103 protein-coding genes and 10 tRNA genes (1 of these 113 running past the window's edge) are annotated in these 113014 nt (G+C 73.6%); 45 read left to right on the forward strand and 68 right to left on the reverse strand.

Annotated features, from left to right (window positions below; all coding sequences use genetic code 11):
- Positions 1–964: the 3' portion of an NAD-dependent epimerase/dehydratase family protein gene (locus tag ACGFI9_RS10655; protein WP_393177328.1), read on the forward strand. The gene continues 98 nt to the left of window position 1, outside the view; the window shows 964 of its 1062 coding nt (coding positions 99–1062); the start codon falls outside the window, past its left edge; the stop codon is at positions 962–964.
- A 46-nt stretch (positions 965–1010) separates the two neighbouring features.
- Here ACGFI9_RS10655 and ACGFI9_RS10660 read toward each other — a convergent pair whose 3' ends face one another.
- A complete protein-coding gene (locus ACGFI9_RS10660; RefSeq protein WP_393177330.1) occupies positions 1011–2390 on the reverse strand; it encodes a hypothetical protein in 1380 nt (459 codons plus the stop codon).
- Between the two features lie 145 nt (positions 2391–2535).
- Here ACGFI9_RS10660 and ACGFI9_RS10665 point away from each other — a divergent pair, with 145 nt between their 5' ends.
- The 3 genes from ACGFI9_RS10665 to ACGFI9_RS10675 are packed head-to-tail and all read left to right on the forward strand — an operon-like array spanning position 2536 to position 4510.
- A complete protein-coding gene (locus ACGFI9_RS10665) occupies positions 2536–3210 on the forward strand; it encodes a glycosyltransferase family 2 protein (RefSeq protein ID WP_393177332.1) in 675 nt (224 codons plus the stop codon).
- Entirely contained in the window at positions 3207–3887 is a 681-nt protein-coding gene (locus tag ACGFI9_RS10670) for a DUF2064 domain-containing protein (protein ID WP_393177334.1), read from the forward strand. The genes ACGFI9_RS10665 and ACGFI9_RS10670 overlap by 4 nt, the downstream gene beginning before the upstream one ends.
- On the forward strand, positions 3884–4510 hold the full coding sequence (locus ACGFI9_RS10675; RefSeq protein WP_393177336.1) for a class I SAM-dependent methyltransferase: 627 nt from the start codon (positions 3884–3886) through the stop codon (positions 4508–4510). The genes ACGFI9_RS10670 and ACGFI9_RS10675 overlap by 4 nt, the downstream gene beginning before the upstream one ends.
- A 90-nt stretch (positions 4511–4600) precedes the next feature.
- On the opposite strand, the gene sigJ is transcribed toward ACGFI9_RS10675, so the two are convergent.
- Complete coding sequence (gene sigJ, locus ACGFI9_RS10680; RefSeq protein ID WP_393177338.1) at positions 4601–5485, reverse strand: RNA polymerase sigma factor SigJ; 885 nt, start codon at positions 5483–5485, stop codon at positions 4601–4603.
- Positions 5486–5628: 143 nt separating this feature from the next.
- On the opposite strand from sigJ, the gene ACGFI9_RS10685 reads away from it, so the two are divergent.
- On the forward strand, positions 5629–6417 hold the full coding sequence (locus ACGFI9_RS10685; RefSeq protein ID WP_393177340.1) for an SDR family oxidoreductase: 789 nt from the start codon (positions 5629–5631) through the stop codon (positions 6415–6417).
- A 98-nt stretch (positions 6418–6515) separates the two neighbouring features.
- On the opposite strand, the gene ACGFI9_RS10690 is transcribed toward ACGFI9_RS10685, so the two are convergent.
- On the reverse strand, positions 6516–7352 hold the full coding sequence (locus ACGFI9_RS10690) for a polysaccharide deacetylase family protein (RefSeq protein WP_393177342.1): 837 nt from the start codon (positions 7350–7352) through the stop codon (positions 6516–6518).
- Positions 7353–7974: 622 nt separating this feature from the next.
- Here ACGFI9_RS10690 and ACGFI9_RS10695 point away from each other — a divergent pair.
- The 15 genes from ACGFI9_RS10695 (at position 7975) to ACGFI9_RS10765 (ending at position 23234) form a co-directional block, all read left to right on the forward strand.
- Positions 7975–8907, forward strand: a complete 933-nt coding sequence (locus tag ACGFI9_RS10695; RefSeq protein ID WP_393177344.1) for a glycosyltransferase family 2 protein — start codon at positions 7975–7977, stop codon at positions 8905–8907.
- Entirely contained in the window at positions 8904–10223 is a 1320-nt protein-coding gene (locus ACGFI9_RS10700; RefSeq protein WP_393177346.1) for a hypothetical protein, read from the forward strand. Before ACGFI9_RS10695 ends, ACGFI9_RS10700 begins: the two co-directional genes overlap by 4 nt.
- A 56-nt stretch (positions 10224–10279) precedes the next feature.
- On the forward strand, positions 10280–11323 hold the full coding sequence (locus tag ACGFI9_RS10705; protein WP_393177348.1) for a GNAT family N-acetyltransferase: 1044 nt from the start codon (positions 10280–10282) through the stop codon (positions 11321–11323).
- Between the two features lie 3 nt (positions 11324–11326).
- Positions 11327–12679, forward strand: a complete 1353-nt coding sequence (locus tag ACGFI9_RS10710) for a hypothetical protein (protein ID WP_393177350.1) — start codon at positions 11327–11329, stop codon at positions 12677–12679.
- Positions 12676–13719, forward strand: a complete 1044-nt coding sequence (locus ACGFI9_RS10715) for a phosphotransferase family protein (RefSeq protein WP_393177352.1) — start codon at positions 12676–12678, stop codon at positions 13717–13719. Before ACGFI9_RS10710 ends, ACGFI9_RS10715 begins: the two co-directional genes overlap by 4 nt.
- Positions 13664–16045 carry a glycosyltransferase gene (locus ACGFI9_RS10720; RefSeq protein WP_393177354.1) on the forward strand — a complete coding sequence of 794 codons (2382 nt, stop codon included), beginning with the start codon at positions 13664–13666 and terminating at the stop codon, positions 16043–16045. The genes ACGFI9_RS10715 and ACGFI9_RS10720 overlap by 56 nt, the downstream gene beginning before the upstream one ends.
- Positions 16042–16857, forward strand: coding sequence for a polysaccharide deacetylase family protein (locus ACGFI9_RS10725; RefSeq protein ID WP_393177356.1), 816 nt, complete (start codon positions 16042–16044; stop codon positions 16855–16857). The genes ACGFI9_RS10720 and ACGFI9_RS10725 overlap by 4 nt, the downstream gene beginning before the upstream one ends.
- 24 nt (positions 16858–16881) lie before the next feature.
- Positions 16882–18225 carry a lipopolysaccharide biosynthesis protein gene (locus ACGFI9_RS10730; protein WP_393177358.1) on the forward strand — a complete coding sequence of 448 codons (1344 nt, stop codon included), beginning with the start codon at positions 16882–16884 and terminating at the stop codon, positions 18223–18225.
- Positions 18222–20060, forward strand: a complete 1839-nt coding sequence (locus tag ACGFI9_RS10735) for a hypothetical protein (protein ID WP_393177360.1) — start codon at positions 18222–18224, stop codon at positions 20058–20060. Before ACGFI9_RS10730 ends, ACGFI9_RS10735 begins: the two co-directional genes overlap by 4 nt.
- Positions 20057–20506, forward strand: coding sequence for a hypothetical protein (locus tag ACGFI9_RS10740; RefSeq protein ID WP_393177362.1), 450 nt, complete (start codon positions 20057–20059; stop codon positions 20504–20506). Before ACGFI9_RS10735 ends, ACGFI9_RS10740 begins: the two co-directional genes overlap by 4 nt.
- Entirely contained in the window at positions 20499–20711 is a 213-nt protein-coding gene (locus tag ACGFI9_RS10745) for a hypothetical protein (RefSeq protein ID WP_393177364.1), read from the forward strand. The genes ACGFI9_RS10740 and ACGFI9_RS10745 overlap by 8 nt, the downstream gene beginning before the upstream one ends.
- A 189-nt stretch (positions 20712–20900) precedes the next feature.
- Positions 20901–21470, forward strand: a complete 570-nt coding sequence (locus ACGFI9_RS10750) for a DUF3995 domain-containing protein (protein WP_393177366.1) — start codon at positions 20901–20903, stop codon at positions 21468–21470.
- A complete protein-coding gene (locus tag ACGFI9_RS10755; protein ID WP_393177368.1) occupies positions 21389–22282 on the forward strand; it encodes an alpha/beta fold hydrolase in 894 nt (297 codons plus the stop codon). The genes ACGFI9_RS10750 and ACGFI9_RS10755 overlap by 82 nt, the downstream gene beginning before the upstream one ends.
- Positions 22279–22776 (forward strand): RNA polymerase sigma factor, encoded by a 498-nt coding sequence (locus tag ACGFI9_RS10760; RefSeq protein ID WP_393177370.1) that lies wholly within the window; start codon positions 22279–22281, stop codon positions 22774–22776. The genes ACGFI9_RS10755 and ACGFI9_RS10760 overlap by 4 nt, the downstream gene beginning before the upstream one ends.
- Positions 22773–23234 (forward strand): hypothetical protein, encoded by a 462-nt coding sequence (locus ACGFI9_RS10765; RefSeq protein ID WP_393177372.1) that lies wholly within the window; start codon positions 22773–22775, stop codon positions 23232–23234. The genes ACGFI9_RS10760 and ACGFI9_RS10765 overlap by 4 nt, the downstream gene beginning before the upstream one ends.
- Before the next feature lie 12 nt (positions 23235–23246).
- On the opposite strand, the gene ACGFI9_RS10770 is transcribed toward ACGFI9_RS10765, so the two are convergent.
- From ACGFI9_RS10770 to ACGFI9_RS10785, 4 genes are read right to left on the reverse strand one after another with little or no spacing between them, the layout of a single operon-like run.
- Entirely contained in the window at positions 23247–24470 is a 1224-nt protein-coding gene (locus ACGFI9_RS10770; RefSeq protein ID WP_393177374.1) for an NAD(P)/FAD-dependent oxidoreductase, read from the reverse strand.
- 28 nt (positions 24471–24498) lie between these two features.
- Positions 24499–25095 carry a GTP cyclohydrolase I FolE gene (folE, locus tag ACGFI9_RS10775; protein ID WP_393177376.1) on the reverse strand — a complete coding sequence of 199 codons (597 nt, stop codon included), beginning with the start codon at positions 25093–25095 and terminating at the stop codon, positions 24499–24501.
- A 1-nt stretch (position 25096) separates the two neighbouring features.
- Positions 25097–25492: a hypothetical protein gene (locus ACGFI9_RS10780; protein ID WP_393177378.1), complete on the reverse strand. Its 396-nt coding sequence runs from the start codon at positions 25490–25492 to the stop codon at positions 25097–25099.
- Positions 25492–26001: a DUF2231 domain-containing protein gene (locus ACGFI9_RS10785; RefSeq protein ID WP_393177380.1), complete on the reverse strand. Its 510-nt coding sequence runs from the start codon at positions 25999–26001 to the stop codon at positions 25492–25494. The genes ACGFI9_RS10780 and ACGFI9_RS10785 overlap by 1 nt, the downstream gene beginning before the upstream one ends.
- A gap of 114 nt (positions 26002–26115) precedes the next feature.
- Between ACGFI9_RS10785 and ACGFI9_RS10790 the strand changes: the two genes are divergently transcribed.
- Positions 26116–26778, forward strand: coding sequence for a helix-turn-helix transcriptional regulator (locus ACGFI9_RS10790; protein ID WP_393177382.1), 663 nt, complete (start codon positions 26116–26118; stop codon positions 26776–26778).
- Between the two features lie 55 nt (positions 26779–26833).
- On the opposite strand, the gene ACGFI9_RS10795 is transcribed toward ACGFI9_RS10790, so the two are convergent.
- Genes ACGFI9_RS10795 through ACGFI9_RS10805 form a run of 3 tightly spaced genes read right to left on the reverse strand, consistent with a single transcriptional unit; the run spans position 26834 to position 27509 of the window.
- Positions 26834–27052: a hypothetical protein gene (locus ACGFI9_RS10795; RefSeq protein ID WP_393177384.1), complete on the reverse strand. Its 219-nt coding sequence runs from the start codon at positions 27050–27052 to the stop codon at positions 26834–26836.
- Positions 27049–27228, reverse strand: a complete 180-nt coding sequence (locus ACGFI9_RS10800; protein ID WP_393177386.1) for a hypothetical protein — start codon at positions 27226–27228, stop codon at positions 27049–27051. The genes ACGFI9_RS10795 and ACGFI9_RS10800 overlap by 4 nt, the downstream gene beginning before the upstream one ends.
- Positions 27225–27509 (reverse strand): hypothetical protein, encoded by a 285-nt coding sequence (locus tag ACGFI9_RS10805; RefSeq protein ID WP_393177388.1) that lies wholly within the window; start codon positions 27507–27509, stop codon positions 27225–27227. Before ACGFI9_RS10805 ends, ACGFI9_RS10800 begins: the two co-directional genes overlap by 4 nt.
- Before the next feature lie 319 nt (positions 27510–27828).
- Between ACGFI9_RS10805 and cutA the strand changes: the two genes are divergently transcribed.
- A complete protein-coding gene (cutA, locus tag ACGFI9_RS10810; protein ID WP_393177390.1) occupies positions 27829–28161 on the forward strand; it encodes a divalent-cation tolerance protein CutA in 333 nt (110 codons plus the stop codon).
- Here the strand turns inward: cutA and ACGFI9_RS10815 are convergent.
- The gene (locus ACGFI9_RS10815; protein WP_393177392.1) at positions 28115–29338 is read right to left on the reverse strand and encodes a helix-turn-helix domain-containing protein; all 1224 of its coding nucleotides are present in this window, start codon (positions 29336–29338) and stop codon (positions 28115–28117) included. The genes cutA and ACGFI9_RS10815 overlap by 47 nt on opposite strands.
- A 256-nt stretch (positions 29339–29594) precedes the next feature.
- On the opposite strand from ACGFI9_RS10815, the gene ACGFI9_RS10820 reads away from it, so the two are divergent.
- Together ACGFI9_RS10820 and ACGFI9_RS10825 are read left to right on the forward strand one after the other, a co-directional pair.
- Entirely contained in the window at positions 29595–30776 is a 1182-nt protein-coding gene (locus ACGFI9_RS10820) for a hypothetical protein (RefSeq protein ID WP_393177394.1), read from the forward strand.
- 333 nt (positions 30777–31109) lie between these two features.
- Positions 31110–31394 (forward strand): helix-turn-helix domain-containing protein, encoded by a 285-nt coding sequence (locus ACGFI9_RS10825; protein WP_393177396.1) that lies wholly within the window; start codon positions 31110–31112, stop codon positions 31392–31394.
- Positions 31395–31483: 89 nt separating this feature from the next.
- On the opposite strand, the gene ACGFI9_RS10830 is transcribed toward ACGFI9_RS10825, so the two are convergent.
- The 6 genes from ACGFI9_RS10830 to ACGFI9_RS10855 form a co-directional block, all read right to left on the reverse strand.
- Complete coding sequence (locus tag ACGFI9_RS10830; protein ID WP_393177398.1) at positions 31484–32014, reverse strand: GNAT family N-acetyltransferase; 531 nt, start codon at positions 32012–32014, stop codon at positions 31484–31486.
- 67 nt (positions 32015–32081) lie between these two features.
- On the reverse strand, positions 32082–32984 hold the full coding sequence (locus ACGFI9_RS10835; protein WP_393177400.1) for an inositol monophosphatase family protein: 903 nt from the start codon (positions 32982–32984) through the stop codon (positions 32082–32084).
- 15 nt (positions 32985–32999) lie between these two features.
- The gene (locus tag ACGFI9_RS10840) at positions 33000–33653 is read right to left on the reverse strand and encodes a hypothetical protein (RefSeq protein ID WP_393177402.1); all 654 of its coding nucleotides are present in this window, start codon (positions 33651–33653) and stop codon (positions 33000–33002) included.
- Positions 33650–34651 carry a hypothetical protein gene (locus tag ACGFI9_RS10845; RefSeq protein ID WP_393177404.1) on the reverse strand — a complete coding sequence of 334 codons (1002 nt, stop codon included), beginning with the start codon at positions 34649–34651 and terminating at the stop codon, positions 33650–33652. Before ACGFI9_RS10845 ends, ACGFI9_RS10840 begins: the two co-directional genes overlap by 4 nt.
- Before the next feature lie 56 nt (positions 34652–34707).
- Entirely contained in the window at positions 34708–35499 is a 792-nt protein-coding gene (locus ACGFI9_RS10850; protein ID WP_393177406.1) for a class I SAM-dependent methyltransferase, read from the reverse strand.
- Between the two features lie 137 nt (positions 35500–35636).
- Positions 35637–37469 (reverse strand): glycoside hydrolase family 15 protein, encoded by a 1833-nt coding sequence (locus tag ACGFI9_RS10855; RefSeq protein WP_393177408.1) that lies wholly within the window; start codon positions 37467–37469, stop codon positions 35637–35639.
- Positions 37470–37565: 96 nt separating this feature from the next.
- On the opposite strand from ACGFI9_RS10855, the gene ACGFI9_RS10860 reads away from it, so the two are divergent.
- Positions 37566–38171, forward strand: coding sequence for an HD domain-containing protein (locus ACGFI9_RS10860; protein WP_393177410.1), 606 nt, complete (start codon positions 37566–37568; stop codon positions 38169–38171).
- 179 nt (positions 38172–38350) lie between these two features.
- On the opposite strand, the gene ACGFI9_RS10865 is transcribed toward ACGFI9_RS10860, so the two are convergent.
- Complete coding sequence (locus tag ACGFI9_RS10865) at positions 38351–38617, reverse strand: hypothetical protein (RefSeq protein WP_393177412.1); 267 nt, start codon at positions 38615–38617, stop codon at positions 38351–38353.
- A 205-nt stretch (positions 38618–38822) separates the two neighbouring features.
- Between ACGFI9_RS10865 and ACGFI9_RS10870 the strand changes: the two genes are divergently transcribed.
- The 5 genes from ACGFI9_RS10870 to ACGFI9_RS10890 all read left to right on the forward strand — a co-directional run bounded on the left by ACGFI9_RS10870 (position 38823) and on the right by ACGFI9_RS10890 (position 44695).
- Positions 38823–40025, forward strand: coding sequence for a S8 family serine peptidase (locus tag ACGFI9_RS10870; RefSeq protein ID WP_393177414.1), 1203 nt, complete (start codon positions 38823–38825; stop codon positions 40023–40025).
- Between the two features lie 4 nt (positions 40026–40029).
- Complete coding sequence (locus ACGFI9_RS10875) at positions 40030–40641, forward strand: RNA polymerase sigma factor (protein WP_393177416.1); 612 nt, start codon at positions 40030–40032, stop codon at positions 40639–40641.
- Positions 40638–41126, forward strand: coding sequence for a hypothetical protein (locus ACGFI9_RS10880; protein ID WP_393177418.1), 489 nt, complete (start codon positions 40638–40640; stop codon positions 41124–41126). Before ACGFI9_RS10875 ends, ACGFI9_RS10880 begins: the two co-directional genes overlap by 4 nt.
- A gap of 1 nt (position 41127) precedes the next feature.
- Positions 41128–43683 (forward strand): CHAT domain-containing protein, encoded by a 2556-nt coding sequence (locus ACGFI9_RS10885; RefSeq protein WP_393177420.1) that lies wholly within the window; start codon positions 41128–41130, stop codon positions 43681–43683.
- A 64-nt stretch (positions 43684–43747) separates the two neighbouring features.
- Complete coding sequence (locus tag ACGFI9_RS10890; RefSeq protein ID WP_393177422.1) at positions 43748–44695, forward strand: hypothetical protein; 948 nt, start codon at positions 43748–43750, stop codon at positions 44693–44695.
- A 26-nt stretch (positions 44696–44721) separates the two neighbouring features.
- Here the strand turns inward: ACGFI9_RS10890 and ACGFI9_RS10895 are convergent, their stop codons facing one another.
- The 9 genes from ACGFI9_RS10895 to ACGFI9_RS10935 all read right to left on the reverse strand — a co-directional run bounded on the left by ACGFI9_RS10895 (position 44722) and on the right by ACGFI9_RS10935 (position 59535).
- Positions 44722–45141: an NUDIX domain-containing protein gene (locus tag ACGFI9_RS10895; RefSeq protein ID WP_393177424.1), complete on the reverse strand. Its 420-nt coding sequence runs from the start codon at positions 45139–45141 to the stop codon at positions 44722–44724.
- Between the two features lie 4 nt (positions 45142–45145).
- Positions 45146–45283, reverse strand: coding sequence for a hypothetical protein (locus ACGFI9_RS10900; protein ID WP_393177426.1), 138 nt, complete (start codon positions 45281–45283; stop codon positions 45146–45148).
- Between the two features lie 27 nt (positions 45284–45310).
- Positions 45311–45808, reverse strand: a complete 498-nt coding sequence (locus ACGFI9_RS10905) for a hypothetical protein (protein WP_393177428.1) — start codon at positions 45806–45808, stop codon at positions 45311–45313.
- A gap of 159 nt (positions 45809–45967) precedes the next feature.
- Positions 45968–46474 (reverse strand): hypothetical protein, encoded by a 507-nt coding sequence (locus tag ACGFI9_RS10910; RefSeq protein WP_393177430.1) that lies wholly within the window; start codon positions 46472–46474, stop codon positions 45968–45970.
- 137 nt (positions 46475–46611) lie between these two features.
- Positions 46612–53145 carry an RHS repeat-associated core domain-containing protein gene (locus tag ACGFI9_RS10915; protein WP_393177432.1) on the reverse strand — a complete coding sequence of 2178 codons (6534 nt, stop codon included), beginning with the start codon at positions 53143–53145 and terminating at the stop codon, positions 46612–46614.
- Positions 53146–53359: 214 nt separating this feature from the next.
- The gene (locus ACGFI9_RS10920) at positions 53360–57238 is read right to left on the reverse strand and encodes a LamG-like jellyroll fold domain-containing protein (protein WP_393177434.1); all 3879 of its coding nucleotides are present in this window, start codon (positions 57236–57238) and stop codon (positions 53360–53362) included.
- A 456-nt stretch (positions 57239–57694) separates the two neighbouring features.
- The gene (locus ACGFI9_RS10925) at positions 57695–58087 is read right to left on the reverse strand and encodes a LysR substrate-binding domain-containing protein (RefSeq protein WP_393177436.1); all 393 of its coding nucleotides are present in this window, start codon (positions 58085–58087) and stop codon (positions 57695–57697) included.
- Positions 58088–58333: 246 nt separating this feature from the next.
- On the reverse strand, positions 58334–58552 hold the full coding sequence (locus tag ACGFI9_RS10930) for a hypothetical protein (RefSeq protein WP_393177438.1): 219 nt from the start codon (positions 58550–58552) through the stop codon (positions 58334–58336).
- Positions 58553–58638: 86 nt separating this feature from the next.
- Positions 58639–59535, reverse strand: coding sequence for a LysR family transcriptional regulator (locus tag ACGFI9_RS10935; RefSeq protein ID WP_393177440.1), 897 nt, complete (start codon positions 59533–59535; stop codon positions 58639–58641).
- 89 nt (positions 59536–59624) lie between these two features.
- Between ACGFI9_RS10935 and ACGFI9_RS10940 the strand changes: the two genes are divergently transcribed.
- Together ACGFI9_RS10940 and ACGFI9_RS10945 are read left to right on the forward strand one after the other, a co-directional pair.
- Positions 59625–60446: an NAD(P)-dependent oxidoreductase gene (locus ACGFI9_RS10940; RefSeq protein ID WP_393177442.1), complete on the forward strand. Its 822-nt coding sequence runs from the start codon at positions 59625–59627 to the stop codon at positions 60444–60446.
- Positions 60443–60850, forward strand: coding sequence for a RidA family protein (locus tag ACGFI9_RS10945; protein WP_393177444.1), 408 nt, complete (start codon positions 60443–60445; stop codon positions 60848–60850). Before ACGFI9_RS10940 ends, ACGFI9_RS10945 begins: the two co-directional genes overlap by 4 nt.
- A gap of 510 nt (positions 60851–61360) precedes the next feature.
- Here the strand turns inward: ACGFI9_RS10945 and ACGFI9_RS10950 are convergent.
- From ACGFI9_RS10950 to ACGFI9_RS11010, 13 genes are all read right to left on the reverse strand, one after another.
- Positions 61361–61431 (reverse strand) — tRNA-Cys (locus ACGFI9_RS10950).
- 13 nt (positions 61432–61444) lie between these two features.
- Positions 61445–61517, reverse strand: a tRNA-Arg gene (locus ACGFI9_RS10955).
- A 31-nt stretch (positions 61518–61548) separates the two neighbouring features.
- Positions 61549–61621, reverse strand: a tRNA-Leu gene (locus ACGFI9_RS10960).
- Between the two features lie 9 nt (positions 61622–61630).
- Positions 61631–61703: transfer RNA gene (locus tag ACGFI9_RS10965), tRNA-Leu, on the reverse strand.
- Between the two features lie 5 nt (positions 61704–61708).
- Positions 61709–61781 (reverse strand) — tRNA-Gln (locus tag ACGFI9_RS10970).
- Between the two features lie 23 nt (positions 61782–61804).
- A tRNA-Arg gene (locus ACGFI9_RS10975) sits at positions 61805–61877 on the reverse strand.
- Between the two features lie 42 nt (positions 61878–61919).
- On the reverse strand, positions 61920–63119 hold the full coding sequence (locus ACGFI9_RS10980; RefSeq protein ID WP_393177869.1) for an RtcB family protein: 1200 nt from the start codon (positions 63117–63119) through the stop codon (positions 61920–61922).
- A 29-nt stretch (positions 63120–63148) separates the two neighbouring features.
- A tRNA-Gly gene (locus ACGFI9_RS10985) sits at positions 63149–63222 on the reverse strand.
- Positions 63223–63247: 25 nt separating this feature from the next.
- Positions 63248–63320: transfer RNA gene (locus ACGFI9_RS10990), tRNA-Glu, on the reverse strand.
- Between the two features lie 31 nt (positions 63321–63351).
- A tRNA-Pro gene (locus ACGFI9_RS10995) sits at positions 63352–63424 on the reverse strand.
- A gap of 101 nt (positions 63425–63525) precedes the next feature.
- Positions 63526–63598 (reverse strand) — tRNA-Trp (locus ACGFI9_RS11000).
- A gap of 76 nt (positions 63599–63674) precedes the next feature.
- Positions 63675–63797 carry a hypothetical protein gene (locus ACGFI9_RS11005; RefSeq protein WP_393177446.1) on the reverse strand — a complete coding sequence of 41 codons (123 nt, stop codon included), beginning with the start codon at positions 63795–63797 and terminating at the stop codon, positions 63675–63677.
- Between the two features lie 95 nt (positions 63798–63892).
- Complete coding sequence (locus tag ACGFI9_RS11010; protein ID WP_393177448.1) at positions 63893–64477, reverse strand: TetR/AcrR family transcriptional regulator; 585 nt, start codon at positions 64475–64477, stop codon at positions 63893–63895.
- 87 nt (positions 64478–64564) lie between these two features.
- Here ACGFI9_RS11010 and ACGFI9_RS11015 point away from each other — a divergent pair, with 87 nt between their 5' ends.
- The gene (locus ACGFI9_RS11015; RefSeq protein ID WP_393177450.1) at positions 64565–65260 is read left to right on the forward strand and encodes a class I SAM-dependent methyltransferase; all 696 of its coding nucleotides are present in this window, start codon (positions 64565–64567) and stop codon (positions 65258–65260) included.
- Positions 65261–65293: 33 nt separating this feature from the next.
- A complete protein-coding gene (locus ACGFI9_RS11020) occupies positions 65294–65905 on the forward strand; it encodes a DUF6058 family natural product biosynthesis protein (protein ID WP_393177452.1) in 612 nt (203 codons plus the stop codon).
- Here ACGFI9_RS11020 and ACGFI9_RS11025 read toward each other — a convergent pair.
- Positions 65883–67889 (reverse strand): GTP-binding protein, encoded by a 2007-nt coding sequence (locus ACGFI9_RS11025; protein ID WP_393177454.1) that lies wholly within the window; start codon positions 67887–67889, stop codon positions 65883–65885. The two genes, ACGFI9_RS11020 and ACGFI9_RS11025, sit on opposite strands and share 23 nt — an antisense overlap.
- Positions 67890–68369: 480 nt before the next feature.
- Positions 68370–68762 (reverse strand): hypothetical protein, encoded by a 393-nt coding sequence (locus ACGFI9_RS11030; protein ID WP_393177456.1) that lies wholly within the window; start codon positions 68760–68762, stop codon positions 68370–68372.
- 277 nt (positions 68763–69039) lie between these two features.
- Here ACGFI9_RS11030 and ACGFI9_RS11035 point away from each other — a divergent pair, with 277 nt between their 5' ends.
- The gene (locus ACGFI9_RS11035; RefSeq protein ID WP_393177871.1) at positions 69040–69777 is read left to right on the forward strand and encodes an alpha/beta hydrolase; all 738 of its coding nucleotides are present in this window, start codon (positions 69040–69042) and stop codon (positions 69775–69777) included.
- A 187-nt stretch (positions 69778–69964) separates the two neighbouring features.
- Here the strand turns inward: ACGFI9_RS11035 and ACGFI9_RS11040 are convergent, their stop codons facing one another.
- Positions 69965–71005 carry a zinc-dependent alcohol dehydrogenase family protein gene (locus ACGFI9_RS11040; RefSeq protein ID WP_393177458.1) on the reverse strand — a complete coding sequence of 347 codons (1041 nt, stop codon included), beginning with the start codon at positions 71003–71005 and terminating at the stop codon, positions 69965–69967.
- Positions 71006–71237: 232 nt separating this feature from the next.
- On the opposite strand from ACGFI9_RS11040, the gene ACGFI9_RS11045 reads away from it, so the two are divergent.
- The gene (locus tag ACGFI9_RS11045; protein WP_393177461.1) at positions 71238–72275 is read left to right on the forward strand and encodes a M36 family metallopeptidase; all 1038 of its coding nucleotides are present in this window, start codon (positions 71238–71240) and stop codon (positions 72273–72275) included.
- A 37-nt stretch (positions 72276–72312) separates the two neighbouring features.
- Here ACGFI9_RS11045 and ACGFI9_RS11050 read toward each other — a convergent pair whose 3' ends face one another.
- Positions 72313–73119 (reverse strand): M15 family metallopeptidase, encoded by an 807-nt coding sequence (locus tag ACGFI9_RS11050; RefSeq protein ID WP_393177873.1) that lies wholly within the window; start codon positions 73117–73119, stop codon positions 72313–72315.
- Between the two features lie 326 nt (positions 73120–73445).
- Here ACGFI9_RS11050 and ACGFI9_RS11055 point away from each other — a divergent pair, with 326 nt between their 5' ends.
- Positions 73446–74462: a LacI family DNA-binding transcriptional regulator gene (locus ACGFI9_RS11055; RefSeq protein ID WP_393177463.1), complete on the forward strand. Its 1017-nt coding sequence runs from the start codon at positions 73446–73448 to the stop codon at positions 74460–74462.
- 167 nt (positions 74463–74629) lie between these two features.
- Positions 74630–75844 (forward strand): PP2C family protein-serine/threonine phosphatase, encoded by a 1215-nt coding sequence (locus ACGFI9_RS11060; RefSeq protein ID WP_393177465.1) that lies wholly within the window; start codon positions 74630–74632, stop codon positions 75842–75844.
- 159 nt (positions 75845–76003) lie between these two features.
- Here ACGFI9_RS11060 and ACGFI9_RS11065 read toward each other — a convergent pair whose 3' ends face one another.
- On the reverse strand, positions 76004–77098 hold the full coding sequence (locus ACGFI9_RS11065) for a hypothetical protein (RefSeq protein WP_393177467.1): 1095 nt from the start codon (positions 77096–77098) through the stop codon (positions 76004–76006).
- A 321-nt stretch (positions 77099–77419) separates the two neighbouring features.
- Here ACGFI9_RS11065 and ACGFI9_RS11070 point away from each other — a divergent pair, with 321 nt between their 5' ends.
- Positions 77420–78598, forward strand: coding sequence for an RNA ligase RtcB family protein (locus ACGFI9_RS11070; RefSeq protein WP_393177469.1), 1179 nt, complete (start codon positions 77420–77422; stop codon positions 78596–78598).
- Positions 78595–79266, forward strand: coding sequence for a peptide chain release factor H (gene prfH / locus ACGFI9_RS11075; protein ID WP_393177471.1), 672 nt, complete (start codon positions 78595–78597; stop codon positions 79264–79266). The genes ACGFI9_RS11070 and prfH overlap by 4 nt, the downstream gene beginning before the upstream one ends.
- 37 nt (positions 79267–79303) lie before the next feature.
- On the opposite strand, the gene ACGFI9_RS11080 is transcribed toward prfH, so the two are convergent.
- The 4 genes from ACGFI9_RS11080 to ACGFI9_RS11095 all read right to left on the reverse strand — a co-directional run bounded on the left by ACGFI9_RS11080 (position 79304) and on the right by ACGFI9_RS11095 (position 84856).
- The gene (locus ACGFI9_RS11080; RefSeq protein ID WP_393177473.1) at positions 79304–80110 is read right to left on the reverse strand and encodes a hypothetical protein; all 807 of its coding nucleotides are present in this window, start codon (positions 80108–80110) and stop codon (positions 79304–79306) included.
- 16 nt (positions 80111–80126) lie between these two features.
- Positions 80127–82472 (reverse strand): flippase-like domain-containing protein, encoded by a 2346-nt coding sequence (locus ACGFI9_RS11085; RefSeq protein WP_393177475.1) that lies wholly within the window; start codon positions 82470–82472, stop codon positions 80127–80129.
- A gap of 236 nt (positions 82473–82708) precedes the next feature.
- The gene (locus tag ACGFI9_RS11090; RefSeq protein WP_393177477.1) at positions 82709–83986 is read right to left on the reverse strand and encodes a D-alanyl-D-alanine carboxypeptidase family protein; all 1278 of its coding nucleotides are present in this window, start codon (positions 83984–83986) and stop codon (positions 82709–82711) included.
- 153 nt (positions 83987–84139) lie between these two features.
- Positions 84140–84856 carry a MerR family transcriptional regulator gene (locus ACGFI9_RS11095; protein WP_393177479.1) on the reverse strand — a complete coding sequence of 239 codons (717 nt, stop codon included), beginning with the start codon at positions 84854–84856 and terminating at the stop codon, positions 84140–84142.
- 116 nt (positions 84857–84972) lie between these two features.
- On the opposite strand from ACGFI9_RS11095, the gene ACGFI9_RS11100 reads away from it, so the two are divergent.
- Positions 84973–87246, forward strand: coding sequence for an ATP-binding cassette domain-containing protein (locus ACGFI9_RS11100; RefSeq protein WP_393177481.1), 2274 nt, complete (start codon positions 84973–84975; stop codon positions 87244–87246).
- Here ACGFI9_RS11100 and ACGFI9_RS11105 read toward each other — a convergent pair.
- The 5 genes from ACGFI9_RS11105 to ACGFI9_RS11125 all read right to left on the reverse strand — a co-directional run bounded on the left by ACGFI9_RS11105 (position 87209) and on the right by ACGFI9_RS11125 (position 92027).
- Positions 87209–87472 (reverse strand): hypothetical protein, encoded by a 264-nt coding sequence (locus ACGFI9_RS11105; RefSeq protein ID WP_393177483.1) that lies wholly within the window; start codon positions 87470–87472, stop codon positions 87209–87211. The two genes, ACGFI9_RS11100 and ACGFI9_RS11105, sit on opposite strands and share 38 nt — an antisense overlap.
- A gap of 246 nt (positions 87473–87718) precedes the next feature.
- On the reverse strand, positions 87719–88141 hold the full coding sequence (locus ACGFI9_RS11110; RefSeq protein WP_393177485.1) for a protein-tyrosine phosphatase family protein: 423 nt from the start codon (positions 88139–88141) through the stop codon (positions 87719–87721).
- A gap of 92 nt (positions 88142–88233) precedes the next feature.
- Entirely contained in the window at positions 88234–88872 is a 639-nt protein-coding gene (locus tag ACGFI9_RS11115) for a hypothetical protein (protein ID WP_393177487.1), read from the reverse strand.
- Positions 88873–88885: 13 nt separating this feature from the next.
- Entirely contained in the window at positions 88886–90655 is a 1770-nt protein-coding gene (locus ACGFI9_RS11120) for a DUF4012 domain-containing protein (protein WP_393177489.1), read from the reverse strand.
- A gap of 142 nt (positions 90656–90797) precedes the next feature.
- Positions 90798–92027, reverse strand: a complete 1230-nt coding sequence (locus ACGFI9_RS11125) for a glycosyltransferase family 4 protein (RefSeq protein WP_393177491.1) — start codon at positions 92025–92027, stop codon at positions 90798–90800.
- A 141-nt stretch (positions 92028–92168) separates the two neighbouring features.
- On the opposite strand from ACGFI9_RS11125, the gene ACGFI9_RS11130 reads away from it, so the two are divergent.
- Positions 92169–92723, forward strand: coding sequence for a low molecular weight phosphatase family protein (locus ACGFI9_RS11130; RefSeq protein WP_393177493.1), 555 nt, complete (start codon positions 92169–92171; stop codon positions 92721–92723).
- Here the strand turns inward: ACGFI9_RS11130 and ACGFI9_RS11135 are convergent.
- On the reverse strand, positions 92704–94155 hold the full coding sequence (locus ACGFI9_RS11135; RefSeq protein WP_393177495.1) for a polysaccharide biosynthesis tyrosine autokinase: 1452 nt from the start codon (positions 94153–94155) through the stop codon (positions 92704–92706). The two genes, ACGFI9_RS11130 and ACGFI9_RS11135, sit on opposite strands and share 20 nt — an antisense overlap.
- Before the next feature lie 185 nt (positions 94156–94340).
- Between ACGFI9_RS11135 and ACGFI9_RS11140 the strand changes: the two genes are divergently transcribed.
- A complete protein-coding gene (locus tag ACGFI9_RS11140; protein WP_393177497.1) occupies positions 94341–96200 on the forward strand; it encodes a polysaccharide biosynthesis protein in 1860 nt (619 codons plus the stop codon).
- 157 nt (positions 96201–96357) lie between these two features.
- A complete protein-coding gene (gene nhaA / locus ACGFI9_RS11145; RefSeq protein ID WP_393177499.1) occupies positions 96358–97668 on the forward strand; it encodes a Na+/H+ antiporter NhaA in 1311 nt (436 codons plus the stop codon).
- Positions 97669–97691: 23 nt separating this feature from the next.
- On the opposite strand, the gene ACGFI9_RS11150 is transcribed toward nhaA, so the two are convergent.
- The 8 genes from ACGFI9_RS11150 to ACGFI9_RS11185 all read right to left on the reverse strand — a co-directional run bounded on the left by ACGFI9_RS11150 (position 97692) and on the right by ACGFI9_RS11185 (position 104783).
- Positions 97692–97895 carry a hypothetical protein gene (locus tag ACGFI9_RS11150; RefSeq protein ID WP_393177501.1) on the reverse strand — a complete coding sequence of 68 codons (204 nt, stop codon included), beginning with the start codon at positions 97893–97895 and terminating at the stop codon, positions 97692–97694.
- A gap of 161 nt (positions 97896–98056) precedes the next feature.
- Positions 98057–98644, reverse strand: a complete 588-nt coding sequence (locus tag ACGFI9_RS11155) for a TMEM165/GDT1 family protein (RefSeq protein WP_393177503.1) — start codon at positions 98642–98644, stop codon at positions 98057–98059.
- Between the two features lie 236 nt (positions 98645–98880).
- Positions 98881–99846: an L-histidine N(alpha)-methyltransferase gene (egtD, locus tag ACGFI9_RS11160; RefSeq protein WP_393177505.1), complete on the reverse strand. Its 966-nt coding sequence runs from the start codon at positions 99844–99846 to the stop codon at positions 98881–98883.
- A 30-nt stretch (positions 99847–99876) separates the two neighbouring features.
- The gene (gene egtC, locus ACGFI9_RS11165; RefSeq protein WP_393177507.1) at positions 99877–100623 is read right to left on the reverse strand and encodes an ergothioneine biosynthesis protein EgtC; all 747 of its coding nucleotides are present in this window, start codon (positions 100621–100623) and stop codon (positions 99877–99879) included.
- Positions 100624–100630: 7 nt separating this feature from the next.
- Positions 100631–101968, reverse strand: coding sequence for an ergothioneine biosynthesis protein EgtB (gene egtB / locus ACGFI9_RS11170; protein WP_393177510.1), 1338 nt, complete (start codon positions 101966–101968; stop codon positions 100631–100633).
- Positions 101965–103200: an ergothioneine biosynthesis glutamate--cysteine ligase EgtA gene (egtA, locus tag ACGFI9_RS11175; RefSeq protein WP_393177512.1), complete on the reverse strand. Its 1236-nt coding sequence runs from the start codon at positions 103198–103200 to the stop codon at positions 101965–101967. Before egtA ends, egtB begins: the two co-directional genes overlap by 4 nt.
- 166 nt (positions 103201–103366) lie before the next feature.
- Complete coding sequence (locus tag ACGFI9_RS11180) at positions 103367–104125, reverse strand: hypothetical protein (RefSeq protein WP_393177514.1); 759 nt, start codon at positions 104123–104125, stop codon at positions 103367–103369.
- A 16-nt stretch (positions 104126–104141) separates the two neighbouring features.
- Positions 104142–104783 (reverse strand): RNA polymerase sigma factor, encoded by a 642-nt coding sequence (locus ACGFI9_RS11185; protein WP_393177516.1) that lies wholly within the window; start codon positions 104781–104783, stop codon positions 104142–104144.
- 551 nt (positions 104784–105334) lie between these two features.
- Between ACGFI9_RS11185 and ACGFI9_RS11190 the strand changes: the two genes are divergently transcribed.
- The gene (locus tag ACGFI9_RS11190) at positions 105335–106714 is read left to right on the forward strand and encodes a protein kinase (RefSeq protein ID WP_393177518.1); all 1380 of its coding nucleotides are present in this window, start codon (positions 105335–105337) and stop codon (positions 106712–106714) included.
- Between the two features lie 53 nt (positions 106715–106767).
- Here the strand turns inward: ACGFI9_RS11190 and ACGFI9_RS11195 are convergent, their stop codons facing one another.
- The 5 genes from ACGFI9_RS11195 to ACGFI9_RS11215 form a co-directional block, all read right to left on the reverse strand.
- Positions 106768–109248: an ABC transporter permease gene (locus tag ACGFI9_RS11195; protein WP_393177520.1), complete on the reverse strand. Its 2481-nt coding sequence runs from the start codon at positions 109246–109248 to the stop codon at positions 106768–106770.
- Positions 109249–109253: 5 nt separating this feature from the next.
- Entirely contained in the window at positions 109254–110021 is a 768-nt protein-coding gene (locus ACGFI9_RS11200; protein WP_393177522.1) for an ABC transporter ATP-binding protein, read from the reverse strand.
- 147 nt (positions 110022–110168) lie between these two features.
- Complete coding sequence (locus ACGFI9_RS11205; protein WP_393177524.1) at positions 110169–110834, reverse strand: response regulator; 666 nt, start codon at positions 110832–110834, stop codon at positions 110169–110171.
- A 55-nt stretch (positions 110835–110889) separates the two neighbouring features.
- Entirely contained in the window at positions 110890–112137 is a 1248-nt protein-coding gene (locus ACGFI9_RS11210) for a sensor histidine kinase (RefSeq protein WP_393177526.1), read from the reverse strand.
- A 166-nt stretch (positions 112138–112303) separates the two neighbouring features.
- A complete protein-coding gene (locus ACGFI9_RS11215) occupies positions 112304–112984 on the reverse strand; it encodes a DUF305 domain-containing protein (protein ID WP_393177528.1) in 681 nt (226 codons plus the stop codon).
- Between the last annotated feature and the right edge of the window lie 30 nt (positions 112985–113014).

A 113014-nucleotide genomic window follows, 5' to 3' on the forward strand; every position in this document is an offset into this window, starting at 1 on the left:
GCTGCCCCAGGCGCACGGCGGCGCGCTGCCCGAGTGGTCCCGGCGGCACGACCCGGTGGTCGGCGACGTCCGCGACGCGGTGCTGCTGGACCGCCTGCTGTCCGGGGTGGACGCGGTCTGCCACCAGGCGGCCATGGTGGGGCACGGGCTGGACCCGTCCGACGCGCCCCACTACGCCGGCCACAACGACCACGGCACGGCGGTGCTGCTCGCCGCGATGCACCGGGCCGGGGTGTCCCGGCTGGTGCTGGCCAGCTCGATGGTGGTCTACGGCGAGGGCCGTTACACCTGCCCCCGGCACGGGGTGGTCCGGCCCGCGCCGCGCCGCGCCGCCGACCTCGCCGCCGGCCGGTACGAGCCGACCTGCCCGGACTGCGGCGACACCCTCGCCTCCGCCCTGGTCCCCGAGGACGCCCCGCTGGAGCCGCGCAGCACGTACGCGGCCAGCAAATTGGCCCAGGAGCACTACGCCGCCGCCTGGGCCCGGCAGACCGGGGGCGGGGTGTGGGCGCTGCGCTACCACAACGTCTACGGGCCCCGGATGCCCCGCGACACCCCGTACGCCGGGGTCGCCTCGCTGTTCCGGTCCGCGCTCGCCGACGGGCGGGCGCCCCGGGTGTACGAGGACGGCCGGCAGCGCCGCGACTTCGTGCACGTCACCGACGTGGCGCGGGCCAACCTGCTGGCGCTCACCGCCCCCACCCCGGACGGCCTGGTCCCGGTCAACGTCTGCTCCGGCGAGCCGCACACCGTCGGGGACCTGGCGGTCGCCCTCGCGCGGGCGATGGGCGGCCCGGCGCCGGAGGTGGTCGGCGGGGCGCGGGCGGCCGACGTGCGGCACGTGGTGGCCGACCCCACCCGGGCCCGGGAACTGCTCGGCTTTACCGCCCGGGTCGGCTTCGTCGACGGGGTGACCGCCTTCGCCACCGACCCGCTGCGCGAACCCGCCGCCCTGGTCGGCTGACCGTGGCCGGCAGGCCCGGGTCCGCGTGCGCGGCCACGGCGGCCGGTCAGGAGACCGTGAACAGCAGGTGGTTCACGGCGAGGGCGGTGAGCGCCTGCCCGGCCAGCCACCAGCGGCGGGCCGGCGCCGGCAGGCGCGCGGCGGCGACCAGCAGCCACACCACGAACGGCAGCCAGATCCGCTCCACCTCGGCCTTGCTCATCCCGGACAGGTCGGCGGCGAGCACCGCCAGCGCGGCGGCAGCCGGCAGGAGCACGGTCGGCCCGAGCGCCACCACGGCAGCGGAACCGGACTCGCGCCAGGTGGCCCGGGCCGCGAGCGCCGTGCGGCGCAGCGCCGGCCCGAGCACCGGCCCGGCGGAGAGCAGCAGCGCCGCCAGGTTCGCCCAGACCCAGTAGCCGTACGGGCGGTCGGCCGCCCAGCCCTGGTAGTAGCGCTCGACGACCCGGCCGTACCCCTCCCACCAGCGGAAGCCGGCCAGCACGAAGAGCCCGGTCACGGCGGCGACGCCGGCCGCCCCGGCCAGCAGCGCGGCCAGACGGCGGTCCCGGCGCAGGGCCAGCACGGCCACCGCCGGCGCGGCGACGAGCAGGAACCCGTACGACAGGTGCAGCGCGAAGCCGAGCAGCAGCCCGCCGGCCAGCGCGACGACCGGCCCCCGGACGGCCAGCAGGCCGAGGCCGGCGGCGACCACGCCGGTGAAGATCGCGTCACCGGAGGCGCCCAGCCAGACCGCGCCGGGCAGCAGCACCAGGAACGGCAGCACCGCCCGGGCCGCGTCGGCGGCCCCCAGCGCCCGCAGGGTGACCGGGACCGACACCGCGGCGGTCGCCCCGACCATTACGCAGCACAGCGCCGCGGCGGTGCCGCCCCCCAGGCCGATTCGGTCCAGCCAGACGAAGACCAGCAGCGCCCCCGGCGGGTGGCCGGCGGTGTGGGTGGACCAGGAGTCGGGCTGGAAGTCGAGGATCCGGTCGGTGAAGCCGGCCAGCATCCGGGGGATGTCCGCCACCCCGGGCACCTCGTGCAGGTACTCCGCCTGCACGGTGAGCCGGCGGGTCAGCCCGGCCGACCAGCCGTCCACCAGCGCCAGGGACAGCGTCCAGGCCACCGCCGCCAGCCAGCCGGCGGCCAGCAGCCGCCCCCACCGGGCGGTCCGGGCCCAGGCCAGGCCCGGGCCGAGCACCGCCCCGGCGACCAGCACCGCCAGCGGGGTGCCCCAGCCGACGTGCGGCCGCCAGGTGGCGTAGAGCGGGGCGGCGTCGGCGTGCAGGCCCACGCCGCGCCGGTTGAGCACCACCCCGACCACGACCGCGGCGACCAGCAGCGCCGCCTCGACGGCCAGCACCAGCAGGTCGCCCCGGTCCCAGGGTGCGACCCGGGCCGGGCCGTGGGCGGTACGGAGCAGGGCGGGTGCGGGTCTCATGACGTCCGGACCGTACGGCGTCCACGCTCGTCCCGCCGGACGAACCGCCGACACGTCACCGGACGGTAAGAATCGGCTGGTCGGTAAGGGTTCCGTAAGCACGATCGGGGCGTACGCGGGCGCCTGGCGGCCTAGCGTCGGCGGCATGCCGACACAGATCGACGTGGTGCTGCCGTGCCTGGACGAGGCCGCCGCCCTGCCGGGCGTGCTGGCCGCGCTGCCGCCCGGTTACCGGGCGATCGTGGTGGACAACGGCTCCCGGGACGGCTCGCCGGAGGTGGCGGCCCGGCACGGCGCCCGGGTGGTGCGGGAGCCCCGCCGGGGCTACGGGGCGGCCGTGCACACGGGTATCGAGCACGCCGAGACGGACCTGGTCTGCGTACTCGACGCCGACGGCTCCTTCGACCCCGGTGAGCTGCCCGCCCTGGTCGCCCCGGTGGCTGACGGCACGGCCGACCTGTCAGTGGGCCGGCGCCGGCCGGTGCGGGCCGGGGTCTGGCCGTGGCACGCCCGGGCGGGCACCGCGCTGGTCGCCGCGCTGCTGCGGCAGCGGGGAGTGCCGCTGCGGGACCTCAGCCCGATCCGGGTGGCCCGGCGGGAGGCGCTGCTCGCCCTCGGGGTCACCGACCGGGCCTTCGGCTATCCGCTGGAGCTGATGATCCGGGCCGCGGCGGCCGGCTGGCGGATCCACGAGCGCGACGTCGCGTACGCCCCGCGCGCCGAGGGCACCCGGTCGAAGGTCTCCGGCTCGGTCCGTGGCACGCTCCGCGCCACCCGAGACTTCGTCGCCGTGCTGCGCCACGTGGACGGCCGGCGGTGACCGTCCTGCTGGTGGTGGCCAAGGCGCCGGTGGTCGGGGCGGTGAAGACCCGGCTCTGCCCGCCCGCCACCCCGGCGCAGGCGGCCCGGATCGCCGCCGCCGCGCTGCGCGACACCCTCGACGCCGTCGCCGCCACCCCGGGCGTCATCCCGGCGCTCGCGCTGGCCGGCCGGTTCGCCGACGCCGAGGACGGTGCGGACCTCGCCGCCACCGTGGCCGGCTGGCCGGTCCTGCCGCAGCGGGGCGACGACTTCGCCGCCCGGCTGGCGTACGCCCACGCCGACGTGGCGGCGGCGTACCCGGGACGGCCGGTGCTCCAGATCGGCATGGACACGCCGCAGGCGACCCCGGCGCGGCTGGCCGCGGCCGTACGCCGGCTCGGCGAGACCGACGCGGTGCTGGGCCCCGCCGCCGACGGCGGCTGGTGGGCGCTGGGCCTGCGCGACCCGCGGCACGCGGCGGCGCTGCGGGCGGTGCCGATGTCCACGCCCGCCACCGGGCGGCTCACCTGGGCGGCGCTGGCCGGGCGCGGCCTGCGGGTCGGCGCGCTGCCGGTGCTACGGGACGTGGACGGCTGGGCCGACGCCCTCGCGGTGGCCGGCCTGGTGCCCGACGGCCGGTTCGCCCGGGAGGTCGCCGCGCTGCGGCGCACCCTGGTGCCCGGGGGCCGGCGGTGACCGACGGGTTCGGCACCGCGCTGCGGGATCGGGAGGTCGGCGCGCACTGGCTCGTGCACACCGACGGGACGCGCCGCCGGCTGCCGGTGGAGCGGTGGCACGGGCCGGCCGAGCCGGCGACCGCGTGGGTGGTGGGCCGCTGTACCGGCCCGACGCTGGACCTGGGTTGCGGGCCGGGCCGGCTCACCCTGGCGCTCACCCGTGCCGGGCTCACCACCGTCGGCGTCGACGTCTCGCCCCGGGCGGTGGCCCTGACCCGGGCGCGCGGCGCGGTCGCCGTCCAGGCGGACCTGTTCGAGCCGCTGCCGGCGGAGGGCCGGTGGCGGCACGTGGTGCTGCTGGACGGCAACATCGGCATCGGCGGCGACCCGGCGCGGCTGCTGCGCCGGTGCGCGGGGCTGCTCCGCCCGGGCGGCAGCGTGCTGGTCGAGCTGGACCCGCCCGGCAGCGGCGCGTGGCAGGGACACGCGCACGTGATCTCCGGCCGGCACCGGGGGCCGAGCTTCCGCTGGGCCCGAGTGGACACCCGGGCGGCACCCGAGGTGGCGGCGGCGGCCGGCCTGGCCGTCCGCGAGGTCCACCCCGCCGGCCGGCGCTGGTTCGCCGAACTGGTCGCCGGGTAGCGGTCGGTCGCAGTGGGAGCCCGGCCGACGCGTCGACTGCGCCGGTCGGGTCCCGACGCGCAGGATCCCGCCCGGTCGCCGCCGGGACCGTCAGTCGTCGAGGCCGGCGAGGTCGAGCCGGGCCAGCCGCTCCGGGTCGGCGATCACGTCGATGGCGGCGATCCGCCCGTCGCTGACGGTGAAGGCCATCACGGACAGCGGCCGGCCGCCCGCGCTGACCAGGATGCCGGCCGCGCCGTTGACCAGCACCGGGCGGGCGAACGGGGAGAACCGCCCGAAGGTGGTGGCCTGCGCGGCCACGGTCCGCGCGCCGGCGAGCACGGTGGTGTGCCGGGCGCGGGTGGCGCCGCCGTCGGCGCGAAGCACCACGTCGGGGTGCAGCATGGCGACCAGCCCGTCGAAGTCGCCGTCGCGGGCGGCGGCGAGGAACGCGCCGACCACCTCCCGCTGCCGGCTCAGGTCCGGGTCGGGCGCGGGGGCCCGGCCCTGCACCCGGCGGCGCGCCCGGCTGGCCAACTGCCGGGCGGCGGCCGGCGACCGGTCGATCATCTCGCCGATCTCGTCGAACGGCACGGCGAACATGTCGTGCAGCACGAAGGCGAGCCGCTCGGTCGGGGTCAGGGTGTCCAGCACCACCAGCATCGCCAGCCCGACCGAGTCGGCCAGGACGGCCGCGTACGCCGGGTCCTCGGTCTCCTCGGCGCGGACGACCGGGTCGGGCATCCGCACCTCGAGGGGCTCCTCCCGGCGGGTGTGCCGGGCCCGCAGCGTGTTCAGGCAGACCCGGGCGACCACCGTGGTGAGCCAGGCGGCGAGGTTGTCCACCCCGCTGGTGTCGGTACGGGCCAGCCGCAGCCACGCCTCCTGCACGGCGTCGTCGGCCTCGGCGTGGGAGCCGAGCATCCGGTAGGCCACCGCCCGCAGCTGCGGCCGCTGCTGCTCGAACCGCTCGGCCAGCCAGCTGTCCTCGCCCATGTCCGTTCCTTCCTCGCGGGTCCTACCGACCCGACCCGGGCCGAGCCGCCCGCGTGACGTCGTGTGACCCCGATCACTCCGGTCACACATCCGGTTCGGAGCGGGTCGAGCGGGTGGAACCACGACACCCTACGGAGGACGACATGACCGCACCCATCCTGGTCACCGGCGGCACCGGCACCCTCGGCCGGCTGGTCACCCCGCTGCTGCGCGACGCCGGGCACCCTGTGCGGGTGCTCAGCCGCCACGGCGGTCCCGCCGCCGACGGCGTCACGCACGTGACGGCGGACCTGCTCACCGGCGCGGGCGTCGAGTCCGCGGTACGCGGCGTGCGGACCGTCCTGCACCTCGCCGGCGGACCCAAGGGCGACGACCAGGCCACCCGCCACCTGGTCCGGGCCGCGCAGCAGGCCGGGGTACGCCACCTGGTCCACATCTCCGTCGTCGGCGCCGATCGGGTGCCGCTCGCCTGGCTGCGGTCCAAGCTGGACGCCGAGCGGGCGATCGCCGGGTCCGGCATCCCGTGGACGACCCTGCGCGCCGCGCAGTTCCACGACCTCGTGCTGACCATGGTGGAGAAGATGGCCAAGCTGCCCGTCGTGCCGGTGCCGGGCGGGCTCCGGCTCCAGCCGGTCGACGCCCGCGAGGTGGCGGCCCGGCTGGTGGAGCTGGCCCTCGGCGCGCCGGCCGGCCGGGTGCCCGACCTGGCCGGCCCGACCGTGTACGGGATGGGCGACCTGCTGCGCCGCTACCTGCGGGCGGTCGGCCGGCGGCGGCTGTTCCTGCCGGTCCGGATTCCCGGCAAGGCCGGGCGGGCGTACCGGAACGGCGACAACCTCACCCTCGACGGCGCCGACACCGGGGTACGGAGCTGGGAGGCCTTCCTCACCGAGCGGCTGCCGCACCACCGCCCAGCGCCCACCCGGCGGTGACCTCCGCGCCGCGCATCGAGGGCCCCGGCGTGGTGGTCAGCGGCCGTGGGTGGTCGCCGTTTCGCTGTGGTCTGCTGCCGGGCTGGTGGGGCGGGTGACTAGCGGCTGCCCGTGCCGGGTCCGGCTGCGGTGTCCTGCGGTTGCCCCACCTGCTGCGGAGGCGCCGATGGCGCCCGGGTCTGGCCGGTCTCAGGTGGGTCGATGGGCAGCGCCTCGAGCTGGAAGCGGCTCAGCAGGTCGGGCAGGAGGGTCGCGAGGGCGGTGGCGGTGTTCAGACGGTCGCCGCCGCCGTCATGCAGGAGCACGATGGAGTCCGGTCCGGTGCGGTGTGAGACGGTGGCGACGATGGCGGCCGCTGGCGGTTCTTCCCAGTCCCGGGGGTCCACTGCCCAGTGCAGGCCGGTCATGCCCAGGCTCTCGGCGACGGCGACGAGCTGTGGGGTCCAGTTCCCGCCGGGCTGCCGGAAGTACGGGATCGGGGCCTGCGGTGCGGCGGCGTGGATGGCCTGGCTGGTACGGAGCAGGTTGCTCTCGATGTCCTGACGTGGCCGGCTGCCGAGGTCGAGGTCCTCGTTCCAGGTGTGGTTGCACAACGTGTGACCGTCGGCCACGATCGTCCGCACGAGTTCCGGATATGCCTCGGCGTTCCTGCCGAGCAGGCAGAACGTCGCCTTGACGTGGTACTGGCGCAGCGTTTTCAGGACGAGCGGGGTCCACGTCGGATCGGGGCCGTCGTTGAAGGTCAGCGCCACGTGCGCCGAGCCGGTGGTCATCAGGACACCGGCGGGGACGGGGGATGCGGTGGCGGACGGTGTGTGGTCGGGCGGTGACGCGTGCGGCAGCAGGGGCCGGCCGATCAGATAGGCGCCACCGAGCGGCACCGCCAGGACCAGGGTGAGGACGGCTGTGGCGCGCAGCGCCCGAAACCTGCCCATCAGGCTGCCCTTCGGCTGCCCGCCGCCGGGGTCATGTCATAGCTGATCACTGTCGCTCCTTCTGCCAATGAGACAGGCGCCACGGTAGCCGCAGAGCGTCCCAATCCGGGCGTTTACTCTCAAATCCCTTCTATATTGAGTGTGGTCGCGGGAAACGGGGGACGTTCGCAGGCCCTCTGACCAGGCAAAATGCAAAAACTGCACGCTGAGACCGTGCCAATCAGGACAGTTCGGCGCGGGCCGGCTGCGGCCGCCTGCCGTTCCGCGCGCCGCCAGGACACCACCACCAAGAGCATCAGCGGACCGTCCAACCAGGCCGCCCTCGGCGGGCCGCCGTCGGCGGGCCGGGCCCGCCGAGCCGCCGTCCATAATCACCCTGATCCATCACACAAATCCCACCTGTTCCCCTTTGTGCGGTGTTAGCTTTGCCTCCAGTTCATCTCGACCCAAACAGGTCGAATCGCAACAATTCGGACATTAGGCACTAAATGGCTCGACGCTGCTCGGGCACGGGGGAAGAGGAGCTGATGAGAGGTACATCGAATGTCACTGCCGGTGGTCCGCGGGAGATCGACTTCGGGCCACGGAATTGCCTCACGACGTCCCCCGGGGAGGGAATCCGGTGACCTTGAACCGGGACATCGACACGCACGTCCCCAACCAGCCGTCCGAGCCGCTCCGCACCGTGCCGCCCGGGCAGGGTGACCGGGTACTGAGCATCCTGCGGATGCGGGAGCGGTCCGAGGGCAACGCCGGAGAGGTGAGCGCACGTCCGCCCCAGCGGGAGACCGTGAGTGTGGTCATTCCCACGCTCAATGAGGAGAAGAACATCGCGTGGGTGCTCGAGCGCATGCCGCCGATCGTCGATGAGGTGGTTCTCGTCGACGGGCACTCGTCTGACCGCACGGTCGAGGTCGCCCGCGCCATCCGGCCCGACATCGTGGTGCTGACCCAGCACTGCCGGGGCAAGGGCGACGCGGCGCGAGTGGCGTTCGCCGCGGCCACCGGTGACCTGATCGTGATGATCGACGCCGACGGCAGCATGGATCCCCACGAGATCCACCGCTTCGTCACCCCGCTCATGAACGGGTACGACTTCGTCAAGGGCTCCCGGTTCCTGGCCGGCGGCGGATCGACCGACCTGACTCCGCTGCGCCGCACCGGGAACAGCGTGCTGGTGCGGCTGACCAACAGCTTCTTCCTCGTCCGCTTCACCGACCTGTGCTACGGCTTCCTGTCGTTCCGCCGCGACTGCCTGCCGGCGCTCGCCCTGACCGCGCACGGCTTCGAGATCGAGACCGAGCTCGTGGTCCACGCGCTGAAGGCGAACCTGCGCATCGCCGAGGTACCGAGCAACGAACTCCCCCGCCGCTGCGGCACCTCCAACCTGCACACCTTCCGGGACGGTCAGCGGGTGCTCCGGACCCTGATCCGGGAGCGGGTCGTACGGCACCCCCGACCGGTGGTGGACCCGATCGACCAGCGCGTGCTGCAGCGGTGGCAGTCCCCCGCCGCCGAGCCGACCAACCCGGCGCTGAGCGAGGTGCCCCGATGATGCCGCGTTCCCTGCGGCGTGCCCGGGTGGCAGGCGGCTGTTACGCCCTCGCCCTGCTGCTGGGCGTGCTGTTCGGCGCCACACCCGTGGCCGGCGGGCACACCACACCGGCCCGGGCCGCCACCGGCGACATCGGCCACGTCGGTCCGTCCACCTCGGGCGACGGCTCGGCGGCGACCGGTGAGAAGCCGGAGAGCAAGCTGTGGTGGAACGACGGCGCCTGGTGGGCGGTGCTCTTCCACACCAGCAGCCAGACCCACCACATCTTCCGGCTGAACCGCGCCACGCAGCAGTGGGTCGACACCGGGACCATCGTCGACAACCGGCCGAAGACCCGGTCCGACGCGCTGTGGGACGGCACCCGGCTCTACGTCTCCTCGCACGTCCGGGCCAGCTCCTCCTCGGGCGCGGCATCCGGAAACCCGGCCCGGCTCTACCGCTTCAGCTACGACGCCGCGACGAAGACCTACACCCGCGACGCCGGCTTCCCGGCCCAGATCACCAGCTACTCCAGCGAGACCCTCACCATCGACAAGGACTCGACTGGCGTGCTCTGGGCGACCTGGACGCAGGGCTCGAAGGTCTACGTGAACAGCACCACGGGCGGGGACGCGGTCTGGGGCACTCCGTTCGTGCTTCCGGTCACCGCCGCCACCGGTCTGGACAGCGACGACATCTCGTCGGTGGTGAGCTTCGGCGGCGCGCGGACGGGCGTGATGTGGAGCAACCAGGTGGCGTCCGCGGTGTACTTCGCCGAGCACGTCGACGGCGCGTCGCGCTCCACCTGGGCCGTCACGCGTACGGCGGTTCAGGGCCCGAACAGCGCCGACGACCACATCAACGTCAAGTCGCTCCAGGCCGACGCCTCCGGACGGGTCTACGCGGTCATCAAGACCAGCCTCGACGACGCGGGGGCCACGTCCTCGGCACCCTTGATCATGCTCCTCGCCCGGGACCCGGCGACCGGGGCCTGGTCCAGCTACCGGGTCGGGCAGATCAAGGACTGCCACACCCGGCCGGTCCTGCTGATCGACTCCGAACACCAGACGCTGTACGTCTTCATGACCGCGCCGGACAGCGGGTGTCCCTACACGGGCTACCCGGGAACAATCTTCATGAAGAGTTCACCCATGAGCAGCATCGCCTTCCCCGACGGCCGCGGCACCCCGATCATCCGGGACGCCCTCTCGCCGAACATGAACAACGTGACGACCACCAAGCAGAACGTCACCAGTGCCACCGGCATGGTGGTGATGGCCAGCAACGACGTCACCCAGCGCTACTGGCACGCCGACCTCCCGCTGGGCTCGTCGTGAGCGCCGGGACCAGCCTCGAGCCCCGCGTCGGGCCGTCACTCGACGGCCCGACGCGGGTGACGAGTCCCGCGCCGGTCGACGCGTGGGAGCAGGTGGTCGCCTCCGCGCCGAACGCCCTGCCCAGCCAGACGCCCACCTGGCTGCGCTGCGTCTGCCTGGTCGAAGGCTACGAGGACGTCTCGCGGCTCTACGAGACCGCCGACGGGAGGCGGCTCGTCCTTCCGCTCGTCCGCCGCCCGGGGATCGGTCCGATCCTCGCGACGGACTTCGGCCTCCCCGTCGGCTGGGGACCGGGCGGGCTGGTCTGCGAGGGCGGGGAGCTGCGCCCGGAGGACGTCCGCCTGGTGGTCACCGACCTGGCGCGGCGGCACGTGCTGAGCACCCTCGTCCGCCCCGATCCGGCCACGGCCGCCACCTGGGACGCGGAGGTGCCGGCGAGCGTGCTGCGCGAGGAGCGGATGACGCAGACAGTCTTTCTCGACGGCGGCTTCGACGAGGTCTGGCGCAAGCGGTTCCGCAGCGACACCCGCAACCGGATCCGGCGCGCGGAGCGGGCCGGCGTGGTCGTCGAGCGCGACGACACCGGCCGCCTGGTCTCGGTCTTCCACCAGCTCTACGGCGAGTCCGTCGACCGCTGGGCGCGGCGGGACCGCCTCCCGCTCCCGCTCGCCCGGCGGCTGGCGGCCCGACGGGAGCCGCACCGGAAGCTGCGCACCGTCGCGGCCATGCTCGGCTCCCGGTGCCGGATATACGCCGCGTACCACGAGGGACGACCGGTCGCCGCGATCGTCGTGCTGCTCGGGGCGAGGACGGCGATGTACTGGCGCGGCGCGATGCTGGAGAAGCTCGCCGGCCCGGTCTACGCCAACTACCTGCTGCACAAGACGGCGATCGCGGACGCGATCGCGGCCGGGTGCACGGTCTACAACATGGGCGACTCGGCCCGGGTCTCCTCGTTGGAGATGTTCAAGAGCCGCTTCGGCGCCGTCAGCCAGGACTACGCCAGCTACCGGATCGAGCGGGTGCCGATCACCCCGCTGGTCCAGCGCGCCCGCGGCGGTGTTCGGCGGATCCTGGCGCTCCGGCCGGGACGGGAGTAGTGCATGAGCCGTACCCCGCCCCAGCCGTTCGGAGACACGATGAGCGGCGACGACACGACCGTGCGCACGACAACCGCGATGGCGGGCCAGCCGGAACCGCCACGCCCGGCGGAACCGGCGACGGCCGCGCACGGGCTCGCCCGAACGGTGCTGGCCGGCCTCGACGAGGCCGCCGTGCGCTGGTGCCTGCTGCGCGGCGGCCCGGAGGCGCTGGTCGCCCCCGGAGACCTGGATCTCCTGATCGCGCCGGCCGATCTCGCGCGGGCCGTGGCCGTCGTCGAGGCCCACGGCCTGATCCGCCTGGCCGGTCACGGCCGGGGCAGTCACCGGTTCTTCCTCGGGCTCGACGGAGCCAGCAGATCGTGGGTAGAACTCGACCTGGTGACGGAGCTCGCCTACGGCCGTCACTTCGAGGTGCGCACCGGGGCCGCCGACCGGTGCCTTGGCCGCCGGGTCCGCCAGGACGACGTGTGGGTCCTCGCGCCGGGGGACGAGTTCTGGGCGCTGCTGCTGCACTGCGTGCTCGACAAGGGCACCGTCGCCGGCCACCACCTGCGTCGTCTGCGCCAACTGGCCGACCACGCCACGACTGACGGCCCACTCCCCCGGGCGCTGCCGGACCAGGCGGTCCGGATGCTGCTGGCGTACTGGCGGGTCGGTCACCCGGCGGCGCTGTCGGCCGTACGTCGGCGCCTGCTCGCCGCCTGGTGGCGGGCCCGTCCGGCCAGCGCGGCCCGCCGTGTCCTCGGCTCGGCCGCCCTGCGCTCGATCGAGCGGCCGTTGCAGGCGTGGAGCCGTCGGGGTGCCGGCGTCGCCCTGATCGGCCCCGACGGGTCCGGGAAGTCAACCCTGGCCCGGGGCATCGAGTCGGCGTTCTACTTTCCGGTCCGCCGCGTCTACATGGGGCTCTGGCCGTCGAGCGAGGCGCCGCGCAGCACCACCGAGCAGGGCCTGCGCATCCTGCTGCGGCCGTTCACCGTGTGGCGTCGCTACCTGGCGGCGGTACGCCACCGGGCGCTGGGCCGGATGGTGGTCTTCGACCGCTACGTCTACGACGCCCTGCTGCCCCCGCGCGGGCCGCTGGTCTGGCTCAAGCGGCCGTACTTCCAACTGCTGAGCCGGCTCTGCCCGGCACCGGACGTGGTGCTGCTGCTGGACGTCCCGGGGTCGGTCATGTACCGCCGCTCCGGCGAGTACGACCCCGAGCACCTCGAGCGGGAGCGCGAGCAGTACCGGCGGTTGCGCCGGCGCGTTCCGCACCTCGAGCGGGTCGACGCCGACCGGGCACCGGAACTGGTGCTCGCCGACGCCCTCGGCCGGATCTGGCGGCACTACGTCGAGCGGGCGGCCCGGTGAGGGTCGCCGTCCAGTGGGCGCAGCCGGTCCTGCGGGACCGGCTCGCCTGCTGGCTGCATCGGCCCGAGCGGAGCTGGACCGCCACCGTCGCCCCCCGCCTGGTCGCGCTGGCGACCGCCACCGACGGCACGCGCTGGCGGACCGAGGCCGTCGCCTTCACCAGCACGTCCGTCGCGGTGGCCACGGTACGGGACAACGGGGTCGGCGGGCGCTACATGGTCAAGGTGCCCTGGACCACCCAGGCCGTCGAGGGGCTGCGGCGCCAGGCCGAGGTGCTCGACCGGCTGCGGGCCGACCCGAGCCTGTCCGGCCTGCGTCCGCTCCTGCCGTACTGCGCGGCGCAGGGGGAGATCGAGGGGCGCTACTACTGCGTGGAGTGGGCGCTGCGCGGCGCCCCGGCGAGCGGAATGATGCTGCGGCACAGCCAGCGGGCCCCGCTGCTCGCCGCCGCGGGCCGGGCCATCCGCGAACTCCACCAGCGCACCCGGGAACGGATCCTGCTCGACCGGGCGGCCGTGGCGGAGTGGGTGGACGTCCCGCTGCGGCGCCTGGCGGAGTTCGCCGCCACCCACCCGCGACGTGGCCGGCTGCTGGACACGGTCGGCCGGCTACGGGAGGAGCTCGTCGCCGCCCTCGTCGGGCGCACCGTGCACACGTCCTGGATCCACGGCGACTACTGGCCCGGCAACCTGCTGGCCACCGCTCCGGACCGCCAGGTGACCGGGATCGTCGACTGGGACCGGGCCGCGCCCCGCCAACTCCCCCTGCACGACCTGCTGCACCTGCACGTCCTCGCCCGTCGGCTGGCCCGCGGCGACGAACTCGGCGAGATCGTCCTCCGGGCGCTGCGGCACGGCATCGACCGGACGCTCGACGTCCCCGCCGCCGAGGCGGCCGACTGGCTGGACGGCATCCCGCCGCGACCGGCCCTGCTCCTCTACTGGCTACGCCACATCCTGCTCTTCATCGACTCGGAAGGTGACCATGACGCTCCACGCTGGATCCGCGGCAACGTCGAACGCGTCCTCGCCAACGTCTGAGCCGGTCGCCGTTCTCGACCCGGCGGCGCCGGCCGGGTCCGGCCCGGCCCCGACCGTGACCGTGGTCGTCTGCGTCTACACCGAGCGGCGGTGGGCACAGATCGTCCGGGCGGTCCACTCGGTGCTGGCGCAGGACCTACCGGCGGCGCAGGTCGTCGTGGTCGTCGACCACAACCCGGCGCTGCTGGAACGGGTGCACGCCACGTTCCCCGAGCTGACCGTCGTGCCCAACGCCGGCCCGCGCGGACTCTCGGCGGCCCGCAACACCGGACTGGCCCGGGCGACCGGTGAGATCGTCGCCTTCCTCGACGACGACGCCGAGGCGGAGCCCGACTGGCTGGCCCGGCTGCTGCCGCACTACCGGGACGAGCGGGTGCTCGCGGTCGGCGGCCACGCCGTACCGGCCTGGGAGGAGGAACGGCCGCGCTGGCTGCCCCCCGAGTTCGACTGGGTGGTCGGATGCAGCTTCACCGGCCAGCCCACCGAGGTCGCTCCCGTGCGAAACGTGATCGGCTGCAACATGTCCTTCCGCCGGTCGATCCTGCACCGCACCACCGGTTTCGACCCGGCGCTCGGCCGGGTCGGCCGGACGCCGGTCGGCTGCGAGGAGACGGAGCTCTGCATCCGGATCGGACACCTCGAACCGGACGGGGTGGTGCTCTACGAGCCCGCGGCCCGGGTCCGGCACCGGGTGACCGTGGACCGGACGACGTGGCGCTACTTCCGGCAGCGCTGCTTTTCCGAGGGACGGTCCAAGGCGGTCGTCGCCCGGCTGGTCGGCAGCGACGCCGGGCTCGCCACCGAGCGCACGTACACCCGCCGCACCCTGCCCGCCGGGGTGCGGCGCGGCCTGCGCCAGGCCCGCGCCGGCGACCGCGCCGGGCTGCTGCGCTCCGGCGCGATCGTCGCCGGGCTGCTGGTGACCGCCGCCGGCTACGTCTCGGCCCACGCCCTGCGCGCCTCCCAGGCGGTCGGCAAACCGGCCCCCCGGCGCCGGGCGGGTCCGGCGCCGATCCGGGTGCTCACCGTCGAACTCGCTGCGGGGGTGCCCGCCGTGCCCGACACGGGCGGGCCGGACGGCACCCGGTACGGCGTGGCCCAGGTCCTGGTCCGGCTGCACGGGCAGCCGCTCGGGCTGGTCGACGTCGCGCTGCCGGCCGGCGGGCTGACCGCGCCGGCGCTCACCGCCGCGATCCGGGACCGCCTCGCCCCGGCGATCGACGCGCACCTGCGCCACGACGGCCTGCCCCCGCTCGACCGGCTCGACCCCGGCCCGGCCGGGGAGACGGGCGGCACGGCCGCAGCGGCCGACGCCGGGCCGTGCCGTTCCCGCCGGCCGGCGGTGGAGCCCGCCCCGTTCGTGAGCGTGGTCGTGCCCACGTGTGGCCGTACGCCGCTCTTCGAGTCCACCCTCGACTCGCTCGCCGCGCTCGACTACCCCCACTTCGAGATCATCGTCGTGGACAACGCGCCGCAGGCCGGCGATACGGCGCGAATCGTCGCCGGTCGCGCCGCCGGCGATCCCCGGTTCCGCTACACCAGCGAACCGCGACCGGGTGTCGCGCACGCCCGCAACCGGGGGCTGGCCGAGGCGCGGGGCGAGATCGTGGCCTTCGCCGACGACGACCTCGTCCTCGACCGGGGCTGGCTGCGCGGCCTCGTCGACGGCTTCACCGACGACGACGTGGCCGGGGTGACCGGTCAGATCCTCGCCCGGGAACTCGACGCGCCGGCGCAGATCTGGCTGGAGCAGTACGGCGGTTACGGCAAGGGCTGCCAGCGGCGGCGGTTCGACCGGACCGGCGTCGCCACGGTCGAGGCGGGGGGCGCGCGTGTCGACGTGGCACCGCCGTCGCTGCACCCGTACCTGCCCGGGTCGTACGGCTCCGGCGCGAACATGGCCTTCCGCACCGACGCGCTGCGCCGGCTGGCCGGCTTCGATCCGCGGCTGCGCAGCGGGGAGGACATCGACGTGCTGCTGCGTACGGTGCTCGCCGGACACACGCTGGCCTACGAGCCGGGGGCCCTCGCCTGGCACACGCACCGCCGAGAGCTGCGTGCGCTGCGGCGGACCATGTACCAGTACGGGGTCGGCCTCGGCGCCGTGCTGACGAAATGCCTGGCCACCGACCCCACCGCCCGACGCGAACTGCTGCGGCGGCTGCCCCGGGGGATCGCCTACGCCCTGCGGCCCGGGTCGGCCAAGAACAACCGGAAGCAGGACGGCTACCCCGCGTCGCTGACCGCGCTCGAACTCTGCGGACTGGCGCTCGGGCCGGTCCACTACGTCGCCGCGGCGGCCCGACCCGCAAGGAGCCACCGGTGAACCATTCACCGCAGGCCGTCGTTCCCGTCCTCTGCTACCACAGCATCGGCGACGTACCCCGGGACAACACGCTGCGCTGGTCGGTGTCGCCGGGCGACTTCGACGAGCAGATGGCGCTGATCGAGCAGGCCGGGCGTACGCCGATGACGGTGAGCGGCTACGCCGCCGTGCTGCGCGGGCTGGCCCCGCTGCCGCCACGGCCGGTGCTGATCACCTTCGACGACGGCTTCCCCGACCTGGCCGACACCGCGCTGCCGCTGCTGCGCCGGCACCGGCTCACCGCGACCGCGTACGTCATCGTCGCCCGGGTGGGCGCGGCGCCGCCGCCGGACGGGGATCCGTCACTCGACTGGGACCAGCTCCGTGAGCTGCGCGCGCACGGGGTGGAGATCGGGTCGCACAGCCGCAGCCACCGCGCGCTCGACTGTCTCCGCCCGGCCGAGCTGCGCCAGGAGGTCGCGGCGAGCCGACAGGCGCTGGAGGACGGGATGGGCACGTCGGTCGGGTCGTTCGCCTATCCGTACGGCTACCACAGCGCCGCCGTGCGGACCGCGGTGCGCGCCGCCGGCTACTCCTCCGCCTGCGGCGTCAAGAACGCGCTGAGCCACCCGGACGACGACGTCTTCGCCATCGCCCGGGTGCTGGTCGAGCGGGACACCGGCGTCGCCGGGATCGCGGCGCTGCTCGACGGCACCGGCCGGCCGCTGGCCTGGCGCGGCGAGCGGTTGCGCACCCGGGGCTGGCGGGCGTACCGACGGGCCCGCCACCTCGTGCACACCGGGCGTCCGCGGCTGGGCCAGCCAACCTCGTGAGCAACCGAAGGGAGGGATGAGCTCGTGAGCGCCCACCATGCCGGGACCACGGACGTGTCGATCGGCCACGGGGCTTCCGGCGTCGGCACCGTGGCCGGGTCGCTCGGCGTGCGGCTACGCCAGCACCTGCGCGACCCGCTGAACGGCAACGTCTACGCGCTGATGCTCAACACGGCGGTCAGCTCGCTGCTCGGCATCGCGTACTGGGCTCTCGCCGCCCGCCTCTACTCGCCGGCCGAGCTGGGCGTCGGGGCGGCGATGGTGTCCACGATGACGTTTCTCAGCAACCTCTCGCAGCTCAATCTGAACGGAGCCCTCGCCCGCTTCCTGCCGGCCGCGGCGGGGCAGGGCAACCGGCTGGTCGGGTACGCCTACGTGGTCACCTGTCTTGCGGCCGTCGCCCTGGGCAGCGGTTTCCTGCTCCTGGCTCCGCTGGTCACCGACCAGCTCGATTTCCTGACCCGCACTCCCCTGCTCGCCGTGGCGTTCGTCCTCTCCATCGCCGGCTGGTGCGTCTTCACCCTGCAGGACAGCGTGCTGACCGCCCTGCGCGGTGTCGCCTGGGTCCCGGTCGAGAACACCGCCTTCGGGCTCGCCAAGATCGCGCTGCTGGTGCTGTTCGCCGGCGCCGTACCGAGCCTGGGCATCTTCATCTCGTGGAACCTGGCGGTCGTCGCGGCGCTCATTCCCGTCAACATCCTGGTCTTCCGTCGGCTGCTGCCCCGGCAGCGGGCCCGCCGCACCGAGGCGGCGCTGCCGGGCCGCCGGGTGCTCGCCCGGTTCGTGGCGCTGGACTACGTCGGATACCTGTTCATGCAGGCCGGCACGAACGCGCTGCCGTTGATCGTGACCGCCCGGCTGGGCGCCGAGGCCAACGGCATCTTCTACGTGGCCTGGCTGCTCGGCGGCTCCCTGGAGCTGGTCGCGTACCACTTCGGCACCTCGCTGACGGTGGAGGCCGCCGCCCACGAAGCGCGGCTCGCGGCGTACGCGCGACAGGTGCTGCGACGGGGCCTGCTCCTCTTCACCCCGGCGGTCGTCCTGCTCTGCCTGTCGGCGCCGCTGCTGCTGACCCTGTTCGGCAGCGGCTACGCCGCGACCGGCGCGGACACCCTGCGGCTCTTCGCCGTCGCGGTGCTGCCCAAGCTGGTGCTGACCGTCTTCGTCGCGGCGTCCCGGGTGCAACGCCGGGTGGGTCGCATCATCGCCGTACACGCGGCCACGAGCGCCCTGGTCGTGTCGCTGGCGCTGGTCGCGATGCCCGAGATCGGGGTCGTCGGCGTCGGTGTCGCCTACCTCGCCGGACAGGTCGTGGTGATGGCAGCCGTCCTGCCGTCGATGACGCGGCTGCTGCGGGGCGCGTCGTGAGCGCCGGCGCGGCCGTGCTGGCCGCCCCGGCCACCGCCGGCCGGCGGATCCGGAACGGCCTGCTCGCCGGTGCCGAGTGGACCGCGCCCGTGGCGGCGCTCGCGCTCGGGGTCTGGGCCCTGCGGCGGGGGGATGTCGCCGACATCGGGTCGCTCGGCCTGGTCACCGCGCTGCGCCCCGAGCTGTACGTCGCGCTGGCCCTGCTGACCGCGAGCTTCCTGCGCGGCCTCTTCCGCACCCGCCCGGCCTCCGACATTCTGCTCGCCGCGCACGTGGTGGTGCTGGTCGTCCTGCTCTTCGGCGCGGCGCCGATCATCGAGCCGCTGCCGCGCGTGATCTCGGGCTGGCTGCATGTGGGCTTCGCCGACTACATCGCCCGTACCGGGGAGACGTTGCCGGAGTTGGACGCCCGCTTCAGCTGGCCCGGATTCTTCGCGTTGACGGCCATGGCGACGCGCGCGGCCGGGATGCCGGACGCCATGCCGCTGCTCGCCTGGGCGCCCGTGGGGCTCAACCTGCTCTACGGCGCCGTCGTGTTCAAGCTGGCCCGGGCGACGTCGACCGACGCGCGGACGGCCTGGCTCGCGCTCTGGCTGTTCCTCCCGGCCAACTGGGTGGGGCAGGACTACTTCGGCCCGCAGGCGATGAACTACCTCTTCTACCTGGTCCTGCTGCTGGTGCTGCTGCGCTGGTTCCGGCCGGTCCGGTACGGCGCCCGGTCCGTCGAACGGTCCCCGCAGGGCCCGGGTGTGCTGCCGCGCATGCTCCGGCTGCCACCGAGGCCGCTGCTGCTCGAACCGGTGGCCGATCAGGCCAGCCCGGCGTCCCTGGTCGGCCTGGTATCGGTCGTCCTCGCCGTCTTCGCCGCCAGCGCCGTGAGCCACCAGCTCACCCCGATAGCGATCGTGGTCAGCGTCGGTGCGCTGGTGCTGGTCCGCCGCTGCACGCTCCGTACGCTTCCGGTCCTGCTCGGCGTCGCGTTGATGGCCTACATCAGCTACGGCGCCGTCGGATACTGGGCGGGGCACCTGGACGACATGTTCGGCTCCTTCGGGAACATCAGCGGCACGATCGACAAGGGGGCGGTCGAACGGGTGCGGGGCGACGCGGGGCACCAGATCGTCGTACTGCTGCGGGTCGTCCTCGCCGGGGTGGTGTGGGGGCTGGCCGCTGTCGGCGCGTGGCGACGGCTGCGGCGGGCAGACGGCGACCTCGGGCTCCTGGCGCTCGCCGGCGCACCGTTCCTGCTCCTGGGGATGCAGAGCTACGGCGGCGAGATCTTCCTCCGGGTGTACGCCTTCGCCCTGCCGTTCATGGCGATCCTCCTGGCCGCCCTGGCGGTCCCGGTGTGGCCCGCCCGGCGTCGCGTCTCGTCGGCCCTCCTGGCGGGCGCGCTGAGCACCGTCCTCATCGGCGGGTTCTTCGTCGCCCGATACGGCAACGATGCCTTCGAGCAGGTACGCCCCGGCGACCACCGGGCCGTGGAGTGGCTCTACGCGCACGCCCCGGCGGACGCCACGCTCGTGTCGGTGACCTCCAACGTCCCCTGGCGGGCACAGGGCGTCGAACGGTACCGGTACCGACCCCTCGGCGAGGACCTCGGGCCGACGACCGTCCCCGCGATCGAGGAGGAGATGGCGTACAGCCCGAAGGACGCCTACCTGATCATCACGAAGGGACAGTTCGTCTTCGCGGAGTCGTTCCTGGGCAAGCCGCGCGGCTGGGGCGAGGACCTGGAACGCCAGGTGGTCGAGTCCGGACGGTTCAGGCTCGTCTACGGCAATCCCGAGGCGAGGATCTACGTCCTCGCCAGCAGCGGAAGGAGCGGTCCGTGACGGAGATCGCCGAGCCTGAGCTCCGTGTCGATGTCGGTACGGGTCCGCCCGGCCCGCGGGGCGGTGCCGCGTCCGAGGAGCACCTCCCGTCGCGTACGCCATGGTCGGCGCTGGCGACGCTCATCGCCACCGGCGTCGTGGTCAACCTCGTCCTCTGGGACGTGCCGGGCGTCCTCCGGGCGGTCGGCGTCCTCGGCTACCTCGCCGTGGTGCCGGGACTGGCCTGCGCACGGCTGATCCGGATACCGGACGGCCTCAGCACGTTCGTCGTAGGCGTCGCGCTCAGCCTCGCCCTCGGCGTCCTGGTCGCGCAGGGGATGATCCATCTGCACCGGTGGTCGCCGCAGCTCGGGCTCGCGGCCCTCGCCGGGATCGCGGCGCTGGCCGCCCTGATCGAGCTGGGCCGGGACGCGCTACATCACCTCGGATGGAGGCGGAATGATTGACATCGCTCTCGGCGTGGCCCGGGCCGGGCCCGTTCAGGCGACGGTACTCACCCTGCTGATGCTGGCGCTCATCGCCCGGATCGTGGTCCAGCTGACCGCGGCGTCGGCGCGACGGATGACTCTCCGGATCCTCGACGTGGCCGCCGCACCGCTGCTCGCGGCGTTCCTCCTGATCATCCTCCAGCGGTTCCGGGACCTGAGCTGACCTGATCCGCTCGGCCCCGTGCGACGGGCAGGTGGCGACGTACGCCCGGCCGGCGGCCAGGGCGCTGTGCACCTGCGGCAGCCGCGAGCGCCGCCGCCGGTGCAGTGGTCCGCGTCACGGGCGGAACCTCCGGCACACCCGCTGCCTCTTCTCCGGTGACAGCGATCCACCGTGCTCGAAGGGGCAGCCGTGACCGACACACCACCTCCCGATCCGCTGACGCGCCGCGCGGGACGCTTCGCCGCGGCCGTGCTCGGCGCCGATGCCGCGATCCACCTCTACTGGCTGACCGGGGCGACCTGGCCGGCGTCGGACGAGCGCGCGCTGTCGATGGCGGTGCTGGGCTATCCGGTCCCGTTCAGCGCACGTATCCTCCTGCCGCTGGCGCTCCTGCTGGCCACGGCCGCGGTCGCGCTGTCCTGGCGGCTGGTGCGCGGACCGCGCGGCGTGACCGGTCGGGTCGTGCAGCTGGTGACGGTCGGCGTGGCCGCGGCGACCGCGGGCCAGGTGCCGCTACGGGTCGCCTGGGCGCTGGGGTCGGGCAGCCGCACCGCCGGGCCGGTGTTCCACTGGCTGAACCTCGTGCTCTATCTGCCCGGGTGCGTCGCGTTGGCGCTGGCCGCCTACCGGCTGGCGGGGTACGGGCTGGCGCGAGCCTGGCTGCCCGCCTGGCCCTGGTGCTGCCGCCGGTGTTCGCCACGGCGATCGCGCTGGCCGCGTACGCCTATGTGCCCGGCTCGGCGACCTATCCCACGGTGACCGGCCTGCGGTCACGGTTCCTCGACACCGCAGTGGCCCGCTTCCACTACCTGCGGGAGGGATCCGGCTCGCCGCTGGTGCTGCTGCCCGGCGGGACCGCCTCGACCTACGCGTGGCAGCCGCAACTGGCCGCGTTGTCCGCCGGCCACACGGTCTACGTCGTCGACCTGCCCGGGCAGGGCTACACCGAACCACGGGACCCGCACTTCGCCTACGATCTACCGGCGATGGAGGCGGCGATCGGCGCGTTCCTCGATGCCGCCGGCTTGGACCGGGTGGACCTGGCCGGGCACTCGTGGAGCGGCGGGTGGGCCCTGGACTACGCGCAGAGCCATCCCGAGCGCGTCAGGCGCCTCGTGTTGCTCGCCTCGTCCGGCCTGGCCGTCCGGGACGTGGCCAGCTGGGAGATCCTCAAGACTCCCGCGCTGGGCGAACTCGTCGTCAACCTCGGCTACACCCGTGACGCGGTGCAGGCGGGCATCGCCGACCTGTTCGTGCACAAGGAACGGGCCACCCCCGAGCTGGCCGAGGCCATGTGGCGGCCGTTGACCGCCCGACCGAACCTGCGCTCGATCTACGAGCTGGAACGCGGACTGGACTGGCGGCGTACGCAGCGCCGGATGCCCGCCACTCCGCAGCCGACGCTGATCATCTGGGGTGCCCAGGACACCATCCTGCCGTCCTGGCAGGCCGCACGGTTCGCTGCCCTGATGCCGCACGCGCAGGCCACCATCATCGACGGCTGCGGCCACGCGATCACCCTCGACTGTCCGGATGAGGTGAACGCGCTCATGAGAGCGTTCCTGTCATGATCGAGTACGACGTCGACCTGGTCCAGCGGGCCCGCGCCGGGGACACCCTGGCCATGGCGCAACTGCTGGACCGGCTCGCGCCGTACGTCGCGCGGATCTGCGGGCCGATCGCGCTCGCCAGCGGCGCGGACGCCACACAGGAAACCCTCACCGCGGTCTTCCGCGGCCTGCGGAGCCTGTCACGCCCGGAGGCCCTGTACGGCTGGGTGCGCGCCATCGCGGTGCGGGAAGCGGTCCGGCTCGCGCGTCGCGACTCCGCCGGCGTACCCGCCGACCTGACCGACCTGCCGGCCAGGGGCGATCCGCAGCTCGCCGCGGACGTGCGCGACGTCCTGCGCCGGCTGTCGCCGGAGCACCGGGCGATGCTCGTCCTGCGCGACATGGAAGACCTCGACGAGAAGACCGTGGCGGCGGCTCTTCACCTGCCGCCGGGCACCGTGAAGTCCCGGCTGTCCCGAGCGCGGGCGAGTTTTCGGAAGGCGTGGTCGTCATGACCGAGCAGTGGCCGACGGCCGACGTGGACCAGATCGCCCGGTTGCGGGCGCTCGCCGCCGGCGTGCGCGGGGCCACCGTGACCGAACGCGTCGTCGAGGGCGACTTCGATGTCGTGTGGGGGCTGCTGTCGGACTTCGAGGGAGCCTTCGGGCTCATCGAACTCGACATGCACCGGGTGCGGGTCACCGCCGTCGACGGTGAGCACGTCGAGCTCGACGCACGCAGCCGCTGGGGGTTCCGGGCGCACCTGGTCGGCGTACACCGGCCCGGATGGTTCTGGGCACAGAGCCGGTTCCTCATCATCGGCATCGCCGCCGCACACCTCGACGGCCGCACGAGGGTGGCGCTCACCGGCGGCGTCCGCGTCCCCGGCCGGGCCGCGCTCGTACCCCTCGGGGTGAGGCGTGCCGCGCGCGCAGCGCTGGACCGTCTCGAACGCGAACTCGCCGGGCGGTAGCCACGGCGGCGGCTACAGCTCGTCGAGCGGCACGTCGGGGTCGCCCAGTCGGTCGAGGTCGACCGGGTGGGCTGCCGCGACGAGCCGCCGGATCGACGGGACGACGTCCCAGACGTTGACGTTCATGCCGGCCAGCACCCAACCGCCGGCGGTCCAGAAGGCGATGAACTCCCGCTTGGCGACGTCACCCCGGACGACGACCCGGTCGAAGCTCCCGGGTGGGGCGTGCCCGACGTACTCCATGCCCAGGTCGTACTGGTCGGTATAGAAATAGGGCAACTCGTCGTAGCGGACCGCCTGGCCGAGCATGGCACGGGCGGCCGCGGCGCCGCCGTGGCGCGCGTTGGCCCAGTGCTCGACGCGCAGGCGCCGGCGCAGCACCGGATGGTAGACGTTGGCGACGTCACCGGCGGCGTAGATCTCCGGGTCGGCCGTGCGCAGGGACGAGTTGACGTGGATCCCGTTCTCCACGGCGAGGCCGGCCGCGGTCGCCAGCTCGGTGTTCGGCCGTACGCCCACGGCCACCACCACGGCGTCGGCGGGCAACTCGGTGCCGTCGGCGAGCAGGACGGAGGAGACCCGACCGGCGCCGCGGACCTCGCGGACCTCGGCGTCGAAGTGGAAGGTGACGCCGTGGTCCCGGTGCAGGTTGGCGAAGACCCGGGCGATCTCGTCGCCGAGCACCCGGCGCAACGGCAGCGCGGCGGTCTCGACGACGTCGACGGTGGCGCCGCGCTGCCGGGCGGCGGCGGCGACCTCCAGGCCGATCCACCCGGCTCCGACGATCACGAGGTGCGCGCCGTCGACCAGCGCCGCGCCGATCCGGCGGCTGTCGGCAAGGGTACGCAGCCGCAGCACCCCGTCCAGGTGAACGCCGGGTACCGCGAGGTCGCGGGGCGTGGCGCCGGTGGCCAGCAGCAGCTTGTCGTACCCGATGTGCTGACCGTCGGCGAGCCGGACCTCCCCGTCGGCGCGGTCGACGGCGACGGCGCGGGCGGCGGTACGCAGGTCGACGTCGTGCTCGGCGTACCAGCCGGCGTCGTGCACGAACACGCTGTCCGGTTCGGCACCGCCGGTCAGCAGGCCCTTGGACAGCGGTGGCCGCTCGTACGGTCGCTCGGGCTCGTCGCCGATCAGGACGATCCCGCCGTCGAAGCCCTCCTCCCGCAACGTCTGCGCGGCCCGCGCGCCGGCGAGCCCGGCTCCCACGATCACGAACGTACCGGTCTTCGACATCGGTCCAGCTCCTTTCGAGGTACGCCGATCAGCGGGGGCCGACCCCGGCCAGGGTGAAGAACTCGGCCCGCGAACGGTGGTCGTCGCGCAGGGTGCCGAGCAGGGTCGACGTGATGGTGCTGCTGCCGACGGCCTGGACGCCGCGCAGCGTCATGCACAGGTGTTCCGCCTCGATGACCACGCCGACCCCGCGCGGGCGCAGGTGGGTGGTCAGCCAGTCGGCGATCTGCTTGGTCAGGCGCTCCTGGACCTGCGGGCCGTGGGCGAACAGTTCGACCACCCGGGCCAGCTTGGACAGTCCCAGGATGCGGTCGCCGGGCAGGTAGCCGACGTGCGCGACGCCGACGAACGGCAGCAGGTGGTGTTCGCAGACCGACCGGATCGGGATGGCCCGGGCCAGCACCAGCTCGTCGTACCCCTCGTCGTTGTCGAAGGTGGTCAGCTGGAACTCGCGCGGGGTGAGCAGTTCGGCGTAGGCGCGGGCCATCCGGCCCGGGGTGTCGGCGAGCCCGTCGGCGGAGAGGTCCACGCCGAGCGCGGCCAGGAACTCCGCCGCCGCCCGTTCGGCGGCGGCCGGGTCGCGGCGGGGACGCTGGTGCTGCACCCGTAGCGCGGTGACACTCACCTCAGCGACCTCCCACACCGAGGGCGGCGAGCGCGGCCAGGACCAGCGTCGCGGCGGCGAACAGGCCGTGACCGACCACGACCGGCACGGGGAACCGGGATTCCGCGGTCCCGGCACGCCGGGCGGGAATCCAGCGGGCCAACATGGTGAACCCGAGCAGCGCCACCGGCAGGAGCGCCGCGAACGCGATCCACGCCAGCACGTCGTTGTCGACGACGAGGTAGACGATCCACAGCACCAGCCCGATCGCGGCCAGGGCGAAGTGGCCGAACACCAGGCCCGGCGCCAGGCGGCTTCCGCTGCCCGGCCGGTGGCCGCCGTGCGAGATCCAGGTACCGAGCATGACGAAGCCACCGGCGGCGGCGATCAGCCAGGTGACGAGTGCGGCGATGCCCATCAGGCGTTCTCCTTGTCTGTGTGGTGGTAGCCCTGCGCCTGGGTGGTCTCGTCGGCGACGCGCACGCCGTACCGGTAGGCCAGTTCGCCGCCGAGGTAACCGGCGACGGTCAGCCCGGCGAGGCTGATCGCCGAGAGCACCAGCGGTCCCGCGGCCACCGGACCCGGCGTGCCGGCACCGCGGATGACGAAGTTGACCGCGTACGCGCCGGTGACCGCGAGGTTGATCGCCATGTGCGCGAGCGCGGTGCGGAAGGCGCGGGTGCCGGTGGGGATGGCGAAGAGGTCCAGGAAGCCGACCAGCGCGGCGGCGAGCGCGCCGACGACGCCGAGGCCGATGAGCCACCGCGCGCCGTCGGCCAGGGACTGCGGCCCGGCGACGAACCGGGAGGCGACGTCGAAGGCGAAGCTGGCCAGCCAGGCGCCGATCGGCACCGCCACCAGCGCGGGATGAAGCGGGTGGCCGTAGCGGCCGGCGAGGCTGGTCACCGGATGCTTGGCCCGATCCATCGGTCGCACGGAAACCCCCAGGTGATTTTCACCAACGGTCATTGGTGTTATCGATCATGCTGCCCCAGCGCGGCGCTAATTTCAATAGCCTTCGTTGGTGATAATCTCGGGGCTGTGAGCACGGGGGAGCGCTGGAGCGCGATGGCCGCGCTCGTCGACCGGTCCCGACGAGCGCTGTACGACTACGTGTGCCGGGCCGACCACCCGGTCACCCGTGAGGAGGCGGCCGAGGCGCACGGCATGTCCCGCAACCTCACCGCGTTCCACCTCGACAAGCTCGTCGAGTCCGGGCTGCTGCGGGCCCACTACCAGACGCCGGCCGACCAGCCCCGGGGGCGCGGCCGGACGCCGAAGGTCTACGAGGCGGCCGGCGACGGCCTGGCGATCACCGTGCCGGAGCGGCGCTACGAACTCATCGCCGAGATCCTCGCCGACGCCGTCGCCGACGACCCCCACGACGCCCCCGAGGCGGCCCGGCGGCACGCCCGCCAGCGCGGCCGGGACATCGGCGCACGGGTACGCGACGCCGGCGAGGACCTCGTCGCCGTGCTCGCCGGCCTCGGCTTCGAGCCCGAGGCGCTCGGCGCAGAGGTGATGCTGCGCAACTGCCCGTTCCACGCGCTGGCCACCCGGCAGACCGCCCTGGTGTGCGGGCTCAACCACGCGTTCCTCGCCGGCCTGGTCGACGGTGCGGGACGGACCGACCTGCTGCCCCGGCTCGCGCCGCACCCCGGGGCCTGCTGTGTCCGGCTGGAACGTCGCCCACCAGCGGCGTAGCGTGCGGTAGCGGCGCGGCCGGCGGAACTCCTCGTCCCCGGCCCTCAGGATGCTCTCACCGCACCCAACCGAGGAACCGCCGGTGCAGCACGCCCGCCGGCAGCCAGTGCAGGTCGGCGGAGGCCCGGACCAGTTGGGCTCCCATGTAGAGGGCGAGGGACACCGGAGCCTCGGCGAATTCCGCCCGCAGCTCGCGGCGCCGGGTCGCGCAGGGCCACGGGCCGCCGCACCCGCCACAGGTCCAGATCGGCAGCACCGGCCCGTGCGTGCTCACTCGCGACCTCCGAGCCAGGCCGCGGTCAGCAGACGCGCCCTCCGGCTGGTCGCCCATTCCACCTGCCAGCACGGGTACGGCGTAAGCCGTCCCCACCACACCCGGCAACCGGTGCACATCCCGTCGATCCCGCGCAGGTGCACGCCGAGGATGCGGCTCTCCTGATCGTGGCTCACTGCTCGTCCTCACCCGGCCAGTGGCCACGGTTGATCGGAATGCGATGGCGGGCGTGGCAGGGCAGATCCGCGCCGCAACGGCAGACCCGGCGCCACCGCCGCCAGCACCACACCGGCCGGTGCCGCCGGGCCAGGGTGAGCGCGACGGCGAGCAGGTACTCCTCGTACGAGACACGTGCCGATGGCACCATGGAGCGCCGGGCGGGGCGGGCGGGAGGAAACGACGCTTCGCCGATGCGATGCAAGGATTCCCGGCCGAAGCCTGCCGGACGACCGATCACGCGGCACCTGAACCCTTGTCCCACGTCCGGCTGCTGTCCAGCAACCGCTCCTTCGCGACCTGCTGCTCGCGTTCCTGCATGCGTTGCCCGAAGCCACGTTCGGCCGATGGCCGTCGCAGGCGCAGCCTCACCCGCCCCCACAACCTGAGGACTCCGTACACCGAAGCCGGCTCCCTCCGCACGTGCCGCCCGACTGCAGAGATCGCCATGGGCAGCGTTCCTGCTGGTAGAAGCAGCCTCATCGGAGGCCCGAGGAAGATCCAGGGGGCGGCCGTCCGCTGGTTGTCCGTGCTGTCCGCGGACAACAGCCGCCACTAGGGTGTGGCTGGTGAGTGACTTCCTTCAGGTGGCGACGGCCACCGAGACTCGCGATGCAGGGGTACGGCTGGCCGAAGGGGCGGTGGCAGCCCGGCTGGCCGCGAGCGGGCAGGTGCTCGGTCCGGTCACCAGCGTCTTCTGGCACCTCGGCGAGCAGGGCATCGGCGAGGAGTGGCAGGTCCTGCTCATGACGACGGCCAGCAGATATCCGGAACTGGAGCGCTACCTGCTGGCGGAGCACCCGTGGAAGAACCCCCAGGTGAGCGCAGTCCCCGTCGTGCGCGGCGCTACGGGCTACCTGACTTGGCTTCGGCAGTCAGTCCAGGAGACTTGATCAGTTCAGCCACCAACGCCCGGAGTTCGGCGACGCAAGGCAGCGCGGCGTACGGCTCCAATCGACGAAGCAGTGCGTCGAGCCGTTGACCGGGACGGATGGAGGCGACGCCGCCAGCGAGTCGGACGGCGGTGACCGCGATGTCGCAGGCCTTCTCCACCTCATTCGCATCCAGGTAGGCATCGGCCAGCCAGGACAGATAGAGCGCCTTGTCCCGGGCGTAGGTGTCGTCGAAGGAAGCCAGGACCTGTTCGAGTACGGGGATCGCGCGAACCGGTCGGTGCAGCGCCGTCCAGCAGCGGCCAGTCATGATTTGGCCTTCGGTCTGGTCGACCCAGTACACCCAGTCGGGTTCAGGGCGGTCGTCGTGCTCGGCGAGACAGGCGGTGCCGACGCCCAGGTGTCGATCGGCGGTGTCCGCATCGCCGGACACCGCATGCGCCCAGGCCGCCCGTAGGTGCAGCAGGCCACGGACGCCTGGTGTCGCCGCGGCACTGGCGGCATCACAAGCCGCACTGGCCAGATCGACGGCACGATCACCAAGAGTGAGCTGCTGATAGGCCAAGAGCGCGAGAGCGTTGCCGGCGAGCGCCGGATCGTCCACGTCCCGGGCCGCCGCCAGACTGGTGCGGTACAAGCGATGGGCATTCCTCTGCGCACCAGCATCGAAGGCAGCCCAACCGGCCAGTTGGGCCTGCTCGGCCAGAATCGCAAGCAACTGACGGCCAACGGCCTCGCTGTAGGAGCCGTCCCGGATCAACCGGCTGGTGGACTCGACCTCGGCGGCGTACGCCTGGCGGGTGTCGCCGCCCCCGAGGTAGTTGTCGAGGCGACGTAGCCGGGCGGTTCGCTCGGCAAGTCGTCCGGGTGTCGCGGGGCCAAGCTGGCGACCGTGGCTCAACAGGGTGTGCGGCAGAGCAGCGGCCAACCCTGCCGCAGCGACGAACTCCCGACGACGAAAGCCCGGCCTGACGGTAGCGAGTGCAACAAGTTCGCCGCCAGCCCGCAGGACCTGGTCGAGCTGGCGCGCGACGTGTGGGGTGGGAACCTTGGCACCGGTCTCCAACTCATGCAGATACGACTTGCCGTAGAACGTCAGCCTGGCAAGGCCCCGTAGGGACAGGCCACATTCCTCCCGCAGAACGCGTAAGCGGTCCGCGAACGTCGGTTCGGTCATCATCACCTGCCGAGGTGGTGCGGCCGGCCATCCGGCGCGACCAGGTATGCGTACCGTACCCGACTGCTCACCATGCGCCAGCGTCCCTGCCTTGGTCATGTTCAGCCTCGACGGCCACCGACCAAGCTCACCTGAAGTCGATCACGAGTCCACACATGAGCCCAAGTGCCCTGGATCTGCCGCATGTATCCACAGTCGCCGTTGCGCCCCTTGTAGATGAGATCCCGAGCGGGATCGAACCCAAGGGAGGAACCCTGTGCAGAAACGGAAGTATCTGCTGGTCGCGGCGCTGACCGCCGGCACGCTGGTGTTCGGCTCGTCGGCCGCAGACGCGGACCCGCCAAAGCCGTCCAGTGACGCCGCCACGCCCTTCGCACATGTGTCGTCAGACCAGCGGGCCAGGATGCAGGCGCAGGACAAGGCACGGTCGGCTGCCAGCCAGATCCGCTGGGCTGTGGAACGGAGCACCGCGCGCGGATTCACCGGAATCGAGCTGCACCAGGGAGCGGTGCGGCTCTGGTACAAGGGCCCGCTGCCGGCCGCGGTCAGGTCGGCGGTCGACGGGGCCCGTGGGACAGCGCCGGTCGAGGTGCTGCCGGCCAGGTACTCGCTGGCCGAACTGCGGGCGGCGTCCGACCGGATGGTGCAACACCTGCGGGTGCACCCGGGCGGTCCGGCGCATCGTGTGTCGATCCCGGTGGACGGGAGCGGTCTGGTGGTAGGGGTCGTCCCCGCCACGGTCGCCTCGGCGTCGCGCAGCCTGCCGGACGTGGGAGTCCCGGTTCAGGTCGTCGCGCAGGAGCGCCTGCAGGCGGGGGGCCGTAACAACGACTTCGCCCCGTTCTACGGCGGCGGCACGATCGTCAGCGACGACGGGCGAGCCTGCACCGCCGGATTCGGGGTCAGGTCGGGCACCCAGGAGTACCTGCTGACCGCCGGCCACTGCGGATTCCCCGGCCAGGCGTGGCGCAACGGCGACCGCACCCGATGGGTCGGCTACGCCAGCCACGAGAACGTCAGCCAGGACCTGCTGATGGTCGCCACCGACGCCGGCAGCTACAGCTTCACCGGCGTAGGGTCGTCGACCGCCGTCACCCACGTGTACGGGTGGGACTGGGTGTACACCGGCGAGGAACTCTGCTCGTCGGGCGCGGTCACCACGTGGCTGTGCGGCCACGTCGTGATCGACGCCGGCAACTCGTCGTACTGCGCCTACGATCCGTACGGCAACTGGGAGTGCTACGGCGGCCTGGTGTGGTCGCGGCAGGAGGACGGGGCACAGGCCATGCGCCACGGTGACAGCGGCGGCCCGGTCGCGCTGCCCACGACGAGCGGACTCGTCGCCAAGGGCATCATGTCGGGCTGGAGCGGTGCGGACATGCTGTGGCAGGACTTCGCCACCGCCTGGCAGATCTGGGGAATCAGCCCCATCACGTAACGTCGAATCGCCGGATCGGAGGAGCGGCAGCCCCGCCAGGCTACCCCTCCTCCGATTCCCGGAGGTAGGCGAGCCAGCCGCCGGTTCGTCACCCCCACGACGACATTTGTCCAAGACGGATAGCCGGCAGCCCACGCATCATCGCTTGCATGACTGAGCACGACGTCGAGCACTCGCATGGCATGCACGTCGTCCACGACGGCCCGCGGCACGCGCCGCCGCTGCTGCTCATCCACGGATCGGGGGCCGCGAGCGCCTCCGGAGGTCGCCTACGCTTGGCGGCGGACGCTGACCAGCCGAGGGCGGCTGCGGGTCGACGGCCTGGCGGACGAGGTGGGCTGGAGCCGCAAGCGCCTGTGGTCCCGCTTCCGGTCCCAGCTCGGCATCACACCCAAACGCGCCGCCCGACTGGTGCGGTTCGACCACGCCGCCCACCTTCTCGCGGCGAACCACTCCCCCGCCAGCGTTGCCACCGAGAGCGGCTACGTCGACCAGCCCCACCTCCACCGCGAGGTCAACGCGTTCACCGGGCTCACGCCCACGGCCGTGGCCAACGCGGCGTGGCTCGCAATCGACGACGTCGCGTGGCCGGCTTCATCGCCGACTCGGAGACTGTGACCGGTGGCGCCGGCGGACTTGACGGCCTGAACGGCTTCAACCTGGCCGAGATGCGCCCAGGACTCCGACGCGTCGTCTGGTCCGACGAGTCAGCCGCGCGGCTTCTCGAAGAGTTCGTTCGGACCGTCGTAGTACCTCGTCGTACGGCCGAGGTGGGTCATGCCGAGCCGCCGGCAGACGGCCTGGGAGGCGTGGTTGTCGGGATCCGTGACGGCGATGACCCGCGCCAGGCCCCGGCTGAACGCGTCGTCCAGGGCGGCCGCTGCCGCCTCCGTGGCGTAGCCGTGTCCCCAGGCGTCCGGATGCAGGTGCCAGCCGATCTCGACGTCTTCCGGTCCGGCGGCGGACACTCCGGCCGACAGCGGGATCGGCTTGAGCAGGAGGTTACCCACCAGCCGGCCGTCGGCAGCCGTGGTGATGGCCCAGATGCCGTGGATCGGATGGTCGACGGCGCGCCGCCGGGCGATCGAGGCGAGGGCGTCCGCGCGGGTGCGCATGGTCGTGGGGTGCGCGCCCAGGAAGCGTACGACCTCCCAGCGCGACTCGAGATCCAGGAGGAAGTCGGCGTCGTCGTCGCGCCAGGGGCGCAGCAGGAGTCGGTCGCTGGTGATGGTACGCACGCCACGAATGTAGTTCGGCCCGGCAGGCGAGGGAGAGCCGGCGTCGCCGTGCCTGCGGACCGCCCGGTCACCAGCCGACCGAGCTGAGGCTGATCGGGGTGAGCTGGCGTACCTGGGGCTCGATCCACTGGGCCGCCGTGACCAGCTTGACCAGCCGGTCGATGGTCTCCGGCGGGCCGGCGACGAAGCTGCGCCGGTCGGCGGGGCAGCCGTACCGGTCGTCGAAGCAGCCGCCGTCGAGGGCCCGGACCACCATGCCGGCCTCGGCGGCGAGCAGCATCCCGGCCGGCAGGTCGACCGCCTCCGGGCGGTAGCCGACGATGCCGTCGATGTCGCCCCGGGCCAGCATCACCCAGGACAGCAGCGGCGCCCACAGCTGCAGCACCCGCCGGGCGGTGGAGTCGAGCACCACCTTGAGGGCACGGGCGGTGCTGTCGTCGCGGCGTACCTCGTGCCCCTGGGTCCAGGCGAGCACCGGTGCGGCCGGCACCGGCCGGCGCGGGGCGTGCAGCGGCCGTCCGGAGGGTCCGGCCGCGTGCACGAAGGCGCCCTGACCGCGTACGGCGGACCAGGTCCGGCCGGCGACCGGGTCGTGCACCACGCCGATCACCGGCGAGCCCCGCTCGCAGAGCGCGATCCCGACCACGTACGCGGGCAGCCCGATCGCCACGTTGTTGGTGCCGTCGAGCGGGTCGACCAGCCACGCCCAGGTCTGGTCGGCGACGTACTCGCCGCCCTCCTCGGCGATCACCCCGTGCTCGGGCCAGCGGGCCCGGATCCGGTCGACGATCAGCCGTTCGGCCGCCAGGTCCAGGTCGGTGACCAGGTCACCGGTGGCGCTCTTGGCCCGGGCGTGCAGCTGGCCCCGGGCGCCGCGGCGCAGCAGCTGCCCGGCGGCGCGGGCCGCGTCCACCGCGAACCGGTGCGCGTCCCGCAGGTCCGGTCCGCCTCTGCTCGGCTCCTCGTCCATGGCTCCTCCCGCCATTCAGCCCCGTGCCACCAGTTGGGCGATCTCCCGCGCCACCCGCGCGGTCTCCGCCGCGTCGCACCGGTCCCGGCGGACCCGGTGACTGCGCCCGTTCACCGCGCCGAGGCTCAGGTCGCAGGAGCCGGGCGTGGTCCGGCCGAGCGCCACGGTCACCGCCGGCCGCCCTGCGTCCACCTCGGAGGTGTGGAAGCCGCCGGCGCGCAGCGCGTACGAGTCACCGGCGGAGTGCGTCTCCACCGCGGCGGTCACCGCGGTGACCAGCCGGTCGGTGGCGGCCATCTCGTCGACGTCACCGCGGCTGTGCACCTCGTACACCCGCCAGGCGGGGTCGGCGGGCGCGTCGGTGACCTCGATCAGCTCGTTGCGGACCCGGCCGTGCAGGACGTGGCTGAGCAGGTCCCAACTGTGCGAGTGCATGGCGGAGGTGGTCGGCCGCACCGGCGGCGGGTTCGCCGGCCACGCGTGCACGCAGATCCCGTCCGGGCCGGCGCGCTCCACCGGCAGGCAGGTGAAGCCGAGCGGGTGGCGGACGGCCCGCAGCGGCCGGCGGCCCTCGGCGATGTCCCCGAGGACCGCCAGCACCCAGTCGCGCAGCAGCTCCGGCCGGGTGCCCCGGTCGATCTCCCGTTCGAGGTCGGCGTAGCTCATCATGCGTACGGGTTCCTCGCCTGGACGGCCCGGCCCACGATGTCGGCGACCTCGCGGTCGCCGAAGGACCGGGGTAGCGGCAGCCCGAGCGCGGTGAAGAGCCGACGGACCTGCTCCACGGAGGGCTCGTCGTCGAGCTTGACCTGCGCGGCGGCCTCGATGGGCACCCGCCGACTCTGCTCGCGGCTGTACTGCAGCTCGATGTTGAAGCGGTTGTAGTAGAGCTCCTTACGGTCGATCCGCAGCGCCGGGGTCTGCGGATTCTCCTGGGTGATGATGATGCAGCTCGACGAGAGGTCGTACCGGAAGGTGGTCATCTGCGCGGAGAGTCGCACGTCGATGGTGAGCAGCCCGGAGCGTTGCAGGTGCCAGCAGGCGGCCAGCACGGTGGCGTACGACTCCTTGCGGGTGCGGTCGACGGTCCACCGCTCCTCCCGCGCGTCCGGGGCGAGGCTGCGCCGGAATCGCGCGTACCGCTCGCAGACGGCCTCGTCCGTGGGGTCGATGATCTCGATGGCGACGTGCAGGGTGGCGTTGCGTTTGCGGGCGTGCTCCAGGCACTCGGGGAGGGTGACCGCCCGGGTGTAGGTGCCGGTGCCGCCCTTGAAGTTCCACCGGTCGGTGTGCCGGCGGGCCTCGGCCAGGGCCTGCCCGACCTCGCTGCCGTGCAGCACCCGGACCATCGAGACGCTGTCGATCGCCTCGCGGGCCCGGTTCAGCGCTCCGTCCGGGCCGGTGATCTCGCGCATCTGGGGCACCAGCTCGGTGAGCCGGTCACGGGTGTCCCGGACGACCTGGCGCACCTGCTGCTCTCTGGTCTCCCGGCGCAGCCGGTCCCGCAGCACGGCCTGGGCGAGCAGCCCGAGGACCAGCAGGATGGCGCTGTTGACCACGTCCTGGCTCACCGTGTTGGTCAGCCCGAGGACCGCCACGGTCACGGCCAGGATCAGCCCGATGAACGCGTCGAGATTGTTGACGACCCAGTTGAGGAGTCGGGCCATGAACGTCCCCCCGTCGACGACGGAACCTCCATGATAGCCCTTTGTCAATATCACGATCACGGGCTGTTCCGTGGTCCCACCACGGACGGTGACGGCGGTCCGGACCCCCGCCGGGCGGCGCAGATCAGCGAACCGCCGAGCCCGGGCGCGATGCGGGCCAGCAGCCGGGAGGTCACCCAGCGTCCACCGGGGAGCAGCCAACCGACCTGGTTGGAGCGGATCGCCAGCGGCGTGAAGCCGGCCCGCCGCAGCACCCGGCGCAACAGCGACGCGGTGAACGGGCGGATGTGCAGCCACAGGTACGGGTGCAGCGGGTCCACCTGCCGCGGCGCGCGGCCGGCGAGGAAGGCCAGCCGGTCCTGGACGGTCGCCAGGTTGGGGGTGGTGAGTACCAGCAGCCCGCCCGGGGCGAGCACCCGGTGGCACTCGCGCAACAACGCGACCGGGTCGTAGACGTGCTCGATCAGCTCACCGGTGAGCAGCCCGGCGAAGGCGCCGGCGCGGAACGGCAGGCCCCGGGTGGCGTCCAGGCAGATCGGCAGCGCACGCCCGTGGGCCGCCCGGCGGGCGTGCCCCAGCGCGGTCTCCGCCATGTCGGCCACCACGAGCGGCCCGGGCAGCTCCGCCGGGTCGAGCATGCTGCGCGGACCGCAGCCCAGCTCCAGCACCGGCCCGGTCCCGATCACGCCGTCGACCATCAGCCGGGCCGCGACGGCCCGGCGGATCCGGTGGTACGGGTCGTCGACGTACCCGTTGACCTGAGCGCCGTCGTGGTAGCTGCGCCGGTTGGCGCGGCGGCCGTGCGCCTGCGCGTGGCCCGACGGGACCCGGATCGGCGGCTCGGCCATCGCATCCTCCACTGCGGTCGTCGCCCCCGGGCGGCGGCGCCCGTCCCCCAGCCTCGCACCGTGGCCGGCCGGCAGCGCGGAAATCCGCACCCGCGTCGAGTACGCGACCGTCCTCCGGCGCGACGTGCCCCGAGCCCTCAGCGACGGTTGTCCAGCAACCGGTCCAGGACGGCGGCGGTGCTGATCAGCGCCAGGTGGCTGAACGCCTGCGGGAAGTTGCCGACCTGCTCGCCGCTGGGTGCGATCTCCTCGGAGTAGAGGCCGAGGTGGTTGCTGAAGGTGAGCATCTTCTCGAAGGTGAGCCGTGCGTCGTCGAGGCGGCCGGACTCGGCGAGCGCCTGGACGTACCAGAAGGTGCACATGGTGAAGGTGCCCTCGCGGCCCCGCAGGCCGTCGGGCGAGGCGGCCGTGTTGTAGCGGTAGACGAGGCTGTCGGAGACCAGTTCCCGGTCCATCGCCCGCAGCGTCGACTGCCACATCGGGTCGGTCGGTGAGACGAAGCCGACGGCCGGCATGGCGAGCAGTGACGCGTCCAGGACGTCGCTGCCGTAGTGCTGGACGAAGGCGTTCCGGCCAGGGTGGAAGCCGCGGGCCATGATCTGGTCGTAGACCCTGTTCCGGGCCGTCGCCCACCGGACCACGTCGGCGGGGCGGCCGTTGTCGTGGGCCACCCGGATGGCCCGGTCGAAGGCCACCCAGGACATCAGCCGGCCGTAGGTGAAGTCCTGCCGGCCACCCCGGGTCTCCCAGATGCCGTCCTCCGGCTGGTCCCAGTGCTCGCAGAGCCAGTCGATCATCTGGATCGCGCTGCGCCACCCCTCGTGGGACCCGCGAAACCCCTCCCGTTCCGCCAGGTGCAGACAGTTCATCGCCGCGCCGTAGATGTCCAGTTGGAGCTGGCGTACCGCGTCGTTGCCGATCCGCACCGGCGTCGACCCGCGGTAGCCCTCCAGGTGCGGCAGTGCCTCCTCCGCCAGGTCGCTGGAGCCGTCCACCCGGTACATGATCCGTACCGGCTGGCCGCTCTCGTCGGCCTCCTGGATCCGCTGGGTCAGCCAGTCGAGATAGCCACGCGCCTCGGTGGTGAAGCCGAGGCTGAGCAGGGCGTGCACCGACAACGACGCGTCCCGGACCCAGGTGTAGCGGTAGTCCCAGTTGCGCTCGCCCCCGACCTGCTCGGGCAGGCCGGCCGTGGGCGCGGCGACCAGGCCGCCGGTCGGCGCGTACGTCATCAGCTTCAGCGTCATCGCCGAGCGCTCGACCATCTCCCGCCACCGTCCGGTGTAGCGGGACCCGTCGAGCCAGCGCCGCCAGAAGTCGCGGGTCCGCTCGAACATCTCCACGACCTCGGCCGGGGGGACCACCCGGGGCGGGTCGGGGGACGCGGTGTGCAGCAGCACCCCGCCGGTGTCGCCCTCGTGCAGGACGCCGGTGACGGTGACGCCGCCGTGCTCCTCGCGCCGGTAGTCCCCCTCGTCCAGGAGCTTCGCCCCGGCGCGGATCGGATTGAGGGTGAGGGTCTGGTGTCGGCTGCGGAACACCGTGCCCTCGGCGGTGAACTCCGCCGTGTGCGGATCCCGTCCGTAGTTGAACCGGGGTTGGCAGTCCGCCTTGAAGCGCATGGTGCCCCGGACCACCCGGACCATCCGCACGAGGCAGTGCCGGTCGGTGGCGGTTTCCCCGGTCACCGGCATGAAGTCGAGGACCTCACCCACTCCGTCCGCGCTGAGGAAGCGGGTGATCAGGATGGGCGCGCCGGGCAGATAGAGCTGTTTGCTGACGTAGTCGACCCCGCAGGGCGACATCTGGAAGTATCCGCCCTTTTTCCGGTCCAGCAGGCCGCCGAAGATGCTCGGCGAGTCGAATCGGGGGGCGCAGAACCAGTCCAGGGTGCCGTCCCGGGTGATCAGCGCGGCGGTCTGCAGGTCACCGATCAGCCCGTGATTCTCCATCGCCGGGTACGACTCCACGCCCGAACCTCCCCATCCGACGCCGCCCCGCGTACCCGCTCTCGCGCCGCCCATGCCGGAGGGGCATGAGTGGCGGGTGGTCGTACCGTTGGCGCGGTGATCACCGACGCGTTGCACCGCGCCCTCACCGCGCCCGGCGACCCGCCGCTGCGTCCGCTGCCCGACGAGGTCGCGGCCCTGCTGGTGACGCTGCACGCGCCACCCCGCCTGGCCGCCCACCTGCGCGCCGTGCACGACGTGGCCGCCCAGCTCACCACCGCGTTGGCGGAGCGGTTCCCGCAGCTCACCGTCGACCGGGCGGCGGTGCTCTTCGGCGCGGCGACGCACGACATCGGCAAGGTCGTACACCCGGCGGAGCTGTCCGGGCCCGGCTCCGCGCACGAAATCGCCGGCCGCGAGCTGCTGCTGCGGCACGGGGTGCCGGCGACGCTGGCCCGGTTCGCGGCGACCCACGCCGCCTGGCGGGAGGACGGGATCGACGTCGACGACCTGCTGGTCGGCGTGGCTGACAAGGTGTGGAAGGGCAAGCGGGTCGGCGACCTCGAGGACCTCGTCGTGGACCGGCTGGCCGCCGTCACCGGACGCGAGCGGTGGTCGGTGTTCCTGGAACTGGACGAGATCCTCGACCGGATCGCCGCCGACGCGGACCGCCGGCTCGCCTTCCAGGCCACGCATCCGGTACGGGCGGGGCGCGTCCCCTGACGCCGGGTCCTCGTCCCCGCCGCGCTGGACCGTTGCGCCGGCCCGCCTCGTCGCGGGCCCTGGTCCGCCGGCGGGCCCGGCAAACGGATGGCGTCGGGGCGGCCCCGGCCGGTAATGTCGCGGTCTTCGGCCGCGTGCGGCCGTAGTCCCGATGGGCGCACCCATGACGCTGTCCCCGGTCACGGCGGCCCGCCGCCGGCTCGACGCCGCGGTCGCAGCTCGCGGACGCCGCCGACGAGTGGGTGGTCGACCTGCTCCGCGACGACCTGCCGTGGCTCAGCTGGCGGGACAACACACAGCGGTACGCCGCCGAGCTCGCCGGCTGGCTGGCCCGGCACGCGCCGGCCCGGCTGCGGGCGTACGGGGCGCCGGAGCTGCTGGTGCACCGTGTCCGCCTGCTCGGGCTGACCGGGCCGCAGCGGTGGGACGACCCACACTTCCCGCACCTGCCGCGTTGTGGCCACCGGGCAGGCCCTCCGGGACAAGGGGGCGGACGGGTCCCGGGAGATACACCTCGGACGGCCATTTCCGACGCACCGTCCGGCCCCTTGGCGGCGGCGGCCGCACGTGTTCGACTGTCCGAGATCGACCACTGTCCCGCGTCGGCGCGGGACGGTCCTGAGTGAACCGGCCGTACCACTGGGAGGTCAGGTGTCCCACCCTTACCGTCCTGACGTCGTGCTCGCGCCGGCCTGGGTGGCGGGGCGTCCGGAGACGATCGAGCGGCTCAACGGGTTGCTGGCCGAGGCCGGCCTCGGCCGCCCGCTGTCCGCGCCGCCAGGCTCGGCACCGGCCACCACCGAACTGGTCGAGCTGCCCGTCCACGGCGATCCGGTGGCCATCGCCCGGGCCACGCGCCGGCTGGCCGACCGGTCGGACGTGCCGGTGTGCCTGCCCGACTACGAGTCCACCGCCGCCACCGTCGAGGACGACGCCCGGCCGGAGGAGCACCTCTACCCGTACTACCAGGCCAGCGGCTGCAAGAGCGGGCACGGCACCGTCGCCTGGCTCCCGGCGCCCGACTACATGATGCCGCCGAAACCCCTCCGGCGACCGGCCAGCCAGCTCCCGGCCGGCCGGCCCGTGGTGGCGCTGCTCGACACCGGGGTACGGAAACACGACTGGCTGGACGAGGCCGACGGCGAACCGTACTGGGCGGACGCGGAGGGATGGACGCCCCTGCGCGCCATCCCGAAGGTCGCCGGCCAGGAGAGCCACGGCGCGGCGAGCGAGAACCCCGACTTCGGCAGTCACTGGGGACACGGCACGTTCCTCGCCGGGCTGGTCCGGCTCGCCGCGCCCGACGCGCGGATCCTCTCGCTGCGGGTGATGAGCGACGCGGGCCGGGTCAGCGACCTCAACGCGGCACACGCCCTGAACTGGCTGGCCGACCGGGTCCACGCCGACGAGCGCGTCGATGTGGTGCTGACCGCGTTCGGCCGCCGGCGGATCGGCGACGACGACGAGGAGATGGAGCCGGTCCGGAAGGCCCTGAAACGCCTGGCCGACCGGGGCGTTCCAGTGGTCGCCTCGGCCGGGAACGACGGCAGCGACATCCCGATCTATCCGGCCGCCTTCGCGGTCGACCCGGAGCTGACCGTGGTGAGTGTCGGCGCCGGTGCCTCGCCGACCGCCCGGGCGCGGTACAGCAACCACGGCGGGTGGGTGCGCCAGTGGGACCAGGGCACCAACGCGGTGAGCACCATGCCGTTGACCACGACGCCCGAGAACACGACGCCGGACACCGGGAAGGGCGCCTTCGCCTACTGGAGCGGCACCTCGTTTGCGGCGGCGCGGTACGCGGGCCGGCTCGCCCAGGGGTTGGTGCCCCCGCCCGTACGGCTGCCGGAGTGACGCCGTGTCCAGCGTGTCGGAGACCCCGGTGGACCGTACGGCCGCGTCGCTCGACCGCGCGGCGCGCCTCGGCGACTGCCTGGAGCGGGCCCGGGCCGGCGACCGGGACGCCCTCGACGAGGTGGTCCGGGAGCTCAACCCGCTGCTGTGGCACGTCGCCCGCGCGCAGGGCCTCACCGCCGAGGAGGCCGCGGACGTCGTGCAGACGACCTGGCTGGAGCTGGTCCGCGGACTGCACGCCATCCGGTCCTCACGCGCGCTCACCGCGTGGCTGGTGACCACCGCCCGCCGGGAGTCCTGGCGGGTACGCGGGCTGGCCCAGCGGCAGGCGCCGCACGACGCGGCGAGCCTGGAGTCGTCGCCCGACCCAGACCCGGGCCCGGCCGACCTGCTGCTGTCCGAGGAACGCGACCGGGCGTTGTGGCGACACGTCGCGCGGCTGCCGGAACGGTGCCGGGCGCTGCTGCGGATCGTCGCGCACGTCGACCGCCCCGACTACACGGCGGTGGCCGAGGCGCTGGGCATGCCGCGCGGCAGCATCGGCCCGACCCGCGGCCGGTGCCTGGCGAAGCTGCGGGAGATGCTGGCAGCCGACTCGACGTGGAGCCCGAGATGACCGCCCCGCACTCCGCCGACCAGCCGCTCGAGGACCTGGACCAGGCGATCCTGGACCAGCTCGCCGGGGTGCTCGCCCGGCTCGACCCGCCACCGGCCGACCTGGACGACCGGGTACGCCTCGCGCTGGCGCTCGACGACGTCGACCGGGAGGTCGCCCGCCTGCGCGACGAACAGCTCGTCGGCGCGGTCCGCGGTACGGAACGCACCCGCACCCTGACGTTCGACGCGGAGAGCCGCACCGTCATGATCACCATCGTGGACCGGCCGGACGGCCTGGTCCGGATCGACGGCTGGCTCGCGCCCGGCGCCGCCGTACGGGTCGAGCTGCGGCACCCCGCGCCCGACCCGGCCCAGACGGTGGAGTCCGACGCGTCCGGCCGGTTCGTGCTGGACGGCGTACCGCACGGCCTGGCGCAGCTGGTGGTGCACCCGGCGCGGGGCGAGCGCGCACCGCAGGTGGTCACGCCGGCCCTCGCCCTGTGACGTGGACGCGGCCGCACTCCTCCGGCGGGCGACCCGCTGGCACACCGCGGGCCTGGCGTCCAGCGACGCCGGCCAGCCCGGGCGGGCCGCCCGGGAACTGCGGGCGGGACTGCGGCTGGCGGAGGGCCGACCTGCCCTGCGCGACATCCACGCCCGGCTGCTGATCAGCCTCGCCTGGGCCGAGTCCGAGCGGGGTCGGGTGGAGCTGGGCTTCCGGCTGCTGGACGAGGCCGAGGCCCTCGTCGCTCCGGCGCAGCGGCCGATCCTGCTCGGCCAGCGGGCCCTGCTGCTCAAGCGCAACGGCCGCAACGCGGAGGCGCTGCGCCAGTACGACGAGGCCATCGGCCTGCTGAGCGACCTGGCGCACCCGCTGGACCTGGTCAAGGCGCTGAACAACCGCAGCCTCGTGCACCTGGAGGCGGGCCACGTCCGGCTCGCCCGGGCCGACCTGCGGCGCTGCGCCGAGATCGCCGCCCGGCACGGGCTCGACCTGCACGTGGCCATGGCGCGGACGAATCTGGGTTGCCTCGACGTGATCGCCGGTGACCTGCCCGCCGCGCTGCGCGCCTTCGCCCGGTCCGACGCCGACTACCAGGTGCTCGCGCCGGGCCGGCTCGCCAACCTGGCGGTGGAACGGGCCCGCGCGCTGATCGCGGCGGGGCTGTACCGCGACGCCGACCGGGAACTCGCCGGCGCGGTGGAGCGGGCGGCGCGGCAGCAGCTCGGACACACGTACGCGGACGCCCTCCAGGTCCGCGCGGAGGCGGCCCTGCTCGCCGGCGAGCCGGCCGCCGCCGCGCGGTGGGCCCGGCAGGCCCGCGCCGCGTTCCTCGGCCGCACCAACGTTCGGCGGGCCGCCCTCGCCGCCCTGCTGGAGCTGCGCGCCGATCAGGCGGCCGGCGCGGTCGACCAGGCGACGGTGGCCCGGCGCGCCGGGCTGCTGTCCGGTCGGTTGGCCCGGCTCGGGCTGCCCGAGGACGCCCGGGTCGCCGGTCTCGTCCGGGTCCGGGCGCTGGTGGCCGCGGGACGACCCCGCCGCGCGGCCGAGCTGATCGGACGCCAGGCCGGTCCACGCCGCACCGACCGGCTCGACACGCGTCTGCTGTGGCGGATGGCGCGGGCGGAGGTGGCGACCGCGACCGGTCGGCCGGCCGAGGCCCGGCGGAGCCTGCTCGCCGGCATGACCGCGCTGCACCGGCACCGCGCCCGGTTCGGCTGCCCCGACCTGCAGACCGGGGCCGCGGTGCACGGCCGCGACCTGGCCCGCGCCGGGCTCGCCGCGGCACTGGCCGACGGCTCCGCCGCCGTCTACCGGTGGTCCGAGCGGGCCCGGGCGCAGGCGCTGCTGCTGCCGCCGGTACGGCCCCCCGACGACCCGGTCGCCGCCGAGGCGCTGGAGGAGCTGCGCCAGCTACGGCACAGCGTCCGGCAGGCGGAACTCGCGGGGCGTCCCACCCGGGCCCTGCACGGCCGGGTGGAGGCGCTGCAGCGCGTGGTCCGGGAACGCGCCTGGGCGACGCCGGGGCCCCGGGACGCGACGCGGCCCACGCCGGCGCCGCTGACCGCCGTGACGGCGGAGCTGGCCGGTGCGGCGCTCGTGCTGTACCTGGCCGACGGGGACGTGCTGCGCGCGCTGGTGGTCACCGACCGGGCGGCCTCGATGGTGGTGCTCGGCGACCGGCGCACGGCCGAGGAGGCGGTACGGCGGTTGCGCGCCGACCTCGACGCGCAGGCGGGCCGGGCCATGCCCGCCCGGCTGGCGGCGGTGGTGCGCGCGGCCACCCGGCAGGACGCCGATCGGGTGGGCGCGTTGCTGCTCGATCCGGTGCTCCCGCTCGTCGGCGACCGGGAGCTGGTGGTGGTCCCGACCGGGCTGCTGCTGACCACGCCGTGGCACGCGCTGCCGGCGTGCGCGTCCCGGCCGGTCACGGCGGCGCCGTCGGTCGCGGTCTGGCTGGCTGCCCGGCGCCGCCGGCCCGCCGGTCACCCGACCGGTCGGCCCCCCACCGGGCCGTCCGCCGCCCAGCCGGAGGCGGTGACGGTGGTGGCGGGGCCGGGCATCCACCGGGGCGAGGCGGAGGCCCGGGCCGTGGCGTCGCTGCACCCGGGCGCGGCGGTGCTGACCGGGCCGGACGCCACCCCGGCGGCGACGCTCGCCGCGATCGCCGGCGCCCGCCTCGCCCACGTCGCCGCGCACGGACAGCACCAGACCGAGAACGCGCTCTTCTCCACGCTGGAGCTGGCCGGCGGCCCGCTGCTGGGATACGACGTGCAGGCGCTGCCGGTCGCGCCGCGTACCGTCGTGCTGTCCTGCTGCGACCTCGGCCTGACCGACGTGCGGCACGGCGACGAGGCGCTCGGCATGCCGACCGCCCTGCTCGCCGCGGGTACCGCGACGGTGGTCGCCAGCGTCTGCCGGGTCGCCGACGAGGCGGCGATGGAGATCATGGTGGCCTACCACCGGGCGGTCGTGGCGGGCCGGCCGCCGGCGGCGGCCCTGGCGCAAGCGGTACGCGCGGACCAGCCCCCGGGTTTCGTCTGTTTCGGCGCCGGCTGAGCCGCCGCGGCGAAGTCGTGCCGGCAGCAGGTATCCAGGACCGCCGCCGGCTCCCCATCCAGGCATGAGTGACCACACCGTGCGCAAGCTCCGACACCGGGCGGCCCTCGCCGCCGGCCTCACCGTGCTCGCCCTGGCGGCCGGCCTCCTGGCGGGCTGCCGCACCAACGGCGGCCGCACCGACGACCGCCCCGGGCCCGGCGCGGCCGAGGGGCTCGCGAAGATCGCCGGAGGCGGCTGCCCGACGGCCGGCACCCGGACCGGCGGACTGCTGCCCAGGCTGGACGAGGAGAGCTACACCTCGATCGAGAACCCCTGCCTGCCGTACGTCGACCTGGTGAGCGAGGTGACCCAGCGGATCGAGCCCGGGCAGCGGCCCCGGGTGGACCAGTTCCTCGGCAACCTCGGTCGCTTCGCCGACCGGCTCGGGCAGGTCAACGACGCGGTCGAGTGCGCGTACCAGACGGACCGGCTCGCGGTGCGGATCTACCAGAGCCGCCGCGACTCGTGGGCGGTCGGCGTCGTGGCGGTCGTCCGCGGCCGCCTCGGCGCGGTCGCCGACACCACGGCCTGCTTCCTGATCAAACAGATCCCCCTGTTGGACCTGGCCACCCAGGGCATCGGTGTGGCGCAGGACAGCCCGGCGTACTGCTTCGACACCAGCCACCAGCGCCGCGCCGGCGAGGACTACACCATCATGTGGATCGGCTCGTCGACGTTCACCTGCCGCGGACTCCAGGACGGCCTGGTCCCCGGCGACGGCCGGCTCGTCGCGGTGCAGGCCCGGCCCAGCGTGTCCCTGCGCGCCGGCCCCTCCACCGGCGACCGCGTGCTGCGGAAGGTGCCCGACGGCACGCTGGGCCGGGTGAGCTGTTACCGCACCGGGGAAGCCGTCAAGGGCGACGACGCCTGGGCCCGGACGACGATCCTCGGCGACACCGGCTGGATCGCGGCGGCCTACCTGGACAGCGCCCTACCGATCCGGGGCACCGGGGTGTGCCCGGACAGCTGACGCGCCGTGCACCCGGTCGGGCCGCGTCAGCCGAGGTGGTCCGGCAGCAGCGCCAGGGTCGGCGCGAGCTGCGAGTGCGCCGGGCTGGGCAGGGCGTCGCGGGTGAACCAGCCGAGCCGGTCGAACTTGTCCGGCTCGCCGAGGATGACCTCGGCGGGGTCGACGCGGACCGCGAACACCACCGCGACCCAGTGCGAGGGTGGGTCGTCCCGCAGCACGTTGCGGACCCCGAGCAGGGTGGTCGCCAGCGGCGAGGCGCCGTACTCCTCCCGGACCTCGCGGGCGACGGCGGACTCGAACGTCTCGCCGAACTCCAGCGCCCCCGCGCCGGTGTCCCAGGTGCCGGGCTCGTCGCGGGCGCCGGGACCGCGCCGGGCGAGCAGCAGCCGGCCCGCACCGTCGTGGCAGACGAAGACGCAGGACACCGAGGGGGTACGGGCGGACATCCGCTCATTCTCCCCCGGCTTCCCCGGCCGCCCCGCCGGCCCCGGCGATCAACGCCTCCGCCGAGCCGGTCCGGGCGTAGAGCAGGAACTGCCCGGCCCGGTGCGTGCCGCGGATCGGCACGGGTTCAGCGCGTCCGTCCATCCACAACGCATTGGGCACCGTTTAGTGTTACTCGGCTGACGGCGCCGGTAGATACATGGCGCACTTCTGTCTAATAAGGGAATTGAAGGCATAACCCCAGAGTCTGGTGCCACGGAAGGTCCATACCTTGCCTGCCGTGAGGTCCACGACGGCCGGTTGCGCAAAGGCTGCGAAGCCACCCATCTTGAGCCGGTGAGCCCGGCGGGTCAGAGCGGCGGCGTCGGCGTCGGCCGTGTGCGCCACCAGCACGGGCAGCACGATTATCCCGGACTGCATTCCCCGCCACTTACCTGCACGCGCGTTCGCCAACCGCACCGCAGCGTCTACGAACCCCTGAACCTCGGCTGCGCCGACTTGTTCCGTCTTCGCGGCGACCACGAATATGTGCATCTTTGCCAGCGCCCGTGACTGAGACTTGTAGCCGACCAGCACCGGCGTCGACCCGACATTCCCGTTCGTTACGGCGCAACCGTCGGCGGCCATCCGCTTCCTCAGCGAAACCAGGTATTCGTCCGCCGCAGCCATGAATTCCTACTCCCCGGTTGGGATTCCCGCCAGGCGACTCATCCTACACGAGGCGGCGGAAGTCGCGGCGTCCGATTTGAACCGATGGCGGCGCCAACAGCGGCGGCGACCGAGTGGCCGACGTGACGCAATAGGGCGACTTGACGCTGATGGTGCCCGCTACCGACGGTCAGCGGATTGATGCCGATCGGTCAGTTGGCGGAGACGATCGGCGACCGCGATGGCGGAGTGGTCCTCAGCGACATTCTGGCGACCAACGACGATCGCGTCCGCGATAGCCTTGAGTTGTTGGGACGGCAGTACGGCATCCCCCTTGCCGATCAACAATTCCTGGCTCGCACCCGTCTCGGGATCTGTCGCCACCAGCCGCATTTCGGCTGCACCCTTCGCATCGGCTTCACGCAACTCCACGCGCGCCGTCTGTAGGTCCACCCGAAAGCGCCGGACGAGGCGCCGTTCGATGAGGACCGAACCCCTCAGCCAGGCGCCCCGCACGGCCAGAGTGAGAAACACCCAGCTCATAGCCGCAATAAGATAGATGACGAGACCAAGAACCGCCAATCCGACGAGAATCCCGAGGGCGGACCCGATACTGCCGCCCATGGAGAAGTCAGACACGACTGCGGAAATCGTCGCAAAAACTATAAAAATAGTGATGGCAATCATCGTGATCGCCGCAAGGAATGCCAGCCCTCGGCACCCCGCGGTCGGTCCTACCGATAGCCTCATGTCTACCTTCCACCTTGCTCGATGTCGTGTATGGACGGCAGTTTCGCTCTGCCGTCCATACACGCGGCCACGAGTCAGTCAAACCCGCCAGCGCCGGCCGGTCCGACGGTATTCTCCCACTTGAAGCTCCACTCTCCTCTGCTCAGGTCGGCGAGGTCGTCCCAGGAGCCCGGCAGCGCGCCACCCGCCGCGGCCGGGCCGACCCCGTTCTCGAGGTTGCCCATGCCGCGCACGAGGTCGGTCGAGATGGCACGGGCCTGACCAAGTACGCCACTTTCTGCCGTCTCCATCGCGATGTTGTCCCACGACCTGGTAAGGAATCCTTTCAGCTCCGTCGGGGCAAGGCCCTTCACGGCGGAAACGGTTCCCGGGCCGAGCTTGCCCGCCTGGCGGGCGGCGCCGGACGCGACCCCACGCACAGCCCAGCCGGCACCGGTACGCGCGCTGATGCCGAGTCCGGTCGCCAGCCCGACGTAGGCACCACTCAGTGCACCGCCGACGACGGCACCGGCCGCGCCGCCCACCGCACCAAGGACTGCCCCTACCCCGACGTCACGCGCCAGATTGCCAATGCCACAGTGCGACTTGTCGCCCGCCCTACACTTCAGCGCCCCAGTCACAAGTCCAGAGACCGCACCACCAGCGATGCCACAGATAACCGCCCCGGCGCCACCGGTGAGTGCGGCACAGCCGACACCGACCGCGATGCCCGCGAGGGTTCCGATGCCCTCCGGGCTCGTCGCCCACTTCCAGCTCGCCTTGCCGACATCGACGACCTTCTGCTTGCTACGGCACCAGAAGCTGGCCTGGCACTCGCGCTGCTTGCGTTCGTGCTCCTGACGGGCCTTGTTCTGGGCGGCCACCTGGGTGGCGACCTGCTTGGTGATCACCTGGCTCATCTGCCGAGCCACGGCCATCTGCTGCGGCGTCACGCCGTCGTACTGGGTGGTGGTGCCGTCGTAGTAGCAGCCGCCTCCACCGCCGGGGCAGGGGTCCTCGCCGGTGGGGTCGGCATGGCTGACGGGGCTGTTGTAGGCGTAGGAGTAGGCGTTCCACTGCTGCGGGTCGGACAGGTCCATGACCGGGTCCACCGAGATGAACCGGCCCAGCACCTGGTCGTACTGCCGCGCACCGATGTTGACGAGGTTGGTGGGGTCGATGTCACCACCGACGAAGCCCTTGCCGTTGACCCAGGCGGTGTTCGACCCGCGTGAGCCGCCGTAGGGGGTCTGCCGGCGGATGTCCACGGTCTGGGTGCCGGCGTTGACGGCGATCTGCTGGGTGCCCTGGTGGTCGCCGAAGAGCCAGGTCAGGTCGGTGAGCGCGGAGCCCGCCTTGCGGCTGGCGCAGGTGACCCCGGCGAAGTCGTAGTAGCGGGTGCCGGTGTTGACCGTGCCTTCCCGGCGAATCTCCTGACCCGGCAGGTAGAGAGTGGTACCGGTGACGTCGCGGCGGATGAGCCGGACGCCGTTGGCGTCGTAGATGTTGGTCTCGATGGTATTCCCACCGGCGCTGACCGTAGCGAGTTCGCCCTCGGCATCCCAGGTGAGGGTCTGGCTACCCGTCTTCGCCGTGCCGCAGTCGTTGGCGGTGGTGCCCGACGGCCGGCAGGTGGTGTTGCCGGTGGCGTCGTACTCGTACTTGGCGACCACGGTCGACTGTCCGGGCGCAGCCGTGCTCATCTGGGTGACCGCGTGCGGCCGTACGACGCCCTGGCCGCCGTCCGGCACCAGGTAGCTGCGGGTGGTGTCGCCGCTGCTGATGTGGTTGGTCTCGACACGCCGGTTGCCGGTGTCGTCGACGGTCCAGTCTTGCCAGTAGGGCGCCGGCCCGCCCAGGTTGTCGAGGATGGGATCCGTGTCGCAGGAAACTCCGGTCCTCGGCGTCCACGCGGTCGTCAACCGCCCCAGGGCGTCGTCGCGGAAGCACTGGACGTCCGCCTGGCCGACCTCCGGCGCGTCGACGATCGAAGTGATGTTGCCGGCGTCCTTGAAGGCGTAGTTCCGGTCCGAAACGGTCCCGTCCACCGCCGACCGCTCGACGGTGACCCGGTTGACCCTTCGGGTCGCCTCGTCCCGGTAGACGACGTCCTGGGCGAAGGCAGTGCTTCCAGGCATCTTGTAGATCGAGCCCTTGCGCTCACCGTACGCGGTGTAGGTGGCGGTGGCCATCGTGCCCTCGAAGCCGGTCAGGCTGGTGTCCAGCCTGACCGGCATACCGGTGGTGGCGTCGTAGTCGGTGGTCAACTGTTCGGTGACCAGCCCGCCACCGGCCGGGTACGAGATCGACGTGGGCGCTCCAGTGAACTGTGAGTACCCGTAGGCGTAGACGTAGGTGGCGTTAAGGCCGGTCTCGACCGGCGGGATCACATAGTTGACGCCAGTCGGCTGGTAGCGCTCGTTGAAACCGCGGACCTGCCACTTGTAGGCGCTCGCGGTGCCGGCCGAGTCGTACTCGTAACGGATGGACTGGGTGAGTTGCCCCCGGAACCCGCCCTGCCCGCTGTAGAGGGTGTCGTACTTCCACTCGGCCCGCAGGCGCCCGGTGGCGGAGTCGTCGCGCAACTGGGTCTTGCGGCCCAGCTGGTCGTAGACGTACCACAGCGTCTCACCGCGGGCGTCGACGGTCTTCTGCAACGCGTCGTCGTCATAGAAGCTGCGCGTCGTGGTGCCCTTGTCCGGATCGCTGGTCCGCCAGAGGCGACCCTTGGCGTCGTACTCGTTGACCCACTCGTTACCGGCCGGGTCGGTGGTCTTCGTCAACTGGCTCTTGCGGTTGAAGGTGTACGTCGTCTCCAGGTAGGCGCCGTTGACGCCGGCGGTCGTGGTGTGCTGCCGCAGCGCGACGGTGCGGTCCTCGATGTCGGTGACCGTGGTGGTGGGGGTGCCACCGTCCGGCGGGGTGACCTTGGTCAGGTCCCCTTCGTAGCTGGTGACCGTGCGCCACTTCTCGACCAGGTTCGTGATGCCGTCACCGGCCAGGAAGACACTGTTCGTGGCGCGGGACGCCTGGTCGAAGACCGTCCTGGAGACCGCGGGCAGGGACCATTCCGGTTCCCACCACAGCGCGCCGGACGGCGCCCCCAACTCGGCGTGGGCGCCGTAGCTCGCCGCCGCGCGCCCGTACTCGTCGTAGATGGTGTCGGTGACCACCCGGTCGCTGCCGCCGCCCAGCGACATCGACTGGGTCTGCCGGGGACGCAGCAGCCCGTCGAGGATCTGGTACGAGGTGACGTAGTTGCCGTCCGGGTTCAAGGTCAGCGACGTGACGTACGGGTAGTTGTCCCGGCCCGGCGCGAAGGTGTAGGTGTACTGCGCCGACGGCGTGGTCGGGTTGGCGGCTTTCGTCCACCCCTGCGTCCACCCCTTGGCGGCGCGCCCGAGCGCGTCGTAGTCCACCTCTGAGGTGATCTTGCTGTTGGGGTCGGTGGTCTTCGTGGCCGAGCCCCAGTAGGGATTCGACTCCACCACGGACTGCCAGTTCAGCTGGTTGGTGGTGGTGACCTTGGTGACCGGACCGCCTACCGTGGGGGTGTACGCGGTCGTGGTGACGTTGCCCTTGATGTCGGTCGAGGTCAGCTGACGGCCAGCGTAGTCGTAGGTGGCCTGGGAGGTCGTCTGCCACACCGTACCCGTGCCGGCGATCCAGTCCTGGAGCTGCTCGGTCCTGGTGGTCGATCCGAATGTCGGCGCCGTGTCGACGCTGGTCGCGCCGTCGTAGTACGTCCGGGCGTCGGAGATGACGTCATCGACGCTGGTCGGGCTCGCGCCGCAGGCCAGGGCGGTGGTGGTGGTCTGCTTGACCAACTGGGTGAGGTTCTTGCCCAGGTTGCGGTTGTAGGTGATGGTGATGCACTTCTCGTCACCGGGCTTGGCGATGTCGCCGTCGTCCTGCGACCAGTTGAGCGTGCCGTACGTGTGGTCGTAGCTGCTCGTGCCGCGCGAGGTGCGCCACCCGCGGGAGCCGTCCACGCCCAGCGCGGTGGCGGCGTAGGTCGTCTGGGTGTTGACGAACCGGGCCTCCACCAGGTCGCCGTTGATCGTCCGGCTCGCGGTCGGGTTCGACCGCCATGGCACGTTCACCGTCTTCGACACCGGCTTGGTGTCGACGCCGTTGTAGACGACCTGCTCCCGGACCTGGCCCGCGAACTGGTCTTCGTCGTAGACGGTCTCCGAGCCCAGCGACGCCGGCACGGTCACGCTCCGGGTGCCGCCCGACGGGCTGAGCTTGTCACCGTGCATGCCACGCATGAACGTCGTGACGGCCAGCGTCTGCGGGTTCCCGTCGTCACCGACGCGGGTCTTGACCTGGGCGTAGCCGCGCCACTGCCCCCACGTCTTGCGGTCCGGCTTGGTCAGGCCGTCGTCGTCGTCGAAGTGCCACGCCGGGGACCCCACGTACTCGTACCAGGTGTGCTTGCTGGGTGACTGATGCCCGTTGGCCAACTGCACGTCGTCCTCGGCCACGTGCTCGACCCGGTACTTGTGCCACCACTCGGTGACCAGCGCCTGGCCCGTCGGATCCGCCGGATCCGGCACCTTCACCGGGTAGCAACGCCGCGTGTTGGTGTGCGGCGCCAGGCTGTCGACGATGGCTGCGGTGCACTCGGGCAGCGAATAGTCCACCTTGATCCGGGCGCCGGTCTCGGTAACGATGCTGGAGATCCGCAGCCAGTTGTCGGTGGCGCCGTGCTCGGTGTAGACGCGGTTCGGCAGCGACTCCGCTCCGAACGTCACCGGGGGCAGCGTGATGGTGCCGCCGACCAGGCCCGCGTGGTCGATCCGGTCCAGCCACAGCCCCCCGTGGGTGGAGTCCGCGGTCGCCGAGAACGTGTGCGACAGGGTCCACGACTCGACGTCCTGCCACGCCGGGGTCGCCTTCGTGGTGTCCCACACCCGCGTGGTGACCGTCTTGAGCCGCTTGGTGGTCCAGAAGGTCGGCGAGTACTGCTGGGGGCACGAGGTCGCCGACGCCTTGCACTCCTGGTCCCAGGGCGTGTCCTTCCAGGAGTCCTGGACCGGGCTCGACTCGGTGCCGCAGTTGGAGAAGCAGCGCATGTCCGTGTCGAAGAGCACCTGGGCGTAGGGCGTGGTGTTGCGCTCGGTGACACCGTGCGTCGCGAGCGTCCGGTCGTACGTGCCGTAGTCGATCTGCTTCAGGTATCCGGCCCGGTCGTAGGTCACGTCGTCGGAGTCGGTGGCGTTCCGGGCGTACTTGTTGGTCTCCTTGCCGTACCAGAACGACATGGTGTTGCCGCGCACGTCCACGACGTAGTCCAGGTTCCACCGCCACGCCTGCACACAGTCCGACCCCGTGAAGGTGCTCTTGTGGCACGGCTCGCCGGTGTGGTTGCCGAACACCGGCACCGTCAGGGTGGAGTTCGTCCCGGAGGTCTCGCCCGGCAGGTTGTGCAGGCCAAAGAAGTACTGGGTGCCGTCGGTCGTCGTCACCTTCCAGTACTCGCCCACGTCGCCGTAGGCGGGGTCACCCGCGTCGCCGTTGGCCGCACCGGTCAGCTTCTCGATCTTCGACCCGTCCTCGCCGCGGGAGTGCCAGCCCTTCCCCGCCTGGAATACCAGCTCGCCGCCACGCCCGTTGAGGCTCATGGTCGCGTTGTCCGAACGCCAGCACTGATCGCCGCTGCTCGCGGTGTTGGTTGCCCCGTTCTTCAGGTCATCGGCGCAGGGGACGTACCGCCGCTCGATGTAGCCGGCCGAGTAGTCGAAACCCTCGCCGATCCACGACGGCTGGTTGTTGGTGACCTCCGACCGGCCGTCCACTGCGGACGAGGAGTAGCTCAGGGCGATCGACGGCGCCGGCCCGGTCGCCGGCGGGACCCGCAGCGGGTAGTTCCACGAGAAGTCACCGGCGCTGCCGCCGCTCGACCAGGTGGACGAGGGGGCGAGGCTGGTGGCGCCGAAGTCACCGTCGGTACCGGAGGACCCGGCAGCCAGCATGAGGAAGGAACCGGATCCCGCCGCTGCGGCGGAGGTGACGTTCACCTCGGCGCTGGCGATCCCTGCGGCCGTGTCGTTGGCGGTCGGCAGCGGCATCGAACGGCATCCAGGATTGGCAGAGGCAGCCAGGGCGCATTCGGGCACCTGCCACAGCCGCAGCCGCGACGCCCACGACCCGCCGGCCGCGTACCGGAACGCGTCGTAGTCTACCGACACCTTCGCCACGCCGGTCGGCGCGCCCTGCGGGGCGGTCACCTTCAGCACCAGGCCGTCGCGCCACGCCGCCGGGAGGCTCGCGCGGTCCACGATTTTCACATCGAGCTGGGAGAGCCGCTGGCCCGCCTTGCCCGTGCCGCGGTCCACCCACACCGGCAGCGCGCCGGCCTTCACACCCCGGCTCTTGGCCGTACGTGCTGCTGCGGGAGCGAGGTCGACCCGGGCGGTTGCCGGCGCCGGCCACTCGGGGGCCGGAGTCGGCTCGGACTTCACCCGGTTCTGCTGCCAGGCCTTGCCACCGGCGACCGGGCCACCGTCCCGGTCGAGTTTCTCCGCCGGTGGCTTGGACGGCTGTCGGGGCGGTGCCGCCTGTGCCGGCACGTAGGGCACCAGCGACAGCACCAGCGACGCGACCACCGACCCGACCAGGGTCAACCGCCGACGATTCGAACCGAGAAGACTCCGGCGTACCCGCCGTAGGCCGCGCACAGACCGTGCCGACATGAGCTGTTCCTTTCCGACAACCGCTACAGAAGCTTCGAGACGTTCGAAAGGAGCGACCGGCCGGTACCGGACCGAGGTTGCGTTGGGTCCCTCCTGCTCGGCCCGGCGGACGCCGGGCCGAGCAGGAGGACGGTCTACCGCCGGGTCACCGACGCCAGAGGACGGTTCCGCCTGGATCGAGCAGGACCAGATCCCCGTCGTCGCGCAGCACCAGTTGGCTCGCCGCAGTGCCCCAGGTCCCGGTGCTCCACAGCGCCGTGCCGGTGCTGCTGTAGACCACCAGGTTTCCGTCCACCTGCAAGATCACGTAGGCGCCGGGATTGCCCCAGGTGCTGGTGTCCCAGATCGGGAAGCCCGCCTGGCTGAGTACGAGGTTGCCGTCACCCTGCATCAGCAGTTGGTAGTTGCCGACGTTCGACCGCAGGTACTGGCCCTCGGTGAGGCTCTCGCCCTCGGCCAGGGTGTTCGTGCCGGGGGTCGGCGGAACCTGCAGGTTGTACCACTCGAAGACGGAGGTGTCGTTCATCGCGCCCTGGAACACGGCGACGTTGTCGATGCCGCCGACCCACTGGTCCACCATCTGGTCGTGCCACAGCGTGCGGCCCACCAGCAGCGGCCCGGTCGATGCCATCGGCGTGAACGAGAGGGCCTGAGTGCCCTCCAGGACGCCGTTGACGTAGAGGCGGATCTCCTTGCGGCCGGCGTCGTACACCCCGGCAAGATGGGTCCAGACCCCACTGTCGGCGGGGTTCTCGGACTCCACACTCACCATGGCCGTCGTCGTGACGTCCTCGTCACTGACCACGAACCGCCATTTGCCCACATCGGACTGGTACTTCAACCAGGCGGCACTCTCGTGCACACCCCGCTGGGACACCGCGGTCCGCATCCCGTCCAGACCCAGCATCACCCACGCCGACATCGTGAACGAATCGTCCGTCCGCAGCACCGACGTTTCCTGCCACACGTTCAGTTCGTTGCCGTCGGCATCGGTGGTGGGAGCGAGCTTGTTGGCGCTCCGGCCGTACTCCTGCGTGCTCTCGTTGTAGCCGTCGTCCGGGAAGTACTGGTAGTCGAGCCAGAGACCCTGCCCGCCGCCGTATCCCGCGGCCACCTCGGAGCCGCGCGTCAGCGCCAACCACCGGCCCCAACTGGTCACCGAGTCCGGCGCCTCGCAGGTGTCCTTCCAGTCCGTCGCGTAACAGGACACCGCGGCATCGAAGTCCCAGTCGCCCATCCGGATCGGCGACAGGATCCCGGGCTCGTTGAATCCGCTCGACCCCGGCTCGGTAGCGAGCTGACCGGTGAAGTCGTGCGGCACCAGCACCCGGTCAAAGACCTGCACGTCGGCGATCTGCCCGACACCGGTATTGCTCATCCCGCTGCCCCACTTGGCCCAGCCGACGTGGAATTTGCCGGTGGCGTTCCAGGTGGGTGTCCGTGCTGCGGTCCCGGCAAGCGTCCCGTTGACGTAGAGGCGCATCTCACCCGACGTCGAGTCGTAGACGGCCGCGAGGTGGGTCCAGACGTTCGGACTAGCCGGGGCGAAGACGAACGAACCGGCAGTGCTGGTCCCGTCCGTGTTGTACATCGAGAAGCCCCACTGCTTGGTGCTCGGGACGTAGTAGAGGTTGAACCCGTTGGTGGTGACGCCGTCCTGGGAGACGACGCTCTTGCAGCACGCGGTGTCCGTCGCGGTGGCCCGCGCCCAGGCGGCAGCGCTGAATGACGTGGTGGTGTTGACCACCGGTCCGCTCGTCTCCGCCTGGCTGCCGCTTCCGACCATGGTCGCGGTCTCACCGCCGACCAGGCGTGCATCCCTGCTCCAGGTGACACTCTGCGCAGTCAGGGGGGTGTCCTTGGCTAGCCCGCCACTACCCAGCGCCGGCTGCCCATCGGCCAACGCCCTCGCCTGGTCGATGCCGGGATCCGTCTCCAGCCCCCACTCTGCGACGGGTCCGGACGGGTGCCGCACGCTGAACTCGACGGATCCGTTGCCCTCGTTCAAGGTGGCGTCGATTGCCTTGACGAACAGCACGTTGGTGCCGAAACTCAACGCGGTCAGGTCCACCTCGGCGTACTTGGGGCTGGTGCCCTGGGCCGCCACCTCCTTCGTCGCGGCGTCCCAGCCGTACCGGAACTTCGTCACGTCGGTCGCCGTCGACTCGAACCGGACCCGACCCTTCATCCCCGGCCCCGCGGGCACCGTCACCATGCGGGCCGTCACCGGCGGCCTCGTGGTGTCCGCAGCAAACTGGCACCACACCGACCAAGGCCCGGTCAGCGTGTACGGCGCCTTGTCCGTGCCCTTGGCGCGGAACGCGTACGTCTTGCCCGTGACGACCGACACCGCCGCGCTGGGCGTCCGGGAGCCCGGCGTGATACCGCTCTTGCTCGGCGGTGGCGTCTTGCGCGTCGGATACGTGTCGGTAACGGCGCCCATGCCGCCGCTGGGCACCTCGATCCATTCCCAGGACGCCGTCAGCGAGTCCGACGGGTCGGCGTCCGGGAACACCGCCGAGAAAGTCGGGTTCAACGTGCCGACGGTCAGAACACCTGAACTCGGGCAGGCCACCGCGGCGGCCTGCAGTCCGTACGGCGCGCCCGGCTTCGTGTCGTAGTCGACGATCAGCTTCGCGTCGCCCGGGAAGAACTTCTTCCACCGGTCCTGAGTCGACTCACCCGATCCGTCGGAGGCCCGGGCCGTGAAGCCGACGGTGATCGTGTTCCAGTTCCCGGTCGCGGCCGCCTGCACCTGGCCGGTCACCGTCGATCCGGAAAAGTTCATGATCATGTCAGGCTGGATGGACGAACAGCCGCCGGACTCGTTCGCGTGGCCGTACGCGGCGTCCAGGAACTTGGACAAGCTCATGCTCGACCAACTGGCCTTCATCGTCGCGTTGATCGCCGGCGTCAGATACATCGAGGCGACCGTGTCGCCACACGACCAGGAGTGATCCAGCTTCATCTGCACGTACGCCGACTCGATGTGTTTGCCCTTCAGCGACACACCGTTCGCGGTCGTCGAGAACTCGAAGAACGACCGGTACAGCGCCCCCGTATCGGGGTTCAGCCCCACCCGCGCCACCGTGTAATCCGTGTTCGACGAGCCGTTGTTCGTGGCGTACGCCCACTTGGACTTGTAGACGGACCAGGCCGGGTCCACGAACAGCGGGAACACCGCGGCGGGGGACTTCAACAGCTTCTCGTCGGGGCGCAGCACCAGATCCCGCCCCAAAAGCTGCACCGCGACCGGCGCGACCTGCGCCGCATCACCGGCAGCCGCGGAGGTCGAGATCGAGCGTTGCTCCGACGTCCGCGACGGGGTCGACTTCCCCGCGCCGGCGTCGACCCGCGAGTCCCACATGACCGCCGGCTCCGACGAGGCCATCACGGTCTGACCGGCCATCCCGCGCAGTCGCCCGTCCGGACCGAGGCGCACCTGGGCGTCTCCGCCCAGTCCGAAACGAACCTCACGCAGCGCCGGGTTCACCGCCGCCGCGGCCGACTTGATCACCAAGACGTGGGTGAACCCGGTCGGAGTGGCGCGCACCACCAGGTCGACATCGCGCAGCACATTCGGGTAGGTGGCCGAGTCACCCGACACGCTGGGCGCCGGCAGGGCGCCGCCCGGCCACGACATCGTCACCGTCTTACCGTTACGGCGCAGCGTCACCAGCGGGCCGGCACCTCCACCGGAGAACGCCACATCGGCCACCGAAGCCGAAGGCCGCCACGAACCGTCCCCGCTCCGGACCAGACCGAGGTCGACGTCGACCCACCGGCCGCCCTGGCGAGTACGCTGCGGCACCACCGCGGCCTCGAACCGCAGACGACCGTCCGGCTGCGCCACCACCTGCGCGAGTTCGGTACGCGTGCCGTCCACCACCACCGGCTCATGGCAGGAGGCGGCCAGCGCCAGCGCCGCAGCCTCCGAACGCGCCTCGCCCGCGCAGGCCGGGGCCGCTGCAGCAGGAACCGACTCGGGTACAGCAATCACCATGGCGGTCATCGAAGCCGCCATCAATCCAGCTAGCCCACCACGCCATCGACGGCCCATGGCCCACCCAATCGATCAAGGAGTAGTGGCGTGGACGATAGGGAGTGGCCTTACTTCTCCGCTGTCCCGGAATGCCGCCGTGCCGGCGGGCCGCAGCACCTCAAATCGAGATATGTAGATACGTCACAGGCCGGGAGCTGCGTCCATCACCGACAGTGAGCCGAGGGCCGGACAGAACCTGCGACTGTGATCTAGATCACATGATGTGCGATAACGCAGGGGAACGCCGGAAGATCCGAATTACCGCACCCATGTTGAGACCGTCGCTCGGCTTGTAGCATCACCTCGCCTCGAACACGAATGACCAGGAACGAGATGTCGACGAGCAGTGATGACGTCGTCGTGCTGCGCGCCTTGGCGAACCTCTGGCGCGGGGCCGAATCGGTCGGCGGCCGGCTGACCTTGACCGCCCGGCACCTGTCATTTCGAGCGCACGCCCTCAACGTGCAGACCGCCCCTTTGGACGTCCCACTTCCGGACATCGTTGCCACGCGCAGGTAACGCAACGTGGGTCTGCTTCCGAACGGGCTGGCCGTGATGACGAGGTGGGGAACCGAGCGCCAGGTCGGGCGGGGTGGCGCGGACGGCGAGCGCGGGCACCAACGCGACCCCCAGCCCGGCCGCGACACAGCCGAGCTTGCCGGTCCACTCGGCGGCCACGATGTCGATGCGGGGCCGGAAACCCGCCGGCAGGGTCGCCCGCAGCAGGGTCTCCTCGGCCGTGGCCGAGCCGGCGATGAACGGGTCGTCGGCCAGCTCGTGCAGCCGGACGGTGCGGCGGTGGGCGAGCCGGTGCGTGCCGGGCACCGCCACCAGCAGCACCTCGTCGAGCAGGTGGTGCAGGTCGAACCGCTCGCCCTCAGGCGACCGTGCTCACCCTGCTGACGCCAGCGCTCATCGCCCGGGTCCTGGTGCAGCTCACGGCACCGTCGCGACGGATGGCCTTCCGGATCCTCAACGTGGTCGCCCCACCGCTGCTCGCGGCATTCCGCGTCATCATCCTCCAGAGCGAGCTGGCCCGCTCGGCCCGGCGCGCCTCGGGAACGTATGCCGCTGCCGCTATCCGGCGGCACCCTCGGGCGCCGCGTAGATCCACGACTCGGCCGCACCCTGCGGCGCGCGCTCCAGCCGACGGTACTCGACGGCCCCCGTCGCCTCGTGGGCACCGTGAAGTTTGAGCGGATAACTCGTCGGCGGATCGTCGGCGTCCGGCACCTCCCAGTCCACCGCCACCCCGTCGTACGGCCCGCCACGGAAACGCACTCTCACAGTCGCCACATCACCGAGCGTAGCGACGCGCAAGGGCCCCTGCGGCGGGTTGCGGACTCCGCCCGCGAGGCATTCCCGGACAGTCCCTCAACCGGTCAGCCCAACCCGGCCGCCGCCTGGTCGAGGTGGGTGAGGAACCGCCGCACCGCGGGCGGTCGGCTGCGTCCGGCGAGCGTGGCGGCGAAGACCCGCCGGGCCGAGGCGTCGTCGGGGTGCAGGCGCAGCAGCGCCAGGTCGGGCGGGGTGGCGCGGACGGCGAGCGCGGGCACCAGCGCGACCCCCAGCCCGGCCGCGACACAGCCGAGCTTGCCGGTCCACTCGGCGGCCACGATGTCGATGCGGGGCCGGAAACCCGCCGGCAGGGTCGCCCGCAGCAGGGTCTCCTCGGCCGTGGCCGAGCCGGCGATGAACGGGTCGTCGGCCAGCTCGTGCAGCCGGACGGTGCGGCGGTGGGCGAGCCGGTGCGTGCCGGGCACCGCCACCAGCAGCACCTCGTCGACCAGGTGGTGCAGGTCGAACCGCTCGCCGTCGAGCGGCTGGTCGGGCGCCGCGCTCACCACGGCGACATCCGCGTCCCCGGCAAGTAGCCGGTCCAGCAGCTTCGGCGTCAGCCCCTCGACGAGCTGCACCGCCACCCGGGGATGGGCGGACCGGAACGCGGCCAGGGCACGCGGCACGAGCGCGGCGACCGCCGTCGGAAACGCGCCGACCCGCAAACGGCCGGCGGTCAGGTCGCGCAGCGCGGCCAGGTCCCGGCGGGCGGTGTCCAGCCGGTCGAGCACGGCCTCGGCATGGCCGAGCAGGCACCGGCCCTCCTCGGTCAGGGCGACACCGCGCGGCAGCCGGTCGAACAGGGGCGCCCCGACCTCGGCCTCCAGCGCGGCGATCTGCCGGGACACCGCGGACTGGGTGTAGCGCAGGCTCCGGGCCGCCGCCGTGATGGACCCGTGCGCGGCGACGGTACGGAAGGTGTGGAGGGCGTCGGGCAGCATGGCCGCCATCCTGCCATGCGCCCGGAGCATGGCAGCGATGCGGAACATTCGCTGGTCGCATGGCCACCGACCCTCTAGCGTTCCCCGGCATGGACGCCATCGCACTGCTCGGCACCGGCACGATGGGCACCGCCATCGGCCGCCGCCTGCTGGCCGCCGGGCACCGCCCCACCGTCTGGAACCGGACCCCCGCCCGGACCGAACCGCTCGTCGCGGCCGGCGCACGCGCCGCCGCCACCCCGGCCGAAGCGGTCCGCGACGCCGACGTCGTGATCACCATGCTCACCGACGCCACCGCCGTACGGGAGACGCTGACGTGGGCCGCACCCGCCCTGCGGCCCGGCACCCACCTGATCGAGATGTCGACCATCGGCCCCCGCGCCGTGCCGGAGCTGGCCGCGCTCCTGCCGGCGGGCGTACCGCTCGTGGACGCGCCCGTCGCCGGCAGCGCCGCGGCGGCCGAAGCCGGCCGACTCACCGTGCTGGCCGGCGGCGAGGAAGCGGCCGTCGACCGGGTCGTCCCGGTGCTCGAACTGCTCGGCACGGTGCGCCGCTGCGGCGGTTCCGGCCACGGCGCCGCACTGAAACTGGTACTCAACACCGCCCTGGTCACCGCCGTCACCGCCGTCGCCGACACGCTCGCGGTCGCCGAGGCGGTCGGCGTGACCCGGCGTACCGCGCTCGACGCGCTCGCGGCCGGACCGCTCGGCGGCGCGGTCGCCCGGGCGACCACCGCGGACGCCGCGTTCGCCGCCGCCCTGGCCGCCAAGGACGCCCAACTCGCCCTCGACGCGCTCGGCGGCGCGCCCGCGCCCCTGCTGCGCGCCGCCGCGGCGGTGCTCGCGGCCGCACCCCACCCGGACCGCGACATCGCCGCCCTCACCAACGGCCCCGACAAGGAGTACGCATGACCATCACCCTGGACAACCCGGCGACCGTCCCCGCGCCGTTCGGCGACCGGTTCGCCCACGTCGCCCGGCTCGACCTGCCGGGCGGCGCACTGCTCGTCCTCTCCGGCCAGGTGGGCGTGGACGACGACGGCGCCATCGTCGAGCCCGGCGACGTCCGGGCCCAGTCGGAGCGCATCTTCGCGCTGATCGGTGGCCTGCTCGCCGCGCACGGTGCCACGTTCGACGACGTCATGCACGTCCGGACGTTCATGACCGACCTCGGCGACCTGGCCGGCTACGCGGCGGTCCGCAGCCGGTACTTCCCGCACTCCCGGCCCGCCAGCACCACCGTGGAGGTGACCCGGCTCTTCCTGGACGGCGCGGTCCTGGAGGTCGAGGTCACCGCCGCCGTGAGGACGACCTGAACCGATGGTGTCAGCGTGGCGCCCCCACGCGGGTGTTCCGGCGACGGTACGCCGAGCCGGCTTCCGGGTGGATGGATCGATCGGGATTCCGGTCGCGGTACCCGGGGGCCCGACGCGTTCGGGGCCTGACCCGGCGGGCGTCCCTGATCGACCCCGGCCGTGCCGGCTGAACCAACGGTGAGTGACAAGGCGCCGATCCCGGCACCAGCCTCTCGTTCCCTTTGCTCTGCAGCCATCGACGCATCGGTGACCCTGCGTGTGGTGATGCGCCGATGGCTGCAGAGCAAAGGCTGGCGTAGAGAGGTGATGCAGCGACCGCCGGGTGGACGGTTCGCCCGATTTGGGCATTGTGGCGAGGCGCCTGGAGCAGGCTGCAGGATGGCGCAGTGAACGCTGAGTACCCGTCACGCGGCGTGTTCGGCTTGGCTGGCGCGGCAAGGCGCGGCGCGGCGAAGCCGGGCGCCGGCCCCGAGGGAGATTGTCGCTTTCTCCACAGCGGACGGCAGATCGAGACCGGGGTCGGGATCGAACCGACGTGTACGGTTTTGCAGACCGTCCCCTCACCACTCGGGCACCCGATCGGGGATCACGCAGTGCCCCCGGCTGGAATCGAACCAGCGGCCTTCGGATTCGGAATCCGACGCGCTCTCCGCTGCGCCACGGGGGCATGAGCGGCGGGAAATGGTCCCCGCCGTACGTACCCGGGGTGCGATTCGAACGCACACTGGCCGCCACCTGACGACGGTGCCTCTGCCGTTGGGCTACCCGGGCCTGAACACGTGCCCTCGGCGCGACTCGAACGCGCACTGCGCGGCCACTCAGACCGCTGCCTCTGCCATTGGGCTACGAGGGCGTGAGCTGCGAGCCGAGGACTCGAACCTCGAACCTTCCCTTCCAGAGAGGGACGTGCTGCCAGTTGCACCAGCTCGCATGGGATCCGCGTACCGCGGACCGTGCCCCGACCAGGATTCGAACCTGGGCTCTTCGGTTTCGTAGACCGACGCGTTCTCCGCTACGCCACCGGGGCGGGATGACCGGCGCCCACCCCCCTCGGGGCGCCGGTCGGGTGTCAACCCTTCACACAGACGACCTGCTTGAGGTGGGCGACCACCTCGACCAGATCCTCCTGCTGGGCCATCACCTGGGTGATGTCCTTGTACGCGCCGGGGATCTCGTCGACCACCCCGGCGTCCTTGCGGCACTCGACGCCGGCCGTCTGCTCGGCCAGGTCCGCGGTGCTGTACGTCCGCTTCGCCTGCCCGCGCGACATCCGCCGCCCGGCGCCGTGCGACGCCGAGCAGTACGCGTCGAGGTTGCCCTTGCCGCGCACGACGTACGAGCCGGTGCCCATCGAACCCGGGATGATGCCCAGGTCGCCCTTCCCGGCCCGGATGGCCCCCTTGCGGGTGACCAGCACGTCCACCCCGTCGTACGTCTCCTCCGCCACGTAGTTGTGGTGGCAGCTGATCGGCTCGTCGTAGCTGACCTGCGGGAACTCGTCGCGCACGACCCCGCAGAGCAGGGCGAGCATGACCGCCCGGTTGCGGCGCGCGTACTCCTGCGCCCACCAGAGGTCCCGGCGGTAGGCGTCCATCTCCGGCGTGCCGGCGAGGAACACCGCCAGGTCCCGGTCGGGCAGGTCGACGTTGTGCGGCAGGTGCCGGGCCACCGCCATGTGCCGCTCGGCCAGTTCCTTGCCGATGTTGCGGGACCCGGAGTGCAGCATCAGCCAGACCCGGCCGTCGTCGGGGCCGCCCTGCTCGAGGCAGACCTCGATGAAGTGGTTGCCGCCGCCGAGGGTGCCGAGCTGACGCTGGGCCCGGGTCTCCAGCTGCGCCACCTTCCGGTCGAGGGTGCCGAAGCGCCGCCAGAAGTCGTCCCAGCCGCGCTGCTCAAGGCCGCGGATCCGGCGCGGGTCGACCGCGTCGTCGCGCATCGCGAAGCCGACCGGGATGGCCGCCTCGATCGCCGTACGCAGCGGGGCGAGGTCGTCGGGCAGGTCCGCGGCGGTGAGCGAGGTGCGTACCGCCGACATGCCGCAGCCGATGTCCACCCCGACCGCGGCCGGCGAGACGGCCTGCCGCATGGCGATGACCGAGCCGACGGTGGCGCCCTTGCCGAAGTGCACGTCCGGCATGACGGCGACGCCCTGCACCCACGGCAGCGCACCGATGTTGCGCAGCTGCCGGGCCGCCTGCGCCTCGATGGTGTACGGGTCGGTCCAGACCCGGACCGGCGCCCGGGTACCGGCCAGCGGGGTGAAACCCATCGTGGTCTCCTTGATCGTCTTCTTGTCCGAGCGGTTGGCCGGATTCGAACCGGCGATCTTCACCGTGGCGGGGTGACGCGCTGCCGGACTGCGCTACAACCGCGAGCTGGTCCCGGGCGGGACCGGCGTAGGACGTACGGGACTCGAACCCGTAGCCTCCCGGGTGAGAACCGGGTGAGCTTCCTGTTGCTCCAACGGCCCGTGCGGGACGGCGGGCGCCGTCCACGCGGAGTCCGGGACCGCGGAATCGAACCGCGTGTCTCTCGCGCCCAAGGCGAGCGGGTCAGCCAGCTCCCTCGTCCCGGATGCCCGGCCGGCGTGAACGCCGGCCGGGATCGTGCTCATGCCGTCCACTGTGGAGTTGAGAAGCTGCGACGTCGCCGGCGGGAGGCCGGGACAGGTGGAGCAGGGGCGACAGGATTCGAACCTGCAACCGTCGGGTTTGGAATCCGGTGCTCTTCCGGTTGAGCTACGCCCCTCGGACCCCTGGTGAGACGAAAAAGCCGCCCGGTCCCTGGTCTCGGGGCGGGCGGCTGCGCGTGTGTCGCGCCGGCGCTAGTCGCGCCACCACCCCGGTTGCCACCGCTGCCGTCGGCAGGGGCCCAGGTTGCCTTCCGGCAGCAGGGCACCGCCGCGCGGCGTGGGCCGCTCGGCCTGGGTGCGGTTCTGCTGTGACACGGTGTGCTCCCTGGGTGTGGAACCGGTTGACGTTGCCCGTTCACGGTAGGCGGACGGCTGCGGGCACCGCAACGAATATTCGGCGCGGGTGGGGATCAGCCGTTCCGGAGGCCGGCCAGGGTGACGGTGACGAGTCGGCGGACCGCGGCGGCGGACGGCAGGACGGCGGCGGCGTGGAGTGCGTGCAGGCAGTACGCGGCCAGCTCGGCCGGGGGCACGTCGTCGCGGACCAGGCCGGCTCGGGCGGCGTCGGTGAGGAGGTCGCGCAGCATGTCGGCGACTTCTCGGTGCGCGTCCGCGACGTGGTTGTCGCGGTGCAGGAATGCCCCGAGTTCCGGGCCGAACAGCGCGTGGTGTCGGGCCCGGTCGCGCTGGTTGCGGGCGTACGCCTCGAGCACCGCCTCCAGTCGCGCGCCGGTGTCGCCGGCCCGGTCCCGGGCCTCGGCGAGCTGGGCCAGGTGGGCGGCGACCTCGCGGTCGCGCCAGGCGAGCAGGATCGCCTCGACGTCCGGGAAGTACTTGTAGAGCGTGGCCCGGCCGATCCTCGACTTCTCGGCGATCTGGGACATCGTCACCGTGAGGGCTCCGCGCTCCGCGACGAGCTCCACGGTCGCGTTCAGGATCGCGTCGTGCACCGCCCGGCGGTGCGCCTCGATCGTCTCGTTCCACAGCTTCGGCACGGAGTGATCGTACAGCGCGACGGTTTCCCGTCATGACGTCGTGTGGTAGACATGGTGTATCGCAAAATCGGGACGACGGGAGCTTCCATGAGACACGAGCAGCATTCCCACGAGCAGCACGAGCACGGGGACGACCGGGACGGCGTGTTGATCCGCGGCGCCCGCCGCTACGAGTGGACTGCGGCGGTCGGCATGCTGGGCCGCCGCCGGCAGGTCTACGACGGCCTGGTCGCCCTCAGCGGGATCGGCCCCGGCGACCGGGTGCTCGACATCGGCTGCGGCACCGGATACCTCACCCGGCGGGTGGCGCGGGCCGTCGGCCCGGACGGAGCCGTGGTGGGCATCGACCCGTCGCCCTCGGTCGTCGCGTACGCCGCGACGCGGTCGCCGGCCAACTGCGCCTTCCAGGTGGCCGGCGCGCAGGCGTTGCCGCACGCGGACGCCTCCTTCGACGCGGTGGTCTCCAGCCTCGCCATCCACCACCTGCCGGCCGACGACCGGGTCACCGCGTTCCGCGAGATGCGCCGGGTGCTGCGCCCCGGCGGCCGGCTCCTCCTCGCCGACTTCCGCGAGCAGCCGCGCCATCTCCGCATCGCCAACCTGTTCGGCGTAATGGCCCGGCACGCGCGGCAGCACCATGCGATGGCCGATCTTGCCGACCTGGTCCAGCGGGCCGGCTTCGCGCTGACCGGGTCGGGTGACCGCTGGCCCTCCCTGCGGTATGTGGAGGCCAGGCGGCCGGCGGCCGACGTTTCGGCCGGCGTCGAAGGGTCCCGACCCTAGCCTGGCGACCGGGCACGGGAGAGAGGGCCGGGGATGAGTTTGCGGCAGCGGGTGGCGGAGCGGTTCCGGCAGGTCAACGGGGTCCATCCGATGACGGCGGCGGACGACGCGTACGTCAGCAGGCAGTTCGTGGTGCTGGAGGAGCTGTGCGCGGCGACCGGGCGGGACCCGGAGGACGTACGCCGGTTGATGCTGGACCGGCGGCTGCCGCTGCCGGGCTATCTGCGCTCGGACGGCGCGGAGATGGTCCCGGCCGACCTGTTCGCCCTGGCCGAGCGGGCCGGCGGCGTGGCGCGGCTGGCGGAGTGGTTCGTCGGACAGTGGGCGGACCCGGCGCGGGGCGCGGCGGAGTGGGACGCCTACCTGAGCGGGCAGTACGTGTGCCTGCGCTCGGTGAGCCCGGAAACGATCCGCCGCAAGGACGAGCTGACGGCGGCGATCTCGGCGGCGCCGGACGAGCCGGACGCCGGATCGGCGGCCTGGCTCGACCGGCTGCACGCGCGGGTGGACGAGCTGGACGCGTTGGAGCCGTCGTTCACCGGGTACGACCGGCTCCGGTTCGGCGGCCCCACGTCGCGGGACACCTGCGTGGACGCGGTGCGGGCCCGGTGGCCCCGGCCGGTCACCGCTCCGGCCGGGCGGTGACCCGGCGGGCGACGGCGAGCAGGTACTCCTTCCGGTGGAGCGGGTCGTGGTCCCAGCGGGGGCGGCTGGGCGCCGGTCCGCGTACCGGCCGGTAGTGGTCGAACTCGGATTCGAGGGTGCCCTCGCCCCGAGTGAGCGCGGGCAGCCGCTGTTCCAGGGCGTGCACCCGCCCGGCCGGCACCTCCCCGTCGAGCAGGTACGACGCGCCGCGCAGGGTGGCGGTGCGGGGCACCGCGTCCAGGGTGGCGAGCACCGGGAGCACCGTGCCGAGCAGGTCGGCGGGCAGGTCGAGGTGGAACCGGTGCACCGGTTCGTGGACCCGGGTGCCGGCCCGGCTGAGCGCGGCCATCAGCACCAGCGGGGTGAGGTTGCGGAAGTCGCCGGCGGTGCTGGACATGCTCTTGTCGAACACCCCGTGGGCGTGGCTCTGCCGGGCCCAGTAGCCGCCGTGGGTGAGCGTGACGACGCAGTCGACGACCTCCCAGCCGCGCAGGCCCTGGCGCAGGGTCTCCCGGACGGTCTCCTCGATGGCCTTGAGGAAAGCCAGGGGCATGGAGCCGAGTTCGATGCCGAGCCGGAACTCGACGCCGCTGTCGACGGGTGCCGGTTCGACCCGCAGGCCCACGGTGCCGAGGAACGGGTTGGGGTCCTTGCCGATCCACTCGACGGCGGCGCCGACGCCGGTGAGCCGTTCCACGCAGACGGTGCTGGTCTCCCAAAAGGTGACCGGCAGGGCGTACTCGTCGGCGAGGGTGGCCTGGATGACCTCCTTCTGCACCTCGCCGTAGAGGGAGACGGCGATCTCCCGGCGCAGGTCGTCCTGGCGCAGGTTGATCAGCGGGTCCTGCTCGGCGAGCTGGGTGAGGGCGGTGTGCAAGGCCGCCCGGTCGGCGGCCCGGGCGGGCACCACCACCGTCTCCAGGGTGGGCGGGGAGAAGTGGTGCCGCCCGGCCGGCCGGTCGGGCGGCGTGCCGAGGTGGTCGCCGACGCGGACCTCGGTGAGGCCGTGCAGTCGGGCGATCCGGCCCGCGCCGACCGCGTCGCGGGGCACGGCGTCGCCGTCGTCGAAGACGGCGATTCCGGTGACCTTGGCCTCGTGGTCGCCGCGGTAGCGGATGCGGTCGCGGACCCGCACGGTGCCGGCGAAGATCCGGGCGTACGCGATCTTCTCGCCGGCCGGGCCGCGTTCGACCTTGAAGACGGTGCCGGAGAGCGGGGCCCGGTCGTCGCCGTCGGCGGCCGGCAGCAGCGCGACGATGCCGGCGACGAGTTCGTCCACCCCGGCGCCAGTGATGGCTGAGCCGGCGTGCACCGGGTGGACCCGGGCCCGCGCGGTCTGGGCGGCGAGCGCCGCCCGCAGCCGGGCCGCGGTCACGGTGCGCTCGTCCTGGACGTACGCGGCGAGCAGCGCGTCGTCGTGCGCGGTGAGCAGGTCGACCAGGCGGGCGGTGTGGTCGGGGTCGTCCGGGGCGGCGGGGAGCCAGCGGGCGGCCGGGGTGCCGGCCGCGTCGACGCGGCCGAGGGCGACCACGTCGGGGCTGAGCCGGTCGGCGATCTGGCGCACCACCCGGTCCGGGTCGGCGCCGGCCCGGTCCACCTTGTTCACGAAGAACAGGGTGGGGATGCCGAGTCGGCGCAGGGTGCGGGCCAGCACCCGGGTCTGCGCCTGTACGCCCTCGACGGCGGAGACCACCAGCACCGCGCCGTCGAGTACGCCGAGGACGCGTTCCACCTCGGCGATGAAGTCCGGGTGGCCGGGTGTGTCGATCAGGTTGACGGTGACCCCGGCGACGGTGAAGGAGACCACGGCGGAGCGGATGGTGATGCCGCGCTGCCGCTCCAGCGCCATGGTGTCGGTACGGGTGCTGCCGTCGTCGACGCTGCCGAGCTCGTCGATGACGCCGGCGGTGTGCAGCAGCCGTTCGGTCAGGCTGGTCTTACCGGCGTCGACGTGGGCGAGGATTCCGAGATTGAGGGTTGTCACGAAGCGTCATGTCCTTCGAGCAGGGGGTCATTCCTTCCTGGTGGGACATGGACGCAGCGCGCATCGTGGTGCTCCTCCGACTCGGTGGACCTCGTGGTGGGATTGCAGCAATCGGCGGGGCGGGCCGGCAACCGATTAACCCGGACGGGTGAGGGTCAGGCGGGGCGGCGATCATGGCGGGGTGAGCGACTTCCGGATCTCCGTCATCCCGACCGACCCCCGGTGGCGGCCGACGCGCGCCGCCGCCGAGGCGGCCCGCGACTACGTGCGGGGGCGGTACGCCGGTCCGGGCGACGCCGTCGAGCGGGTGGAGGTCACCTGGCACGACCGGCTATGCACGGTTCGAACTGGCCGCCGTGAACGCGACGCGGGCCGACTACGAGCTCAGCACCGGGGAGCTGGCCGAGGTGGCGGCCATCCTCGGGCATCCGGTCCGCCAGATCCTGGCGCACTTCTAGGATCCGGCCCCCTGGCCGGGAGCTAGCCGGCCTGGGCGACCGGGTAGCGCTTCATCTCCTCCATGAAGGGGAACCGCGCGGTGAGCTCGGCGACCGTCGTCCCGGCCCGCCAGGCGGCGGCGACCTGGGCCACCTGGAGCAGGTCGGTGGCGTCGCCGCGCGCCTGGACCTCGCCGGACACCCGCAGGTCGATCATGAAGTAGCGGGCCTGGGAGCCGAGCCCGACGCAGACGACGCCGCGCGGGGAGCTGACCTCGGCGCAGGTGAACCGGGCGCGGCCGTGGTCGGGGGCGGTCACCTCTCCGACGTCGAGCTGGTGCCGGGCGGCCGCGTCAGTGAGCGCGGGGGCCAGACCGCCCTGCTCGACCAGGTCCGGGTAGAGGCGCACACCCAGTGCCGTCGACACGTCGCTCATGACTGACTCCCACTTCCTCGTGACAGAGACCAGCTGCACGCAGGTTACGGGTGTGTTTCCGGCGTGCATGGTCATCCTGTCCCTCCCGGACGCCCTCGGCAATAGGAACCGTCGATTCGCCCCTTTTCGGGGGCGCATCCGGGTCCGTCAGCCCGGCAGAAGGGGACCTTCGACCCGCCGCCGGTGATCTCCGCGGCCCCGCCGTCGCGGGGGTCGGCGCGTACGATCCAGCGTCGTGGCGCGGATCCGCTGTGACTTCTTCTCCGAGGCCCTCGGCATGGGCACCGCGATGACGGTGCTGCTGCCGGAGCGCAGCTCGGCCGGGATCGGGGTCGCCGGTGGCGGCAGCGCCGGCGATCCGCCGGTGCTCTACCTGCTGCACGGGCTGACCGACGACGACACCATCTGGACCCGGCGCACCGCCATCGAGCGGTACGTGGCACCGCTCGGGCTCGCGGTGGTGATGCCGCAGGTCCAGCGGAGCTTCTACACCGACGAGGCGCACGGCAACCGGTACTGGACGTTCCTCAGCGAGGAACTGCCCGAGGTCTGCCGGTCCTTCTTCCGCCTCTCCGACCGCCGGGCGGACACCTTCGTCGCCGGCCTGTCGATGGGCGGCTACGGGGCGATGAAGTGGGCGCTGCGCCAGCCGGGCCGGTTCGCGGCGGCGGCCAGCCTCTCCGGCGCGCTCGACGTGGCCCACCGGCGCCGCCACCCGACCAGCCCGATGGACCCGGCGGTGTGGCACACCGTCTGGGGCGACCGGGAGGTGGCGGACGCCGACGACGACACGGTGGCGTTGCTGGAGCGCGGCGGCGCCGACCTGCCCGCGCTCTACGTCGCCTGCGGCACCGAGGACTTCCTGTACGAGGACAACACCCGGTTCGTCGAGACCGCCCGCCGGCGCGGGGTGCCGGTGACCGTGGACTTCTCCCCCGGAGACCACGACTGGGGGTACTGGGACGCGAAGATCCAGGACGTGCTGGCCTGGCTGCCGCTGCGCCGCGACGGGTGAGCGACCGCCGCACCTCCGGCGGGGGCCAGGGATGCGGCGGGGGTGTGCTGGGGTTCAGCCGCGGGTCCGCCAGGCGCGGTACCAGCGGCTCAGCGGCACCGGATAGGCCACCACGGCGGCGACCGCCATGGCGACCAGCCCAACCAGGGTGCGCGCGGTCGATCCGCTCATCGGGCACGCTCCTTCGTCACCGGCGGGTCAGCACGACCTTGAGGGCGCCGGTCTCCGCCGGCCGGGAGAAGACGTCGTACGCCTCGACGATCTGGTCCAGCGCGAACCGGTGGGTCACCATGTCCGCCGTGTCGAGCTGGCCCGCGAGCAGCATGTTCAGCAGCGTCGGCGTGGTCCGGGTGTCGACCAGGCCGGTGGTGATGGTGATGTTCCGGACCCACAGCCGCTCCAGGTGCAGAGTGACCGGCCGGCCGTGCACGCCGATGTTGGCGACCCGGCCGCCGGCCCGCACCAGCGTGGTGCAGAGTTCGAAGCTGGCCGGGGTGCCGACCGCCTCGATCACCACGTCCGCGCCGAGCCCGCCGGTCACCGTGCGGACCACCTCGAGCGGGTCGTCGTCGGCGAGCACCGTCAGGTCCGCGCCGAACCGCTTGGCCGCGTCGAGCCGGCTCTGCGCCTTGTCCACGGCGACGATGTGGGTCGGCGAGTAGAGCTTCGCGGTCTGGATCGCGGCCAGCCCGATCGGGCCGGTGCCGACCACCACGACGGTGTCGCCGGGGCGGACGTCGCCGTTGCGCACGCCGACCTCGTACGAGGTGGGCAGGATGTCGGCCAGCAGCACGGCCGTCTCGTCGGGGACCTGCTCCGGCAGCCGATACGTGGACAGGTCGGCGAACGGGATGCGGGCGTACTCGGCCTGCACACCGTCGACCGTGTGGCCGAGGATCCAGCCACCCCCGCCGAGGCACTGCCCGTAGGCGCCCTCGCGGCAGTAGCGGCAGACGCCGCAGGCGGAGATGCAGGAGGCGAGGACCCGGTCCCCCTCCCGCAGGTTGCTGACGCCGTTGCCGACCGCGACGACCGTGCCGACCGCCTCGTGGCCGAGCACCCGACCGGTCGCCACCTCGGGCACGTCACCGCCGAGGATGTGCAGGTCGGTCCCGCAGATGGTGACCGCGTCGACCCGGACGATCGCGTCGCGGGGGCCGGCGATGGTGGGATCCGGGATCTCGGACCAGGACTTCTCGCCCGGCCCGCCGTACACGAGTGCCTTCATGGCTCCTCCTCACGCCGATTTCTCCTTCCACGCTTCTCCGGTGGAAGGCCGGCGGGCAGGGCCGAAGGGACCGGCGGGCGGGACCTCCGTCCCGGCCGCGGGCGGCCAGCCGGGCGACCACGGCGCTCAAGGTGGTGCCGGTGACAGGCCGGCTGGCCTGCTCGTCGATGCTTGGCAGTGTTCGACGGGAAGCCTAGTGTCAGCTGATCGATCCACCTCCGAAGGGATCTTGATGAACCCCCACATCCGACGTTCCGCGCTGGTCGCCTCGGCGGTCACCGCGGCGCTGGTCGCCGGCGGCACGACCGTCCAGGCGGCCGGCGATCCCTACGACCACACCGCCACCGCGACGGTCTTCGCGCCGAACCCGGTGCAGCAGCTCGGCGACGAGTCGCTGACCGACCAGAAGGACGCGGACTACCCGGCGCTGGCCGGGGCGTACCGGTCGGTGCTGCTGACCAACCTGGACGGCTCCGGCACCCTCACCGGGAAGTACGTCGTGGTCAAGAGCGAGACCGGCTCGCCGGCCCGCGCGGTCGACGGGGTCTTCCCGGCCTGGCACCGGGACGCCGACCAGTTCGAGCAGGTGATGGGCTACCACTGGGTCAACACCGCCCAGGCGTACCTGCAGTCGCTCGGCTTCGGCAGCACGCTGCGCCCGGTCAACCAGCGGCAGATCGAGCTGCGGGTCAACCAGTACGGCGGCGACAACTCGTTCTTCCGGGAGGACAAGGCCAACATCACCGTGGGCAAGGGCGGCGTCGACGACGCCGAGGACGCCGAGGTGATCGTCCACGAGTACGGCCACTCGGTGCAGGACGGCCAGGTGCCCGGCTTCGGCACCACACTGGAGTCCGGCGCGATCGGCGAGGCGTTCGGCGACTACCTGGCGGTCGTGGTGACCAGCTGGGCCACCGGCGTGCCGACGAAGACCCCGGAGGCCTGCGTGGCCGACTGGGACTCCGTCTCGTACACCCGCACCGCCCCGCACTGCCTGCGCCGCCTCGACGGCACCAAGGTCTACCCCACCGACCTGCGCGGTGAGGTGCACGCCGACGGCGAGATCTGGTCCCGCGCGCTGTGGGACATCCGTACCGCGCTCGGCGACCGCGCGGCCACCACGCTCATCGTGGACGCGCAGTTCGACTTCGCCAAGGACACCACGTTCCGCGACGCGGCGCTGGCCACCGTGGCCGCCGCCCAGCGGCTCTACGGCACCCAGGCCGCGAACGCGACCCGGGCCGCCTTCGCCGCCCGCGGCATCCTGTGACACCGGCGGTGGGCGCCGCTCCCCGCCGGGGCGGCGCTCACCGCAGCGACGACCGGGCGACCGGGAAGTCGAACCACGTCTTCGGGTACGGCTCGTCGACGTAGCGGTAGTGCCACCACTCACGGGCGTAGTTCTCGAAGCCCTGCGCGGTCATCAGCCGCTTGAGCAGTTCCCGGTTGTCCCGCGCCGGCCCGGTGATCCGGGGGTCGGCGGTGTGGGCGCGCGGGTCGAAGCAGTCGAACCCGGTGCCCATGTCGACCGTGTTGTCGGGGAACCGCCGGCCGGCGGGCGCGGTGCAGGCGACCAGCGGCTGCCCCGGCACGTACGCCGGCTGGTCGGGGGTGGGCACCGGGACCAGGGTGAGGTCGAGGGTGCTGCCCCGGCTGTGCGCGGTCGGCGCGCCGATGTAGCCGTCGGCGAACAGCCGGTCCTTGGGCTCGTCGGGATAGAACTCGCCCTTCAGCTGCTGCTCGCCCGGGAGTTTCGCCCAGGCGACGAAGTCGTTCACCGCCCGCTGCGGGCGGTAGCAGTCGTACACCTTGAGGCTGCGGCCCTGGGCGAGCGCGGCGGTCTGCACCCGGTGCAGCGCCTCCGCGGCCCGCCGGGTGAGCAGGCAGAGCGGCTCGGCGTACCCGGCGACCGGCCGGCCGACGAAGTTGTGCGGCGTGGCGTACCGGATGTCGGTGCGGATGCTCGGGTCGACGGCGGCGAGGTCGACGACGTCGGCCGGGGCGCGCGGTCCCGCCGGGGTGGCGGACGGCGCCGGCGCCGACGTGGGCGACGGCGACGGGCGCGGCGCGGGCCGCTGGCAGCCGGTGGCGAACGCCGTGGCCAGGACGGCCAGGACGGCCACGGCTCGTCTCCCGGTCCCCACCCTGCCGTGTCTACCAGGATCGGCGGCCCGTCGGGCGGGCAACCCGTCACGCGTCGAACGCCGCGCGGGGGAAGTCGAGCGCCGCGGCGTCGCCGTCGATGCCGCCGGCCTCGTGGCCAGCGCGACGGAGAACCGGGCCGGCACGCTGGCCCGCCGCGCTTCCGGAACGGCTCCGCAACTTCTCGGCACGCTAGGACCGGCCCGCGCTGTCGTCAACCCCTCGCCGGTGCGGCAAGATGACCGTGGGGCGGGACGCCGTTGCGCAGTGGCGGCACGGTCGGGCGAAGGAGACGCGGGTGGACGCGGACGACGAGCGCAGGGTGACCATCACCGCGATCGCGCGGGAGGCCGGGGTCTCCGTGCCCACCGTCTCCCGGGTGCTCAACGGGCGCTCGGACGTGGCTCCGGGCACCCGGGAGCGGGTCGAGGAGCTGCTGCGCCACCACGGCTACCGGCGGCGCGGCACCCGTACGGTCCGCCGGGCCGGCCTGCTCGACCTGGTCTTCCCCGACCTGGACAGCCCGTGGGCGGTGGAGATCATCCGGGGGGTGGAGGACGTCGGGCACGCCGCCGGGGTCGGCACGGTGGTCTCGGCGATCCACCGCGGGTCCACCTCGACCCGGCAGTGGCTGCAGAACCTGCGGGCGCGGGCGTCCGACGGGGTGATCGTGGTGACCTCCCACCTGAGCCCGCCGGTGCACGCGCAGCTGCGCCGGCTCGACGTGCCCGTGGTGGTGGTCGACCCGGCCGGTGTGCCGGCCACGGACGTGCCGACGATCGGCGCCACCAACTGGGCGGGTGGGCTCGCCGCCACCGAGCACCTGCTGGGGCTCGGGCACCAGCGGATCGGTTTCGTGGCCGGGCCCTCGCACCTGTTGTGCAGCCGGGCCCGGCTGGACGGCTACCGGGCCGCCCTGGAACGGGCCGGCATGCCGCTGGACGACCGGCTCGTGCAACCCGGCGACTTCTACCATGCCTCCGGCTTCGCCGCGGGATCCGCCCTGCTGGAGCTGGCCGAGCCGCCCACCGCGATCTTCGCGGCCAGCGACCAGATGGCCTTCGGCGTCTACGAGGCGGTGCGCCGCCGCGGGATGCGGGTGGCCGACGACGTCAGCGTGGTCGGCTTCGACGACCTGCCCGAGGCCCGCTGGGCGTCCCCGCCGCTGACCACCGTGCGCCAGCCCCTGGTCGAGATGGGACGGCTCGCCGCCCGGACGGTGCTGCGGCTGTCCCAGGGCGAGGAGATCGAGTCGCCCCGGGTCGAGCTGGCCACCGAGCTGGTGGTCCGGGACAGCTCCGCCGCTCACCGCTGACGCCCTTTCACCCGGCTTCCGGAAGTTCCGACGTCGGCACTGCCCGCGCGCTTTCGATCACCCAGCGCAACCATCGCGCCGTCGCGGAAGGACCCGGAAACGCCCACGGGATACGGGCCCCGTGCGCTCCCGGGCGAACAGCGGGGCCGGACGACTACGATCCGGGAGTGGTCCAGGCGGAGAGTCAGCGGGATGAGCAGCGGTTGCGCCGCATCCAGGCAGCGACCGACGCCACCCTGTCGCGCCTCGACGCCGCCGACCTCTTCGACGAGGTCCTCGACCGGGTCCGCGACCTGCTGCAGGTCGACACGGCCGCCATCCTCCTGCTCGACGTCCGCGCCCGGCACCTGGTGGCCACCGCGGCGAAGGGGCTGGAGGAGGAGGTCCGTCAGGGTTTCCGGGTTTCCGTCGGGCGGGGATTCGCCGGCCGGATCGCGCTGACCCGACAACCCGTGATCATCGACGAGGTCACCCCTGAGAACGTGGTCAACCCGGTCCTGTTGCACGCCGGACTCCGTTCGCTGCTCGGCGTGCCGATCATGACGCAGGGTCGTCTCGTGGGCGTGCTGCACGTCGGCTCGCTCACGCCGCGCCGGTTCACCACCGACGATGTCCGCCTGCTGGAACTGGTCGCCAGCCATGTCGGGCTGGCCAACCGCACCCGGGAGGACAGCCTGGACCACGCGGCCGCCCTGGCCCTGCAACGCAGCCTGATCCCCGCCGAGTTCCCCAAGGTGCCGAGCCTGGAGATGGCCGGCCGGTACGTGCCGGGGCACGCCTCCGGGGTGGGCGGCGACTGGTACGACGTCTTCCCCCTCCCGTCCGGCTGGCTCGGCGTGGTCGTGGGCGACGTGTCCGGGCACGGACTGCAGTCGGCGGTGGTGATGGGCCGGATTCGCAGTGCCCTGCGCGCGTACGCCCTGGTCTGTGACGACCCGGCGGAGGCCCTCACCCTGCTCGACCGGAAGGTGGTCCACTTCGAGGCCGGCAGCCTGACCACCGCCCTGTACGCGATGATCGCTCCCGACGGCTCCCGCATCCGGCTGTCCCTGGCCGGTCACCCCCGGCCGGTCCTGGCCGTCCCCGGCCAGCCGAAGACCACCCTGTCCGCCCGCGTCGACCCGCCGCTCGGCACCGGCCGGCGGCATCCCGAGCGCCACTTCACCACTCTGGACTTCCCGCCCGGCGCCGTCCTCGTGGCCTACACCGACGGGCTCGTCGAACGCCGCGGCGAGCTGTTCGACGCCGGGGTCGCCCGCCTGATGGCCGCGGTGCCGGTGGCTCCCGCCGAGACCGTGTGCGACACCATCATGGCAACCCTCGACGCCGAGCACCCCGCGGACGACATCGCGCTGCTCGCCATCCGCCGGGTCACCGACTGACGGCACGCGCACGAGCCGGGCGTGCACGGCCCGAACGCGCCGGCGGTCCTGGGCGCATCGCCACCATCTCGTGCGTGTCCACCGGCAGGGTCGTCGGGTTGCTGGTGAACGAGCCGAGGGTTCCGGAAACTTTCGGTCCGCGGCGCGGACGAAGGGCGGCTAGCGCCCCGCGCGCCGGGACCTGACCGTCCCGAACAGCCCCGCGCCGAGCAGGCCCACACCCACCAGGACCAGTACGCCCACAGCCCCCCGGAAGTCCCCCCGGCGGGGCGGACCGGTGGCGCTCGGCGACCGGGAGACGCCGGCGGTCGGTCGCGGTGTCGCGCTCGGGGGACGGGGCGTCGGATAGCGCAGGATGGTGGGTCGGGTGCCGGCCGGCTGGTCAGCGGTTTCGGAAACGGTGAGCAGGAACCGGCCGTCCGGCGCGTAGGCGATGGACTCGCCCTGCGGCTCGTCGGGCAGGGGGATGACCCGCGGCCGTCCGGTGGTCAACGCGGCGATCACATCCCCGTCGGGGACGTCGAACTCGAACGCGTCGGCGTAGGTGCGCAGCACCACCCGTCGCCCGTCCCGGTCGACAGCGCCACCGGTGACCACCGCACGGCCGAGGAAACCGAACGGGTTGCTCGTGTCCGTACCGGGAAGTTCCACCTCTCCGCGCCGCACCATCGGCACGGTGGCACCCGGCACCGGATCCCCCGTCGGGGTGTAGATGCCCGCGGCGCCGCCCTGCTTCGTCACGATGAGCGGCCGGCCGTCGCCGGTCAGCAGGAGCGCCTCCGCGTCGTGCGGCCCGTCCGGGTAGCTCAGCCGGTGCAACACCGGCCGGTCACCGCCGCGCGGCAGCTTCCACACCGCGACGGTGTCCCGGGAGCGGTCGTTGTCGCCGATGTCGGCGATCCAGATCGTGCCGTCCGGCGCGACCGCCAGGTCCTCGGTGTCGCGCGGCCGGGACGGATACCGCAGCGCCCGGACCACCCGGCAGTGGCTGTCCAGGAAGAAGATCCGCCGCCGGGACGCCTCGTCGGCGCCGTCGTTGACCACGACGAACCCGGTGTCCGTCGCGGCCATCCCGGAGATCTCGGTGAGTCGGCTGTCGCGCACCCGGCAGACCGGCGACCCGCCGGCCGGCGAGGGTTGCGCCGCCGGCCCGGCCAGCGCCGCGCCACTCGGGGCCACGACGAGCAGAGCGCCGGCCGCCGCCGACCAGATGGCCGTCCGCCGCCACCGCAGTGGTCTCCGCTGCGCGCTCACGGCCTCCCGCTTCGAATCCCGCCGACCCTTCGGCGACGGTGAACGGTGGGTGGTGCTGCCTCGCGGTGGCACCCGCACCTCCGCCGCCGGCCCCCGTGGAGGATACGGGGACCGGGACCGGCGACGCAGTCCTGGGACGGCACCCTGACCAGCGCGGGACGCTCCGGGCCGAAATCGGTTGCCGGGTACGGCGGGCTGCGGGAGAGTGCGGTCCATGACGTTCTGACGGACAGCACCCCGCTGCTCTTTCCCGGCCCCACGGCGCGCCCACCGCCGCCGTCCTGCCGTCCGCCCCCCCTTTTCCGCGAGAAGCGAGCGTCTTTGTCTCACCACCACGCCCGGCGGGACGCCCCGCCGGCCACCCTTCGCGTGTTCGCCTCCCCCACCAGTTGGATCGAGTCGGATGCTGTCGCGCAGTGCCACCAGGTGGCCGCGCTCGACGGCATGATCCACGTCGCCGCCATGCCCGACCTGCACCCCGGCAAGGGCGCCCCGATCGGGGCCGCCATGGCGTCGAGCGTGCTGTACCCGTTCCTGGTCGGCTCCGACATCGGCTGCGGCATCGCCGTGTTCCCGCTCCGGCTCAAGCGCGCCGTACCGGAGAAGCTGGCCGCCCGGTTCCCCGACCTGGACCGCGCCCTGGACCCCGAGCGGGACGCCGACGACCCGGCCTGGGCCGTGCTGGCCGGGGACGTGCCGGCCGGCCATGTCGAGGGGCTCGGGACGGTCGGCCGGGGCAACCACTTCGTCGAGCTGGCCCGCTTCGGGACCGTCTTCGAGCCGGGCCACGCGAGCCGTCTCGGACTCGCCGCGGGCGACCTCGTGCTCGTCGTCCACAGTGGCTCCCGCGGGCTGGGCGAGCGGATCCTGCGGGCGCACACCGAGGTCCACGGCGCGGGCCCGACCCCTGATCCCGACGCCTACCTGGCCCGGCACGACGAGGCCGTACGCTGGGGCTCGCTCAACCGGCGGCTGCTGGCGGCCCGGGTCGCGCACGCCCTGGGGGCCGAGCCCACCGAGCCGATCGTCGACCAGTGCCACAACCTGGTCGAGATCCGGGACGGGGTGTACCTGCACCGCAAGGGCGCGGCGCCCGGTGACGGCCGCGACGTGCTGGTCGCCGGCACCCGAGGCACCCCGTCCTACCTGGTGGCCGCCCACGCCGGCCCCGACGCCAACCACTCGGTGGCGCACGGCGCGGGCCGCAAGATGTCCCGCGCCGACGCGCTGCGCCGGGGCCGCGCCAAGCACACCGTCGAGGAACTGCGCCGCACCCCGGTGGGGTCACTGGTGGTGTGCGGCGACCGCCAACTGCTCTTCGAGGAGGCGCCCTCGGCCTACAAGCGCATCGAGCAGGTGATCCGCGACCTCGCCGAGCACGACCTGGCCACCCCCGTCGCCACCACGGTGCCCGTGGTCACCTACAAGACGCCCGACGCCGGCGCCACGCCCCGCGCGGAACGGCGGGACAACCGCCGCCGTGGGCGGGGCGGATCATGAGCGTCCACCTGCTGATGTCCGCCGGGCGCGGCCCGCGGGAATGCGCCTGGGCCCTCGCGCGGCTGCTGTGCCGCCTGGAGGCCGACGCCGGCCGGCGGGGTCTGACCACCCGGCGGGTCGAGACCGTGCCCGGCGACCGGCCCGACACCTACCGGTCGGTCCTGGTACGGATCTCCGGCGCCACCGCCGAGGCGTTCGCCGCCGGGTGGACCGGGACCCTGTGCTGGCAGGCGCCCAGCCCCTACCGGGCGACCACCGGCCGGAAGAACTGGTACGTCATCGCCCGGCCCTGCCGGATCGACACCCCGGCCACCAGCTTCGCCGAGGCCGATGTCGACGTGGTCGCCTGCCGGACCGGCGGCCCCGGCGGTCAGCACCGGAACAAGGCCAGCACGGCCGTCCGGGCCACCCACCGCCCCTCCGGCATGGTCGTCGTGGTGGACACCGAGCGGCAGTTCAGCCTGAACCGCCGCATCGCCCTGCAACTGCTGCGGCAGCGTATCGAGGCCGGCGACGAGGCCGCGCGGCGCGCCGACACCACCGCCCGCTGGCGCGTCCACGACGAACTCGTCCGGGGCAATCCCATCCGCACCGAGCGCCCCGAACCGTCGGGCCAGGACCCGGCGCCGCGGCGGCGGAGAAGGCGGTCCACCCGGCCACGCCCTTGACCGCTGGGGGCGGAGATGTCGGTGGCGGACCCACGCTTCACCGGCCGCCGGCGGAGGCCTGGAGCAGCGCCGCGACCACCGCCACCGCGTCCCCGACGGAGTCGCCCAGGGCCCGGCGGCAGCGCTCGTCGATCCCGGCGCTGCCGGCGTGGCTGGCGGCCTCGGCGATCAGCCGCGCCGGGTCGCCCGACTCCGCGCGGTCCGGGCGCCGTCCCGCGTCACCGCGTTCCGCCCGGCCGGCCGCGGCGGCCGGCGCCTCGTCGGCGAAGGCCCGGGACACCAGGGGCTGGACGAACGTGACGTCGACGCCGTCCGCCGCGCCGGCCGGCGGCACCTCGGCGGGCCGGATCGCGCAGTAGACGTCCACCCCGGGGCAGAGCCAGGTCGGATGGACCACCACGTCGGTCACGTAGGTGATGACCGGTACGGTGAGCCGCCCCTGCCGGCGCAACGGCCCGAGGAGCTGGTTAGCGAAAGGGTAGGTTGTCACCACCGCCCGGGTGTCCGGCGGGATCGCCCGGCGCATCCGGCGGCGAACGGGCCGGAGCAGCGTACGCAGCACGGAAACGGACAACTGGGACCGACTGGCCAGGCCGAAGAGCGCGTCGTAGCTCCAGGGCAGCCAGCGCAGGATGCCCCGGTAGGCCTCCCGGAAGGCCCAGTGCACCGGGCGCGGCAGCAGGTCCAGGAGGTTGTGCCGGTCCACCACGAAGCCCCGGTCGCGCAGCCGCCGCGCCAGCTCGGCGGCGGCCGTGTCGTGGCCGACGCCGACGTCCGCGGAGACCACCACGATCCGTCCCGGGTGCTCCATGCCGCCGCGGTTACCCGGGGTCGCGGCGTCCACGCCGCCAGTTTCCTGATCAGACGGCATGCCAGCGGACCAGCAGGCGCAGCGCCGCGTACCCGGGCAGCACCGGCAGCCAGAAGGTGGCCAGCCGGTAGACGAGTACCCCGGCCACCGCGATCTCCGGGCGGATGCCGTAGATCAGCAGGCCGGAGACCAGGGCCGCCTCGGTGGCGCCCAGGCCGCCGGGGGTGGGCGCGGCCGTGGCCAACCCCTCTCCCACCACGGAGACCAGCACCACCGGCGCGATCAGCGCCGGGTCGATCGGCAGGCCGACGGCGAGCAGGGCCAGCCAGAGCGCCGCGCCGTAGGCGAGGGTGAGCGCGACGCTCACCGCCAGCAGCGGGCTGATCCGGCCGCTGCGGGACAGCGCGCGCAGCGCGTCCGCGGCCTGCCGCCGGGCCGCCCGGAGCCGGGCCCGCAACCGGGGTACGGCGACGGCCGCGGCGGCCAGCAGCAGCACCGCCAGCACGATCAGCAGCACGGCGAGGCCGCGCCCGGTGGCGGCGCTCATCAGGTGCTGCCGGGTGCCCCGGGCGAACGGCAGCAGGATCGGCAGCAGCAGCGCGACCCCGAGCACGCCGGCCACCCGGTCCACGGCGACCGCGGTGGCCGCCGCCGGCACCGGCAGCCCCTGCCGCCGCAGGTAGCGGACGCTCAGCGCGGCCCCGCCGAGCGCGCCCGGGGCGAGCCGGTTGACGAAGGACGCGGCCACCTGGACGGCGACGGTCCGCCCGAGCGGGATCCGACCGGCGGTGGCGAGCCGCAGCGCCTGCGCGCTCAGCAGGTAGGTGGCGGCCGAGGCGAGCAGGGCGCCGGTCACCGCGAGCGGGTCGGCGTGCCACAGCGCGTGCAGCGCGGCGCGGACCTGGCCGATCTGCGGCAGCAGGAAGTGCACCAGCAGGCCGAGCATGACCAGCAGGAACACGTCCCGGCGGGTGATCCGCACGACCCGGGCCAACCGGTTGCCCCGGCCGGGGCAGCGGCCGGCGATCTCCTCCCGGAGGTCGTCGAGCAGGTCGGGGTGGCGGTCGGCCAGCGTCCGGCCGGCGCGGGACAGCAGGGCCGGTTGCAGCCAGGGCAGGCTGTCCGCGACCGCGCCGGCCCCGAGCTGCCCGACGGCGGCGTCGACGGTCTCCCGTACGCCGGCCAGCGCGGCCAGGGTGACCAGGAGTTCCACCAGGTCGCGGGCCTGCTGGTCGGCGGAGGCCTGGTCGGTGCCGAAGCTGAGGTCGACCAGCCAGGCGGTGCCGTCGGCGACCAGCACGTTGGCCGCTCGCAGGTCGCGGTGCGCCAGGCCGGCCCGGTGCAGCCGGGCCACCTGCCGGCAGACGTCGTCGAGGGTGTCCCGGTCCAGTTCGGCCGGGTCGAGCGCGTCCAGCGGTCGGCCGGGCACGAACTCCTCCACCAGCAGGGCGTCGCCGGACGGATCGGTGGCGGTGGCGACCAGCCGCGGGGTGCGCACCCCGGCCCGTTCGGCGCGCAGCAGCAGGTACGCCTCGTGCTCGCTCTTCTGCTTCGCGGTCACGTACGGCGGCTCGTCGCCGATGCCCCGGTAGCGCAGGCGCCGGTAGAGCTTGTAGAGCCAGTCGGCGTCGCGCTGGCTGCCGCCGGTGGCCTTCACGAAGAGACGCCGGCCGTCGGCGGTGGTGACCTGCCAGGGGCGGGAGCCCCGGGCGTCCCCGGCGACCGGGGCCAGCTCGGTCGCCTCGATGCCCCGGTCGAGGAGCACCTGCCGGAGCCGGCCCACCGTGCCGGCCGGGCCCACGTCCCCCACCAGCACCCGGGTGACGGTGGCGGCGAACCAGCCGACCAGGAACCCGCCCAGCACGTCGACCGGCAGGTGCGCGCCGACGTACATGCGGGCGACGCCGACGACGGCCACCGCGAGCCAGACCAGCCCGCGTACCCGGCGAGGCAGCGCCGGGGCGAGGACGACCGCGAGCGCGGTCACCACCGCCACGTGACCGGAGGGGTAGCCGTACCGCCCGGTCACGGTCTCGTGGAACCGGATGTCGGCGAGGAAGCCGGCCGGGCTGGCCCGGGCGACCACCAGCTTGGCGAGCACGGCTGCCCAGTACGCCAGGTTGCCCGCCACCAACAGGTCACAGGCCAGTCGCCACTGCCGGGCCGCCGCCGCGACCGCCGCCGCCACCAGGATCGCCGGGTACGCGCCGAGCTGCATGACCAGCAGCAGCGCCGGGCCGGCCGGCCCGGGGATCTGGTTGACCAGCGTGAAGAGGTCCCGCTCCCAGCGGCCGGGCGGGCGGTGCCGGACCCACGAGCTGACCAGCGCGAACAGTCCCCCGGAGGCGACCAGGCCGAGGACCAGCGCCGGGGACGGGCGGTGGGTCCGGGGCATCGCCGAGGTCAGCGGCGGGCGGGTGGACGACCGAGGCGGGTGCGCGCGGCCACGCCCGTCGTCCCGACGGCTGCCCCGCTGTCCCGCATGGGTCGACCATAGGGCGACCCGTCGCCGCGCCGGGCCGCAACGCCGCCGAACCGCCCGGTCGGTACGGGCGGCGCGGCCGGCGGCCGGTGGGCAGGTTCGTCAGCGCCGAGACCGCGCCCGGTGGCGCGGAAGGGGCTCCGGCACGGTCAGGCGCGGCGGCGGCCGACCCGCCGGGGCCGGCTGCGACGGGCGACCAGCACCGCGACGAGGACCCCGACGGTCAGAGCGAGCAGGCCGGCGGCCGGCACGATCACCGTCCAGTCACCGTCGGCCATCCGGCGCAGGGCGGTTCCGGCCGGCCCTCGCCACTCGTCGGACGGCGGGGCGGGCGCCGCCGCCGGGGAACCCTGCCGGCCGGCCTCCGCCGCGTCCAGCTCGCCCGGCTCCACCAGCCGGCCGACCGAGGCGTTCCGGGGCAGGGAGAAGCCCCAGTCGAGCAGCTGCGCGCCCTGCTGCCAGCCGCGTACCGGGCGGGCCTCGGCGCCGAGCAGGGTGACCACCAGCCGGCGACCGTTGCGCTGGGCCGCACCGACGTAGCTGTGCCGGGCCAGCTCGGTGAAGCCGGTCTTGCCGCCGAGCGCGCCCCGGTAGCGGTAGATGAGCTGGTTCTCGTTCTGGATCTGGAAGCCACCCGCCTTCAGCGCGGGCTGGGCCGGGATCTGGGTCCGCTCGGTCAGCGTGTAGCGGCGGAACAGCGGGTTGGCGAAGCAGGCCCGGCCGATCAGCGCCAGGTCGTACGCGCTGGTGAACTGCCCCTTCCCGTCCAGGCCCGACGGGGTGACGGCGTGGGTCTGCCGGGCGCCGAGCCGCCGGGCCTCCTCGTTCATCGCCCGGACCCCGCCGGCCACGCCGTCCGGGCCGCCGCCCAGCCGGGCCAGCACGTTGGCCGCCTCGTTGCCGGAGTTGAGCAGCAGGCCGAGCCAGACCGTCTCGACCGGGTACTTCCCGCCGACGAGCAGGCCGACGGCCGAGCTGCCCCGGGCGATGTTCAGGTCGCCCCGGGTCACGGTGACCACCTGCTTCGGGTCGAGTCGGGGCAGCATGGTGGCGGCCAGCAGCAGCTTCTGGGTGCTCGCCGGGGTGCCGTACTCGTGCGGGCCGCAGGCCCCGAGCACGGCGCCGGTGTCCAGGTCCGCGACGAGCCAGGACGTGGCGGTGACGGCGGGCGGGGCGGGCGCGCCCTCGGGCACCACCAGGCCGGGCGTGTCGAGCCGTTCGCCGCCGACGACGCGGTCGGCCGGCACGTTCGGCGGCGGCACGGGTCGCGGCGGCCGACTCACCTTCGGCGCCGGCGCCTTCGGGCAGGGCACCGGCGCGAGCGCGGCGCGCGCGACCGGGGCGGGCGCGGCCTGCGCGGCCGGGACGGCGGCTCCGGTGCTCAGGAGGACGGCGGCGACGGCAGCGGCCAGGGCCCGTGCTCTCATGACCACGGAGACTAACCTGCAAGATCGGCGGGTGGTGGCACCGGTCACCGGAGCCACGGCACGCCGACCTGCCGGTCACACACAGTCACCCGCCACGTCCGCGGGGGCCGCGCCACGGGTCCGGTCCCGCCGGCCAGGATGCCCGAGCCCGGCTCAGCCGTCGACGAGGCCGGTCTCGGCCAGGTAGTCGTGGAGGGCCGCCGAGGCGCGCAGCCGCCGCAGGCTTCGTCGGTGCAGGTCCTGCTCACGGCGCGCCAGCTCGGTGCGGACCCGCTCCGGCCGGCCGGTGGTGCGCATCTCCGCCAGGACCGCCGCCACGATCTCGAACGGATATCCGCCGCGCCGCAGCAACGCGACGACCTGCGCGGCCCGCAACTCGGCCGCGTCGTACACCCGGTAGCCGGTGCCCGGCTCGCGGGTCGGGCGGACCAGGCCACGTTCCTCCCAGAGCCGCAGCTGCGAGGTGCGGACGGCGACCAGGTCGGCGACCTCGCCGATCCGCGCGCCCCGGCGCGGCGCCGGCACCGCCGGGCTCGCCACCACCGTCTCGAAGGCGCCGAGCACCCGCCGGATCTCCGCCCGTTCCCGGTCCAGCTCGGCATGGCCGGCGTCGAGGGCGGCCAGCGCCGTCGCCAACTCGCCGCGGTGCACCGCGGCCATCACCTCCCGGGTACGCGCCCAGCCGTGCCCCTCGGCCATCCGCCGCAGCACGGTCAGCGCGCGGACGTGCCGACCGGTGAGGACCCGGTATCCGCTCGGGGTGCGGTCGGCCGGCGGCAACACTCCCGCCTCAAGGTAGTTGCGTACCTGCTGGGTCGAGATGCCGGCGCTGGCCGCCACGTCGACCACCCGGAGCCGGCCGTCGCGCACCGGTTCACCCTAACGCCTTCCACGTCGTTTGAGACTTTCCTGGCGTCCTGCCCCGCCGGACTGCGGCAGATCGTCGGGAAACCTTACCCAAGCACTTCAATGGGACGATTGAAGCCATGGAGCACTGCACACGGCCTGCCGCCGACAACCACGACGTGATCCAGGTACGCGGCGCCCGGGAGAACAACCTCGCCGCCGTCTCGGTCGACATCCCGAAGCGGCGCCTCACCGTCTTCACCGGGGTCTCCGGCTCCGGCAAGTCCTCCCTGGTGTTCGGCACCATCGCCGCGGAGTCCCGCCGGCTCATCAACGAGACGTACAGCGCGTTCCTCCAGTCGTTCATGCCGAGCCTGTCCCGGCCGAACGTGGACTCGCTGCGCAACCTCACCCCCGCCATCGTGGTGGACCAGGAGCGGATGGGGGTGAACTCCCGTTCCACCGTGGGCACCGCGACCGACGCGTACGCCATGCTCCGCGTCCTGTTCAGCCGGGTGGGCACCCCGCACATCGGTGGGCCCGGCGCGTTGAGCTTCAACCTCGCCGAGGGCATGTGCCTCACCTGCGAGGGGCTGGGTCGGGTGTCCGACCTGGACCTGCACGCCATGGTGGACGTGGAGCGCTCGCTCAACGACGGGGCGATCCTGGTGCCGAACTTCGCCGTCGGATCCTGGTACTGGCAGGTCATCGTCGGCTCCGGCCTGTTCGACCCGGACGTCAAGCTCCAGGACTTCACGCCGCAGCAGTGGGACGACTTCCTGCACAAGCCGGCCACCAAGGTGAAGGTGGGGACCAACACCTGGACGTACGAGGGCCTGGCCGTCAAGGTCCGTCGGCTCTTCCTGGCCAAGGACCAGGAGGTGAAGCAGCCGCACATCCGGGCCTTCGTGGACCGCGCGGTCACCTTCACCACCTGCGGCGACTGCGACGGCACCCGGCTCAACGCGGCGGCCCGCCAGGTCCGGGTGGCCGGCCGGACCATCTCCGAGTGCGCCGCGACACAGCTCAGCGACCTGGCCGAGTTCCTGGGCGAACTGACCGACCCGTCGGTGGCGCCGCTGGTCGGCAACCTGCGCGAGACGGTCGACTCGCTGGTGGAGATCGGGCTCGGCTACCTCAGCCTGGACCGGGAGTCGGCCACCCTGTCCGGCGGTGAGGCGCAACGGGTGAAGATGGTCCGGCACCTCGGCTCCAGCCTCTCCGACGTCACGTACGTCTTCGACGAACCCACCGTGGGCCTGCACCCGCACGACATCGCCCGGATGAACGAGCTGCTGCTACGGCTGCGGGACAAGGGCAACACGGTGCTGGTCGTCGAGCACAAGCCGGAGACGATCGCGATCGCCGACCACGTGGTCGACCTCGGCCCCGGCGCGGGCGCGGCGGGCGGCCGGATCTGCTACACCGGCGACGTCGCCGGGCTGCGGCGCGCCGACACCCCGACCGGCCGGCACCTGGACCACCGGATCGCCCTGCGCGAGCGGTTCCGCCGACCGACGGGGCACCTGCCGATCCGGGGCGCCGACCGGCACAACCTGCGGAACGTGGACGTGGACCTGCCGCTGGGCGTGCTGACCGTGGTGACCGGGGTGGCCGGCTCGGGCAAGAGTTCGCTGATCCACGGCTCGCTGCCCGGCCGGGACGGGGTGATCGTGGTGGACCAGTCCCCCATCCGCGGCTCCCGGCGCAGCAACCCGGCCACCTGGACCGGGCTGCTCGACCCGATCCGTACCGCCTTCGCCCGGGCCAACGGGGTCAAGGCGGCGCTGTTCAGCGCCAACTCCGAGGGCGCCTGCCCGACGTGCAAGGGCATCGGCCTGGTCTACACCGACCTGGCGATGATGGCCGGGGTGGCGAGCGTCTGCGAGGAGTGCGAGGGGCGGCGCTACACCGCCGAGGTGCTGACCTACCGGTTGCGCGGGAAGAACATCAGCGAGGTGCTGGCGATGTCGGTGGCCGAGGCGCGGGAGTTCTTCCCGACCGGCGCGGCCCGGGACGTCCTGGACCGCCTCGACGACGTGGGCCTCGGGTACCTGGGCCTCGGCCAGCCGCTGACCACCCTCTCCGGGGGCGAGCGGCAACGCCTCAAGCTCGCCACCCACCTGGCCGGTCAGGCCGCCGTCTACGTGTTGGACGAACCGACCACCGGGCTGCACCTGGCCGACGTGGACCAGTTGCTCGCCCTGCTGGACCGGCTGGTCGACGCGGGCAACACGGTGATCGTCATCGAGCACCACCAGGCGGTGATGGCGCACGCCGACTGGATCATCGACCTGGGCCCCGGCGCCGGCCACGACGGTGGTCGGGTGGTCTTCACCGGCACCCCCGCCGACCTGGTCGCGCACGGCGACGGCCTCACCGCCCGCCACCTGCGGGCCTATCTCGGCCGCTGAGCGCCGCGACCGGCCCCCGACGCGGGGGCCGGTCAGCCGGCCCCAGCATCCGGAGGGCCAGCGTGCTGGCCGTGCCGACCAGCAGGGCCACCGACACCAGGACGACGAAGACGTCGAGGAAGAGGATCGCCGGCAGGCTCAGCAGGATGACCGCGCCGACCGTCCGGAGGAGCCGCCAGCCGCGCGAGGCGGGCCGGTGGCGCGGCCGGGGACGGGTCTCGGTCATGGGGACACACCTGCCTCGTGGACGGGACCGGTCGGCGTCGTTCGCCGGGCCGACCCGGCCCGGGCCTGCTCGACGCCGACCGGTGACGCCGGCTCCCGGTCGGGCGGCCGCCCTCCTACCCCCGGGCCGCGCTCGCCACGCCGGCGCGTGGCCAGCGACACCTGCCCAGCCGGGCAGCGGCGGTGGCGGCCGCGGTGGCCGCGCTCGCGCTCGTGCAGGTGATCGGAGGGCCGGGCGTCGGGCGGTTCAGCCGACCCGGCGTAGCCAGCGGCGCTGCCAGGGCGTCTCGACCGCCCGCGGGTGGTGGCGCGCCCGGACCCAGGCCACGGCCTGCGCCGGGGGCAGCCCGTCGAGGACGGCGAGCGCGGCGAGCACCGTGCCGGTCCGGCCGACACCGCCCCGGCAGGCGACCTCCACCCGCTGGCCGGCGTACGCCCGCCGCCACGCCTCCCGCACCGCGTCCAGCGCGTCGGCCGGGTCGCGCGGCACCCAGAAGTCGGGCCAGCGGATCCGGCGGTGCGACCAGTCCGGGGCCGGGCCGGGCGCCAGGAGCAGGGCGAAGTCGGCCGGAGCGGAGGCGGGATCGGCGATCCGCCGGCCCCGGACGGCGGCGCCGCCGGGCAGCACGAGCAGACCGGCCCCGTCTGTCCACGCCGTACCCGCGCTCATCGCCTCATTGTGCCCGCAGAGGCGGGTGCCCGCCGGACGTCACCGCCCGACGGGCACCCTCGCTGATCCGGGCCCTGCCCGGCGCGCCTCGGTCAGCGCGCGCCCATCCCGAAGCGGCCGCGACGACGCCAGGCCAGGGAGACCAGCAGCAGGAGGGCGCCTGTGCCGGCCAGGCCGCCGCCGAGCTTCATCGGCGTGCTGAGGCTGGCGCCGGTCACCGGCAGGTGGCCGTTGCCGCCGCCCTGGTGCGGGGGCCGGGGTCCCCGCGGCGGGAGGACGGTCCCGGTGGCCTCGCCGTTGGCCGTACTTCCGTCGGCGGCCTCACCCGTGGCGGTGAAGGTGTACCGCCCCGGCCGGTTCGGCCGGTACTCGACGGTGTACTCGCCGTCGTCGTCCGTGGTCACCGTGAAGTCCCGCGGCGCCGGCTGCGGCTGCGCGTAGGCCACCGAGGCCAGGGTCACCGTGCTGCCGTCGCTGCGCCGGGCTGTCCCCTGGGCGGGTGCGGCGGCCGGCAACGCCGAGATCTCGACGTGAATCCTGACCGGCGTGCGGGGCGCCAGGCCGCTGCCGTGGAGCGTGAAGCTCCCGCCGAGGGTGATGGTGGGCGGTTCGACGGTCAGGACGACGACGGGCTCATAGCCTGGTTGCGGCTGTGCCGCGCCGGCCGCGGTCGGCACGGCCGCCACGGCCAGACCGACCGTGAGCGCCATGATGATGCGGGATAGCCGCATGATGGATTCCCTCCTACTGGTTGCAGCTTGGTGCGGATACAACTTGGGTGGTCCATGGGGTGACGGTGGGGGTGAGTACCAGCTCGGCCGTGCCGGCTCCGGTTTTCCCGGTGAGCACCGTGACGTCGAGGGTCCGGGTCCCTCCCGGCCTGACGTCGACGGTCGCCACGGTCACCTGGCGGCGGCGGTCGGTACCGGCGCCCATCGCGGTGACCCGTCCGTCCAGGCGGCCGCCGAGCACCGCACCTCCGGTCGGGCTGTACACCGACACCAACGTGCGAGCGGTGTACGGATCGCCGGAGCGGGCGCCGCCGGTGACCGACTTGGTCAGTCCCGACCGCGGTGCGGTGGAGTGCACCGCGACCCGCAGCCGCAGTTCCCGACGCCCGTCCGGGTGGCAGTCGCCGACCGTCAGGGTGGCCGAGAACCTCAGGTAGTAGCCGAGCTTCGCGCCGCTGCCGTCGTTGAGGAACACGCCGACCGTCGGCACCGTGTCCTTCTCGGGGAGCCTCCCGGCCAACCGGCTGTCGGCCAGGACGCGTTGCTCCTCGGGGTGGACACTCCAGAACAATAACCGGCGTTCCGCCACAGAACGGCTAAAAGCGGACAAAATCTCCCGGGGCTTGGTCGCCTTGGTGAAGAGCGCCTCGAACACGGCCGACGCCGCCTGCGCGTAGTACGCGTCCTGGGCCCGCAGGTCCAGGTCGCGGTAGACGTCACTGAGCAGCGTCCGGACCACGGTGTTCGCCGCCAGGGTCGGACGACCGGGCACCGTCACCGGCCCGATGACGCCGAGCAGGTACGACAGCACCACCGGATCGACCGCCAGGACGCCGTCCACGGTTGTGCCGGTCCGCCGGCGGACCATCTCCCGGTAGAGGGCCGCGGCCGCCGGGAAGTCCGGACTGAGGTTGACGTCCGCCGGATAGATCCCCGGCAGGTGGGACCAGAGCCCGCGCATCTCGGGATCCACCCCGAGTGGTGGGTCGAAACGCTGCATGCTGGCGGCGGTCCCCTGCCCGGTCATCCGGATCCGGCCGCCCTCGGCGCTGATCACGGCGTACGCGCCGAACATGCCGCCGGTGGCCCGGAGTTCGGCGGGGTTCTGCGACACGATCAGGTAGCTGCGCCGGCCGTCGGCACCGAGCAGTGACGGCAGCAGCCGGGCGCCCTGGTCCGCGGCGGCCGTCAGGTCGCCGAGGCGCTCGAGTTCGGCACGCAGCCCGAGGAGCGCCTCCCGTACCTGCCCGACGAGGTCCCCGGTCGGCACCGCGGCCAGCCGGGCGGTGGTCTCCCGGACCGCCCGGTCGGCGGTCGAGACCTCGGCCGAGACGGCCCGCAACCGGCCCAGGTCGAGGCGCCCCTCCCGGGGAACCAGCGAGGCGAGGTCGATCCGGAGCAGGGTGGGGAAGGCGAACCGGGCCAGGTCGTCCACCGCCACCGCGATCTGGCGTACGGCGGACAGGTCGTCACCGGCGTACGGGCTCCGCTGGCCGAGCCACCAACCGGGGTCGCCGGTCGCGTTCCGCGCGGCGCCGGCCTGCTCCTGCAGCGCGGCGAGCGTGCGTTGGGCCCGGTCGGCGTCGCCACCCACCACCTCGGTGCTGAGTTCCTTGGCCAGCCCGGCGGCGTTGAGCAGGTGCGCCCGCGCCTGCCAGCCCCGGAAGCCGACCCAGCCGCCCACCGTGAGCAGCAGCGAGACGACCACCAGGCCGGTGAGCAGGACCCGTCGTACGCGTGCCCGGCGTCGCCGCCGGACGCCGCGCCGCGCTCGACGCGACACGCCGCTATCCGTCACACCACACTCCCAGGCTCGGGCCGGACATAAATGACTGTTAGTCGATGTCTAGCACAGAAGAGCCAGGTATGTAGCGGTATCGGTATATTTGGTGCTTGGTGTCCGTTTCTCCGAGGGCGGTTCGCCTCTACCGCGCCGGCCTGCCGGCCCGCGTCGAGACCTCGTGGAGCAACTGCTCGATCCGGTCCACCCCGGCGCGCAGCGACATCTCCCGCAGGTAGGCGTCCCGCCCCCGCCCGCCCATCTCCGCCCGCGCCGCCGGCGGAATCGCCGAGGCCAGCCAGAACCGGTCCGCCAGCGCGGCCCAGTCCTCCGGCGGACAGGACAGCCCCGCGCGGGCCCGTTCCACGAGCGCCACCGTGTCGCCGGCGGCCGAGGCCACCACCGGAGCGGCGCAGGAGAGCGCGGCCTGCAGCTTGCCCGGCACCATGCCCCGCAGCTCGGGCAGGTCGCGCAGCATGACCAGCTGGTAGTCGGCCGCCGCGTACAGCTCCGGCATGTCCAGCGGCGACCGACGTTCGACGAACCGGACGTTCTGCGCCCGGAGCTCGGCGGCGAGCCCCCGCACCCGCCGCTCCTCCGCTCCCGAGCCGACCATGACCAGGTCCATCCGGTCCCCCAGTGCGGCCGCGGCGCGTACCGCGGTGTCCAGGCCCTGGCGTACGCCGATCGTGCCCGCGTGCATCACCACGCAGCGGCCGTTGCGGCGGATCAGCCGCCGGGCGGCCGGGCTGGGCTGCGTGGGCCGGAAGATCCGCTCGTCGGTCCAGTTGAGCACCACGCGCACCCGCTCCGGGTCGGCACCGCCGGAGACCACCAGGTCCCGCATCGAGGGCGCGGTCACGGCGACCGCGTCGGCCTCCTGGTAGAGCCGGCGCACGGTGGCGTCGAGCCGGCCCGACCAGCGGCGCCCCTCACCGGAGCGGGCCGGCTCCTCCTCCGGCCAGACGTCCTGCACGTGCAGCACCGTCGGCACCCGGCCGAGCAGCCGCAGCAGGCCGGCGGCGGCGAAGGTGACCGCGGGGAGCTGGAAGACGTAGAGGGCGTCGATCTCGCTCAGGTAGCGGCGGCCGGTCAGCGCCACGCTGCCGGCGAAGGAGAGCCAGCTGGCCATCCGTGCGCCCGTGGACCCGTCACCCCCGGCGTACCGGGGGACCCGGCGCACGGTCAGCCGCTCGCTGCGCGTCTGGTGCCGCCAGCGCTGCCGCCAGCCCGGATAGACGTGCCCGCCCGGGTAGTCCGGGAAGCCGGTCAGCACGCGGACGTCGTGGCCGCGAGTCGCCAGCTCCTCGGCCAGGCTGCCCGGGATGAACGCCGGTTCCGGCGGGAAGTGGTACGAGAGAATCCCGATCTTCATGGTCACGCTCCCGGCGGGGCACCGCGGCGTCCGGCCGGACGCACCCCGTACGATGCCCGCATCCCCTCCGCACCCGGCCGCGACGGCCGGCTGACCGCCGTCCCGCACCGCGCCGCGACGGCTCGGACGAGAGGGGTCCAGATGGTCGACGAGGTGCTCTTCGTCTGCCACGCCAACATGTGCCGGTCGCCGATGGCGGAGTACATCGCCCGACGGCTCCTCGCCGACCACCCGGTCGGCGTCGCCAGCGCTGGCACCGACGCCGTGGACGGCGCTCCGATGCACCCGTACGCGGTGGAGGTGGCCGCCGGGACCGGCGCGGACCCGGCGGCCTTCCGCACCCGCAGGCTGCGCCCGGAGCACCTGGCCGGGGCGGCGCTGGTGTTGACCGCGACCCGGCGGCAGCGGTCCGTCTGCACGTCGCTGGCGCCGGCCGCGCTGCACCGGACCTTCACGCTCCGGCAATTCGCGCGGCTGGCCGCCGCGGCGGAGGTCGCCGACGCACCCGACGGATCCCCGTTGCGCGCGGCGGTGGCGGCGGCGGCCGTCGCCCGGGGGCGGCTGCAACCCGCCGCCCCCGAGGCCGACGACCTCCGCGACCCGATCGGCGGCTCGCCCGCCGACTTCCGCCGCTGCGCGGAGGAGATCGAGCGGTCGATCCGGCCGGTGCTGGCGCTCATCGGGACAGCCGGCTGAGTTCCTGAGTCCGGTCGCCCTCGGCGCGCTTGCCGCGCCGGGCCACCCCGGCCCGGTCGGTCGGCACCGACGGCGCCGCGGGCGGGAGCACCACCTTGTACGCCTCGTACTGGTAGGCGTCCGCCTTGGCCACCTTCGCCATGTTCAGCACGCAGCCGAGCAGCCGCACCGAGACCGAGTGCAGCGCGCGGGCCGCGGCGGCCACCTGGTTGCGCGAGGTCCGCCCCTGCTGGGTGACCAGCAGCGCACCGTCGGCCTGCACGGCCACCACCACACCGTCGGTGACGGCGAGCAGCGGCGCGGTGTCGATGACCACGATGTCCGCCGACTCGCGCAGGGCCACCAGCAGGTCCGCCATCGCCTTGGAGCCGAGCAGCTCGCTGGGGTTCGGCGGGGTGGCGCCGCTGGGGAGCACGAGCAGGGACTTGTCGCCCCAGCGCTGCACCACGTCGCCGACCTGGACGTCGCCCACCAGGACGTCGGTGAGCCCGACGCCGCCGTCGAGGCCGAGGTAGTCGGCCACCTTGGGCCGGCGCAGGTCGGCGTCGATGAGCAGCACCCGCCAGCCGGCCTCGGCCAGCGCGATGGCGGTGTTGCACGCCATGGTGGTCTTCCCCTCGCCCTGCAGCGCGCTGGTGACCGCGATGACCCGGGCCGGCTCGTGTACGTCGACGAAGCGCAGGTTGGTCCGGAGCTTGCGGACCGCCTCGGCCCGGGGGGAGTTCGCCGCCTCGCCGACGATCAGCGGGGAGGACTTGGCGCCGGCCTCGAACGGGACCTCACCCAGCAGCGGGCTGCCGGTGACCCGCTGGAGCGCCGCGGCGTCCCGCATCCGCACGTCGGCCATGCCGCGCAGCACCGCGAGCGCGGCGCCGAGCAGCAGCCCGATCAGCCCGCCGAGGACCATGTTCCGCACCGGCTGCGGCGAGACCGGGCTGGAGGTGACCCGCGGGCCACTCACCACCTCGATCTTGATGGGCGGCGCCTTGCCGTCCGCCGGGGTCTCCACCTTCTGCACCAGTTCGACGAACTTGGCAGCGAGGGTCTCGGTGGTCTTCAGCGCCCGGGTCTGGTCGGTGTCGGTGAACGTGGCCTTGAGCAGCACCGTGCCGACCTCGGTGGTGGTCCTGATCCGACCCCGCACCTGGTCCGCGGTGAGACCGAGCGGGCTCTGCGCCACGACGCTCTGCGCCAGCCGGTCGCTGCCGAGCAGGTCCGCGTAGGACTTCACCCGCTGTTGGAGGAAGAGCCCGCCCTGGTAGGCGTCGGTGACGCCCTGGCTCGGGGTGGTGACGAAGAAGCTGACGGACGCCTCGTACCGAGGTGGAGTGCGGACCGTGACCGCGGCGGCCGTGCCGAGGGCCGCCATCAGCGTCACCAACACGATCCACCAGTGGCGCCGGACGAGATGCAGGTAACCGAGAACGTCCATCACGTTCCCCCTCGCGACACGCCGGTCAGCCCATGAAACTGCACAAAAGCCCCCTAAAACGCCCAGTGTTCGTGCCAGGATCAAAATCGCTCATACAAGACAGTAAGTGACTTGCCGAATGTAAACGATCAGGCGCGCATTCGAGCGTATTTCCTCCCATTCCGGATCGGACGTAGAGGGCAACCATGGATCGCGAACCCGCCGCCGCAGGCGACGCCATCGCCCGACCCCACCCGCGGGTCGCCCGCCGCGCGGCCACCCTGTCTCTGTTAACGCTGGACGCCGCCGCATGGTGCGGTGGCTTTCTGGGTGCGGCGTGGACCCGTTACGAGTTCGAGCTGACTCCCGCGGCCTGCGCCCGCACGCTGGCCGTGGCGCTCGCCTGTGCCGCCGGCTACGCCGCGCTCACCCTGCTGCGGTTCCGCGTGCACGGGCGGCATCCGGTCGGCAGCGCCGGTGAGGCCCGGGAGCTGGCCACCACCACCGCGCTGGCCGCCCTGGCCACGCTGGTCGCCGTGCTGCCCTGGGCTGAACACCCCGTTCCGGCCACCACCCCGCTGGTCGGGGGCACCGTCGCGTTCGTGCTGATGGCCGCCGGCCGGGCCGCCTGGCGAGCCCGCCAGGAACGGCACCGCCGGCCGGCGCGCACCGCCGAGCGCTGCCTCGTCTACGGGGTGGACGCGGCGAGCGAGCGGCTGGTGCGGGCGCTGCACGGCGACCCGCGCAGCCGTTACCTGCCGGTGGGCCTGCTCGACGACGACCCGGACAACCGGGACCTGCGCCTGGAAGGGCTGCGCGTGCTGGGCGGCCGGGAGCAGATCGGCGTGGCGGTCCGGGCGACCCGGGCCGGTACGGTGATCTTCTCGCTGAGCGGTTCGGACCCGGCGCTGCTGCGCGACGTGCGCGGCCGCACCCTCCAGGCCGGCGCCACGTTCAAGGTCCTCCCCCCGGTACGCGAGCTGCTCGACCGGCCGATCGCGGCGACGGACGTCCGCGACATGCAGATCACCGACCTGCTCGGCCGGGCCCAGCGGGTGGCCGAGCTGACCGTGGAACGCAGCGGGCTGGCCGGCCGCCGGGTCCTGGTGACCGGGGCGGGCGGGTCGATCGGTTCGGAGCTGTGCCGGCAGATCGCCCGCTGCGAGCCGGGCGAGCTGATGATGCTGGACCGGGACGAGTCGGCGCTGCACGCCCTGCAGATGTCCCTGCACGGGCGGGCGCTGCTGGACGGGCCCGAGCTGATCCTCGCCGACATCCGCGACGCCGAGGGCATCGCCCGGGTCATCGCCGACCGACAGCCGGACGTGGTCTTCCACGCCGCGGCCCTCAAGCACCTCACGATGCTCCAGCGCCACCCGGGCGAAGCGCTCATGACGAACGTCTGGGGCACCCTCAACGTGCTGGAGGCCTGCCGCGACGTCGCCGAGTTCGTGAACATCTCCACCGACAAGGCGGCCAACCCGGTCAGCGTCCTGGGCTACTCGAAGCGGATCACCGAGCGGCTCACCGCCCACCATGCCGAGCAGCTCGGCGGGGCGTACCTGAGCGTCCGGTTCGGCAACGTGCTCAGCAGCCGGGGCTCGGTGCTGACCGCGTTCCAGGCGCAGGTCAGGGCGGGGCTGCCGATCACCGTCACGCACCCGGACGTCACCCGCTACTTCATGACCGTGCAGGAGGCCGTGCACCTCGTCCTGCAGGCCGCCACCATCGGCCGGGGCGGCGAGGCGCTGGTGCTCGACATGGGCGAGCCGGTCCGGATCGCCGACGTCGCCCGCCGGCTCGCCGCCGAGGCGGACCGCCCGGTCGACATCGTCTACACCGGGCTGCGCCCCGGCGAGAAGCTGCACGAGCACCTGTTCGGCGCCGACGAGGCGGACAGCCGGCCGCTGCACCCGCTCATCTCGCACGTCCGGGTGCCGCCGCTGCACCCCGACGAGGTACGCGGGCTGGACCCGTACGCCGACCCGGACGAGCTGGTGAAGCGGCTGGCGGCACTCTGCGACGTCACCGGGGCGGCGCTGACGGTGGTGCCCGGCCAGCGCTGACGTCGACGGCGGCGGGAGGCTCGTCCACGTGGTGGGAGGCGCGTCCCACCGCCTCACCGCGCGGTGACCCGTCGGGCCGGATAGGGTCGGAGGTGGTGTGCCGGGAAGTCTGGTCGGCGATCGCTTCGCCGACCCCTGACCCCGAGGTGGACACCGCATGACCGACCGCACCCCGCGCACCCGCCGGCCCTACCGTTTCCTCTCCCGGCGATCGTGGCCGGAGGCGCGCTTCCTGGCCGACGTGCTGCGTACCGAGACGGTCGGGGGCGGGCTGCTGCTGCTCGGCGCGGTCGTGGCGCTGCTCTGGGCCAACTCCCCCTGGCGGTCCGCGTACGCCGGGCTCGGCGACTGGGTGCCGTTCCCCGCCGGTCACGCGCTGCACCTGGACCTCAGCCTCGCCGCGTGGGCCGCCGACGGCCTGCTGGCGATCTTCTTCTTCGTGGTGGGCCTGGAACTCAAGCGGGAGTTCGTGGCCGGCGACCTGCGGGACCCCCGGCGGGCCGCGCTGCCGGTGGTGGCCGCGATGGGCGGCATGCTGCTGCCCGCGCTCTGCTACGTCGCGGTGACCCTCTCGGCCGGCGGCGCCGGGCTGCGGGGCTGGGCCATCCCCACCGCGACGGACATCGCGTTCGCCCTCGCCGTGCTCGCCGTGGTCAGCTCCCACCTGCCGCAGGGCCTGCGCGCCTTCCTGCTGACCCTCGCCGTGGTGGACGACCTCTTCGCGATCATCATCATCGCGGTCTTCTACACCGCCGACTTCCACGCCCTGCCGCTGCTGGCGGCGCTCCTGCCGATCGCCGCGTTCGCGCTGCTGGTGCAGCGGCGGCGGACCTGGTGGTGGGCGTTGCTCCCGCTCGCCGGGCTGGCCTGGGCGCTGGTGCACGCCTCCGGGGTGCACGCCACGGTCGCCGGGGTGCTGCTCGGCTTCACGGTGCCGGTGCTGCCGTCCCGGGCCGGCCGGCCCGGGCTGGCCGAGCGGCTGGAGCACCGGTGGCGGCCGGTCTCCGCCGGCCTGGCGGTGCCGATCTTCGCGTTCTTCGCCGCCGGCGTGTCGCTGGTCGACGTCGACCTGGGCGGCGTGCTCACCGACCCGGTGGTCCTCGGGGTGGTCGCCGGGCTGGTGCTCGGCAAGACCGTCGGGGTGTTCAGCTCGACGTTCCTGCTCGCCCGGTTCACCCGGGCGGAGCTGGACGAGGAGATCACCTGGGCCGACCTGTTCGGGCTGGCGCTGCTGGCCGGCATCGGGTTCACCGTGTCGCTGCTCATCGGCGAGCTGGCCTTCGGGGCCGGCAGCGCCGAGGACGACCGGGTGAAGGCGGCCGTCCTGCTCGGCTCGCTGGTCGCGGCTCTCCTGGCCTCGCTGGTGCTGGGCCGGCGGAACCGGGTCTACCGGCGGATCTCCGAGCGGGAGAGCCGGGACAGCGACGGCGACGGCGTGCCGGACGTCTACCAGGAGGAGACCGCGTAGGTCCGGCCCGCCGACCGCCGGGGTCAGCGCCGGCGCCGCGCGCGCTCCTCCTCGGTCCCGTCGGTCTCCTCCTCCACCGCGTCGGCGTACGGATCGAGCAGGTCGTCGCCCGGCACCGCGACCTCCTCGGCCCGGTCCTGCTCGTCGGCGCGCCCGCCGGGCGGGGGCTCCGGGGCGGTGCCCTCCCCGGCGAAACCGTACTCGTTGGGCTCGTCGTGCCTGCTCATGCCTGGACCTCCCGGTCGTCCTGCGTCGCTCCGGTGCCGCGCTCAGGAGGTGCTGCCCAGGGCGCGGTGCAGATGTTCATACCCAGCGACGCGGTCCACGATCATCCGAGCCGGGATTCCGCCGCCGCGACCGTCGGTGGCGGCGGAATCCCCGCGCCGGCTCAGGCGAGCTGCTCCACCGCCTCGAAGATCAGCCAGAGGCCGCAGATGGCGAAGAGCACGGTGGCGCCGTACCGGATGGCCCGCTCCGGCAGGTGCCGGCCGAGCAGCCGGCCGACCAGGATGGCGAGCGCGTCCGCGGCCACCATGCCGAGGGTGGAGCCGAGCCAGGTGCCGACCCAGCCGTACTTGGTGGCCAGGGTGATGGTGGCGAGCATCGTCTTGTCGCCCAGCTCGGCCAGGAAGAACGCGACACCGACCGCGAGGATCGCGGACCGGCCGCTCTTCTCCGCCTTGCGCTTCTCCTCCTCGGTGAGCTTGTCACCGCGCAGCGTCCAGACGCCGAAGCCGAGGAAGGCCAGGCCGGCGACGAGCGAGATCCAGCCGGTGGGCAGGGCGGCGTTCAGGCCGTACCCGATCGCCACCGAGGCCAGGTGCACGATCGCGGTGGCGACGGTGATGCCGATCAGCACCGGTACGGGCTTGAACCGCGTGGCGAACGTGAGCGCCATGAGCTGGGACTTGTCGCCCAGCTCGGCGACGAAGATGACGCCGAAGCTGATCACCAGCGCGACGAGGAAACCGTCCATGTGAACCTTCCCGATCAAGCCGGGAGGAGGTACGGGGCGCCCTCGACCCGGCTGCGACAGCCTGAGTCGAAGGTCTCGCCCGCCCCGGGGACCGGGGCCGCGTGGCCGGATGCGGAACGCATCAGTATGTCGACCACGACATTGGGGGCTACTCCCCTTCGCGCCGCCAGCCTAACCCAGCACGGCCGGCGGGGCCGCCGCGGGTGAACAGGCTCACCCGCGGCGGGCCGGCCGGCTCAGTCCGCCCGGGCGAGGGTGACGCCGAACAGCCCGTCCGGATCGGTCCAGAACGCCTGCCGGGTGAACCCCGCCGCGGCCAGCTCCGCCGCGATCCCCTCCGGGCGGAACTTCGCCGAGATCTCCGTCCGCAGCTCCTCGCCGGCGGCGAACTCGACGTCCAGGTCGAGCACCCGCACCCGGGTCGGCTGCTCGGCCCGCAACCGCATCTCGATCCACTCGTGCTCGGGATCCCAGACCGCCACGTGGGTGAACGCCTCCGGGTCGAAGTTCGCTCCCAGCTCGCGGTTGATCACCCGGAGCACGTTGCGGTTGAAGTCGGCCGTCACCCCGGCGGCGTCGTCGTACGCGGGCACGATCACCCTCGGGTCCTTGACCAGGTCGGTGCCGATCAGCAGCCAGTCCCCGACCTCCAGGGCGGCGCGCATCGCGGTGAGGAACTCGGCCCGTTCCACCGGGAGCAGGTTGCCGATGGTGCCGCCGAGGAAGGCCACCAGTCGCCGTCCGCCGGTGGGCAGCCGGTCGAGTTGCCGGGTGAAGTCGCCGACGATGCCGCGTACCCGCAGCCCGGGATACTCGGCGGCGATCTGCGCGGTGGACTGGCGCAGCGCGCTGACCGAGACGTCCAGCGGCACGAAGGTGCCCAGGCCGCCGTGCCGGGCGAACGCGTCCAGCAGCAGTCGGGTCTTCTCCGACGAGCCGGAGCCCAGCTCGATCAGCGTCTTCGCGTCGGTCAGCTCCGCGATGTCGCCGGCGTGCGCGGCCAGCACGGCCCGCTCCGCGCGGGTCGGGTAGTACTCCGGCAGGCGGGTGATCTCCTCGAAGAGCTCGCTGCCCCGGGCGTCGTAGAACCACTTCGGCGGCAGCCACTTCGGCGTCGCGGTCAACCCGGCCCGTACGTCCTCGCGCAGGCTGCGCCCGAGGTCCTGCTCCTCCAGGTAGATCTCCAGTGGTTCCGCGCTCATGTCGTGTCCCTTCTGTCCTACCTGCGGGTCTCAGGCGGCCGTCAACTCCCGGATCTCCAATCCGGTCGCGGTGGCCACCACCAGCTGCCCGTCCGGCACCGTCTGCCAGCCGGGGTCGTCGTCCAGGGGCTCGGAGGTCAGCAGCACCGAGTCGGGGGTCCGGCGCAGCGACAGCGCGTGGCCCGCCACGCTGGCCACCACCGTGGTCCCGTCGGTGAGCAGCAGGTTCAGCCGCGAGCCGGGGGCCGCCGCGGCGACCGCGGCGACGGTGTCCGCGACCGCGGTGTCCGGCGCCGCCCCGCCCCGCAGCCGGTGTCGCACGAGTGCCCAGAGCAGCGCGGCGTCGGTCGGCGCGTCCAGGGTCAGCAGGTCGCGGACCGGCAGCCCGGCGGCCAGCGGCACCACCGTGTCCGGCCAGCCCCGGACCACCCCGTTGTGGCTGAACAGCCAGCGCCCCTCGGCGAACGGGGCGGCGGCGGTCTCCTGCACCGGCATGCCGACCGTGGCGGAGCGGACCGCGGCCAGCACCGCGCCGGCCACGGTGACGGCCGCCAGCTCCGGCAGGGTGGTGTCGCTCCACAGTGGCTGGGCCCGCCGGTAGCGCACCGGGTCGCCGGCGCCCGGGTACCAGCCGACGCCGAAGCCGTCCGCGTTGATGGTGCCGCCGCCGCGCATGTCGCGTGGCGCCCAGGACTGGCGCAGCAGGCCGTACGGCGGGTCGTACAGCAGGCTCCGCAGGCTCACCGGCGGCCCCAGGTACGCCAGGTGGCGGCACATCAGGCGCTCACCCGTGCGCCTCCTCGGACCGCGCGTCCCGGGCGCAGCGGAACCCGCTGAAGATCTGCCGGCGGATCGGGTAGTCCCAGTTGCGGAAGGTGCCCCGGCAGGCGGCCCGGTCGGTGCCGAACGAACCGCCGCGCAGCACCCGGTAGTCGTCGCCGAAGAAGACCTCCGAGTATTCCCGGTAGGGGAAGGCGACGAAGCCGGGGTGGCCGCGGAAGGTGGTCGAGGTCCACTCCCAGACGTCCCCGATGAGCTGGTGCACGCCGAGCGGCGAGGCTCCGGCCGGGTAGCCGCCCACCGGTGCCGGCCACAGGTGCCGCTGGCCCAGGTTGGCGTGCTCGACGGTCGGGTCCTCGTCGCCCCACGGGTAGCGGCGGGAGCGGCCGGTCGCCGGGTCCCAGCGGGCCGCCTTCTCCCACTCCGCCTCGGTGGGCAGCCGCTTGCCGGCCCAGGCCGCGTACGCCTCCGCCTCGTACCAGCAGACGTGCACCACCGGCTCGTCGTCGCGTACCGCCGACCAGCGGCCGAAGCGACGGTACGCCCAGCCGTCGCCGTCCCGACGCCAGTGCATCGGCGCGCTCAGCTCCGCCTCGACCCGGTGCCGCCAGCCCGCCTCGCTCCACCAGCGTGGCTCGTCGTACCCGCCGTCGGCGATGAAGGCCCGGTACTGCCCGTTGGTGACCGGTGCCGCGTCGATGACGTACGCGGGCAGCTCGACGGTGTGCGCGGGGCGCTCGTTGTCCAGCGCCCACGGGTCGGTGGAGGTGCCCATGGTGAACGGCCCGGCCGGCACCAGCACCTCGCCGCCGACCCGGGCCCGGGGCTCGGGCGGCGGCGGCGCGTCGAGCACCGCCGCCCCGGCACGCAGCTGGTGGGTGGCGAGCATGGTCTCGTCGTGCTGCTGCTCGTGCTGCACGATCATCCCGAAGGCGAAGCCGTCCTCGACCAGCTTCCGGTCGTCGAACCGGATGCCGTCGAGCAGGTCGTAGACCTTGTCCCGGACGGTGCGCACGTAGGCGCGCGCCTCCGCCGGGGGCAGCAGGGGCAGCGCCGGGCGGTCCTTGCGGGGCTGTTTGAAGGCGTCGTAGAGGTCGTCGATGTCGCGACGGACCGGCTCGCGGCCGCCCACGTCGCGGACCAGCCAGAGCTCCTCCTGGTTGCCGACGTGCGCCAGGTCCCAGACCAGCGGGGACATCAACGTGGAGTGCTGCCGCATCAGGTCGTCGTCGTCCACGGCGTCGGTCAGCAGGGCGGTACGGGCCCGGGTGCGGTCCAGCTCCGCCGCGATCACGCTGCGCAGCCGCTCGCTCTCGGTACCCGGCCGCTCGGTCGTGGTCACCGGTGCCTCCTCTCCGCGGCGGCGCGTCGCCGCCGGATCGCTCGGCTCGTCTCCTCGTGCAGCCCCGCCGGCAGGTCCAGTCCGGGCAGCGCGGTCAGGGCCAGGTCGAACAGGGCCGCCGCGGCGGTGGCCAGCGGCCGGTCGCCCAGGCCGTGGCGCGCCGCGGCGTGCCATCGGTGGGCCACCGGGGTGGCGACCGCCATGGCCTCCCGGGTGGTGGCCGGGTCGGCGAAGAGCGCGGCCAGCACCGCCAGCGGCACGGTCCACTCCCGGCCGGGTTGGGTGTCCAGGTAGCGGATCTCCAGGTAGCCGCGCGGGCGTACCGGCGGGAAGAGTGTGCTGACGTGGTAGTCCAGGTCGTCGGTGGTCGGTGGGCGGGGCAGCGCGCCGGCCAGCCAGTCGGCGAAGGTGACCCCGGGCGGCGGGGTCCAGTCCGGACCGTCACCCCGCACGCAGAGCAGCGGCGCGGCGAGCACGTAGCCGGTCCAGGCCGCGACGGGGTCGTGGTCGGCGCGGTCGGGCGACCAGACCGGACCGGTCCGCGCCGGGTCGATGGCGAGCCAGGCCGCCATCCGGGCGGAGGCCCAGCCGGTACGCCGGCCGGCGTGCCGGTCGGCGGTGGCGAACGCCGCCAGCAGCGGTGGCCCGACGGCGTGGGCCGCCGCCCACCGCTCGGCCAGCCGCTCGGGTTCGCCGGCGTCGAGGCAGACCTGGAGCCCGGCGGTGCTGTACATCATGGCGCGACCGGCCGGTCCGCGCCGGTCGAAGACGCAGCGCATGGCCTGGTAGCGCGGGGTCTCGACGACCGGGCGGGGCGCCCGCCAGGGGTCCATGCCGGAGCCGCCCAGCACGAGGCCCGCCGCATCCAGTACGGCGCTCAGCTCGGCGATGTCGGCCGTGGTGGCCAGGATCAGCGCGGCGATCGAGGGTCGCGGCGCGGAGGAGATCTCCACCTGCCCGCCCGGCTCCACGGTCACGGCGCCGCCGTGCCGGAGCCCGTCAGCGGGGCTCGTCGGGTCGATGGTGACGGGGCTGTGCCGCCCCAGGGCCCGGCGCAGTCGCTCGCGGTCGACCGGTCGGGTCGGGTCCGCGGCGTCGTGCACGGTCCATTCCAGCTCGACGCCGGTCAGGGTGGGCGGGCCGGTCTTGAAGCAGATCCTGGCGAGGTGCCCGGCGGCCGAGGCCTCGTCCCCCAGGACGGTGGTCCGGTCGAGCTCCGGTGACATCACCAAGAGAAGCTCCTCTCCCCGGGGTGGCGACGGCTCTGTCGGCCCGGACGCCGGCACCGTCACCGGCGGGCGCCCGCGGTTCCACCATCTTCTGTCTATCAGACGGAATCCGCGTGCCCGGAGAGATGAATTTTTGTCCGGAATCCGGTCGCGACGGCCCGGCGGCGGGTCAGCGGGCCCCGCTCGGTCTGCCGGACTGCCGGTCCGGGGTCGCCCCGTTGCCGGCCGCGGGCGACCGGGTGGCCCTGGGGCTGGGCGAGTCCTCCGGGCTCCGGTCCGGCACCAGCCGGACGCAGTAGGCCTCCACCTGCCCGGCTCCGCCGGCCGCGGCGACCAGGTCGGCGTAGGCGGCCGTCTCCAGCGCCGCGGCGCGCTGCTCGTCCGGCTTGGCCAGGTAGGCCCGGCACAGGCCGGTGAGCTGTTGCTCCGTCGCCGGGCGGCCCGGTCCGCCGGTGCCGTCGGGTGTCGGCGAGGCGGCCGGCCCGGAGGCGCCGACGCTGGGCGTACCTCCCGGCGACTGCGACGGCGAGCCGGTGTCGCCCGCGCCGGTGCGGCCCGCCGTGGTCGGGACGGGCGGCGGCGCCGGCTGTTCGGGCCGGTCGAGGCTCACCGCGGCGACCGCGACGCCGGCGGTGGCGGTGGCGGCGAGCCCGGCCGCCCAGGCGGCCACGCCCACGCGGAAGCGGCGCGGCCGGGGCAGGCGCGCCGGCGCCGGCCCGGGCACCGGGTACGCCCGGGCGGCCCGGAACGCCGCCACGGCCTGCTCCTCGCCGGACAGCTCACCCGGGTTGGTCGGGGCGGCGGCCGCGGCGAGCAGGTGGACCAGGGGATCGGCCCCGGCCTCCGGGGGACCCCCGGCGCGGGCCGTGTCCAGCAGACGCTCGGACTCCGCCCGGTCGGCAGGCCCGTCGGACCGGCGAAAACTCATCCAGCTTCCCCTCACGTCATCCGTCCGCCGGTTCGGCCTTCGGCGCGTTCGGCGCCTGCCGTCCCCGATCGGTACGCGGGCGGGGCGGGGTGACTCTCCCGGCCCGGCCCGGCGACTGGGCCAGGTCGGAACGTTCCAGCAGCGCGGCGAGGCGACGCAGGCCGCGGTGCGCGGCGGTACGGACGGCGCCCGCCCGCCGGCCGAGCACCCGCCCGGCGGTCTCGGCGTCGAGGCCGATCACGGCGCGCAACAGCACCGCCTCCGCCTCGCGGGGCGGCAGGGTGGCGATCAGCGCCAGCGCCGTCTCGGTGCCGATCGTCTCACCGGCCCGCTCGGCGGTGTCGGCATCGCCGGCCAGTTCGCTGAGCGCCTGCACCGGCACCGGCAGCGACGGCCGCCGGCGCTGCCGGCGGAGGTGGTCCATGGCCCGGTTGCGGGCGATGGTGACGGTCCAGGCGCGGAACTCCCCGCCGGTGAAGCTGGGCAGGTCACGGGAGATCTGCAACCAGGTCTCCGAGGCCACGTCCTCGGCGTCCGCGCCGACCAGCGCGGTGAGGTAGCGCAGCAGGCCGGGTTGGAGGCTGCGGTAGAGGAAGCGGAAGGCCGCCTCGTCGCCGGCCTGGGCCGCGGCCACCGCCTCGCTCAGCTCACCGGTCATGAACCTGCCGTTCCCGCCGTGCCAACCTGCACGGACCGGCGTCCGCCGGTGCCGTGACCGACGTTCCGCAGGTCCGGTGACCGGACCTCCACCCGTACCATCGCCCCCCACTGACTGGTCGGCAACCGCACGGACCGTGCGGGCGCGCGTATGGACATGTGCCGCTCGGTACGGCCGTCGGCGGACATACCGTACAGCGTCGCGGGACGGCCCAGAGCCGGGCCAACGCTAGGAGCGGACGGACGGGTGGACAAGCCGCCATCCAGGGGCGAAAGAGTGAGAAATGTCTACCGACACTGACGGCGGGTCGGTGTAACGGAGCCCACCCACCGCACGCTCCCGGCCACCGCTTGACGGGAAGCGGCTGTCTGGAAGCCGGACATACGAACCTACGAGCGCATTTGCTGGCCCATCGTACCCGACTGATCACCCTCAGCCGATCGGGCGCACGGCTGGTTGACCGTTAGGCCGACCGGCGGCGAGCCGCCCGCCGGTCGCGACGGGAGAGATCGCGGGAAATACTTCGCGGCCACTCTGGGTACGGTATGGAGGTGTTGTCTTCGGAGGTCGTACTCAGCGGTCGGTACCGCCTGGATGACCGTGTCGCCACCGGCGGCATGGGCGACGTCTGGCGGGGCACGGACCTGGTGCTGGGGCGTCACGTCGCGGTGAAGGTCCTCCTCCCCGCGCTGGTCTCCGATCCCGACTTCATCGCCCGCTTCCGCGCCGAGGCGCGGATCATGGCGTCGCTGCGCAACCCGGGCATCGTGCAGGTCTTCGACTGCGGCGAGGACCAGTTGCCCGACGGCAGCCGGGCCGACTACCTGGTCATGGAGTTCGTCGACGGCGAGCCGCTGAACAGGCGGATCGAGGCGGCCGGCCACCTCGAGGTGGCCGAGACGATGTCGATCGTGGCGCAGGTGGCCCAGGCCCTGCACGCGGCCCACAACCGGGGCATCGTCCACCGGGACGTCAAGCCGAGCAACCTGCTGGTGCAGGAAGACGGCACCGTCGTGCTGGTCGACTTCGGGGTGGCCCGGTCGACCAACGTGACCAGCATCACCAGCACGAACGCCGTGCCCGGCACGGCCCTCTACATGGCCCCCGAGCAGGCGGCCGGCCGCCCCGTCTCCGGCGCCACCGACATCTACGCCCTCGGCGCGGTCGCCTACTGCTGCCTCACCGGCACCCCGCCGTTCACCGGCGACAGCCCGCTCCAGGTGGCCGTACGTCACCTGGACGACGCGCCGCCGGAGCTGCCGGCGGAGATCCCGCCGTCGGTGCGCGACCTGGTCGCCCGGGCGCTCGCCAAGGACCCGGCCGATCGCTACCCGTCCGGCGCGGCGATGGCCGAGGCGGCCCGGGCAGCGATCGGCGAGTCGCCGACCTCGATCGTGCCGCTGGCGCTGCGCGGCGCGGCCGGCCCGCCCGGCACCCGGGACGACCTGACCGTGGCGGCCCCACCGGCGACCGCGGCGCCGCCCGGGCGGCGCCGCCGGCGCGGGACCCTGGTCGGCGCGCTCGCCGCGGTCCTGGTGGCGCTGACCGCCCTGGGCGCGGCGCTCGGCGCGGCGAAGAACGCGGGCGAGCCGGCCACGACCATCCAGACGACCTCCCCGGCGGCCACCCCCACCACCGGGGTGGAGTCGGCCGCCAGCGAGGCGCCGCCGACCAGTTCGGGCGGCCGCCCGTACCGCCCGGTCGGTCCCGCGAAGCCGTCCGCGTCGGCCTCGGCGACATCCACCCCGTCCCCGAGCGCCTCCGTCGAGCCGAGCCAGCCAGCGGAGACGTCGCCGCCCCCGAGCGAGCCGAGCACGGACCCGAGCACCACGACGCAGCCGAGCGACAACGCGACGCCGACCGCCACCAGCACGACCCCCGACCCCGGGACCGGTGGTGGCGCCCAGCAGCCGGGTGGCGCCACCGGCTGAGTCGCTGAGGGTGCCGCGCCGGCCCCAACGGCGACGGTGGGGCCGCCGCGCGGTCACTCCCCGCCGAGCGCGGCCACCACGGGCCGGGACAACGCCCGCCGGGCCGGCAGGACGGACGCGGCCAGCGCCGCGAGCGCCGCCACCGCGATCACCAGGCCCAGCCGGCCCCACGGCAGGACCAGGGCGAAGTCGCCACCGACCCGGGCCACCACGCCCATCGCCCCCGCCGCGACCCCGATGCCCAGCGCGACGCCGAGCAGCGTGCCGACCAGCGCGGTGAGCACGGCCTCCAGCGCGAGCACCCCGCGCATCCCGGCCCGGCTCAGGCCGACCGCGCGCAGCACCGCGTTCTCCCGGGTCCGTTCCACCACCGACAGGCTGAGCGTGTTGGCCACCCCGACCAGGGAGATCACCACCGCCAGGCCGAGCAGCGCGGTCACGAAGGCCAGCACCATGTCCACCGTGCCGGTCAGCATCCTCTTGTACGCGGCCTGGTCCAGCAGGTTGACCGTCGGGTAGTTCGCGAGCGCCGACTCCAACACGGCCCGGGCGGTCGCCGGCGGGACGCCGTCGGCGGGCTCCACCTCGGCCAGGTAGCCCCGTTCGGTCGGGAAGAGGCGGGCGAAGTCGGCGTCGATCACGTCGACCACGTGCCCGCGGGGCACCCGGCCGCCCGCCAGGGCCGCACCGTCGTCGGCCACCACCGCCGCGACCCGGAACGGCCGGCCGGCGAGGGTCACCGTCGACCCGACCGCCCAGCCCTTCGCCGCGGCCAGCTCGCGGTGCACCAACACCGCGCCCGGCGCCAGGTCGGCCGGATCACCGGAGTCCACCGCGGTGAGCGTCCGGCGGACCAGGGCCGGGTGGGCGGCCCGCAGCTCGACACCGTCGACCACGTGACTGCGCTGCTCGTGCACCACGCCCAGCTCCGGCCGGGCGGCCAGCTCGCCGGCCAGCGGCGCCGGCAGCTCCCCGCCGATCCCGGCGACCAGGAAGTCCACCCCGATCCGCTGGTCCACCGCGCGCTCGATGCCGTCCTTCGCGCTGGCCGCGCCGACCACGAACGCGGACACCAGGCCGATCCCGATCACCATGGCGGTGGCGGTGGCGGCGACCCGGCGCGGGTTGCGCACGGCGTTCGCCACGGCCAGCCCGGCGGGGACGCCGAGCAGCCGGCGACCCGGCACGCCGAGCAGCCGGACCAGCGCCGGCACCAGCACCGGGCCGAACAGGACGATGCCCAGGAAGGCCAGCACCCCGCCCGCGGCGACCAGCGGCACCTGCCCGGTCCCACCCGCGCCCACCAGCGCCGCCACCCCGCCGGCGAGGAGCAGCGCGCCGGCCGCCAGCCGGACCCGACCGGCCCGCCGCGCGGGCTGCACGGCCGCGTCGGTCAGCGCGGTCACTGGGGCGACCCGGGTGCCCTGCCACGCCGGCACGGCGGCCGACACCACGGTCAGCAGCGTGCCGAGGCCGAGGCAGAGCAGCACCGTACGGGCGGTGACGGCGAGCGTGCCGGCGACCGGCGCGTCCAGCGTGGACAGCAGCGCGCCGAGGCCGGCGGCCAGCCCGACGCCGGCCAGCACGCCCACCACCGAGGCCACCAACCCGGTCAACGCCGCCTCCGCCAGGGCGGCCCGGAAGACCTGCCCCCGGGTGGCCCCGACCAGCCGCAGCAGGGCGGTCCGCCGGGTCCGCTGGGCGAGCACGATGGCGAAGGTGTTGGCGATCACGAAGCCGGCCACCACCACCGCCACCGCGGCGAAGGTCAGCAGGAACAGCCCGAACTGCCGCCGGTCGCGGACCGCGTCCTCGACCGCCTCGTCGAGGATGGCCTGCCGGTCCTTGACCGTCACGCCCGGTCCCACCACCGCGCGGACCCGGTCGGCCAGCGCCGCCCGGTCCACGCCGGGCCGGGCGGCCACCATGATCCGGCCGTAGCCGGCCTCGCCGCCGACGGCCAACGCGTCCGCGCCGACCAGACCGATGAACGGGCCGCCGACGTCCCGGGAGGTGCCGGCCACGTCGACCGTGCCCACCAGGGTGTACGGCCGGGCCGGCCCGCCGGACCCGCCGACCCGTACCGGGGCGCCGAGGCGGAAGCCCTGGTCGGCCACGGTGGCCTCGTCCAGCACCAGCTCGCCCGGCTGCCGGGGCAGCCGCCCGGCCACCACGTCGTACGACTGGAGGGCCGGGTCGGTGGGGACGGCGGCCAGCACGGCGTAGCCGAGCACGGGCCGCCCGTCGGCGCCGACCACCCCGGCGGTCCCGGTCAGTTCCCCGTCGGCGGCGGCCACCCCGTCGACCGCGCGGACCCGCTCCACCAGGCTCGGCGGCAGCGGCTTCGTCCCGGCGTACGCGGCCAGGTCGGTGTGCCGGTCGAAGGCCCCGGCCCGGGCGTACGCCCCGGCGCGCATGCCGTCGGTGAGGATCAGGGTGCCGGCGACGAAGGCGACGCCGAGCACGATCGCCAGCGAGGAGAGCAGCAGCCGCAGCCCGTCGGCGCGGAGCTGGCGCACGGTCAGGCGGAACATCCCGGTCACCGTCCCACCGGCTGCGCGCCGGCCGGCTCGAGGCGGGCGAGCGCGTCGAGAACCTGCGCGGCGGTCGGCGTGCGCAGCTCGTCGACCAGCCGGCCGTCGGCGAGGAACACCACCCGGTCGGCGTACCCGGCGGCCACCGGGTCGTGGGTCACCATGACCACCGTCTGGCCGAGGGTGTCGACCGCGTCGCGCAGCAGCCGCAGCACCTCCGCCCCGGACCGGCTGTCCAGGTTCCCGGTCGGCTCGTCGGCGAAGATCACCCAGGGCCGGGTGATCAGCGCCCGGGCCACGGCGACCCGCTGCTGCTGGCCGCCGGAGAGCTCGGCGGGGCGGTGCCCGAGACGGTCGGTCAGGCCGACCGCAGCCACCACCTGCCGCAGCCAGTCCGGCTCGGGCCGGCGGCCGGCGATGGCCAGCGGCAGCGCGATGTTCTCCTCGGCGGTGAGGGTCGGCAGCAGGTTGAACTTCTGGAAGACGAAGCCGATCCGGTCCCGGCGCAGCCGGGTCAGCCGGCGGTCGTCGAGCCGGGCGAGGTCGGCGTCGCCGATCCGCACGGTGCCGGCCGACGGCCGGTCCAGGCCGGCGAGGCAGTGCAGCAGGGTGGACTTGCCGGAGCCGGACGGGCCCATGACGGCGGTGAACCGGGCGGCGGCGAGGTCGAGGTCGACCCCGTCCAGCGCGACGACCCGGGACTGGCCGGAGCCGTACTCCTTGCGCAGTTGGCGGGCGGTGACGGCGACGCCGGCGGTGGGTGTTGCGGACACGTGGCGCTCCTGTCGGACACGTTCATCGGACGTCTCCGACGCTATGCGCGGCACCCCGTTGTCGATCTCCACCTGCACGCTCGACCTCGGTACGCCCCGGGTCGCCCCCGACCGGGTGGACCCGTACGACCCAGGTCGTACGCCGGCTCACCCGCCCGGCGTGACCAGCCCGCTCTCGTACGCCAGCACCACGGCCTGGACCCGGTCGCGCAGCTGCAACTTGGCCAGGATCCGGCCGACGTGGGTCTTCACCGTCGCCTCCGCGACGTGCACCCGGGCGGCGATCTCCGCGTTGGACAGGCCCTGGGCGACCAGCAGCAGCACCTCGCGCTCCCGCTCGGTGAGCTGGGCGAGCCGCGGGTCCTCGGCCGGGCCGGGGCCGAGCTGGCCGGCGAACCGGTCGAGCAGCCGCCGGGTGACCGACGGGGCCACCACCGAGTCCCCCTCGGCGACCACCCGGATCGCGGCCAGCAGCTCCTCCGGCGGCACGTTCTTCAGCAGGAAGCCGCTGGCCCCCGCGCGCAGCGCGGCGAACGCGTCCGCCTCCGTGTCGAAGGTGGTGAGCACCAGCACCCGGGGCCGGCGGTCGGCCGGCCGGGCGACGATCCGCCGGGTCGCCTCCACCCCGTCCATGGTCGGCATCCGCAGGTCCATCACCACCACGTCGGCGTCGACCCGGTCCAGCACGCGCAGCGCGTCGGCGCCGTCGATCGCCTCGCCGACCACCTCCAGGTCGGGCTGCGAGTCGAGCACCATGCGGAACCCGGCGCGGACCAGCGCCTGGTCGTCGACGATCACCACGCGGACGGTCAATGTGTCACCTCTGTTCGCGACTGCGGGGCTCGCAGGACCGGCTCACTCCTCGCGCTCACGGCACCCCCGCTTCCCCTTCCTCCGCACCGGGTGCCGACGGTAGCGGCAGGCGGGCCTCGACCCGCCAGCCCCCGCCCAGCGTCGGTCCGGCGGCGAGGCTGCCGTCGTACACCCCCACCCGCTCGCGCATGCCGACCAGGCCGTGCCCGCCGGACGGCGCGGGGCGGACCACCGGCCGGCCGCGCCCGTCGTCCACGGCCCGGACCACGACGGCGGCCGGCGACCAGTCGAGCCGTACCTCGACGGAGGCGCCCACCCCGGCGTGCTTGAGCGCGTTGGTGAGCGACTCCTGCACCACCCGGTAGACGGTCAGCTCCAGGCCCGGTGGCAGTGGCGTCGGCTCGCCGGTGGTGGCGCAGCTGACCGCCAGGCCGGCGGCGCGGAAGCGGTCCAGCAGGTCGGGCAGTTCGACCAGCGCCGGCCGGCGGTGGGCCGGCTCGGCGGAGAGACCGCCGTCGGACGCGGCCGCCGCGGCCGGCGCGGCCGCCGGCTCCGGCCGGCTCGGCTCCCGCAGTACGCCCACCAGCCGGCGCATCTCCTCCAACGCCTGCCGTCCGGTGTCCGCCACCACCTTGGCCGCCTCCCGGGCGGTGGCCGGGTCCCGGTCGATGGTGAACCGCACCCCGTCGGCCTGCACGATCATCACGGCCATGCTGTGCGCGACCACGTCGTGCAGTTCCCGGGCGATCCGGGTGCGCTCCTCGGCCACCGCGGCCCGGGACTCGGCCTCCCGCTCCCGTTCCAGCGTGGCGGCCCGCTCCTCCAGGCTCAGCACGTACAGCCGGCGGGTCCGCACGTTCAGCCCGACCAGCCAGACCGCCGCGGTGACCATCCCGAACCAGAGCGCGCTCGCCCACCAGGCGGCCGGCCCGCGTACCTGGAGGGCGGCCAGCACCACCCCCACCGCCGCGACGATCCCGGCGGCGATGCCGTCGCGGAGCCGGTCGGCGTACTTGACCACGCTGTAGAGGGCGATCAGGACGGCGACGTCGTAGCCCAGCGGGCCCCAGCCGGCGACCACCTGCACGAGCGCGAGCGCGGCCACCGCGGCCGCCACCGCCGACGGGTGGGTCCGCCGGAACAGCAGCACCAGCGCCATCGCGAACCCGACCAGGGTGGCCGGCCAACCGCCGGGCTGGGCCACGACCCCGGCCACGGCGAAGAGCGCCACGAACCCGGCGACGGCGACGTCGAAGGCGACGCTCCGCAACGGGCGGCCGAAGATCAGGCGGTCCACGGTCACCCAGCGTACGGGCTACCGCCCCGTCGATGCCCACCCGCCGGCCTCGCCGGCCCCGCTCCCGTGCGCCGGGCCGTTGATCGACTCGCGCTGCGGGATGTGGCGGTATCCGGCGCGCCGGATGCCGCGGTTTGCGCAACGTGAAGTGGACCTCTACCGGCTCGGCCGGTCAGGAGGCGACCAGCTCGCGCATCCGGGCGATCTCGACGGACTGCTCGGTGGCGACCGAGTTGGCGAACTCCTGCATGGCCTGGTCCACGCCGACCTTGAGCAGGTCGGTGGCCATCGTCACGGCGCCCTCGTGGTGCTCGGTCATCATCCGCACGAAGAGGCGGTCGAACTCGGCGCCGCGGGCGGCGGCCAGCTGGCGCATCGCCTCCGGGGACTGCATTCCGCGCATGCTGCCGTGGTCGTGACCGGGCACCTCGGCGGGCAACCCGCGGGCGGCCAGCCAGGCCCGCAGCACGCCGATCTCGGGTTGCTGGGCGGCCTGGATCCGGTCGGCGACGGCGCGTACCCGGGGGTCGGCGGCCCGGTCCGGGGCGAGCGCGGCCATCTCCACCGCCTGCTGGTGGTGCGGGATCATCATCCGGACGAACCAGACGTCGAGGCTGTTGTAGCGGAGTGTCGACGCGTCCCGCACCTCCTGGGCCGGGCGGGTAACCGCCGGCTCCCCCGGCCGCCCCGGCACGATGACCGGCGGCCCCTCCGCCGTGGGTGACGGGCTCGATGCGGCGGCGGTGACGGCGGACGGGCGGTCGGGCCGGTGCCACAACGTCAGGCCCAGTGCGACGAGCGCCAGGGCCACCACTGTGACGGCGAGCAGTGTCCGTCCACGTCGGCCGGTCATGCCTCACCCCTCTCCGATCGAGGTGACAGC

Source organism: Micromonospora sp. NPDC048930 (assembly GCF_043197935.1).
In the GTDB taxonomy this organism is placed as follows: Bacteria; Actinomycetota; Actinomycetes; order Mycobacteriales; family Micromonosporaceae; genus Micromonospora.

What these genes read in the sequence shown, in the direction of transcription:
- ACGFI9_RS10785 (WP_393177380.1), bottom strand. Translation starts at nt 26,001, where the DNA reads ATGGATCGGGCCAAGCATCCGGTGACCAGCCTCGCCGGCCGCTACGGC.
- ACGFI9_RS10665 (WP_393177332.1), top strand. Translation starts at nt 2,536, where the DNA reads ATGCCGACACAGATCGACGTGGTGCTGCCGTGCCTGGACGAGGCCGCC.
- ACGFI9_RS10980 (WP_393177869.1), bottom strand. Translation starts at nt 63,119, where the DNA reads ATGGGTTTCACCCCGCTGGCCGGTACCCGGGCGCCGGTCCGGGTCTGG.
- ACGFI9_RS10710 (WP_393177350.1), top strand. Translation starts at nt 11,327, where the DNA reads ATGAGCCGTACCCCGCCCCAGCCGTTCGGAGACACGATGAGCGGCGAC.
- ACGFI9_RS10890 (WP_393177422.1), top strand. Translation starts at nt 43,748, where the DNA reads ATGAGTGACCACACCGTGCGCAAGCTCCGACACCGGGCGGCCCTCGCC.
- ACGFI9_RS10835 (WP_393177400.1), bottom strand. Translation starts at nt 32,984, where the DNA reads ATGGACGAGGAGCCGAGCAGAGGCGGACCGGACCTGCGGGACGCGCAC.
- ACGFI9_RS11040 (WP_393177458.1), bottom strand. Translation starts at nt 71,005, where the DNA reads ATGAAGGCACTCGTGTACGGCGGGCCGGGCGAGAAGTCCTGGTCCGAG.
- ACGFI9_RS10690 (WP_393177342.1), bottom strand. Translation starts at nt 7,352, where the DNA reads ATGGGCAGGTTTCGGGCGCTGCGCGCCACAGCCGTCCTCACCCTGGTC.
- ACGFI9_RS11130 (WP_393177493.1), top strand. Translation starts at nt 92,169, where the DNA reads ATGGTCGACGAGGTGCTCTTCGTCTGCCACGCCAACATGTGCCGGTCG.
- ACGFI9_RS10905 (WP_393177428.1), bottom strand. Translation starts at nt 45,808, where the DNA reads ATGGCTGCGGCGGACGAATACCTGGTTTCGCTGAGGAAGCGGATGGCC.
- ACGFI9_RS11085 (WP_393177475.1), bottom strand. Translation starts at nt 82,472, where the DNA reads ATGCCCCGGACCCACCGCCCGTCCCCGGCGCTGGTCCTCGGCCTGGTC.
- ACGFI9_RS10845 (WP_393177404.1), bottom strand. Translation starts at nt 34,651, where the DNA reads ATGGCCCGACTCCTCAACTGGGTCGTCAACAATCTCGACGCGTTCATC.
- nhaA (WP_393177499.1), top strand. Translation starts at nt 96,358, where the DNA reads ATGACCGACCGCACCCCGCGCACCCGCCGGCCCTACCGTTTCCTCTCC.
- ACGFI9_RS10770 (WP_393177374.1), bottom strand. Translation starts at nt 24,470, where the DNA reads ATGTCGAAGACCGGTACGTTCGTGATCGTGGGAGCCGGGCTCGCCGGC.
- ACGFI9_RS11150 (WP_393177501.1), bottom strand. Translation starts at nt 97,895, where the DNA reads ATGAGCAGGCACGACGAGCCCAACGAGTACGGTTTCGCCGGGGAGGGC.
- ACGFI9_RS11215 (WP_393177528.1), bottom strand. Translation starts at nt 112,984, where the DNA reads ATGACCGGCCGACGTGGACGGACACTGCTCGCCGTCACAGTGGTGGCC.
- ACGFI9_RS11090 (WP_393177477.1), bottom strand. Translation starts at nt 83,986, where the DNA reads ATGAGAGCACGGGCCCTGGCCGCTGCCGTCGCCGCCGTCCTCCTGAGC.
- ACGFI9_RS11140 (WP_393177497.1), top strand. Translation starts at nt 94,341, where the DNA reads ATGGATCGCGAACCCGCCGCCGCAGGCGACGCCATCGCCCGACCCCAC.
- ACGFI9_RS10900 (WP_393177426.1), bottom strand. Translation starts at nt 45,283, where the DNA reads ATGGACGGACGCGCTGAACCCGTGCCGATCCGCGGCACGCACCGGGCC.
- ACGFI9_RS10880 (WP_393177418.1), top strand. Translation starts at nt 40,638, where the DNA reads ATGACCGCCCCGCACTCCGCCGACCAGCCGCTCGAGGACCTGGACCAG.
- ACGFI9_RS11115 (WP_393177487.1), bottom strand. Translation starts at nt 88,872, where the DNA reads ATGCGGCTATCCCGCATCATCATGGCGCTCACGGTCGGTCTGGCCGTG.
- ACGFI9_RS10895 (WP_393177424.1), bottom strand. Translation starts at nt 45,141, where the DNA reads ATGTCCGCCCGTACCCCCTCGGTGTCCTGCGTCTTCGTCTGCCACGAC.
- ACGFI9_RS10685 (WP_393177340.1), top strand. Translation starts at nt 5,629, where the DNA reads ATGACCGCACCCATCCTGGTCACCGGCGGCACCGGCACCCTCGGCCGG.
- ACGFI9_RS10945 (WP_393177444.1), top strand. Translation starts at nt 60,443, where the DNA reads ATGACCATCACCCTGGACAACCCGGCGACCGTCCCCGCGCCGTTCGGC.
- prfH (WP_393177471.1), top strand. Translation starts at nt 78,595, where the DNA reads ATGAGCGTCCACCTGCTGATGTCCGCCGGGCGCGGCCCGCGGGAATGC.
- ACGFI9_RS11135 (WP_393177495.1), bottom strand. Translation starts at nt 94,155, where the DNA reads ATGGACGTTCTCGGTTACCTGCATCTCGTCCGGCGCCACTGGTGGATC.
- ACGFI9_RS10850 (WP_393177406.1), bottom strand. Translation starts at nt 35,499, where the DNA reads ATGGCCGAGCCGCCGATCCGGGTCCCGTCGGGCCACGCGCAGGCGCAC.
- ACGFI9_RS10660 (WP_393177330.1), bottom strand. Translation starts at nt 2,390, where the DNA reads ATGAGACCCGCACCCGCCCTGCTCCGTACCGCCCACGGCCCGGCCCGG.
- ACGFI9_RS10780 (WP_393177378.1), bottom strand. Translation starts at nt 25,492, where the DNA reads ATGGGCATCGCCGCACTCGTCACCTGGCTGATCGCCGCCGCCGGTGGC.
- ACGFI9_RS10720 (WP_393177354.1), top strand. Translation starts at nt 13,664, where the DNA reads ATGACGCTCCACGCTGGATCCGCGGCAACGTCGAACGCGTCCTCGCCA.
- ACGFI9_RS10700 (WP_393177346.1), top strand. Translation starts at nt 8,904, where the DNA reads ATGATGCCGCGTTCCCTGCGGCGTGCCCGGGTGGCAGGCGGCTGTTAC.
- ACGFI9_RS10760 (WP_393177370.1), top strand. Translation starts at nt 22,279, where the DNA reads ATGATCGAGTACGACGTCGACCTGGTCCAGCGGGCCCGCGCCGGGGAC.
- ACGFI9_RS11110 (WP_393177485.1), bottom strand. Translation starts at nt 88,141, where the DNA reads ATGAGCGCGGGTACGGCGTGGACAGACGGGGCCGGTCTGCTCGTGCTG.
- ACGFI9_RS11155 (WP_393177503.1), bottom strand. Translation starts at nt 98,644, where the DNA reads ATGGACGGTTTCCTCGTCGCGCTGGTGATCAGCTTCGGCGTCATCTTC.
- ACGFI9_RS11030 (WP_393177456.1), bottom strand. Translation starts at nt 68,762, where the DNA reads ATGAGCGACGTGTCGACGGCACTGGGTGTGCGCCTCTACCCGGACCTG.
- ACGFI9_RS11045 (WP_393177461.1), top strand. Translation starts at nt 71,238, where the DNA reads ATGAACCCCCACATCCGACGTTCCGCGCTGGTCGCCTCGGCGGTCACC.
- ACGFI9_RS10920 (WP_393177434.1), bottom strand. Translation starts at nt 57,238, where the DNA reads ATGGCGGCTTCGATGACCGCCATGGTGATTGCTGTACCCGAGTCGGTT.
- ACGFI9_RS10815 (WP_393177392.1), bottom strand. Translation starts at nt 29,338, where the DNA reads ATGACCGAACCGACGTTCGCGGACCGCTTACGCGTTCTGCGGGAGGAA.
- ACGFI9_RS11195 (WP_393177520.1), bottom strand. Translation starts at nt 109,248, where the DNA reads ATGTTCCGCCTGACCGTGCGCCAGCTCCGCGCCGACGGGCTGCGGCTG.
- egtD (WP_393177505.1), bottom strand. Translation starts at nt 99,846, where the DNA reads ATGAGCGCGGAACCACTGGAGATCTACCTGGAGGAGCAGGACCTCGGG.
- ACGFI9_RS10765 (WP_393177372.1), top strand. Translation starts at nt 22,773, where the DNA reads ATGACCGAGCAGTGGCCGACGGCCGACGTGGACCAGATCGCCCGGTTG.
- ACGFI9_RS11125 (WP_393177491.1), bottom strand. Translation starts at nt 92,027, where the DNA reads ATGAAGATCGGGATTCTCTCGTACCACTTCCCGCCGGAACCGGCGTTC.
- ACGFI9_RS11015 (WP_393177450.1), top strand. Translation starts at nt 64,565, where the DNA reads ATGAGACACGAGCAGCATTCCCACGAGCAGCACGAGCACGGGGACGAC.
- ACGFI9_RS10935 (WP_393177440.1), bottom strand. Translation starts at nt 59,535, where the DNA reads ATGCTGCCCGACGCCCTCCACACCTTCCGTACCGTCGCCGCGCACGGG.
- ACGFI9_RS11100 (WP_393177481.1), top strand. Translation starts at nt 84,973, where the DNA reads ATGGAGCACTGCACACGGCCTGCCGCCGACAACCACGACGTGATCCAG.
- ACGFI9_RS10910 (WP_393177430.1), bottom strand. Translation starts at nt 46,474, where the DNA reads ATGATTGCCATCACTATTTTTATAGTTTTTGCGACGATTTCCGCAGTC.
- sigJ (WP_393177338.1), bottom strand. Translation starts at nt 5,485, where the DNA reads ATGGGCGAGGACAGCTGGCTGGCCGAGCGGTTCGAGCAGCAGCGGCCG.
- ACGFI9_RS11020 (WP_393177452.1), top strand. Translation starts at nt 65,294, where the DNA reads ATGAGTTTGCGGCAGCGGGTGGCGGAGCGGTTCCGGCAGGTCAACGGG.
- ACGFI9_RS10840 (WP_393177402.1), bottom strand. Translation starts at nt 33,653, where the DNA reads ATGATGAGCTACGCCGACCTCGAACGGGAGATCGACCGGGGCACCCGG.
- ACGFI9_RS11180 (WP_393177514.1), bottom strand. Translation starts at nt 104,125, where the DNA reads ATGAGTTTTCGCCGGTCCGACGGGCCTGCCGACCGGGCGGAGTCCGAG.
- ACGFI9_RS11105 (WP_393177483.1), bottom strand. Translation starts at nt 87,472, where the DNA reads ATGACCGAGACCCGTCCCCGGCCGCGCCACCGGCCCGCCTCGCGCGGC.
- ACGFI9_RS11035 (WP_393177871.1), top strand. Translation starts at nt 69,040, where the DNA reads ATGGGCACCGCGATGACGGTGCTGCTGCCGGAGCGCAGCTCGGCCGGG.
- ACGFI9_RS11185 (WP_393177516.1), bottom strand. Translation starts at nt 104,783, where the DNA reads ATGACCGGTGAGCTGAGCGAGGCGGTGGCCGCGGCCCAGGCCGGCGAC.
- egtC (WP_393177507.1), bottom strand. Translation starts at nt 100,623, where the DNA reads ATGTGCCGCCACCTGGCGTACCTGGGGCCGCCGGTGAGCCTGCGGAGC.
- ACGFI9_RS10940 (WP_393177442.1), top strand. Translation starts at nt 59,625, where the DNA reads ATGGACGCCATCGCACTGCTCGGCACCGGCACGATGGGCACCGCCATC.
- ACGFI9_RS10745 (WP_393177364.1), top strand. Translation starts at nt 20,499, where the DNA reads ATGATTGACATCGCTCTCGGCGTGGCCCGGGCCGGGCCCGTTCAGGCG.